The 112,447-nt window shown below is 71.0% G+C and carries 107 protein-coding genes, 1 tRNA gene, 2 pseudogenes and 1 riboswitch (1 of these 111 only partly in view); of the genes and pseudogenes, 48 read left to right on the forward strand and 62 right to left on the reverse strand.

Going from position 1 to position 112,447, the window contains the following annotated elements; genetic code table 11:
* From AB0K67_RS17440 to AB0K67_RS17450, 3 genes are all read right to left on the reverse strand, one after another.
* Positions 1–828: hypothetical protein (locus AB0K67_RS17440; protein ID WP_364060404.1), on the reverse strand; the 828-nt coding region annotated here is incomplete at its 3' end.
* 95 nt (positions 829–923) lie between these two features.
* Complete coding sequence (locus AB0K67_RS17445) at positions 924–1,550, reverse strand: LysE family translocator (RefSeq protein ID WP_364060407.1); 627 nt, start codon at positions 1,548–1,550, stop codon at positions 924–926.
* 21 nt (positions 1,551–1,571) lie between these two features.
* Positions 1,572–2,453, reverse strand: coding sequence for a LysR family transcriptional regulator (locus tag AB0K67_RS17450; protein ID WP_364060410.1), 882 nt, complete (start codon positions 2,451–2,453; stop codon positions 1,572–1,574).
* Positions 2,454–2,562: 109 nt separating this feature from the next.
* On the opposite strand from AB0K67_RS17450, the gene AB0K67_RS17455 reads away from it, so the two are divergent.
* Entirely contained in the window at positions 2,563–3,090 is a 528-nt protein-coding gene (locus AB0K67_RS17455; RefSeq protein ID WP_364060413.1) for a cysteine dioxygenase family protein, read from the forward strand.
* Between the two features lie 3 nt (positions 3,091–3,093).
* On the opposite strand, the gene AB0K67_RS17460 is transcribed toward AB0K67_RS17455, so the two are convergent.
* On the reverse strand, positions 3,094–4,449 hold the full coding sequence (locus tag AB0K67_RS17460; protein WP_364060416.1) for a dipeptidase: 1,356 nt from the start codon (positions 4,447–4,449) through the stop codon (positions 3,094–3,096).
* A gap of 276 nt (positions 4,450–4,725) precedes the next feature.
* Between AB0K67_RS17460 and AB0K67_RS17465 the strand changes: the two genes are divergently transcribed.
* Positions 4,726–6,108 (forward strand): aspartate aminotransferase family protein, encoded by a 1,383-nt coding sequence (locus AB0K67_RS17465; protein WP_364060419.1) that lies wholly within the window; start codon positions 4,726–4,728, stop codon positions 6,106–6,108.
* Between the two features lie 52 nt (positions 6,109–6,160).
* Positions 6,161–7,270: an alanine dehydrogenase gene (gene ald / locus AB0K67_RS17470; RefSeq protein ID WP_364060422.1), complete on the forward strand. Its 1,110-nt coding sequence runs from the start codon at positions 6,161–6,163 to the stop codon at positions 7,268–7,270.
* Between the two features lie 4 nt (positions 7,271–7,274).
* Here the strand turns inward: ald and AB0K67_RS17475 are convergent, their stop codons facing one another.
* From AB0K67_RS17475 to AB0K67_RS17490, 4 genes are all read right to left on the reverse strand, one after another.
* On the reverse strand, positions 7,275–8,627 hold the full coding sequence (locus AB0K67_RS17475) for a tetratricopeptide repeat protein (RefSeq protein ID WP_364060425.1): 1,353 nt from the start codon (positions 8,625–8,627) through the stop codon (positions 7,275–7,277).
* A 77-nt stretch (positions 8,628–8,704) separates the two neighbouring features.
* Positions 8,705–9,715, reverse strand: a complete 1,011-nt coding sequence (locus AB0K67_RS17480) for a sulfite exporter TauE/SafE family protein (protein WP_364061367.1) — start codon at positions 9,713–9,715, stop codon at positions 8,705–8,707.
* Positions 9,712–9,912 carry a hypothetical protein gene (locus AB0K67_RS17485; RefSeq protein ID WP_364060428.1) on the reverse strand — a complete coding sequence of 67 codons (201 nt, stop codon included), beginning with the start codon at positions 9,910–9,912 and terminating at the stop codon, positions 9,712–9,714. The genes AB0K67_RS17480 and AB0K67_RS17485 overlap by 4 nt, the downstream gene beginning before the upstream one ends.
* 90 nt (positions 9,913–10,002) lie before the next feature.
* Complete coding sequence (locus AB0K67_RS17490) at positions 10,003–10,293, reverse strand: SHOCT domain-containing protein (protein ID WP_364060431.1); 291 nt, start codon at positions 10,291–10,293, stop codon at positions 10,003–10,005.
* 182 nt (positions 10,294–10,475) lie between these two features.
* On the opposite strand from AB0K67_RS17490, the gene AB0K67_RS17495 reads away from it, so the two are divergent.
* Both AB0K67_RS17495 and AB0K67_RS17500 read left to right on the forward strand, forming a co-directional pair.
* Positions 10,476–10,826 carry an FAD-dependent monooxygenase gene (locus AB0K67_RS17495; RefSeq protein ID WP_364060434.1) on the forward strand — a complete coding sequence of 117 codons (351 nt, stop codon included), beginning with the start codon at positions 10,476–10,478 and terminating at the stop codon, positions 10,824–10,826.
* A complete protein-coding gene (locus AB0K67_RS17500; protein ID WP_364060437.1) occupies positions 10,814–10,924 on the forward strand; it encodes a hypothetical protein in 111 nt (36 codons plus the stop codon). Before AB0K67_RS17495 ends, AB0K67_RS17500 begins: the two co-directional genes overlap by 13 nt.
* A gap of 4 nt (positions 10,925–10,928) precedes the next feature.
* Here the strand turns inward: AB0K67_RS17500 and AB0K67_RS17505 are convergent, their stop codons facing one another.
* Together AB0K67_RS17505 and AB0K67_RS17510 are read right to left on the reverse strand one after the other, a co-directional pair.
* Positions 10,929–11,576: a response regulator transcription factor gene (locus AB0K67_RS17505; protein WP_364060440.1), complete on the reverse strand. Its 648-nt coding sequence runs from the start codon at positions 11,574–11,576 to the stop codon at positions 10,929–10,931.
* Positions 11,573–12,679, reverse strand: a complete 1,107-nt coding sequence (locus tag AB0K67_RS17510) for a histidine kinase (RefSeq protein ID WP_364060443.1) — start codon at positions 12,677–12,679, stop codon at positions 11,573–11,575. Before AB0K67_RS17510 ends, AB0K67_RS17505 begins: the two co-directional genes overlap by 4 nt.
* Before the next feature lie 94 nt (positions 12,680–12,773).
* On the opposite strand from AB0K67_RS17510, the gene ggt reads away from it, so the two are divergent.
* Positions 12,774–14,546, forward strand: coding sequence for a gamma-glutamyltransferase (gene ggt / locus AB0K67_RS17515; protein WP_364060446.1), 1,773 nt, complete (start codon positions 12,774–12,776; stop codon positions 14,544–14,546).
* A 1-nt stretch (position 14,547) separates the two neighbouring features.
* Here the strand turns inward: ggt and AB0K67_RS17520 are convergent.
* The 3 genes and pseudogenes from AB0K67_RS17520 to AB0K67_RS17530 form a co-directional block, all read right to left on the reverse strand.
* Positions 14,548–14,759, reverse strand: a pseudogene (locus AB0K67_RS17520) (4-hydroxyacetophenone monooxygenase); the annotation flags it as partial.
* A 131-nt stretch (positions 14,760–14,890) separates the two neighbouring features.
* A pseudogene (locus AB0K67_RS17525) lies at positions 14,891–15,196 on the reverse strand (NAD(P)-binding protein); the annotation flags it as partial.
* Positions 15,197–15,288: 92 nt separating this feature from the next.
* Positions 15,289–15,462, reverse strand: a complete 174-nt coding sequence (locus AB0K67_RS17530) for a hypothetical protein (RefSeq protein ID WP_364060449.1) — start codon at positions 15,460–15,462, stop codon at positions 15,289–15,291.
* Positions 15,463–15,567: 105 nt separating this feature from the next.
* Between AB0K67_RS17530 and AB0K67_RS17535 the strand changes: the two genes are divergently transcribed.
* Together AB0K67_RS17535 and AB0K67_RS17540 are read left to right on the forward strand one after the other, a co-directional pair.
* Positions 15,568–16,353, forward strand: coding sequence for an SURF1 family protein (locus tag AB0K67_RS17535; RefSeq protein ID WP_364060451.1), 786 nt, complete (start codon positions 15,568–15,570; stop codon positions 16,351–16,353).
* Positions 16,354–16,355: 2 nt separating this feature from the next.
* Entirely contained in the window at positions 16,356–16,670 is a 315-nt protein-coding gene (locus tag AB0K67_RS17540) for a DUF3817 domain-containing protein (RefSeq protein ID WP_364060453.1), read from the forward strand.
* A gap of 42 nt (positions 16,671–16,712) precedes the next feature.
* Here AB0K67_RS17540 and AB0K67_RS17545 read toward each other — a convergent pair whose 3' ends face one another.
* The 3 genes from AB0K67_RS17545 to AB0K67_RS17555 form a co-directional block, all read right to left on the reverse strand.
* Positions 16,713–16,904, reverse strand: a complete 192-nt coding sequence (locus tag AB0K67_RS17545) for a hypothetical protein (protein WP_364060456.1) — start codon at positions 16,902–16,904, stop codon at positions 16,713–16,715.
* Positions 16,905–17,031: 127 nt separating this feature from the next.
* The gene (locus tag AB0K67_RS17550) at positions 17,032–18,099 is read right to left on the reverse strand and encodes a protein kinase (RefSeq protein ID WP_364060459.1); all 1,068 of its coding nucleotides are present in this window, start codon (positions 18,097–18,099) and stop codon (positions 17,032–17,034) included.
* A gap of 39 nt (positions 18,100–18,138) precedes the next feature.
* The gene (locus AB0K67_RS17555) at positions 18,139–18,993 is read right to left on the reverse strand and encodes an arylamine N-acetyltransferase (RefSeq protein ID WP_364060462.1); all 855 of its coding nucleotides are present in this window, start codon (positions 18,991–18,993) and stop codon (positions 18,139–18,141) included.
* An 18-nt stretch (positions 18,994–19,011) separates the two neighbouring features.
* Here AB0K67_RS17555 and AB0K67_RS17560 point away from each other — a divergent pair, with 18 nt between their 5' ends.
* The 6 genes from AB0K67_RS17560 (at position 19,012) to AB0K67_RS17585 (ending at position 27,547) form a co-directional block, all read left to right on the forward strand.
* Positions 19,012–19,749, forward strand: coding sequence for a response regulator transcription factor (locus AB0K67_RS17560; RefSeq protein WP_364060465.1), 738 nt, complete (start codon positions 19,012–19,014; stop codon positions 19,747–19,749).
* Positions 19,746–23,240 (forward strand): DUF4153 domain-containing protein, encoded by a 3,495-nt coding sequence (locus AB0K67_RS17565; RefSeq protein WP_364060468.1) that lies wholly within the window; start codon positions 19,746–19,748, stop codon positions 23,238–23,240. Before AB0K67_RS17560 ends, AB0K67_RS17565 begins: the two co-directional genes overlap by 4 nt.
* 12 nt (positions 23,241–23,252) lie before the next feature.
* The gene (locus AB0K67_RS17570; RefSeq protein WP_364060471.1) at positions 23,253–24,779 is read left to right on the forward strand and encodes a D-aminoacylase; all 1,527 of its coding nucleotides are present in this window, start codon (positions 23,253–23,255) and stop codon (positions 24,777–24,779) included.
* 95 nt (positions 24,780–24,874) lie between these two features.
* A complete protein-coding gene (locus AB0K67_RS17575; RefSeq protein WP_364060474.1) occupies positions 24,875–25,951 on the forward strand; it encodes an alanine racemase in 1,077 nt (358 codons plus the stop codon).
* 9 nt (positions 25,952–25,960) lie between these two features.
* Positions 25,961–26,341, forward strand: coding sequence for a Rid family detoxifying hydrolase (locus tag AB0K67_RS17580; RefSeq protein ID WP_364060477.1), 381 nt, complete (start codon positions 25,961–25,963; stop codon positions 26,339–26,341).
* 9 nt (positions 26,342–26,350) lie between these two features.
* On the forward strand, positions 26,351–27,547 hold the full coding sequence (locus AB0K67_RS17585) for a hypothetical protein (protein WP_364060480.1): 1,197 nt from the start codon (positions 26,351–26,353) through the stop codon (positions 27,545–27,547).
* A gap of 123 nt (positions 27,548–27,670) precedes the next feature.
* On the opposite strand, the gene AB0K67_RS17590 is transcribed toward AB0K67_RS17585, so the two are convergent.
* On the reverse strand, positions 27,671–28,231 hold the full coding sequence (locus tag AB0K67_RS17590) for a TetR/AcrR family transcriptional regulator (RefSeq protein WP_364060483.1): 561 nt from the start codon (positions 28,229–28,231) through the stop codon (positions 27,671–27,673).
* A 5-nt stretch (positions 28,232–28,236) separates the two neighbouring features.
* Complete coding sequence (locus AB0K67_RS17595) at positions 28,237–28,851, reverse strand: LysE family translocator (protein ID WP_364060486.1); 615 nt, start codon at positions 28,849–28,851, stop codon at positions 28,237–28,239.
* Between the two features lie 102 nt (positions 28,852–28,953).
* Between AB0K67_RS17595 and AB0K67_RS17600 the strand changes: the two genes are divergently transcribed.
* Entirely contained in the window at positions 28,954–31,743 is a 2,790-nt protein-coding gene (locus tag AB0K67_RS17600; protein ID WP_364060489.1) for an AAA family ATPase, read from the forward strand.
* A gap of 88 nt (positions 31,744–31,831) precedes the next feature.
* Here AB0K67_RS17600 and otnC read toward each other — a convergent pair whose 3' ends face one another.
* From otnC to AB0K67_RS17620, 4 genes are all read right to left on the reverse strand, one after another.
* Positions 31,832–32,470 (reverse strand): 3-oxo-tetronate 4-phosphate decarboxylase, encoded by a 639-nt coding sequence (gene otnC, locus AB0K67_RS17605; RefSeq protein WP_364060492.1) that lies wholly within the window; start codon positions 32,468–32,470, stop codon positions 31,832–31,834.
* The gene (otnK, locus tag AB0K67_RS17610; protein ID WP_364060495.1) at positions 32,467–33,699 is read right to left on the reverse strand and encodes a 3-oxo-tetronate kinase; all 1,233 of its coding nucleotides are present in this window, start codon (positions 33,697–33,699) and stop codon (positions 32,467–32,469) included. Before otnK ends, otnC begins: the two co-directional genes overlap by 4 nt.
* A 113-nt stretch (positions 33,700–33,812) precedes the next feature.
* A complete protein-coding gene (locus AB0K67_RS17615; protein WP_364060498.1) occupies positions 33,813–34,703 on the reverse strand; it encodes a hypothetical protein in 891 nt (296 codons plus the stop codon).
* A 53-nt stretch (positions 34,704–34,756) separates the two neighbouring features.
* Positions 34,757–35,719 (reverse strand): AraC family transcriptional regulator, encoded by a 963-nt coding sequence (locus AB0K67_RS17620; RefSeq protein WP_364060501.1) that lies wholly within the window; start codon positions 35,717–35,719, stop codon positions 34,757–34,759.
* A 121-nt stretch (positions 35,720–35,840) separates the two neighbouring features.
* Here AB0K67_RS17620 and AB0K67_RS17625 point away from each other — a divergent pair, with 121 nt between their 5' ends.
* Positions 35,841–36,398: an NAD(P)H-dependent oxidoreductase gene (locus tag AB0K67_RS17625; protein ID WP_364060504.1), complete on the forward strand. Its 558-nt coding sequence runs from the start codon at positions 35,841–35,843 to the stop codon at positions 36,396–36,398.
* 282 nt (positions 36,399–36,680) lie between these two features.
* Here the strand turns inward: AB0K67_RS17625 and AB0K67_RS17630 are convergent, their stop codons facing one another.
* A complete protein-coding gene (locus AB0K67_RS17630) occupies positions 36,681–37,538 on the reverse strand; it encodes an SAM-dependent methyltransferase (RefSeq protein ID WP_364060507.1) in 858 nt (285 codons plus the stop codon).
* A gap of 88 nt (positions 37,539–37,626) precedes the next feature.
* On the opposite strand from AB0K67_RS17630, the gene AB0K67_RS17635 reads away from it, so the two are divergent.
* From AB0K67_RS17635 to AB0K67_RS17645, 3 genes are all read left to right on the forward strand, one after another.
* Positions 37,627–38,493: an alpha/beta hydrolase gene (locus AB0K67_RS17635; RefSeq protein WP_364060510.1), complete on the forward strand. Its 867-nt coding sequence runs from the start codon at positions 37,627–37,629 to the stop codon at positions 38,491–38,493.
* Positions 38,494–38,621: 128 nt separating this feature from the next.
* Complete coding sequence (locus AB0K67_RS17640) at positions 38,622–39,065, forward strand: MarR family winged helix-turn-helix transcriptional regulator (RefSeq protein WP_364060513.1); 444 nt, start codon at positions 38,622–38,624, stop codon at positions 39,063–39,065.
* Positions 39,066–39,256: 191 nt separating this feature from the next.
* Complete coding sequence (locus AB0K67_RS17645; RefSeq protein ID WP_364060516.1) at positions 39,257–40,567, forward strand: MFS transporter; 1,311 nt, start codon at positions 39,257–39,259, stop codon at positions 40,565–40,567.
* Between the two features lie 45 nt (positions 40,568–40,612).
* Here the strand turns inward: AB0K67_RS17645 and dnaE are convergent, their stop codons facing one another.
* The 3 genes from dnaE to AB0K67_RS17660 form a co-directional block, all read right to left on the reverse strand.
* Positions 40,613–44,167 carry a DNA polymerase III subunit alpha gene (gene dnaE / locus AB0K67_RS17650; RefSeq protein ID WP_364060519.1) on the reverse strand — a complete coding sequence of 1,185 codons (3,555 nt, stop codon included), beginning with the start codon at positions 44,165–44,167 and terminating at the stop codon, positions 40,613–40,615.
* A gap of 231 nt (positions 44,168–44,398) precedes the next feature.
* Positions 44,399–45,328 carry an aminoglycoside phosphotransferase family protein gene (locus AB0K67_RS17655; protein WP_364060522.1) on the reverse strand — a complete coding sequence of 310 codons (930 nt, stop codon included), beginning with the start codon at positions 45,326–45,328 and terminating at the stop codon, positions 44,399–44,401.
* A 28-nt stretch (positions 45,329–45,356) separates the two neighbouring features.
* Positions 45,357–45,848, reverse strand: a complete 492-nt coding sequence (locus AB0K67_RS17660; protein WP_364060525.1) for a carboxymuconolactone decarboxylase family protein — start codon at positions 45,846–45,848, stop codon at positions 45,357–45,359.
* A gap of 129 nt (positions 45,849–45,977) precedes the next feature.
* Between AB0K67_RS17660 and sigJ the strand changes: the two genes are divergently transcribed.
* Complete coding sequence (gene sigJ, locus AB0K67_RS17665; protein ID WP_364060528.1) at positions 45,978–46,883, forward strand: RNA polymerase sigma factor SigJ; 906 nt, start codon at positions 45,978–45,980, stop codon at positions 46,881–46,883.
* A gap of 149 nt (positions 46,884–47,032) precedes the next feature.
* On the opposite strand, the gene AB0K67_RS17670 is transcribed toward sigJ, so the two are convergent.
* On the reverse strand, positions 47,033–47,455 hold the full coding sequence (locus AB0K67_RS17670) for a response regulator (protein ID WP_364060531.1): 423 nt from the start codon (positions 47,453–47,455) through the stop codon (positions 47,033–47,035).
* A gap of 83 nt (positions 47,456–47,538) precedes the next feature.
* Between AB0K67_RS17670 and AB0K67_RS17675 the strand changes: the two genes are divergently transcribed.
* Together AB0K67_RS17675 and AB0K67_RS17680 are read left to right on the forward strand one after the other, a co-directional pair.
* A tRNA-Arg gene (locus AB0K67_RS17675) sits at positions 47,539–47,610 on the forward strand.
* A 226-nt stretch (positions 47,611–47,836) separates the two neighbouring features.
* Complete coding sequence (locus tag AB0K67_RS17680) at positions 47,837–48,616, forward strand: aminoglycoside phosphotransferase family protein (protein WP_364060534.1); 780 nt, start codon at positions 47,837–47,839, stop codon at positions 48,614–48,616.
* A 30-nt stretch (positions 48,617–48,646) separates the two neighbouring features.
* Here the strand turns inward: AB0K67_RS17680 and AB0K67_RS17685 are convergent, their stop codons facing one another.
* On the reverse strand, positions 48,647–49,015 hold the full coding sequence (locus AB0K67_RS17685; protein ID WP_364060537.1) for a hypothetical protein: 369 nt from the start codon (positions 49,013–49,015) through the stop codon (positions 48,647–48,649).
* A gap of 97 nt (positions 49,016–49,112) precedes the next feature.
* Here AB0K67_RS17685 and AB0K67_RS17690 point away from each other — a divergent pair, with 97 nt between their 5' ends.
* Positions 49,113–49,841, forward strand: coding sequence for a phosphotransferase (locus tag AB0K67_RS17690; RefSeq protein WP_364060540.1), 729 nt, complete (start codon positions 49,113–49,115; stop codon positions 49,839–49,841).
* Positions 49,842–49,850: 9 nt separating this feature from the next.
* Here AB0K67_RS17690 and AB0K67_RS17695 read toward each other — a convergent pair whose 3' ends face one another.
* On the reverse strand, positions 49,851–50,483 hold the full coding sequence (locus tag AB0K67_RS17695; RefSeq protein ID WP_364060543.1) for a TetR/AcrR family transcriptional regulator: 633 nt from the start codon (positions 50,481–50,483) through the stop codon (positions 49,851–49,853).
* A gap of 159 nt (positions 50,484–50,642) precedes the next feature.
* Here AB0K67_RS17695 and AB0K67_RS17700 point away from each other — a divergent pair, with 159 nt between their 5' ends.
* Positions 50,643–51,863, forward strand: a complete 1,221-nt coding sequence (locus tag AB0K67_RS17700) for an FAD-dependent monooxygenase (protein WP_364060546.1) — start codon at positions 50,643–50,645, stop codon at positions 51,861–51,863.
* Positions 51,864–51,944: 81 nt separating this feature from the next.
* Positions 51,945–52,610 carry an AIM24 family protein gene (locus AB0K67_RS17705; RefSeq protein WP_364060549.1) on the forward strand — a complete coding sequence of 222 codons (666 nt, stop codon included), beginning with the start codon at positions 51,945–51,947 and terminating at the stop codon, positions 52,608–52,610.
* Here the strand turns inward: AB0K67_RS17705 and AB0K67_RS17710 are convergent.
* The 3 genes from AB0K67_RS17710 to AB0K67_RS17720 all read right to left on the reverse strand — a co-directional run bounded on the left by AB0K67_RS17710 (position 52,607) and on the right by AB0K67_RS17720 (position 54,995).
* Positions 52,607–53,638 (reverse strand): cellulose binding domain-containing protein, encoded by a 1,032-nt coding sequence (locus AB0K67_RS17710; protein WP_364060552.1) that lies wholly within the window; start codon positions 53,636–53,638, stop codon positions 52,607–52,609. The genes AB0K67_RS17705 and AB0K67_RS17710 overlap by 4 nt on opposite strands.
* A gap of 168 nt (positions 53,639–53,806) precedes the next feature.
* Positions 53,807–54,673, reverse strand: coding sequence for a universal stress protein (locus tag AB0K67_RS17715; RefSeq protein ID WP_364060555.1), 867 nt, complete (start codon positions 54,671–54,673; stop codon positions 53,807–53,809).
* Positions 54,674–54,683: 10 nt separating this feature from the next.
* On the reverse strand, positions 54,684–54,995 hold the full coding sequence (locus tag AB0K67_RS17720) for a hypothetical protein (protein ID WP_364061370.1): 312 nt from the start codon (positions 54,993–54,995) through the stop codon (positions 54,684–54,686).
* A 130-nt stretch (positions 54,996–55,125) separates the two neighbouring features.
* Positions 55,126–55,238: riboswitch (TPP riboswitch) on the forward strand.
* Here AB0K67_RS17720 and thiC point away from each other — a divergent pair.
* Positions 55,231–56,775, forward strand: coding sequence for a phosphomethylpyrimidine synthase ThiC (gene thiC / locus AB0K67_RS17725; protein ID WP_364060558.1), 1,545 nt, complete (start codon positions 55,231–55,233; stop codon positions 56,773–56,775). (Overlaps the previous riboswitch by 8 nt.)
* Positions 56,776–56,928: 153 nt before the next feature.
* Complete coding sequence (locus AB0K67_RS17730; RefSeq protein ID WP_364060561.1) at positions 56,929–57,273, forward strand: hypothetical protein; 345 nt, start codon at positions 56,929–56,931, stop codon at positions 57,271–57,273.
* Here the strand turns inward: AB0K67_RS17730 and AB0K67_RS17735 are convergent.
* Genes AB0K67_RS17735 through AB0K67_RS17755 form a run of 5 tightly spaced genes read right to left on the reverse strand, consistent with a single transcriptional unit; the run spans position 57,270 to position 61,736 of the window.
* A complete protein-coding gene (locus tag AB0K67_RS17735; RefSeq protein ID WP_364060564.1) occupies positions 57,270–58,121 on the reverse strand; it encodes an SDR family oxidoreductase in 852 nt (283 codons plus the stop codon). The two genes, AB0K67_RS17730 and AB0K67_RS17735, sit on opposite strands and share 4 nt — an antisense overlap.
* Before the next feature lie 40 nt (positions 58,122–58,161).
* Positions 58,162–59,121 carry a glycine betaine ABC transporter substrate-binding protein gene (locus tag AB0K67_RS17740; protein ID WP_364060567.1) on the reverse strand — a complete coding sequence of 320 codons (960 nt, stop codon included), beginning with the start codon at positions 59,119–59,121 and terminating at the stop codon, positions 58,162–58,164.
* A complete protein-coding gene (locus AB0K67_RS17745; RefSeq protein ID WP_364060570.1) occupies positions 59,118–59,894 on the reverse strand; it encodes an ABC transporter permease in 777 nt (258 codons plus the stop codon). Before AB0K67_RS17745 ends, AB0K67_RS17740 begins: the two co-directional genes overlap by 4 nt.
* Complete coding sequence (locus tag AB0K67_RS17750) at positions 59,891–61,078, reverse strand: betaine/proline/choline family ABC transporter ATP-binding protein (RefSeq protein ID WP_364060573.1); 1,188 nt, start codon at positions 61,076–61,078, stop codon at positions 59,891–59,893. The genes AB0K67_RS17745 and AB0K67_RS17750 overlap by 4 nt, the downstream gene beginning before the upstream one ends.
* Entirely contained in the window at positions 61,071–61,736 is a 666-nt protein-coding gene (locus AB0K67_RS17755; protein ID WP_364060576.1) for an ABC transporter permease, read from the reverse strand. The genes AB0K67_RS17750 and AB0K67_RS17755 overlap by 8 nt, the downstream gene beginning before the upstream one ends.
* A 384-nt stretch (positions 61,737–62,120) precedes the next feature.
* Here AB0K67_RS17755 and AB0K67_RS17760 point away from each other — a divergent pair, with 384 nt between their 5' ends.
* Both AB0K67_RS17760 and AB0K67_RS17765 read left to right on the forward strand, forming a co-directional pair.
* Complete coding sequence (locus AB0K67_RS17760; protein WP_364060579.1) at positions 62,121–63,056, forward strand: alpha/beta hydrolase; 936 nt, start codon at positions 62,121–62,123, stop codon at positions 63,054–63,056.
* Between the two features lie 804 nt (positions 63,057–63,860).
* A complete protein-coding gene (locus AB0K67_RS17765; protein WP_364060582.1) occupies positions 63,861–64,490 on the forward strand; it encodes a DUF6879 family protein in 630 nt (209 codons plus the stop codon).
* A 52-nt stretch (positions 64,491–64,542) separates the two neighbouring features.
* Here the strand turns inward: AB0K67_RS17765 and AB0K67_RS17770 are convergent, their stop codons facing one another.
* Positions 64,543–65,766, reverse strand: coding sequence for an acyl-CoA dehydrogenase family protein (locus AB0K67_RS17770; RefSeq protein ID WP_364060585.1), 1,224 nt, complete (start codon positions 65,764–65,766; stop codon positions 64,543–64,545).
* Between the two features lie 103 nt (positions 65,767–65,869).
* On the opposite strand from AB0K67_RS17770, the gene AB0K67_RS17775 reads away from it, so the two are divergent.
* Positions 65,870–66,742 carry a TetR family transcriptional regulator gene (locus tag AB0K67_RS17775; protein WP_364060588.1) on the forward strand — a complete coding sequence of 291 codons (873 nt, stop codon included), beginning with the start codon at positions 65,870–65,872 and terminating at the stop codon, positions 66,740–66,742.
* Between the two features lie 58 nt (positions 66,743–66,800).
* On the opposite strand, the gene AB0K67_RS17780 is transcribed toward AB0K67_RS17775, so the two are convergent.
* Genes AB0K67_RS17780 through AB0K67_RS17795 form a run of 4 tightly spaced genes read right to left on the reverse strand, consistent with a single transcriptional unit; the run spans position 66,801 to position 71,540 of the window.
* Positions 66,801–68,729 carry a DUF6807 family protein gene (locus tag AB0K67_RS17780; protein WP_364060591.1) on the reverse strand — a complete coding sequence of 643 codons (1,929 nt, stop codon included), beginning with the start codon at positions 68,727–68,729 and terminating at the stop codon, positions 66,801–66,803.
* Positions 68,729–69,781 carry a mandelate racemase/muconate lactonizing enzyme family protein gene (locus tag AB0K67_RS17785; RefSeq protein WP_364060594.1) on the reverse strand — a complete coding sequence of 351 codons (1,053 nt, stop codon included), beginning with the start codon at positions 69,779–69,781 and terminating at the stop codon, positions 68,729–68,731. The genes AB0K67_RS17780 and AB0K67_RS17785 overlap by 1 nt, the downstream gene beginning before the upstream one ends.
* Positions 69,778–70,650 (reverse strand): 5-dehydro-4-deoxyglucarate dehydratase, encoded by an 873-nt coding sequence (locus AB0K67_RS17790; RefSeq protein ID WP_364060597.1) that lies wholly within the window; start codon positions 70,648–70,650, stop codon positions 69,778–69,780. The genes AB0K67_RS17785 and AB0K67_RS17790 overlap by 4 nt, the downstream gene beginning before the upstream one ends.
* Positions 70,647–71,540 (reverse strand): NAD(P)-dependent oxidoreductase, encoded by an 894-nt coding sequence (locus AB0K67_RS17795; RefSeq protein ID WP_364060600.1) that lies wholly within the window; start codon positions 71,538–71,540, stop codon positions 70,647–70,649. Before AB0K67_RS17795 ends, AB0K67_RS17790 begins: the two co-directional genes overlap by 4 nt.
* A gap of 192 nt (positions 71,541–71,732) precedes the next feature.
* On the opposite strand from AB0K67_RS17795, the gene AB0K67_RS17800 reads away from it, so the two are divergent.
* The 6 genes from AB0K67_RS17800 (at position 71,733) to AB0K67_RS17825 (ending at position 78,372) form a co-directional block, all read left to right on the forward strand.
* A complete protein-coding gene (locus AB0K67_RS17800) occupies positions 71,733–72,686 on the forward strand; it encodes a LacI family DNA-binding transcriptional regulator (RefSeq protein WP_364060603.1) in 954 nt (317 codons plus the stop codon).
* Between the two features lie 195 nt (positions 72,687–72,881).
* Entirely contained in the window at positions 72,882–73,844 is a 963-nt protein-coding gene (locus AB0K67_RS17805; protein ID WP_364060606.1) for a sugar ABC transporter permease, read from the forward strand.
* Positions 73,828–74,694: a carbohydrate ABC transporter permease gene (locus AB0K67_RS17810; RefSeq protein ID WP_364060609.1), complete on the forward strand. Its 867-nt coding sequence runs from the start codon at positions 73,828–73,830 to the stop codon at positions 74,692–74,694. Before AB0K67_RS17805 ends, AB0K67_RS17810 begins: the two co-directional genes overlap by 17 nt.
* Positions 74,695–74,742: 48 nt before the next feature.
* Positions 74,743–76,029, forward strand: coding sequence for an extracellular solute-binding protein (locus tag AB0K67_RS17815; RefSeq protein WP_364060612.1), 1,287 nt, complete (start codon positions 74,743–74,745; stop codon positions 76,027–76,029).
* 8 nt (positions 76,030–76,037) lie between these two features.
* A complete protein-coding gene (locus AB0K67_RS17820) occupies positions 76,038–77,318 on the forward strand; it encodes a Gfo/Idh/MocA family oxidoreductase (protein WP_364060615.1) in 1,281 nt (426 codons plus the stop codon).
* Positions 77,308–78,372: a hypothetical protein gene (locus AB0K67_RS17825; RefSeq protein ID WP_364060619.1), complete on the forward strand. Its 1,065-nt coding sequence runs from the start codon at positions 77,308–77,310 to the stop codon at positions 78,370–78,372. The genes AB0K67_RS17820 and AB0K67_RS17825 overlap by 11 nt, the downstream gene beginning before the upstream one ends.
* On the opposite strand, the gene AB0K67_RS17830 is transcribed toward AB0K67_RS17825, so the two are convergent.
* The 7 genes from AB0K67_RS17830 to AB0K67_RS17860 form a co-directional block, all read right to left on the reverse strand.
* Positions 78,344–80,128: an ABC transporter substrate-binding protein gene (locus AB0K67_RS17830; protein ID WP_364060622.1), complete on the reverse strand. Its 1,785-nt coding sequence runs from the start codon at positions 80,126–80,128 to the stop codon at positions 78,344–78,346. The genes AB0K67_RS17825 and AB0K67_RS17830 overlap by 29 nt on opposite strands.
* Positions 80,129–80,146: 18 nt before the next feature.
* Positions 80,147–80,422, reverse strand: coding sequence for a DUF2160 family membrane protein (locus AB0K67_RS17835; protein WP_364060625.1), 276 nt, complete (start codon positions 80,420–80,422; stop codon positions 80,147–80,149).
* Positions 80,423–81,244, reverse strand: a complete 822-nt coding sequence (locus AB0K67_RS17840; RefSeq protein ID WP_364060628.1) for a carbohydrate ABC transporter permease — start codon at positions 81,242–81,244, stop codon at positions 80,423–80,425.
* Between the two features lie 5 nt (positions 81,245–81,249).
* On the reverse strand, positions 81,250–82,203 hold the full coding sequence (locus tag AB0K67_RS17845) for a sugar ABC transporter permease (RefSeq protein ID WP_364060631.1): 954 nt from the start codon (positions 82,201–82,203) through the stop codon (positions 81,250–81,252).
* Complete coding sequence (locus tag AB0K67_RS17850; protein WP_364060634.1) at positions 82,200–83,303, reverse strand: ABC transporter ATP-binding protein; 1,104 nt, start codon at positions 83,301–83,303, stop codon at positions 82,200–82,202. The genes AB0K67_RS17845 and AB0K67_RS17850 overlap by 4 nt, the downstream gene beginning before the upstream one ends.
* On the reverse strand, positions 83,296–84,387 hold the full coding sequence (locus tag AB0K67_RS17855) for an ABC transporter ATP-binding protein (RefSeq protein ID WP_364060637.1): 1,092 nt from the start codon (positions 84,385–84,387) through the stop codon (positions 83,296–83,298). The genes AB0K67_RS17850 and AB0K67_RS17855 overlap by 8 nt, the downstream gene beginning before the upstream one ends.
* 90 nt (positions 84,388–84,477) lie before the next feature.
* Positions 84,478–85,032, reverse strand: coding sequence for a TetR family transcriptional regulator (locus tag AB0K67_RS17860; protein WP_364060640.1), 555 nt, complete (start codon positions 85,030–85,032; stop codon positions 84,478–84,480).
* Between the two features lie 102 nt (positions 85,033–85,134).
* Here AB0K67_RS17860 and AB0K67_RS17865 point away from each other — a divergent pair, with 102 nt between their 5' ends.
* On the forward strand, positions 85,135–86,274 hold the full coding sequence (locus AB0K67_RS17865; RefSeq protein WP_364060643.1) for an FAD-dependent oxidoreductase: 1,140 nt from the start codon (positions 85,135–85,137) through the stop codon (positions 86,272–86,274).
* A 105-nt stretch (positions 86,275–86,379) separates the two neighbouring features.
* On the opposite strand, the gene AB0K67_RS17870 is transcribed toward AB0K67_RS17865, so the two are convergent.
* Entirely contained in the window at positions 86,380–86,808 is a 429-nt protein-coding gene (locus AB0K67_RS17870) for a MarR family winged helix-turn-helix transcriptional regulator (protein ID WP_364060646.1), read from the reverse strand.
* Between the two features lie 65 nt (positions 86,809–86,873).
* Between AB0K67_RS17870 and AB0K67_RS17875 the strand changes: the two genes are divergently transcribed.
* Positions 86,874–87,263: a VOC family protein gene (locus AB0K67_RS17875; RefSeq protein ID WP_364060649.1), complete on the forward strand. Its 390-nt coding sequence runs from the start codon at positions 86,874–86,876 to the stop codon at positions 87,261–87,263.
* 48 nt (positions 87,264–87,311) lie between these two features.
* Here AB0K67_RS17875 and AB0K67_RS17880 read toward each other — a convergent pair whose 3' ends face one another.
* Positions 87,312–88,103, reverse strand: coding sequence for an SDR family oxidoreductase (locus tag AB0K67_RS17880; RefSeq protein ID WP_364060652.1), 792 nt, complete (start codon positions 88,101–88,103; stop codon positions 87,312–87,314).
* A gap of 98 nt (positions 88,104–88,201) precedes the next feature.
* Between AB0K67_RS17880 and AB0K67_RS17885 the strand changes: the two genes are divergently transcribed.
* From AB0K67_RS17885 to AB0K67_RS17895, 3 genes are all read left to right on the forward strand, one after another.
* Positions 88,202–89,767: a DUF4434 domain-containing protein gene (locus tag AB0K67_RS17885; protein ID WP_364060655.1), complete on the forward strand. Its 1,566-nt coding sequence runs from the start codon at positions 88,202–88,204 to the stop codon at positions 89,765–89,767.
* Positions 89,768–90,114: 347 nt separating this feature from the next.
* The gene (locus AB0K67_RS17890; protein WP_364060658.1) at positions 90,115–90,411 is read left to right on the forward strand and encodes a hypothetical protein; all 297 of its coding nucleotides are present in this window, start codon (positions 90,115–90,117) and stop codon (positions 90,409–90,411) included.
* On the forward strand, positions 90,411–91,874 hold the full coding sequence (locus AB0K67_RS17895) for a DUF6745 domain-containing protein (protein ID WP_364060661.1): 1,464 nt from the start codon (positions 90,411–90,413) through the stop codon (positions 91,872–91,874). Before AB0K67_RS17890 ends, AB0K67_RS17895 begins: the two co-directional genes overlap by 1 nt.
* A gap of 663 nt (positions 91,875–92,537) precedes the next feature.
* Here AB0K67_RS17895 and AB0K67_RS17900 read toward each other — a convergent pair.
* The 10 genes from AB0K67_RS17900 to AB0K67_RS17945 form a co-directional block, all read right to left on the reverse strand.
* A complete protein-coding gene (locus AB0K67_RS17900; RefSeq protein WP_364060664.1) occupies positions 92,538–93,461 on the reverse strand; it encodes an STM4011 family radical SAM protein in 924 nt (307 codons plus the stop codon).
* The gene (locus AB0K67_RS17905; RefSeq protein WP_364060667.1) at positions 93,455–94,732 is read right to left on the reverse strand and encodes an STM4012 family radical SAM protein; all 1,278 of its coding nucleotides are present in this window, start codon (positions 94,730–94,732) and stop codon (positions 93,455–93,457) included. The genes AB0K67_RS17900 and AB0K67_RS17905 overlap by 7 nt, the downstream gene beginning before the upstream one ends.
* Positions 94,719–95,513, reverse strand: a complete 795-nt coding sequence (locus AB0K67_RS17910) for an STM4013/SEN3800 family hydrolase (protein ID WP_364061373.1) — start codon at positions 95,511–95,513, stop codon at positions 94,719–94,721. Before AB0K67_RS17910 ends, AB0K67_RS17905 begins: the two co-directional genes overlap by 14 nt.
* 19 nt (positions 95,514–95,532) lie before the next feature.
* Positions 95,533–96,579, reverse strand: a complete 1,047-nt coding sequence (locus AB0K67_RS17915) for an STM4014 family protein (protein WP_364060670.1) — start codon at positions 96,577–96,579, stop codon at positions 95,533–95,535.
* Positions 96,576–97,535, reverse strand: a complete 960-nt coding sequence (locus AB0K67_RS17920; protein ID WP_364060673.1) for an STM4015 family protein — start codon at positions 97,533–97,535, stop codon at positions 96,576–96,578. The genes AB0K67_RS17915 and AB0K67_RS17920 overlap by 4 nt, the downstream gene beginning before the upstream one ends.
* 7 nt (positions 97,536–97,542) lie before the next feature.
* The gene (locus tag AB0K67_RS17925) at positions 97,543–98,508 is read right to left on the reverse strand and encodes an STM4015 family protein (RefSeq protein WP_364060676.1); all 966 of its coding nucleotides are present in this window, start codon (positions 98,506–98,508) and stop codon (positions 97,543–97,545) included.
* Between the two features lie 70 nt (positions 98,509–98,578).
* Entirely contained in the window at positions 98,579–99,946 is a 1,368-nt protein-coding gene (locus AB0K67_RS17930) for a cellulase family glycosylhydrolase (RefSeq protein WP_364060679.1), read from the reverse strand.
* Positions 99,947–99,954: 8 nt separating this feature from the next.
* Positions 99,955–100,800 (reverse strand): carbohydrate ABC transporter permease, encoded by an 846-nt coding sequence (locus tag AB0K67_RS17935; RefSeq protein ID WP_364060682.1) that lies wholly within the window; start codon positions 100,798–100,800, stop codon positions 99,955–99,957.
* Positions 100,797–101,669 (reverse strand): sugar ABC transporter permease, encoded by an 873-nt coding sequence (locus AB0K67_RS17940; protein ID WP_364060685.1) that lies wholly within the window; start codon positions 101,667–101,669, stop codon positions 100,797–100,799. Before AB0K67_RS17940 ends, AB0K67_RS17935 begins: the two co-directional genes overlap by 4 nt.
* A gap of 83 nt (positions 101,670–101,752) precedes the next feature.
* Positions 101,753–103,030, reverse strand: a complete 1,278-nt coding sequence (locus AB0K67_RS17945; RefSeq protein WP_364060688.1) for an extracellular solute-binding protein — start codon at positions 103,028–103,030, stop codon at positions 101,753–101,755.
* Between the two features lie 147 nt (positions 103,031–103,177).
* On the opposite strand from AB0K67_RS17945, the gene AB0K67_RS17950 reads away from it, so the two are divergent.
* The 7 genes from AB0K67_RS17950 (at position 103,178) to AB0K67_RS17980 (ending at position 111,875) form a co-directional block, all read left to right on the forward strand.
* Entirely contained in the window at positions 103,178–104,194 is a 1,017-nt protein-coding gene (locus tag AB0K67_RS17950; protein ID WP_364060691.1) for a LacI family DNA-binding transcriptional regulator, read from the forward strand.
* Positions 104,195–104,476: 282 nt separating this feature from the next.
* Positions 104,477–105,220, forward strand: coding sequence for a maleylpyruvate isomerase family mycothiol-dependent enzyme (locus AB0K67_RS17955; protein WP_364060694.1), 744 nt, complete (start codon positions 104,477–104,479; stop codon positions 105,218–105,220).
* Between the two features lie 174 nt (positions 105,221–105,394).
* Complete coding sequence (locus tag AB0K67_RS17960) at positions 105,395–105,751, forward strand: nucleotide pyrophosphohydrolase (protein WP_364060697.1); 357 nt, start codon at positions 105,395–105,397, stop codon at positions 105,749–105,751.
* Positions 105,752–106,059: 308 nt separating this feature from the next.
* Positions 106,060–108,468, forward strand: coding sequence for an ABC transporter substrate-binding protein (locus tag AB0K67_RS17965; protein WP_364060700.1), 2,409 nt, complete (start codon positions 106,060–106,062; stop codon positions 108,466–108,468).
* Between the two features lie 236 nt (positions 108,469–108,704).
* Positions 108,705–109,928 carry an amidohydrolase family protein gene (locus AB0K67_RS17970; RefSeq protein ID WP_364060703.1) on the forward strand — a complete coding sequence of 408 codons (1,224 nt, stop codon included), beginning with the start codon at positions 108,705–108,707 and terminating at the stop codon, positions 109,926–109,928.
* Between the two features lie 201 nt (positions 109,929–110,129).
* Positions 110,130–111,176 carry an alpha/beta hydrolase-fold protein gene (locus AB0K67_RS17975; RefSeq protein WP_364060706.1) on the forward strand — a complete coding sequence of 349 codons (1,047 nt, stop codon included), beginning with the start codon at positions 110,130–110,132 and terminating at the stop codon, positions 111,174–111,176.
* A 9-nt stretch (positions 111,177–111,185) separates the two neighbouring features.
* Positions 111,186–111,875 (forward strand): helix-turn-helix domain-containing protein, encoded by a 690-nt coding sequence (locus AB0K67_RS17980; protein ID WP_364060709.1) that lies wholly within the window; start codon positions 111,186–111,188, stop codon positions 111,873–111,875.
* 178 nt (positions 111,876–112,053) lie between these two features.
* Here the strand turns inward: AB0K67_RS17980 and AB0K67_RS17985 are convergent, their stop codons facing one another.
* On the reverse strand, positions 112,054–112,447 hold the 3' portion of the coding sequence (locus AB0K67_RS17985) for an alpha-ketoglutarate-dependent dioxygenase AlkB (RefSeq protein ID WP_364060711.1). 245 nt of this gene lie beyond the right edge of the window; only the last 394 of its 639 coding nucleotides appear in the window; its start codon lies beyond the right edge, outside the window — the gene reads right to left on this strand; its stop codon occupies positions 112,054–112,056.

Genomic DNA, 112,447 nt, shown 5'->3' on the forward strand with positions numbered 1-112,447 from the left:
CGGGTGAACCTCCTGCGTGTCCGGCGCGCCTGGCGGGGTGGCCGAGCCGGGGTAGGCCGGGGCGGCCAGGAGCGGTGCCCCTGTGGGCGTGGCCGGAGCGTGGGGCTGAGCGACCGATAACGGGCCGGTGGGGGTGCGGGCGGGGACGAGGAGGTGGCGCAGGGCGATGGCGGGGGCGGCGGAGACGGCTTCGACGCGCCACGGCGCGACGCCCGTCAGCTCACGGAACCGCTCGTCCGAGACCAGCGCGCTCACGGGCACGACGTCGAACCGGCGCGGCGCGTACGCGGCGACGACGCCGACGATCTGCCCGGCCGGTTCGGCGAGCAGCGCGGCACCAGGGAGCCCGTGCCACAGCGCGACGGGCCGTGTCTCGAAGTCGGGGCTCACCACGCGGGCCGTCAACGCCCGCGACACCAAGCCGGTGGGCGGATCCACCAGCCCGGTCACCGTCTCGGGCGGGCGCGCCGGGCCCCGTTCCCCGGCCTGCCCGAACCCCGACGCCACGCACCGCGCCGTCGTGCCCGCGACCCGGCCCCACCGGGTGTGCTCGATGCCCGCCACGGACGCCCAGGCCGGCTCGGAGACCCGCAGCAGCACCGCGTCCGCGCCGCCCCGGCCCCGCCACACCTGCACGGCCGGCAGCCACCGGTCCGACCACGCGGGCCGAACATGGCAGGGCCCGCCGGAGTCCACGACCTGCCCCGAGGTCAGGACGAGATCGGGACCGATCGCGTACGCGGAGCCGGTCACGCCGACGACGTCGTCATGACCGGAGAAGACCTCTGCGACCCTTTCGAGCCCGAGGCTGTGCGGTGGCGTGTGCATGGGTCCGCCTATCAGCTACGTCCCGCCGTGCCGTCCCCTGATCTGCGGCTGATCTAACTCACTATCGCACTACAGCCGGGAAATTTCCTGGCTTGTCATGCCTTCTCGGTCGTGAGCCAGGCGGCCAGCCCCAGGTACACGAGCCCGCTGCCCACGTCCAGCCGCCGCCGGGCGCGGGCCGACCCGCGCAGGCGGCCGGCCAGCGCGGAGGACAGCAGCGCGTACGCGCCGTCCGACGCCACCCCGAGCACCACCCACAGCAGCCCGAACAGCAGGATCTGCGCCCAGACGGGCCCTACCTCCGGGTGCACGAACTGCGGCAGGAACGCCAGGAAGAACACGGCTGTCTTGGGGTTGAGCACGTTCACCACGAACCCCTCCCAGAACAGCCGCCGCCTGGTCTGCACCGGCAGCTCGATCGGCTGCTCGTCACCGCCCCTGCGCAGCAGCTTGCTCAGGCCGAGATAGAGCAGGTACGCCACGCCGACGTACTTGACGATGGTGAACGCGGTCGCCGATGCGGCGAGCAGGGCGCTGACGCCGAGCGCCGCGGCGGCGATGTGGACGAGCGAGCCGGTGTGCACGCCCAGCACCGACACCAGCCCCGCGCCGCGGCCTTGGGCGACGCTCCTCGTGACGATGTAGAACACCGCGGGCCCAGGGACGATCAGCAGTCCGAGTGTGGCGGCGCAGAAGAGGGCGAGCGTCGTGACGTCCAGCATGTGGCCATCGTAGGAACGGCGTCAAAGACTTTTCCGCCGCCGCCCGACCACGTCCCCGATCGCCTTCAGCAGGGCCTCCGTGGCGGGTGGGTGGGGCGGCTCGCCGTACACGGCGGCGTACACGTGCCGGAAAGACCCCGGCACCTCCCGCACCCGCACGCCGGGGTGGCGGTGGGCGGAGAGCGCGAGGCCCGGCAGCAGCGTCACCCCGAGCCCGGCCGCGACGAGCGCCTGCACGGCCACGATGTCGTCGCTGGTGAACCCGACGCGCGGCTCGAACCCGGCCTTCGCGCACACGTCGAGCAGATGGCTGCGGCACCGGTCGCAGCCGCCGATCCACGGCGAGTCGGCGTGGTCGGCGACCTCGCCAGGCTCGTCGGGGGCCAGTAGGTAGCTGGGGTCGTCGAGGAGGTGGATGAGCTGGAGCCCGGTGTCCTCGGGGGCGGTGTCGTCGTAGCGGAAGATGACCGCGACGTCGGCGCGCCCGGCGCGCAGCAGTCGCAGCGCCTCCGGCGGCTCGACCTCGGTGAGCTGGAGCCGCAGCCCGGGATGCGCGTCGGCGAGCAGCGTGGCGGCCTCGGGAATGAACGTGCCGAGCGCCGAGGGGAAGGCCGCCAGCCGCACCCGCCCGGAGCGCAGCCCCACGTGGGCGGCCAGCTCCTCGGCGGTGGCGTCGAGGCGTTCGATGATCTCGGCGGCGCGTTCGGCGAGCAGCCGGCCCGCCTCGGTGAGCCGGATGCCGCGCCCGGCCCGCTGGATGAGCTTGGCGCCGGTCTCGGCCTCCAGCCTGGCCAGGTGGTGGCTGACCGACGGCTGGGAGTAGTGCAGCTCCTTGGCGGCCTCGGTCAGCGACCCCTTGCGGGCGACCGCGAGGAGGACGCGCAGGCGGGCCACATCCAGCATTCATCAAGCATATCTATCGATCAGCCACAAGACATCTGTTGGACCTATCAGTCGTGGTGAGGGACCGTGGAGATGAAGGCAGCCGACGGACCTCGGCAGGGAGTTCACCATGAACACGGCCACCACCGTTGCAAGGCCAGGGCTCGACGTCCTCGTGGCGGGCGTGTCGCGCATCGTGGCCCGCGGGCTCGGCGCCCGGCGTACCGCGTTCGCCGCCGCCGACCTGCTGCGCGACCATCTGCCCGGCATCGACGTGCTCACGCCGCGCGAGCGCGAGGGCTCGCCCGACGGGTACGTCTCCCACATCCTGCACGCCGAGGACGCCTTCTCGATCTGCGGCGTCGTCTGGCGTCCCGGCCAGGAGACCGCGGTGCACGATCACGTGTCGTGGTGCACGTTCGGCATCATCAGCGGCATCGAGTACGAGATCCTCTACCGCGACATGGGCGACCACCTGGTGGAGATCGGGCGGGCCGCCAACCATCCGGGCGAGGTCAGCGGGTTCGCCCCGCCCGGGGACATCCACCGGGTGCGCAACACCAGCTCGGAGCTGGGGGTGTCGCTGCACGTGTACGGGGCGGACGTGGCCAGGCTCGGCGGCAGCATCCGCCGCGTCTACGACCTCCCCGTACGCTGACCGCTAGACGCCGTGCGCGGAGGGCCCGCTCAGCTCGTGCAGGAAGAGCGCCTCGGTCGTGGCGATGCGGCGCAGCTCCTCCAGGTCCACCCGCTCGTTGGGCGCGTGGATGGACGCCTCCTCGTCCTCCGCGCCGAACAGCAGGATCTCGGCCGCGGGGAACTGCTTGAGCAGGGCGCTGACCAGCGGGATCGAGCCGCCGGCGCCGACGTCCCTGGGCGGGCGGCCGAACGCGCGCTCCATGGCGCGGTTGAGCGCGGCGCGGGCCGTGCCGCCGGAGTCGGCCTGGAAGCCGGCGCCGATCGTGAAGTCGCCGAACGACACCTGCACACCCCACGGCGCCACCTGGCGCAGGAAGTCGGCCACGGCGTCGACCGTGGTCTTCGGGTCGCCCGCCGGAGGCACGCGGACAGTCACCCTGGCGCGCGCCACGGGCTGGACGGCGTTGATGGCGCCGGAGACGCTGGGCACGTCGAGGCCGGTGACGGTGATCGCGTACGACGCCCAGAGCCGGTCGGCCAGCGAGCCGGAGCCGACGAGCGAGACGCCGTCGAGCACCCCCGCGGTCTTCCTGAACTCCTCCTCCGACGGCCCACGGCCGAGGAACGTCCCGCGGGGCAGGCCGGGCACGCGGATGTCGCCGTTCTCGTCGTGCAGCGCGGTCAGCATGCGCATGAGCGCGGCCAGCGCGTCGGGGGCCGCGCCGCCGAAGGAGCCGCTGTGCACGGGCTCGCGCAGCGTGCGCACCTCGATGGTGAAGGCGGCCATGCCGCGCAGCGACGTGGTGACGGAGGGGTCGCCGACGCGCGGGTTTCCGGTGTCGGCCACCACGATGGCGTCGGCGCGCAGCAGGTCGGGGTTGCGCTCGACGAACGCCTCCAGACGGTCGCCCGCGTACTCCTCCTGGCCCTCGATGATGACCTTGATGCCGACGGGGAAGTTCCCCTGGAACGCCCGCAGAGCCGTCACGTGGGAGATGACGCCCGACTTGTCGTCGGCGCAGCCGCGCCCGTAGAGGCGGCCGTCGATCAGCGTCGGCTCGAACGGCGGGGTGCGCCAGGCGGCCGGGTCGCCGGCGGGCTGCACGTCGTAGTGGGCGTACAGCAGCACGGTCGGCATGCCGGGCGGCGCGGGGGCCTCACCGAAGACGGCCGGGAAGCTGCCCTCGACGGGCACCTGCTGCACGCGCGGCAGGCCGGTGGAGCGCAGCAGCTCCTCCACCATCCCGGCGGCGGCGAACACGGGCTCTTCCGGGTGCCCGGGGAAGGCCACGGAGGGGATGGCGGCCAGTCTCTTGAGCTCCTCGATGGCCTGCGGCATCGCGGCGGAGACAGCGTTCTCGATCTGTTCAGGAGTCACGGGACGGTCCCCCGGGGGTCGTTCTCGTCAGTCGCGCCCGTCTACGGGCGCTCACGGCAGTTCGGGTCTCATTGGACCACAACCGCTCCTGTGCTGCGGAAACGGCACGGGGCGCGGCTGCGGGCCCGCGGGCTAATGTACCTGCGGATTTCGTCGCCGTTACATATGGGTTCTGCGGATCCCGATTTTCTTGCATATTGCTGCGACCGATTCGCTTGGCAACTCCGCAGGTGAACGTGCAGACTGTGGGGAGTTGAGACACGAGGGACGATAACCATGACGCAGCCGGAACTCGACGTCCTGAAAGCCGCTCAGGACCACCTGTGGTTGCACTTCACCCGACACAGCGCCTACGAGCAGTCCGAGATCCCGACCATCGTGCGTGGCGAGGGGTCCTACGTCTACGACATCCACGGCAAGCGTTACCTCGACGGCCTGGCGGGGCTGTTCGTGGTCCAGGTGGGTCACGGCCGGCAGGAGCTGGCCGAGGCCGCCGCCAAGCAGGCTCAGGAGCTCGCGTTCTTCCCGCTGTGGTCCTACGCGCACCCCAAGGCCGCCGAGCTGGCCCAGCGCCTGGCCGCCCTCACCCCCGGCGAGCTGAACCGGGTCTTCTTCACCACCGGCGGCGGCGAGGCGGTCGAGACCGCCTGGAAGCTCGCCAAACAGTACTTCAAACTCATCGGCAAGCCGCTCAAGCACAAGGTCATCAGCCGGCAGATCGCCTACCACGGCACCCCGCAGGGCGCGCTGTCCATCACCGGCATCCCGGCGTTCAAGCAGATGTTCGAGCCGCTGGTGCCGGGCTCGATCCGGGTGCCCAACACCAACCACTACCGCGCCGACGAGATCACCGGCGTCCCCGGCATGACCCCCGAACAGTACGGACAGTGGGCCGCCGACCGGGTGGCCCGCGCCATCGAGATGGAGGGCCCCGACACGGTGGCCGCCGTCTTCGCCGAGCCCGTGCAGAACGCCGGCGGCTGCTTCCCTCCCCCGCCCGGCTACTTCCAGCGGCTGCGCGAGATCTGCGACGAGTACGACGTGCTGCTCGTCTCCGACGAGGTCATCTGCGCCTTCGGCCGGCTCGGGACCATGTTCGGCGGCCAGAAGTTCGACTACGTGCCCGACATCATCACCTGCGCCAAGGGCTTGACCAGCGGCTACTCCCCGATCGGGGCCATGATCGCGCACGAGCGGCTGTTCGAGCCGTTCAAGAACGGCGACACCATGTTCCCCCACGGCTACACCTTCGGCGGGCACCCCGTCTCCGCCGCCGTCGCGCTGGTCAACCTCGACATCTTCGAACGCGAAGACCTGCTCGGCCACGTCAGCGCCAACGAGCCGCTCTTCCGCCAGACCCTCGACGACCTGCGCGACCTGCCGATCGTCGGAGACGTGCGCGGCTCCGGCTACTTCTGGGGCATCGAGCTGGTCAAGGACAAGGCCACGAAGCAGACGTTCGACGCCGCCGAATCCGAGCGGCTGCTGCGCGGCTTTCTGTCCAAGGCGTTGTTCGACGCCGGCCTCTACTGCCGGGCCGACGACCGCGGCGACCCCGTCATCCAGCTCGCGCCGCCCCTGATCGCCGGGCCGAAGGAGTTCGCCGAGATCGGCGAGATCCTGCGCGGCGTGCTCACCGAGGCGTGGGCACGGCTTTGACACCCTCCAACCCGGCACGACGGCGTGCCGGTTCCCGAAAGGACCCACCGCAATGAAGATCGGCGTCCCAGCCGAGGTCAAAAACCACGAATACCGTGTCGCCGCCACCCCGTCAGGCGTACACGAGCTGGTGCGCAACGGGCACGACGTCACCGTACAGCGAGGCGCCGGCCTGGGCTCGCAGATCACCGACGAGGAGTACCTGGCCGCGGGCGCCAAGATCGTCGACTCCGCGGACGCCGTGTGGGCCGAGGCGGACATGGTGCTCAAGGTGAAGGAGCCCATCGAGGAGGAGTACCACCGGCTGCGCGAGGGCCTGGTCCTGTTCACCTACCTGCACCTGGCCGCCTCCAAGCCGTGCACCGACGCGCTGCTCGCCGCGCGCACGACCGGCATCGCGTACGAGACCGTGCAGGTGGGCAACTCGCTGCCGCTGCTCGCGCCCATGTCCGAGGTCGCCGGGCGGCTCGCGCCGCAGGTGGGCGCGTACAACCTGATGCGCTTCAACGGCGGCAGGGGCATCCTGCCCGGCGGCGTGCCCGGCGTGGCCCCCGCGAAGGTCGTCATCATCGGCGGCGGTGTCTCCGGCCTGAACGCCGCGCAGGTCGCCGTCGGCATGGGCGCCGACGTCACCGTGCTCGACACCAACATCGACCGGCTGCGCCAGATCGACGCGATCTACCAGGGCAGGCTCAAGACGCTGGTGTCCACCTCGTACGCGATCGAGCAGGAGGTCCTGCAGGCCGACCTCGTCATCGGGGCGGTGCTCATCCCCGGCGCCAAGGCCCCGACGCTGGTCTCCAACGACCTGGTCTCCCGCATGAAGCCCGGCTCCGTGCTGGTGGACATCGCCATCGACCAGGGCGGCTGCTTCGAGGACTCCCGGCCCACCACGCACGCCGACCCGACGTACAAGGTGCACGAGTCGATCTTCTACTGCGTGGCCAACATGCCCGGTTCCGTGGCCAACACCTCGACGTACGCGCTGACCAACGCGACGCTGCCGTACGCGGTCAAGCTGGCCAACCTGGGCTGGCGCGACGCGCTCAAGAGCGACCCCGCGCTGGCCGGCGGCCTCAACACCTACGGCGGGCTGCTCACGAACGAGCCCGTGGCGCAGGCGCTCGGCCTGCCGTACACGCCGGTCTCCGAAGTCCTCTAGAGCGTCACCGGACGCCGAGGCGGCGGCGCAGGTCGCGGGCCGTGGTCAGGACGTGCTGCAGCTCGCCCTGACCCGGCCACGGCGCGCTGCCCGGACGCAGCAGCGTGCCGCGCACCGACGCCAGGTGCTCGACCGCGCTGAGATGCACGCCGCTGCGCGCCACCAGCCAGGCCACCACGTCGGAGTGGTCGTGCAGCGGCCGGGTGACGACGTCCCACGTGCTCAGCACCTCGACCATGTCGGCCACCGACGGCGGCACACCGCCCCCGCGCGCGATCGCCGCGGCGGCCAGCTCCGCCCTGGCCGTCAGCTCCGGCTCGGCCGGGCGCGCCCACGCGGGCGGCGGCGGGTCGGACAGCCAGATCTGCGCCTCGCCGTGCTCGCCCGCCGCCGACAGCAGGCCGCCCAGCTCGACGGCGGCCTCGTGATGTCCCGCCTGCGCGGCCTGGCGGAAGAAGTGGCGGCCGCCCGCGAAGTCGCCGAACTCGGCGATCAGCAGCAGCCCGTAGTTGTAGGCGGCCTCCGGGTCGCCGCTCGCCGCCGCCCGGCCGAACCAGTGGCTGGCCGCCGCCGTGTCGCCGAGCTCCACGCAGACGAACCCGGCCATCCGCTGGTCGCAGGCCCGCCCGGCGGCCGCCGCCTGCTCGAACCAGCCACGCGCCGTACGCAGGTCGCCCCGCGACAGCGCCACCCCGCCCAGCCGCGACGCCGCGCCCGGATGCTCGCTCTTGGCGGCCAGCCGGTAGTACGCCTCGGCGCCCTCGGGGTCGCGGGTCGCGTCGAGGAAGAGGCCCAGGCAGTACGCCGACTCGGCGTGGCCGCCCCTGGCCGCGCACTCCCACCAGTGCAGGGTCTCGGCGTCGTCGCCCGCGCAGTAGGCCAGGAACCCCAGGTCATGGGCCGAGGCCACGTCGCCGTCCGCCGCCGCCCTGCGATGCCACTCGCGGGCCGTGCCCAGCTCGCCCGACTCCTCGCACATCAGCGCCAGCCGCCTGGCCGCCGCCCGCGACCCGGCCGCCGCCGCGATCTCGAACCACTTCCTGGCCGCCTCGGGGTCGCCCCGCTGTTCCAGCAGCAGCGTCGCCAGGTTGGTCGCCGCCTCGGCGTCGCCGGTGCTCGCCGCCGCCTCGTACCAGGTGACGGCCTCCTCCAGGCTGCCGTGCTTCTCGTGCCAGATACCCAGGTTGTACGCGCTGTCGACGTTGCCGCCCGCGGCGGCGCGCTCCCACCAGTGCTTGGCCGCCGCCCGCTCGCCGTGCTGGGCGTAGAGCTTGCCCAGCCGGTGCGCGGCGCGCGCGTCACCCGCCTGCGCGGCGGCCAGCAGCTCGGGTTCGTCTCCTGCACGCGGCGCCGGCACCGCAACCTCTCCTCGCCAGGCCATGGCGACAGAGTGGCACGTGATCACCCGATCGCGAACCGTAATCGCCACATGCTTCACGAGAAGTTGATGAAGCCCGCGTACATGCCCATCCCGCAGACGTAGCGCAGCGTGCCGGCAGGGCGGGGCGGCAGGCGTACGGTGGCGGGCAGCGCCACGTCACGCCCGTCGATCACGACCGTGTCCGTGCAGCCGCGATCCAGCACCTCGAAGACCACCTCGACCTCGGTGTTCGCACGGAGGTCGACCATGGCGGGCCGGTAGCCGTCGCGGGTGGCCCACACGGTCACCGACGTCGGCGCGGGGCCGTGCGGCCTGGCCTCGGCGGGCGCCGGGGCGGCCAGCCAGCCGCCGAGGCTGATGCCCGACCCGGCCGTCCACAGCCCGGCGGCGAGCGCCACCACCCCGGCCGCCCTCGCCAGGCGGGTCCTGGAGATGCGCCGCAGCACGTACCCGAGCAGCGCGAACGCCGGCGCGGTGCCCGCCACGAACCCCGCCATCACCGCGGCCCCCGCCAGCGGCGAGCCGCTGGAGATCGCGACCATCTCCATGCCGAGCGTGACCCCGCAGGGCACGAGAATGGTGGCCGCGCCCAGCAACGGGGCTCGCCACCGGGAGATGGCCTGCCTTTGACCTTCGCCGGGCTGCCGGCTCTCGGCGTGGGCCGCGCATGCCGCCGGATCCGCGCAGGCCGTGTGCTCCGCCCTCGCCTCGGAGCGGCCCGCGGAATCCGTTCCCGCCGCGTGGTCCTCACAGGTCGCGCGCCCTCGCCTGATCAGCCGTACGGCGAAGACCACGACGGTGACGCCCGCCGCGACGAGCAGCACCGCTCTCGCCTGAGGCGGCAGGCTGACGGCCGAACCGAGCAGCCCGAGCAGTGCCCCCGCCGCGGTGTGTGAGGCCAGCCGTCCGGCGAGGAACCAGCCCACCAGCGCGGGATCACGCCCGCGGCGGCCGTCGGCGAGCCCGATGAGCAGCCCGCCCTGCGCCGCCGTACAGGTGGCGGTACCCGCGAGCAGACCGGCGGCGGCCCCGCCGGCCAGCAGGGTGAGGGCCTGCGCGCTCAGGGTACGAGCGCCAGGCTGTCCAGAGACCCGCTCTTGGCGGCCTCGACGATCGAACTGAACTGGTCGAGGCTCATCTCCACGCGCTGCCCGAAGTCGTCGACGATGATCACCTGGCGTTCCTCGGGCGCCGTGTGATCGACGAACAGCTCGGGGCAACCGCAGCTGCACTGGCCGCAGAACTTGGCGATGGACTGCATTCTTGTCCCCACTTTCGATGTAGCCGTATACGAAACGTAACGCGACTCCATGAATGCGGCCAGTGACAGTTGTTGCACCCAAAGTGATGTTTATGAGGCGCCGCCGCGGAGAACGGACATCTTTTCGAAGTACTCGTCGTCCGTCATCTCACCGCGAGCGTACCTCTCGGCGAGGATCCGCTCCGCGGCCGCCGTCGGCGGCTCGGCCGGCGCGAACGGTGGCCTGCCTCCCGCGCGTCGCGGCCCCCACCAGCCCTTGCGGAACCCGACGACGGCCAGCGCGATGAGCGCCACCCAGAGCAGGCCCCAGGCGATGGGGAAGATCGGCCAGAAACCCGCGGCGGGGCCCCAGTGCGGTGCCCACATGGCGATGGTGTGCATGTTCTCCTCCTTCGAACGTCGTGACTCAAGCGTCCTGCGAAGGAGGCTCCGGCGAATCGGACGCCGGGCTCTGTCCGGGCTGCGCCCGGGGGAGTGCGCGGGCGCGGCCCGCGTACGACGAGAGGGGTAGGCCGCGGGCCGATATCGGCTATTCGGCCGGCGAGATGGGCTTGCGAGCCTCGATGAGGAACCGCGTCGAATGCGCCACGAACGGCGCCGAGCGGCACCGCAGCGGCCGGGTGTTCCTGGCGGGCGACGCGGCTCACCTGTTCCCTGCCGGCGGGTCGGCGCTCAACGTCGGCATGACCGACGCCGCCAACCTCGCCTGGAAGCTCGCGGGCAGGCTGCGCGGGCGGGTGAGCGAGGAGGTGCTGGACACCTACGAGAGCGAGCGGCAGCACGCCACCTGGCCGCCCTGCTGCACGACGCGGGCGTCCGCTATCCGGCCGTCCCAGGCGCGGACGCGCATCCGCTGGCGGGGCGGTTCGTGCCCGACCTGGCGCTGCACGGCGGGCGGCGGGTGGCCGAGCTGATGCACGAGGCCCGGCCCGTGCTGCTCGACCTGGGCGGCGGCGGAGCACTGGTTCGGCCGCACCTCCGCTGTCCAGCCCGCCTGAATCGTCACGCCTGAATCGTCACAGCCAGCCCGGCTTGACCAGGCCCGACTCGTATGCGATCACCACGAGCTGGGCCCTGTCGCGGGCGTGCAGCTTCATCATGGCCCGGCTCACGTGGGTCTTGGCCGTCGCGGGCGACATGAACAGCTTGGCCGCGATCTCGTCGTTCGTCATCCCGGTGCCGACGAGGGCGAGCACCTCGCGTTCGCGCTCGGTGAGCTGGTCGAGACCGGCGGCGGCGACGGGTTCCTTGGCGCGCGATGCGTACTCGGCGATGAGCCTGCGCGTCACGCTCGGCGACAGCAGCGCGTCTCCGGCCGCCACCACCCTGACGGCCTGGATCAGCTCGGCGGGCTCGGTGTCCTTGACCAGGAAGCCGCTGGCGCCGCCGCGCAGCGCCTCGAAGACGTACTCGTCCAGCTCGAACGTGGTGAGGATGATGATGCGCGGGCCCTCGGGCATCTGCCGGGTGGCGGTGAGCCCGTCCATGCCGGGCATGCGGATGTCCATGAGCACGACGTCCGGCCGGTGCTGTGCCGCCAGCCGGACGGCCTCCGCGCCGTCGGACGCCTCGGCCACCACGGTCATGTCCGGCTGCGCGTCGAGCAGCGCCTTGAAACCCGCGCGGACCAGCGCCTGGTCGTCCGCGAGCAGCACCTTGATCATGAACTCTCCTTGGGTAGGGGCAGCCTGGCCTCGACCTGGAATCCGTCGCCGTGCGGGCCTGCGACGAGGGTGCCGCCGAGCGCGGAGGCGCGTTCGCGCATGCCGGGGATGCCGTTGCCGCTGCCCTCGTCGGCCAGCGGGGCGGGCCCGGTCGCGCCGGTGTCGGTGACCCGGATGAGCAGTTCGTCCTCGCCGAAGTCGAGGAGGACGCGCACGTCGCCGCCGGGCGCATATCTGCCGGCGTTGGTGAGCGACTCCTGCACGATCCGGTACGCCGCCCGCTCCACCTGCGGCGGCAGCGGCCGGGAGCCGTTGCGTTCGAGCGTCACCCGCTGCCCGGAGCGCTCGATCAGCTCGTCCAGCCGGTCGAGGTGGGCGGTGGGGGAGCGGGGCGCGCCTTCGCGCAGCACGTTCAGCACCGAGCGCATCTCGCCCAGCACCTCCTTGGAGGCGGTCTTGATGGTGGCGAGCGCGGTGCGGGCCTGCTCGGGGTTGTCGTCGATGAGGTGGAGCGCGGTGCTGGCCTGGACGTGGATGAGCGAGATGTTGTGCGCGAGCACGTCGTGCAGCTCCTGCGCCATCGTCAGGCGTTCCTCGCTGGCCTGCCGCCTGGCCTCCTCCTCGGCGGTGCGCTCGCGTTCGCGCCGGCGCTCGCTTGCGATCCTGACCAGCTCGGCCACGACCATCAGCAGCGTGTTCGAGGTGAGCACCCACACGCTGTGGAAGAAGTCGACGTTGCCGATCGACCAGGCGTAGCCGAGGTACGACAGCACCGCCACCCCGGCCATCGCCCAGCCGAGCGCCCGCCGCCCCCGTACGACCAGGAGGAACAGCAGCACGGCCGGGCTGATGAAGGCGGGCCCGTAGGCGTAGCCGAAGTGGAGGAACAGGTTGCTCGCGGCCAGCGCGCCGACGGTGGTGAGCAGCGGGAAGCGGCGGTGCAGCAGCACCATCACCGGCCCGACCGCGAGCAGCGCGAAGGCGCGGACGTCGAGCGGCTCCCGCCAGCCGGCCTGCCCCCAGGAGGCGCCCCGGGCGATCACCGTCTGGGCCACGGCCACGATCAGCGCGAGATAGGGGTCGAAGCCGGACTTGCTACGCACGGAACCACGCTAAGTCAAGCTTCTGACCAGCGCATCACCCTGATGTGTGACCGGCCTCTACCACAACGGGCGTAGCTGGGTCATCGTGGGAAACATGCGCCGTGCGATCATTTCCGCAGCAGCAGTCCTCGTGTCGCTCGCGTCCGCGCCCGCGGCGGCGGCACAATCCACCCCCCAAGAACCCCGGCCACAGGCCGCCCAGCAGCGGCACGACCAGCGCAAGATGCCCGTGGCCGAGGGATACGGCGGCGCCGTGGCGACCGTCGACCACGACGCCACCAAGGCCGCGATCTCCGTGCTCAAAAAGGGCGGCAACGCGATGGACGCGGCCGTGGTGGCGGGCGCCGTGCTGGGCGTCACCGAGCCGTACTCGGCCGGCCTGGCCGGCAGCGGCTTCATGGTCTACTACGACGCCAGGAAGCGTAAGGTCTTCACCATCGATGGCCGGGAGACCGCGCCGCGCAAGATGACCAGCACGTCGCTGGAGGGCATCCCGTTCGACGAGGCCGTCACCAGCGGCCTGTCGGCGGGCGTGCCGGGCACGGTGGCGAACTGGGATCTGGCGCTGCGCAAGTTCGGCACGCTCTCGCTCAAGCAGGCGCTCCAGCCGGCCATCGAGGTGGCCACCAAGGGCTTCGTGGTCGATCAGACCTTCCACGACCAGACGGCGGCCAACGCCGACCGCTTCAAGGACTTCACCTCCACCGCCCGCCTCTACCTGCCGAACGGCGCCCCGCCGCCGGTCGGCTCGGTGTTCAGAAACCCCGAGCTGGCCAACACCTACCGGGAGCTGGGCAAGCGCGGCCCCGGCTGGCTCTACGGCGGCGGACTCGGCAAGGAGATCGTGGCCACGGTCAAGCGGCCCCCGGTCACGCCGGGCAGCACGCGCAACGTCAGGCCGGGCCTGATGGAGCTGTCCGACCTGCGCGCCTACCGCGCCCTGCTGCGCGAGCCGACCAAGGTCTCGTACAAGGGCCTGGAGGTGTACGGCATGGCGCCGCCGTCGTCGGGCGGCTCCACGGTCGGCGAGGCGCTCAACATCCTGGAGGCGCTGCCGCAGGTCGGCCTGCACGAATACCTGGAGGCGTCCCGGCTGGCCTTCGCCGACCGCGGCGCGTACGTCGGCGACATCCCGCGCGTCCCGCTCAAGGAGCTGCTGTCGGACGGCTTCGCCAAGGAGCGCGCCTGCCTGATCGGGCAGACCGCGATGCCGCACCCGGCCGCGCCCGGCGACCCCGACGGCCGCTACGGCGGCTGCGACCGGCCGACCGGCACCGCGACCCCGGTCGCCAAGGAGGGCCCGGAGACGACCCACCTGGTGGTGGCCGACCGCTGGGGCAACGTGGTCGCCTACAACCTGACCATCGAGTCCACCGGCGGCAACGGCATCGTGGTGCCCGGCCGCGGCGTGCTGCTCAACAACGAGCTGACCGACTTCACCTTCGGCCCCGCGCCGGGCGACCCGAACCTGCCGGGCCCCGGCAAGCGGCCGCGCTCGTCGATGGCGCCGACGCTGGTGTTCGACGACGGCAGGCCGGTGCTCGCGGTCGGCTCGCCGGGCGGCTCCACGATCATCACGACCGTGCTGCAGATCCTGCTCAACCGCTACGACTGGGGCATGACGCTGCCCGAGGCGCTGGCCGCGCCGCGCGCCACGCAGCGCAACACCGAGAAGACCCAGGCGGAGCCCGCGTTCCTGGCCGAACATCAGGCCGAGCTGGAGTCGATGGGGCACGCGTTCGAGCCGAACCCGGAGATCGGGGCCGCCACGGCGCTGGAGTTCCTGGGGCGGGACCGCATCCAGGCGGTGGCCGAGCCGGCCAGGCGCGGCGGCGGCAGCGCGATGGTGGTCTCCGCGCGCCGCTGACTCAGCGGATGAGCTGGAAGGCGCCGGGTTTCACCCTCCTCGTACGCGCCCAGTACGCGAAGGTGAAGCCCGGCCAGATCGTCCGGTTCACGCCGTGAAGACGACCGAGTCGTGCCCGAGCCCGGTGTTGAGGCCGAGCAGGAAGAACAGGTTGGGGAACCCGGCGGTGACGATGCCGAGGTAGGTCTGCACGCCGTCCTTCCACGCCTCCTGGCGCGGGTGGCGCAGCGCCGGCTCCTGTGCGCCTTCATCAGGCGCGGATGCACGGCGAAGCCGGGCGCCCTGGCCGGCAGGCGCAGGAGGCGGCGTACGGCGGGCGGGAACGCGACCGGGGTGACGCCGTTCTTCGCGGCGCATTCGCGCAGATGGCGGTGGATCTCCTCCTGCGGCGAGAACAACCGCGTCCAGGAGGGGTTGAGCGCGAACGAGTACGAGTACACGTGCGACGGCACGCCGCACGCGCGGCCGGGGTAGGTGTTGTCCCGCCAGGTGCCGCCCAGCTCGCCGGCCTTCTCCAGGATGACGACGTCGTGGTAGCCGGCTTGCTTGAGCTTGATGGCCATGCAGATCCCGGCGAAGCCGGATCCGGCGATGACGATGCCCGGTCCGCTCACTGGCCCTTCTCGGAGGTCCGTTATTGGACTGCGCATCCAACATAGGTCCGGATGCCCTCGGCGGGTCCAGCGTACGGGAACGACGAATCCCCGCCACGGCCTCCGCGGCGGGTGATGCAGTCGGCTGCCTACTGCAGCAGCAGGAACGCGACGACGCCGATGACGACGATGGCGGCGACGACTGCGATGATGGGGACGAGCGGCGACTTCTTCGGCTCGGCGGCGGCCTCCTGCTCGCGCGCGTTCGCGAACGCGCGGAAGGCCTGGGTGTTGCCCGCAGGATCGATGTGCTGGTCAGACATGGGCAGCAGCCTAGCGTGATCCCCTGCGTCGTTTGCGGCTTTTGGTGGGATCGATTGGGCCATCCTGATTACGAGACCTCCCTGCCCGGCAGATAGCTTGGAAGCATGCTGCGGACCCTGCTGTCGCCCCGTCTCCTGGGGCTGCACCTGCTCACCATCGGGGTCCTCGTCGCGTTCATCCTGCTCGGGCGCTGGCAGCTCGGCGTGTTCCAGGACTCCGGCAAGCCGCGCGCCACCGCCGACCCCGCGGCCGTGCCGGTCGCCACGCTCGCCCAGGTGGGCGGGCAGATGAACGGCGAGTACGTCGGCCGCAGGGTCACCGCGGAAGGCGTCTACGAGGCGGCCAGACAGCTCCTGGTCGCCGACCGGCGGGCCGACGTCGACGCGCCCGGCGGCAACGTCTCGCGCGACCACGGCTACTGGGTGCTCACGCCGCTCAGGCTCGACGACGGCACGCTGATGCCCGTCGTACGCGGCTGGACGGCCAAGGCCGACGACCCGGCGATCAAGTCCGTACCCGAGGGCAAGGTCACGGTGACGGGGCGGCTGCGTCCCCAGCAGGGCACCGACAGCGTGCAGCGGCGCGCCGAAGGGCTGCCGCCCGGTCAGGTGCAGACCGTCTCCACCGGAGAGCTGATCAACCTGTGGCAGGGGCAGAAGATCCGCACCGGCTTCGTCGTCGCGCAGCCGCCTTCGGGCTCGCTCACCCAGGTCAAGGTGAGTCCGCCCGTGGTCGGAGGAGAGCTGACCTGGCGTAACCTGGCGTATGCCGCCAACTGGTGGATCTTCGCGGTATTCGCCGTCTTCATGTGGTTCCACTTCGTCCGCGACGCGGTGCGAAGCGATCGGGACCGCCGCACGTCGTCCCCTGAAATGGTTCTGGAAGGTTAACGGTGGAATCGGCTCTCAAGCCCTTCCGGGCGCTCGCCTACGTCGTGGGCGTCATGCTGCTCGTGCTCTGCGTCGGCATGGTCCTGCGGTACGGCTTCGGCCAGGAGGCGATGTCGAAGATCGTCGCCCCGATCCACGGCGGCCTCTACATGATCTATCTCGTCGCGGCCATGAACCTGGGCATGAAGGCGCGCTGGTCGTGGCCGTACCTGCTGGGCGTCATGCTCGGCGGCACGGTGCCGTTCCTGTCGTTCTACGTCGAGCGCAGGGTGACCAGGCGCGTGGAGAACGAGCTGGCCGCGGCGGAGGCGAGCTGAGCCCTTAAGCGAGCCTCCGCCGTACGGCGATGCTCGCCGGCTCTAGCGGCCGATGCCCCGCCTGCGGGCCCTCTTGAGGCGCTCGCGCTGCGACGGGTCGAGCATCAAGTAGCCCACCACCGGGGCGGCGACCACGCCGAGGAGGACCAGCAGGGTGACCCATCCCGGCAGGAGCCACCACGAGAGCAGGACCGCGGCGCCCGCGCCGATAAGATACTTCTGGATTGGCGACATCCTCGAAACCCTCCGAACGCGGAGCGCGCGCTCCGCCTCTTTCCACATTCTGCGTCGCCTGTCCAACGTGTGAACCAGGCGGCTTGGTTCCGTCTCGCGATGTATCTCAATCGTTGCGCAACGGGCATCACGGGCGGGCACCGGCGATCTTCTGCAGGTCGTGGCGGAGCTCGTCCACAGTGGGACGTTCCAACGGGTTGCCCTTGAGCAGCCGGTACAGCACCGGAGCCAGGGGCCCCGCGTGTTTCAGCGGCGCACCGGGCGAGGGCGGCGTGCCCTCGACGGCGGCGAAGAGCGTGGCGCCGAGCGACCACAGATCCGCCGCCTGCGTCGCCGCGCCCTCGGGCGCCGAGTACGCCGGGAGCGTTCCCGCCCGCGGCAACGGCATCAGCCGTGCCCTGCCGGAGTCGTCGATGAGCACGTTGCCCGGCTGCACCCCGCCGTGGAACTCGTCCAACGACGCCAGCCGCTCCAGCACGTCGAGCCCGATCGCCGCCACCTGGGCGGGCGGCAGCGGCCCCGCCGCCTCGATCACGACGTCCAGCGGTCGATCGACCGCCAGCCGTTCCAGGGTCTCGCGCACCACCTCCATCGGCGGCGGCCCCGACGGGTGCAGCATGGCCCGCAGCAGCGACCTGAACGGGTCGGCGCCCTCGGCGGGCACCTGGCCGGGCGGGCGGCCCTCCACCGCGAAGTGCAGCGTGGCCGCCAGCGACCACAGGTCGGCCGACGGCAGCATGCTCAGGCTGGGATAGCCGAACCCGCTCAGCACCGCCCGGCCCGTCGCGGTGAGCAGCACGTTGCCGGGATCCACGCGGCCGTGCACGATGCCGGCCGCGTGGGCGGCGCTCAGCGCCGACAGCAGGCACACGCCCACCCTGGCCGCCTGGGCTATGGGCAGCGGACGGTGCGAGCGCACGACCTGTTCGAGCGACGTACCCGAGACGAACTCCATGACCAGCCACGGCACGCCGTCCTCGATCAGCACGTCGAGCACCCGCACCACGAAAGGGTGGTGCAGCCCGCTCGCCCTGCGCGCCTCGAACAGGGCGGCCTCCCGCAACTCCGGCGGCACCCGCAACTGCCTGACGGCGACGTCGCGGTGCTCCGCCTCGTCGAAGGCAAGGCGCAGGGAGCCCGAGCCAAGCGGATTGAGCAGGCGGTAGCGACCGTTGAGTTTCCTGGTCTCACCCATGTCTACGTGCACCATAGCGCCATCGACAGGGCTCGGCCATCACGAGGCCCTGGCCGCCAGCCAGGCTTCCTGCGCCGCGTGCACCTTGCTCCACAGCGCGTCCTTCTCCTGCGCGCTCACGTCGTCGAGCGGCAGCCCGAAGACGTCGTTGAGCGCCGCGAAGTAGTCGCGCGCCGAGTCGAGCGTCACCGACAGTGACGTGTTGCCGTAGCGGGTCAGGCTCAGCCCGCGCAGGCAGTCCACCCCGTACGCGTCGCGCCGCTGCACCACCGCGACCCGGACGAACCCCGACTCCGGAGACGTCGTCAAATGCTCGTGCATATCCGCGAAAGCCGACATCTCCGCAGGGTCAAGGGCGAAGTCCATGCCCAGGAACGAACCGCTCGGGTCGTGGTCCAGCCGCCAGCCGCCGGGCGCCACCTCCGAGCGGCGCAGCCCGTACGTGAAAGGCCCCTGCCGATAGGTGCCCTCGACCAGCGGCAGCGGCTCGTGCAACGCGTCGCCCAGCCCCACGTCCACCATCCACTCGCCGCCGGGATTGTCGTCCGACGGCAGGCCGCGCGCGGTCAGCACCAGGTGGTTCCCGGTGATCCCCGGCTCGCTGTGACGCATCTGCACCCCGCCGACGTGCCGGGTCACGTCGTAGCCCAGCGATCGCAGCAGCGCGGAGAACGCGCCGTTGAGGTGGTAGCAGTAGCCGCCGCGCCCCTTGAGTATCCGCGCGGCCGACTCCTCGGGATCGACGGTCGTGCGCCGTCCGAGCCAGATCTCCAGCGCCTCGTACGGCACCCGCTCGACGTGCGCGGTGTGCAGCGCCCGCAGATTCTCGGCGCTCGGAGGAGCGCCGAGCAAGGAGGGCAGGCCAAGACGAGTGAGATACGCAGTGGTGTCCATTCGGCAATTCTGCACGGAATGTGCACGACTTCGGCAGTGTCGTCTGCACAGCCCGCTTCTAGGCTTTCGTACGTGGCAGAGCAGCGACGCATCCTCGTGGTCGAGGACGACGTGACGATCGCGCTGGCCGTGCGCAACCGGCTGGCCGCCGAGGGATTCGACGTCAGGGTGGCCGCCGACGGGCAGGACGCCCTCGTCCAGTTCGCCAAGGCCGAACCCGATCTGGTGATCCTCGACCGGCTGCTGCCCGGCCTCGACGGTCTGGAGGTGTGCCGCCGCATGCAGGCCGCCAGGCCCGTCCCCGTGCTCATGCTCACCGCGCTCGGCGAGGAGACCGACGTGCTCGTCGGCCTCGGCGTCGGCGCCGACGACTACCTTGCCAAGCCGTTCAGCATGCGCGAGCTCGTCGCCAGGATCCACGCCCTGCTGCGCCGCGTCGAGCGCGCCGCCCAGCTCGCCGCCGAGGACACCGTGATCAGGGCCGGCGAGGTCGAGATCGACACCGCCGCCCGCCGCGTCTTCGTGCGCGGCGTCGAGGCCCAGCTCACCAGGACCGAGTTCGACCTGCTGCGCCGCCTCGCCGAACGCCCCGGTCACGTCTTCGAGCGCGACCGGCTGCTGTCGGACGTGTGGGGCTTCTCCGAGGCGGCCGCCACCAGGACCGTCGACAGCCACGTGCGCGCGCTGCGCCGCAAGCTCGGCTCCGACGTCGTACGCACCGTGCACGGCGTCGGCTACGCCCTGGTCACCCGATGAACCCCCTCGACTTCCTCGGCCGCATCAAGGTCAAGCTCGGCATCGTGATCGTGCTGGCCGTCGGCACCGCGTTCGTCGTCAACGAGGTCGGCATCAACTCCGGGCTCTCCCGCGAAGTGCGCATCGCCGTCGCCGTCGTCCTCGCCCTGATCATGGTGCAGGTCCTCGCCATGGGCATGACCAAGCCGCTGCGCCAGATGGCCCGCGCCGCCCAGACCATCGCCAAGGGCAACTACAACCTGCGCGTCGCCGCCACATCGCGGGACGAGGTCGGCGAGCTGGCCAGGGCGTTCAACGCGATGGCCGCCGACCTCGGCGAGGTCGATCGGCAGCGGCGTGAGCTCGTCGCCAACGTCAGCCACGAGCTGCGCACCCCCATCACCGGGCTGCGCGCCGTGCTCGAGAACGTCGTCGACGGCGTCTCCGCCGCCGACCCCGGCACCATGCGCACCGCGCTCGCCCAGACCGAACGGCTCGGCCGGCTCGTCGCCCAGCTCCTCGACCTGTCGCGGCTCGACTCCGGCGTCCGCCTCATCGAGGCCGAGGCCGTCGCGCTCGCCCCGCTCGCCGAGCAGGCCGTCCGCGAGGCCGCGCTGGCCCGCGAGGACGTCTCCATCCGGCCGTCCATGCCGGACGACCTCGTCCTGCGGGCCGACCCCGACCTGCTCGCCCAGGTTCTCGCCAACCTCCTCGACAACGCCGTACGGCACAGCCCGCCCGGCGGGACCGTCACCGTGAACGCGGCCGCCTCCGAGCCCGGCGTCCGGCTCACCGTCGCCGACCAGGGCCCCGGCATCCCCGCCTCCGCCCGGGCCCGCGTCTTCGAACGCTTCTCCCGCCTCGACGCCGGCCGCGCCGCCGACGCCGGAGGCGCCGGGCTGGGGCTGGCCATCGTGAAGGAGATCGTCGAACTGCACGGCGGCTCCGTCCGGATCGACGACGGCCCCGGCTGCCGCATGGTCGTCGACCTCCCCAACCGCATCACGCTCCCCGGCACCCCGCTGCCCGCGTCTTCCGCCGTGCGCGCCCCGGACCCGACCACGCCGCCCATCGGCACCGCATCCGGACCGGATGGCGCGAGGGCTGCGTCCGGGCCGTCGGGTGGTGCGGAGGGCACGCCCAGGCTTTCGTACGGTGAGTGCGCGCCCTCTGGGGCGGTGGGCGCGGACGGCGCGGCCGCACAGCCCGGGAGCGCCGCGTCCGGTGCTCCGGCCGTGATCGGGTCGCCGGTCGCCACGGCCGGCGGCTCCGGCGCTGAGGGCGTGGGCAGCCCGCCGTACGCCGCCGCTCCGGACAGCGCAGCCGGACTGCCAGACGCGCCCGCCACTGACCTGGCCGCCCACACCCGCAACGCGGACGCGCGCACCGGGGGTGTGGACGCGCCCGCCAGGGGCCTGGGCACGTGGAGCAGCGGTTCGGAGGATGCGGCCAGCGGCACGAGCGCGGGCGCCTGCAACCTGGACGCGCACGCCTGCGACCTGGACGTGCGCGCCGGCGGACCGGCCGCTGAGACCGGCGGCGAGGACTCTGGCGCCGCCGGCGAGGACGTTCGCGCGGGCAGCGCGGAGGCCGGCGGCGGTGGCGCGGCGGGTGCTCTGGCGGCGGTGGCGTATGCGGGTGGGCCCAGCGGGTTGGTGCGGCTGATCGTGGGCGGGCTGATCGGAGTCGTGGCCGGGTTCCCGGTGGGGCTCTTCGCCGCTGTGCCGGCCGCCGCGGTCGTGAGCGATGCGGGGGCGTTCCTCACGCTGGCCGGCTGCGTCGGGGCGTGCGGGGCCGCCGGTGCCGCCCTGGGGGTCAGGTCGGCTCGGCGTGCGGCCGCGGCCGAGTACCACCGGCGCCAGATCGCCTACCAGCAGGGCTCCGCGCATCACCTGGTCCCGGCGAGCCGGCTGGGTGAGGTGGCCGCAGGCGGCGCAGGGGTCGTAGGCGGTGCGGGGGCCGGAAGCGGCGCGGGAGCCGTAGGGAGCGCAGGCCAGACGGCGCCGGCCGGGGGCGCCGGCATGGGCGGTGGGGGATATCGGGGGGCGGCTTATGTGCCGCCGCCGCTCTTCCCCAGGCCGGAGGTGCCTGAGGCGCCGAAGTGGGTGTTGCCTGCGGCGGCCGGGGCCGGGGCGTTCGCGGCGGTGGCGCTGCCGGAGGCGCAGGCAGGGCTGGGCCTGGTGCTGGTCGCGGTGGTGCTGGGAGGGGCGGCGCTGCCGGCGGTGCTGCGGCGGGTGACGCCGTGGACGGTGGCGTTCGGCGCGACAGCGTACTGGCTGGTCGCGATGGCGGCGGTGCGCGACGCGGACTGGCTGGTCGCGATCCTGCTGCCGGCGGGGGCGGGGCTGGGCGCGCTGGCCGTGTCGGGCGCGGGCAAGGGCTGGATGGGCGTGATCAGGGGCGGCCTGTCGGTGCTGCTGGCGCTGGGCCCGGTGCCGTGGTTCCTGGCCGGGCCGATGAAGCGGCTGACGGCGCGGCGGCGGGTGCTGCCGACGCTGGCCGCGCTGGGCATCACGGCGGTGCTGCTGCTGGTGTTCGGGGTGCTGTTCGCGTCGGCGGACGCGGTGTTCGCCACGTACGTGGAGCGCCTGACGGCGGCACCCGCCTGGGTGGAGCAGGTGCCGGTGCGGATCTTCCTGTTCGGGGTGTTCGGGGTGCTGCCGGCGGCGGTGGTGCTGGTGGCGCTGCGGCCGGTGGTGGATCCCGCGGGGCCGGCGACCAGGTTCGAGGTCAGCAGGAGCGTCTGGCTGGTGCCGCTGACGGCGGTGAACCTGCTCTTCGCGGCGTTCGTGGCGGTGCAGATCACGGCGCTGTTCGGCGGTGACGCGCTGGTGCTGGAGACGGCGGGGCTGACCTACGCCGAGTACGCCAGGCAGGGGTTCTTCCAGCTCGTGGTGGTCAGCGTGTTCGTGCTGGGCATCGTGGCGGTGGCGGCGGGCCTGCTGAAGGTGGGGCGCCGGGAGCGCTGGGTGCTGGCGGCGCTGCTGGGCGTGCTGTGCGGGCTGACCATGGTGGTGCTGGCCTCGGCGCTGCACCGCATGAACCTCTACACCGACGCCTACGGCCTGTCGCGGCTGCGGCTGTCGGTGCAGGCGACGGTGTGGTGGCTGGGTGCGCTGTTCGCGCTGGTGCTGGTGGCCGGCGCGGTACGGCTGGCGGGCCGCGGCATCGGCTGGCTCCCCCGTACGATCGTGCTGGTCACGGGCCTGAGCCTGGGCGCGTTCGCGCTCGCCAACCCCGATCTGCAGGTCGCGCGGACGCAGGTGGAGATCCGCGGCGTCACCAACCTCGACTCGGACTACCTGGGCGACCTGGGCGCGGAGGCGGTGCCGGCGCTCGACCGGCTGCCGGAGCCGCAGCGCAGTTGCGTGCTGCGCGACGTCGTACGCGCCAACGGCCTGGCCGAGCCCGACCCGTGGAACGGCTGGAACCTGGCCCGGGCCCAGGCCCGCGCCCTGCTCGCCGAGCGCCCGTTGCTGCCCCAGACCTCATGTCCGGCGCGGCGGCTCTGATTGAATCCTGGAGTGACCTTCGACGTAGTGATCAGCGGCGGCCGGGTGCTCGACGGCACGGGCGCCCCGCCGTTCCGCGCGGACGTGGCGATCACGGGTGATCGCATCGCGGCGATCGGCAGGATCGACCCGGCAGGGGCGGGCACGGTGATCGACGCGACCGGGCGGTTCGTCGCGCCGGGGTTCGTCGACTGCCACGCCCACGGCGACGCCGCCGTGTTCGACAAGGCGGTGCAGCGGGCGGCGCTGCGGCAGGGTGTGACGACGTTCGTGCTGGGCCAGGACGGGCTGTCGTTCGCGCCCGGCTCGGCGGCGACGGTGGCCTACGCCGCGCGCTACTTCGCCGCCGTCAACGGCGCGCTGACCGACGGTCCGCTGAGCGTGCGCGAGCTGCTCGACGGCTACGACCGGGCGGTGGCGCTGAACACCGCGTACCTGCTGCCGCACGGCACGATCCGCTACGACGTCATGGGCCCGTCGCCCGACCGCGCCGCGCCCGGCGACCTCGACGAGATGGTGCGCCGCGTCGAGCGCGGCCTGTCGGAGGGCGCGGTGGGTCTGTCGAGCGGCCTCGAATACCTGCCAGGACGCTACGCCGACGCGGCGGAGCTGGCCGCGCTGTGCGCCCCGCTGGGCGGGCTGCCGTACGTCACCCACATGCGCGCCTACGGCGAGCGCGCCGAGATCGGGATGACGGAGGTGATGGAGATCGCCGAGCGGTCGGGGGCCGCCGTGCACGTCTCCCACCTGCACGGCCCTGCCGACGTGCTGCTGCCGCTGGTCGAGCGGGCGCTCGCCGAGGGCGTGGACCTGACCTTCGACACCTACCCCTACCTGCGCGGCAACACGATACTCGCGATGGTCGTGCTGCCGCCCCAGGTGCCGGGCGCCGAGCCGGACGCGGCGATCGAGATGATCGGCTCGGGCGTGCTCGACGACTGGTGGCCGACGCTGGACGCCGTCTGGCCGCGCCTGACCGTCTCGCACGCGCCCGGCCTGGAGTGGGCCGAGGGCCTGACCATGGTCGCGGCGGCCGAGCGTGCCGAGGTGACGCCTGCTGAGTTCTGCCGCCGGCTGCTGGTGGAGACGCGGCTGGAGGCGGGCGTGGTCTCGGCCCGTCCCGACGAGGGCCCGAAGGGGGAGGAGTCCGTACGCAGGATGCTGCGCCACCCCTCGCAGACCGGCGGCTCCGACGGCATCTACGTGGGCGGCCACCCCCATCCGCGCGGCTACGGCGCGTTCGCGAGGTTCCTCGGCCGGCACGTCAGGGAGCTGGGCGACTGGACGTGGGAGCAGGCGGTGACGCACCTGTCGGCCCACCCGGCGCGCCGCTTCGGCCTGCTCGACCGCGGGCTGCTGCGGCAGGGCTGCGCCGCCGACGTGGTGATCTTCGACCCGGACACGGTGACCGACCTCGCGACCTACCCGGCGCCGCGCACGCTCGCCGAGGGCGTGGACGACGTGCTGGTGTCGGGCGTGCCCGTGCTGGCGCGCGGCGAGCTGACCGGCGCCACCCCGGGCCGGGCGCTGCGCCCGTGAGCGCGCGGCCGGAGCGTACGGCGACCGGACGGCAGGTGAGCGCGCGGCCGGAGCGCCCGGTTGGGATAGGGTCGGACGCGGACGAAGGGGGTGTGGTGCCGGCGATCCTCGGTCAGTCGGTCTTCGACGGCGGCCTGGAGTTTCCCGCGATGCTGGTGCACCGCGACGCGCTGGAGCACAACGTCGCCACGATGGCCGCGTTCGTCCGCGATCACGGCATGGAGCTGGCGCCGCACGCCAAGACGCACATGTCGGCGGAGATCGCCGCGATGCAGCTCGCCGCGGGGGCGTGGGGGCTCACGGTGGCGACGCTGAAGCAGGCCAGGACCGTCAGGGGTTTCGGCGTCGGCCGCGTCATGGTGGCCAACCAGGTGGTCGATCCGGCGGGGCTGGCCTGGGCGGCGGCCGAGCTGGACCGCGACCCCGCGTTCGAGCTGCTGAGCTTCGCCGACTCCGAGGCCGCCATCGACATCCTCGCCCGCCATGCGGGCGCGCGGCCGTTCCCGGTGCTGGTGGAGCTGGGCCACGAGGGCGGGCGGGCCGGCTGCCGCTCGCTGGAGCGGCTGCTGGAGGTGGCCGCGTACGCGCAGCGCACGCCCGGCGTCGAGCTGGCCGGGGTGGCGGGCTACGAGGGCGGCCTGAAGAGCGCCGAAGAAGTCCGGAAATATCTGGCCGCGCTGCAGGAGGCCGTCGAGTACGTCCGGCTCAAACGTCCCATCCTGACCGTCGGCGGCAGCCAGTGGTTCGACGTGATCGGCCGCGAGCTGGTCGCCACCCAGGCCCGCATCCTGCTGCGCAGCGGCGCGTACGTCACCCACGACGACGGCTTCTACCGCGAGCGCACGCCGTTCAACCGCATCGACGGCGAGCTGCGCCCGGCGCTGGAGGTGTGGGCGCACGTGCTGTCCACGCCCGAGCCGGACCTCGCGATCGTCGGCATGGGCAAGCGCGACGCCCCCTACGACGAGGGCCTGCCGATCCCGCGCAGGGGCGGCGTGACGATCCTGAAGATGCAGGACCAGCACACCGTGGTACGCGCCGCCGGGCTCAAGCCCGGCGACCTGCTGGCCTTCGGCATCTCCCATCCCTGCACGGCCTTCGACAAGTGGCGCGTGCTGCCGCTGGTGGACCGGGATTACCGTGTCGTTGGCACGATACGCACCAACTTCTAGGGAGATCTCGTGAAAAAGGAGCTCAGGACCACGGAGGGCGCAGCCCCGGTCGGCGCCTACTCCCAAGGGCTCGTGGTCGGGGACTTCGTCTTCACCTCCGGCATGGGCCCGCTCGACCCCCACACCGGCGAAATCGTCGGCGACGACGTCGCCACCCAGACCCACCAGGTGATGCGCAACCTCGGCGCCATCCTCGCCGCCCACGGCCTCGGCTACGACGACGTCATCAAGGCCACCGTGCACCTCCAGCACGTCAAGCGCGACTTCGCCGCCTACAACGAGGTCTACAAGTCCTACTTCACCCCGCCCTACCCGGTGCGCACCACCGTGGGCTCCGAGCTGATGGACATCCTCGTCGAGATCGACTTCGTCGCGCACAAGAGCGCCTGAGGTGCGGCTGTGGACAGTTCGGTGTACGTCTTCGTCGAGGACCTGCGCGGCGAGGGCGTCGAGCGGGTGCTCGACAGGATCAGCGGCTACGGCGTGTCCGGCGTCACCCTCGGCGCCGTCCACCACGCCTCCCGCGACGTCACCCCCCACGGGCTGTCCCGGCTGACCCTGCGCCACGACGGCGCCCACTTCACGCCGCCGCCCGAGCTGTTCGACGGGCTGCGGCTGCGGCCCGTCCCCGGCTACACCGACGCGCTCGACGGGCTCGCCGAGGCGTGCGCGAAACGGTCGCTGAAGCTGCACGCCTGGACGGTCTTCCTGCGCAACGCCACGCTAGGCACCGAACACCCCGACGTGACCGTGCGCGACTGCTTCGGCGACCGCGGCTCGCTCACCGACCTGTGCCCGGCCCACCCCGACGTGCGCGCGTACGCGGTCGCGCTGGCCAGGGCGGTGGCCAGGCTCGGCGCCGACAGCGTGGTGGCCGAGTCGCTGCACTTCAGGCCGCTGAAGCCGCAGCGCTCCTTCGTGCCGCTCGGGCCCATGGACGCCTACCTGTTCGGGCTCTGCTTCTGCGACTACTGCATGCGCCGGGCCACCGACCTCGGCGTCGACGCCGAGGTGGCGCGCGAGGAGTGCGCGCGCATCGTGGGCGGCGTCTTCGACGGCGACCCGCCCGCGCAGGGCGAGGTGACGAGGGCGGCGCTGACCGCGTACGCGGGGCCCGACGTGGTGGCCTACGCCCGCGCCCGCTCCGAGACCGTCACCACGCTGGTGTCCGAGGTGGCATCGGCGGTGGCCGATGAGGGCTCGAAGCTGGTGTTCATCGACTCCACGGGTGCGGTCAAGGGGTACGCCGACGGCCTGCCCACCCCCGGCCTGGCCGCCCACGACGCCTGGCAGTTCGGCGTCGACCTGGTGGCGCTCGGCGACCTCGTGCCCGCGTTCGGCGTGCTCGCGTACGCGCGCGACGCGGCGCGGGTGGCCGACGACGTCGCCGCCTACCTGCGTTCGGTGGGCAAGGACCGCGAGGTGCGCGCGGTGCTGCGGCCGGGCCATCCCGACAGCGACTCCACCGACCGGCTGGTGGCCAAGGCGCGGGGCGCGAAGGCGGCCGGCGCGATGGCGATCGACTTCTACGCGTACGGGCTGGTGCCGTACCCGGTGCTCGACCGCATCCCGGCCGCGCTGTCCGAGACCCCCTGACGCTCGGCTCGCCGGGGCGGCCTGGGCGCCGAACATGGCCGCCGAACATGGCCGCCGAACATGGCCGCCGAACATGGCCGCCGAACATGGCCGCCGCCTCCCGGCGCCGAGGTGGTCAGCGAGCTACGGGCGCTCCGCGACCTGTGACGCGCCGTCGAGGACCAGGGCGACGGCCTCGGCGGCGAAGTCGTCGCCGACCTTCATGCCGCGCAGCACCGCCCGCATCCACACCGCCCCGGCGAGCAGGTCCATGATCAGCAGCGGGTCGGCGGACGCGGCGGGCTCGCCCCTGCGGGCGGCGCGCTCGAAGATCTCCCGCTCCTTGGCGAACCGGTCGGCGAAGAACCGCCGCCCGTCCAGCTCGGGGTGCCGGACGGCGGCGGCGAGCGCGGCCACCGCGATGTCGCTGCCCGGCGGCTCGGTCAGCAGCCGCCGTACGCCCTCCACGAGGGCGATCAGGTCACCGCGCAGGCTCCCCGTGTCGGGCACGGCGAAGCCGAGCACGTCGGACTCCACCAGCGCCGCACCCAGCAGCGCCGCCTTCGACGGCCACCAGCGGTAGATCGTTGTCTTGTTGACGCCGGAGCGCTCGGCGACCCCCTCGACGGTCAGCCCGTCATAGCCCCGCTCGGCCACCAGCCGCAGGGTCGCGTCGAAGATCTCCCGCTGCTTCCTGGGCGCCATGGAGGCTATTCTCGCGCGGCGAACGCCGTGAGCACGCCCAAGGCGAGGTAGACGCCGCCGCTGGCGTACCGCATGGGCTTGGCCGCTCGGGTGAGGCGGCGGCCGATCGCACCGGCGGTGACGGCGTACGCGACATCAGAGATCAGGCCGACCAGCAGCAGCGTGAGGCCGAGCACCACCACCTGCAGCGCGGGCGAGCCCGCGCGGGGGTCGACGAACTGCGGAAGGAACGCCAGGAAGAACAGCGCCACCTTGGGATTCAGCACGTTGACCAGCAGTCCTTCGAGGAACACCTTGCGCAGCGGCTGCGGCTCGGGCGCGCCGGCCTGCTGCTCCTTGCCGGTGAACGCGCGCACGCCCAGGTAGACGAGGTAGGCGACGCCCGCCCACTTGATGATCGAGAACAGCGTGGCGGACTGCGCGATCGCGTACGACAGGCCCGCGGCGGCGGCCGCGATGTGCAGGAGCGTGCCAGTCTCCACGCCGAACGCGCTGGCCAGACCGGCCGCCCGGCCCTGGGAGAGCCCGCGTGCGGTGATGTAGAGGTGGTTGGGCCCGGGGATCAGGACCACAGTGATGCTGACCGTCAGGAAGACGGCGAACGTCGTCGGATCAATCACGGGGAGCAATCTAGGCCCGGTTTGGTCCGGCCAGGAGGGCCAATCGCCGGGCGGTCCCGTGGACCAATCGGCTGTCGGTGGAAAATGGCATAGTTTGCAGGCGTGACAGGTCTTTTCGTCGGGCGAGCCGCTGAGCTGGCCGGACTGCTGCGAGCGCTCAGCTCGGCCGCCGACGGCGTGGCGGGTGTGGCGCTCGTCGGCGGCGACGCCGGCATCGGCAAGACCCGGCTGGCCGCCGAGCTGGTCGCCGAGGCCCGCTCGCGCGGCTTCCACGTCCTGGTCGGCCAGTGCGCCGAGCTGGGCGACGCGCTGCCCTACCTGCCGCTGGCCGACGCGCTGCGCAGCGCCGAGCCGGCCGTGCGCGAGGCCGCCGCCGCCCACCCCATGCTGGGCCAGCTACTGCCCGGCACGGAGAGCGCGCCCGCCACCGGGCTCACCCAGCAGCGGCTGTTCGGCTCACTGCTCGGGCTGCTCGCCGACGTGCAGCCGGTGCTGTTCGTCATCGAAGACCTGCACTGGGCCGACCGGTCCACCCGCGACCTGCTGGTCTTCCTCAGCCGCATGCTGCAGAGCGAGCGGGTGTGCGTGGTCGGCACCTACCGCACCGACGACCTGCACCGCCGCCACCCGCTCAGGCCCGTTCTGGCCGAGCTCAAGCGCCTGCCCACGGTGACGAGCGTGGAGCTCGGGCCGCTGGGCGACGGCGAGATGGCCGACTACGTCGCCACGCTGGGCGACATCGACGCCCAGAGCCTCGGGCTCATCGTCTCCCGCGCCGACGGCAACCCGTTCTATGCCGAAGAGCTTTATGCCGCCATGGCCGAGGGCGACGACCTGCCCGACGAGCTGGCCGGTCTGCTGCTGTCCAGGGTCGAGGTGCTGTCGGAGGCCGGTCAGCGGGTGCTGCGCGCCGCCGCCGTGGCCGGGCGCAGGGTGGAGGACGAGCTGCTGCGCGAGGTGTCGGGGCTGCCGCTCGCCGAGTTCGAGGAGGCGGTCAGGGAAATCGTCTCGCGCGGCCTGCTCAAAGTGCGCGGCCACGGCTACGCCTTCCGCCACGCGCTGCTCCAGGAGGCCGTCTACAACGACCTGCTGCCGGGCGAGCGCACCCGCCTCCACGCCGCCTTCGCCCGCCTGCTCACCTCGCCCGCCGAGCTGGCGCACCACCATCTGGCCGGCCATGACCTGCCGGGCGCGCTCGCGGCCTCCGTCGAGGCGGGCAGGGAGGCCGAGCGGGTCGGCGCGCCCGCCGAGGCCCACCGCCACTACGACCGCGCGCTGTCGCTGTGGGAGCGGGTCGACGACGCCGAGCGGCTGGCCGGGGAGAGCCGCGTGAAGCTGGCGTTCCGCAGCGCGGTCATGGCGGCCGACAGCGGCGACAAGCACCGCGCGGTGACGCAGCTCCGCGTGCTGCCGCAGACGTCCGAGGTGTGCGAGCGGCTCGCCTATTACCTCTACGAGATGAACGACGAGGACGCGGCGGTTGAGGTGGCCGAGCGCGCCGTCGAGAGCGCGGGCGAGCCCGCGACGCTCGCCCGCGCCATGGCCACCTACGCCCGCACCCTGCTGTGGAGCCCGCGCCATCACGAGGCCGAGGAGCTGGCCACCCGGGCGCTGGAGCTCGCCCGCGCGGCCGGGGCCAGAGACGCCGAGGTCGGCGCTCTGCTCACGCTGGCCGTCTACGCCGAGGTGGCCGGCGACATGCACCGGGCTCACGACCTGGTCGACCGGGCCATGGCGGGGCCCACCGGCGATCTCGCCATGGACCTGCGGGCCCGCTTCCACCACGCCCGCATCCACTACGAGCAGGGGGTGCTCGAACACGCCGCCGAGGTGGCCGACGACGGCATCCGCCTGGCGTCCGAGACCGGGCTCATGTGGAGCACGTACGGCACTGACCTGCGCTTCCTGCGCTTCCTCATCCACTACGTCGCCGGCGAGTGGGACGCGGCCGAGACCATGGCGGCCGGGTTCGGGGCCAGGGTCGGCACGGTCCCCGAGGCCATCCTGTCGTCGTTCGCGCTGTTCATCGAGGTGGCGCGCGGCCTGCCCGCGGTCGAGTCGCGGCTGAGCTGGCTGCGGCCGTTCTGGTCCGACGCGCTCGCCTCCTACATGTCGCGCGGGCTGGCCGCCGAGCACGCGCTGTGGCACGGCGACCCCGCCACCGCGCTCGACCACGTACGCGCGGTGCTCGCGGCGCAGCAGCCCGGCGACGCCGGCAACGTCCGCATCGCCGCCATCGGGCTGTGGGCGCTGGCCGAGCTGGGCACCACCGAGGGCGCCGACGAGCTGCGCGCCCAGGCCAGGCTCTCCGCCGAGCACGGCCCCACCGGCGGTGGCGGGCACCTCGGCCCCGAGGGGCGGGCGTGGACGCTGCGCGTCGAGGCCGAGTGGCACCGCGTGCACGGGCGGCTCGACGTCGAGCTGTGCCGCAAGGTCGTCGAGGCGTTCGACTACGGCTTCGTGTACGAGGCCGCGCGCGCCCGCTGGCGGCTCGCCGAGGCGCTGCTCGCGGCGGGCGACCGCGAGGCGGCCCAGGCGGAGTGGGAGGCGGCCAGGGAGGTCGCGGGCAAGCTGCGGGCCGTGCCGCTGGAGAACGCGCTGCTCGACTTCGGGCGTCGCGCCCGCTTCGGCATCGCCGCCGGCGGCGGCTCCCGTGCGGGCGAGCCCCGGGCGGGGGCGGCCGTTGAGCCGGCCGAGGGGCGGCTGACCGCGCGGGAGATCGAGGTGCTGCGGCTGGTGGCCGAGGGGCTGACCAACAGGGAGATCGCCGAGCGGCTGTTCATCGCACAGAAGACGGTGAGCGTCCACGTGTCCAACATCCTCGGCAAGCTCGGCGTCTCAACCCGCACCCAGGCCGCCGCCACCGCCCGCCGTCTGGGCCTGCTGCCCTGACACGGCGCACGCCCGGTCAGCCGGCCGGCTCCGCGGTCAGGAGCATCTCCTGTTCCGCGGAGCCGGGACCATGGAGCCAGAGCGACGATCACGTGCGCGGATCGGCGAGAGCTTCACGCTGCTCCGGGGTGAGCGGGCGGGTGGGCAGGCCGCGCAGGAGGAGGAAGAGCTTGGCCGTCTCCTCCAGCTCCTCCACGGCGTCCATGGCCGCGCCGAGCGTCTTGCCCGCGACGATCGGGCCGTGGTTGCTCAGCAGCAGCGCCCGGTGCGTGCGCGCCTTCTCCTCGGCTGCCGGGCCCAGCGCCGGATCGCCCGGCGCGTAGTAGGGCAGCAGCGGCAGCCGCCCGACCCGCATCGCGAAGTACGCGGTCAGCGGCGGCAGCGCGTCGTCGGGGTCCAGCCCGTCCATGCACGACACGGCGGCGGCGTACGTGGAGTGCGTGTGCACCACCGCGCCCGCGTCCGGCCTGGCCCGCAGGAGCGCGGCGTGCAGGAACGCCTCCTTCGACGGTTTGGGCCCGGCCACGTGCGCGCCGGTCAGGTCGATCAGCGACAGGTCGGCGGCCTCGACCGTGCCCAGGCTGGAGCCGGTCGGGGTGACGAGCACGCGGTCGCCGACCCGTACGGACAGATTGCCGGTACTGCCGTGGGTGAGGCCGCGCGCGAACAGGGAGCGGGCGGCGGCGATGATCTCCCGGCGCTGCCCGTCGAATTCCGGTGATGTCATCGGGACGCCTCCACCAGCAGGTCGGGTTCGCCGAAGTTGCCGGACTTGAGCAGCAGCGACAGGCCGTCCGGGGTGTGGATCCACGGCACGCCGCGCGCCGCCTCCGCGCCGATCATGCCGCCCGGCACGCCGAGCGCGCTCACGATCGCGCCCGAAGTCTCGCCGCCCGCCGAGATCACCCGCGTGACGCCCCGCTCCACCAGGCCGCGCGCGATGTCGCCGAGCGCGTGCTCCAGGATCGTGGCCGAGCGTTCGGTGCCGAGGATCTGCTGGACGCGGCGCAGCGCCGCCGGTTCGAGCGAGGAGTAGATGAGGGGCGCCCCCGAGCCGGGCGGCAGGTGGTCGTACCAGGCCAGGGCGCCGCGGGCCAGCGAGACCGGGTCGCGGTCGGTCAGCGCGTCCAGCCGGTACGCCGGCCTGCCCGCCTCGATCATGGCCGCGACCTGCTCCAACGTACGGGCCGAGCAGCTCCCTGCGAGCACCGCGGCCACCCCGGAGGGCGCGGGCGCGGGCGGCTCGCCGCCACCGGTGCGCGCGTGCGCCGCCGCCAGCCCGCCGGCCAGCCCCGCCGCGCCCGCCACCAGCCGCGCTCCCGCCAGCGCCCGCCCCGACACCTCCAGGTCGGAGTCGTCCAGCGCGTCCACGAACGCGTACCGCACGCCGTGCTCGCGCAGCTCGGCCAGCCGCTGTTCGACCACGTGCCCGCGGACCTGGTCGAGCGTCACGACACCCGCCCGGTAGGCGCTCTGCGCCTCGAGCAGCCGTGGCAGGTACGAGTCGGTCATCGGCGTGAGCGGATGGTGCCGCATGTGCGACTCGCCGAGCAGCACGTCGCCGACGAACAGGTAGCCGTTGTACTGCGTGCGGCCGTGCTCGGGAGAGCTCGGCGTCATCGCGACCAGCGGCACCTCCATGGCGTCGGCCAGCGCGTCGAGCACCGGGCCGATGTTGCCGTCGCGGGTGGAGTCGAACGTCGAGCAGTACTTGAAGTAGACCTGCTGCGCCGCGCCGTGCGCCCGCAGCCAGCGCAGCGCGCGCAGCGTCCGCGCCACCGCGTCGGCTTTGGGGATCGTACGGGTCTTGAGCGCGATCACGACGACGTCGTGCTCGGGCGGCTCGGTGCCCTGTGGCGGCAGCCCGAAGTACAGGACGGTACGCAGGCCGCGGCGGCGCATGGCCACGGCCACGTCGGTGGCGCCGGTGAAGTCGTCGGCGATGGCACCGATCATGGACGCCTCTCGGTGCGGGGGAGGTGGTCGAACATAAAGCCGACGTTATCGGCGCAAAAGTGGATCAGTGACGATGGGGCGGAACTCCTTCGGATATGTCAGCTCGTGATGGTCTAGTCGCGGAACAGGAAGGCGGCCTCGTGATCGGCCTGCAGGTACCCGTGGAAGCTCCGGGCCTTCTTCTCGGCCGTCCTATCGGCGGTCACGATGGTCACGACCACGTACTTCTTCGAGGCGCCCGAGAGGATCTTGCCGTAGACGTACTCGGAGTGCGCCTTGTCATGGCGCCACCTGATCGCGTTCGACGAGAGCTTGGCCAGGCGGTCGGCCGTGGTCTTGGCGGCCTGGTCGGTGGGGAACTGCATGAGGAGCGTGACCGCCTTGAGGTGGCCTTTGTAGGCCGAGTACGCGAGCTGCACCGCGCGCTCGCACCTGTTCGCGCGCAGCACGCGCTCCTTGCCGTCCACCGGGGTGCAGGAGTCGTAGGTCCAGCCGGCCACCTTGTCCGCCCGGAACTTGGCCGTCCCCATCATGAAGTTCCAGTCGCCGAACTCGTCGGCCGTGATGGGGGAGCCGGGCTCCGGCACGGTCGTCGACGGGGACGGCGTCTGCGACGGCTGCGGCGTCCGCGCGCTGGGCGTGGAGACGGGCAGGGCGATCTCGTCGATCTTGTCGTCCATGGACGTGAAGAGGTAGACGAGGATGCCGATGATGCCCGCCACGGTGAGCCCCATCAGGGTGAACACCACCGCCGCGATCTTGTTGCCGGTGCCGGAGCCGCTCGGATACGCGGGCGGGGGCCCGTAGGCAGGGCCGCCCTGGCCGTACGGTGAGCCTTCGTAGGCCGGCTGGGTGGCGGGCCCGTACGGGGAGTGGAGCTGCTGGGTCGGCTGCTGAGGGCCGGAGGGTGACTGCTGCGGGCCGTACCCTTGCGGCGCACCCTGGCCTGGTGCGCCGCCCCATGGGCCGGGCTGCTGGGGCTGCGGCTGTGGAGGGTATGCCATCCCCCCATTCTGGTGCAGGCCATTACCATCCGCCCCAAAGACCCCACCAATCGTCATCGTGCGGCGATGCTTCGGCCGGTGCCGGCGGCGGGGGCCAGGGCGTGGCGGCGGCGGAACCGGCCGGGCGCGAGGCCGTACGCGCGCTTGAACGCGTTGCCGAAGGCGAACTCCGAGCCGTAACCCACGCGCGCGGCGATCTCCGACACCGGCGCGTCCGACTCGACCAGCAGCCGCGCCGCCGTGGCGAGCCGCCACCACGTCAGGTACGCCAGCGGCGGCTGTCCCACCAGCTCGCTGAAGCGGCGGGCGAACCCGGCCCGCGACAGGCCCGCCTGGGAGGCGAGCGACTCGACGGTCCAGCGGCGCTCGGGGGCGCGGTGCATGGCGTCGAGCGCCCGCCCGACGGCCGGGTCGGCGAGCGCGGCGGCCCAGCCCCCGTGCGTGCAGACCTCGCCGGAGGTGAACCAGGCGCGCAGCACGTAGAGCTGCACCGCGTCGAGCAGGGACGTCACGATGGTGTCCGCGCCGAGGCGCGGGTTGTCGATCTCCCCGGCCAGCAGCTCGACGGCCGCCCGCAGCTCGGGGTGGCAGCCGAGCGTCGCGGTCAGATGGATCACCGGGGGCAGCGAGCGCAGGATCGGGTGCGCCAGGCGGGGGTCGAGCCGGTAGCCGCAGACGAGGGTGACGGTCTCGGCCCCGCTGCCGCCGACTCCGGCCGAGGTGAACAGCTCGGGGTCGTCGTGGCGGCAGCCGGTGGGCGGCGGCAGCGGCCGTTCGGGGTCGTCGGTGAGCCCGTACGAGTCGCCGTGCGGGAGGAACACCACGTCGCCGACGCTGAGCGGGATGGGCTCCCCTTCGCTGGGGACGAACCAGCAGGAACCGCGCAGCACGATCTGGAAGCTCGCCGAGCCGGGCGCGGAGGGGAACGTCTGTCCCCAGGGGGCGCGCCAGGAGACGCGCGCGGAGACCGGCCGTCCGGTCCGCATCAGGGCGACCACGTCGCTCAGGACATCCATGCGAGCAGTCTAAGTCTGTGGACGATGACGTATAAATCATGGACGACAGCGCATTCACCATCTCACCATCGCCCGCCTACGGTGGTCGGCGTACCGACACCTTGCTGAGAGGAACGTTGCCATGCCGAAGGTGGGCATCATCGTGGGCAGCACCCGTCCAGGCCGCAACGGCGAGGCGGTGGCGCGCTGGGTGCACGAGCTTGCGACCAAGCGTGGCGACGCCGAGTACCGGCTGCTCGACTTGCGGGACTTCGACCTGCGCCACCTGGACGAGCAGACTCCGGCGGCCGCCGGCGTCTACCAGCACGAGCACACCAAGCGCTGGTCGGCGGCCATCGCGCCGCTCGACGCGTACGTGTTCGTGACGCCCGAGTACAACCACTCGATCCCGGGCGCGCTCAAGGACGCGATCGACTTCCTGTACAACGAGTGGGCCGACAAGGCGGCCGGCTTCGTCAGCTACGGGGTCGATGGAGGCGTGCGCTCCGTCGGGCACCTGCGCGACATCCTGTCCACGGTGCAGGTGGCGACCGTGCAGGCGTACGTCGCGCTCTCCGTCGCCACCGACTTCGAGAACTTCACCGACTTCCGGCCCGCCCCGCAGCACGAGGAGCGGCTGAACCTCATGCTCGACCAGCTGCTGGCATGGGGGTCCGCGCTGCAGTCGCTGAGAGGATGACCGCAAAGACGTATCTATGTATCTATCCGGACAGTTGCCCCCTCTACGGAAACGATCCTGATGACAGGACCGGGCCCGGAAGAGCCGGGGCAGACCGTGCCCGTGCCGGTGACCAGGATCACCGTGGCCCCCGCCGGGCCGGGCGCGGTCGAGCTGCGGGACGGTGTCCGGCCCGGCGGGCAGGGGGGAGGTGCGCCCTGCCGCAGGGAGGAGGGGGCAGGGCGCACCGGCTCAGGGCCGGCGTGCGCGGGGACGCGGGGCGCCGTGGTACGGCTGGGCCGGTCAGCGGCGGCGACCCACGCCGGCCAGCACGTTGTAGCGGGTCACGTCCTGGCGGATGAGGTCTTCAGGTTCGGAATGCCAGTCCGCCAGCGGCACCAGGCCGGGCTCGATCAGCTCCATGTCGCCGAAGTACCCGGCGATCTCCGTGCGGGTGCGCCAGCGGCCGGTGCCGAGGTTGCGGTTGAAGTCCCGCTCGGCCTCGATGGCGATCTCGGACGCCTCGGGGTGCTCGTCGCCCGGGTTGTGGAAGTGCACGATGGCCAGGTGGCTGCCCGGCGCGAGCACCGAGCGGAACCGCTTCATGATCCCCTCGGGGTCCTCGTCGTCGTTGACGTGGTGCAGCACCGACACCAGCAGCATCCCGACCGGCTTGCTGAAGTCGATGAACTCCAGCACCTCGGGGTTCTCCAGGATCTCGGCGGGCCTGCGGATGTCGCCGTCGACGACGGTGGTGACGTCGTTCGTGGCCAGCAGCGCCCGGCCGTGGGCCAGCACGACCGGGTCGTTGTCGACGTACACCACGCGCGCCTCGGGGGCGATGGCCTGCGCGATCTCGTGGACGTTGCCCTGCGTCGGCAGCCCGGAGCCGAGGTCGAGGAACTGGCGGATGCCGGCCTCGGCCGTCATGTACTCGACGGCGCGGCGCAGGAACGTACGGTTGGCCCGGCCCGCCTCGCGCGCGTCCGGCGCGATCTTCAGCGCCTCCTCGGCCACCTTGCGGTCCACCGCGTAGTTGTCCTTGCCGCCGAGGAAGTAGTCATAGACGCGGGCGATGCTGGGGACGGTCGGGTCGATCCCGGGTGGCACCGGCGGGTCGCCGGCGTCGCTCGGCTCCGTGATCTTTCCGTTCTCACCCATGGCACCTCACGTCGGCCGACTCATGGTGGTTGACTCGGAGATCAACGGCATCGTAACGCGGGGCGTCGAACGGCAGAAGTGGATGATTGTGGAAGATCACCTTGACGTCGGCCAGAACCCGGACGTACGGCTCTTCGTGACCAGGACCGGTCCCGGGCCGGGGCGTTCGCCGCTGCTGGTGATCCATGGCGGGCCTGATTGGGATCACAGCTATCTGCGGGAGCCGCTGGTGCGGCTCGCCGACCACCACGACGTGATATTTCCGGATCTACGGGGCTGCGGGCGCTCCACCCAGGGCCTGGCCGTTCACCACTACACGCCCGCCGCGGCCACCGGCGACCTCGTCGCGCTGCTCGACGCCCTCGGCCTGGCGCAGGCCGACGTGCTCGGGTTCTCGTACGGCGGCCTGCTCGCGCAGCGGCTCGCCGTGCTCGCTCCCGGCCGCGTACGCCGCCTGGTGATCGCGTCGAGCAGCGTGCCGCCGGTGCCGAAGGACGCCTACGACGGCTGGGCGGAGCGTGAGCGCCGGACGGCCGCCGAGCGCCGCGTGTGGTCGGAGTCCACGCTGACCGGGCCCGAGCTGACCAGGGCGGCGGCGTACGCCGGGGCCGAGGCCGACGTGTGGCGGGCGGAGATGCTGGACGGCTATCGCGAGCGCCTGGCCGCCGTACGCTTCTCGGGCGAGTGGCTGCGCGCCTGGCAGGCGGGGTCTTTGCCGTCCGCGCGGATCGACGACGCCGCCCGGCGGCTGGCCGAGCTGGGCGTGCCCATCCTGCTGCTGCACGGCCGGCAGGACATGACGTTCCCCGTCGCGCTGGCCGAGGAGGCGAGCGTGCTCATCCCGTCGGCCCGCGCGGTGATCCTGGAGGAGGCCGGCCACATGGCCCACGTGGACCAGCCGGAACGCTGGCTGGCCGCCGTCACGTCCTTCCTGCGCGAGGACCTTCCCGCCTGAGCCCTCTGGGCGAGGACCTTCTGGTCCGAGCTCCGTGGACGAGCCCTTTCTCGTCGGGCCTCCGATGGGCAGCCTGAACTGAACACCCTCAGTTGCACAGCTCAGGCTGCCCATTTTAGGGTGAAAAGGTGACTTTCGGGGATGAATCGGACCTTGCGTCGCGGGCCGCGGCCGAGGTGTGGGTGGTGCTGGGCCGCCTGCGCCGCAGGCTGGAGGCCCTGCCGTCGGAGGGCGGTCTGTCCCCGGCGCAGTCGTCGGTCCTCACCCGGCTCGCCAAGCACGGCCCCGCCTCCGCCAGCGAACTGGCCGCCGCAGAACGCGTCAGGCCGCAGTCGATGGCCAAGATCGTCGCCTCCCTCGAACAGGCCGGCCTGGTCGAACGCAACCCCGACCCCGCAGACGGCCGGCGCCAGGTCATCACACTGACCGACCTCGGCACCGCCCGCCGCCAGGGCGACAGAGAGGCCCGCCAAGCCTGGCTGGCCGCAGCCTTGCGCGAGCGGGGCGGCGAGGAGCAGATCCGCGCCGTCATCACAGCGATGGCCCTGCTGGACGAGGTCGCACACTCGTGAAGGAGGGAGCCGGAGAGACGCGGCGCGGCGCGGACGGCCCCGGAGAGCCGGAGCATGGCCGGTGGGGCGGTACGGACGGGACCGGAGAGCCAGAGCATGGCCGGTCGGATGGCGCCGGTGAGGCCGAGCAGCGGGCGCATGGCCGGTCGCGGAATGGGCGGCGGGGCTTCGACCGGCGGCTGATCGCGCCCATGATCCTCGGCTCGATCCTGAACCCGATCAACTCGTCGATGCTCGCCGTCGCACTGATCCCGATCGGCGCGGCGTTCGGCGCGCCGCCTTCGGAGACGGCGTGGCTGGTCACCGGCCTCTACCTCGCCACCGCCGTCGGCCAGCCGGTGATCGGGCGGCTGGTCGACATGTACGGCCCGCGCCTGCTCTACCTGCTGGGCACCGCGCTGGTCGGCATCGCGGGCCTGATGGCGATGTTCGCGCCGAACCTGGGCGTCCTCATCGCCTCCCGGGTGCTGCTCGGCCTCGGCACGTGCGCCGCGTACCCGGCCTCGATGTTCCTGCTGCGCAGCGAGGCCGAGCGTACGGGGCTGCGCAACCCCGGCGGTGTGCTCGCCCTGCTGTCCATCAGCAACCAGGTCATCTCGGTCGTCGGCCCGACGCTCGGCGGCCTGCTGATCGGCCTCGGCGGCTGGCACCTGATCTTCGCGGTCAACGTGCCGCTCGCCCTCGCCTGCCTGGTGCTGGGCACGCTGCTGCTGCCCAAGCGCTCCGAGCTGCGCACCCACCCGGGTCAGGGGCTGGACCTACCTGGGATGGCGGGGTTCGCCGGGATGCTCACCGCGTTCATGCTGTTCCTGATGGAGCCCGGCGGCGCGCACCTCTACCTGGTCGCGATCGCGGCCGTGCTGGGCGCCGGGTTCGCCTGGTGGGAGCTGCGCCGCGCGGAGCCGTTCATCGACCTGCGGGTGCTGCGCGGCAACGCCGCGCTGCTCGCCACGTACGGACGCCAGGTGCTGGCCTTCACCACCAGCTACGCCTTCCTCTACGCCTTCAGCCAGTGGCTGGAAGAGAGCCGCGGGCTGAGCCCGTCGCATGCGGGGCTGCTCCTGCTGCCCCTGTCGGCGACCGCGATCATCGCCACCGCGATCGCCGGCAGAAGCGCGAAGGTGCGCGCCAAGCTCGTGGTCGGCGCCGCCACGCAGATCGCCGGCTGCCTCGCCCTGCTCGGCCTGCACGCCTCCAGCCCGGTCTGGCTGCTGCTGATCATCGGCGGCGTCCTCGGCATCTCGCAGGGGCTCATCGGTCTGGGCAACCAGAACGCCCTCTACGCCCAGGCCGACCCCGCCCGCATGGGCTCCTCCGCCGGGCTGCTGCGCACCTTCATGTACATCGGCGCGTTGCTGGCCGCCGCCGCCAACGCCGTCTTCTACCGCCACGGCGCCACCACGTCGGGCCTGCATGGCCTCAGCGTCCTGCTGGCGGTGGTCGCCGCCCTGCTGCTGTCCCTGACGCTCGCCGACCGCTCCCTGACCCGCGTCGGCACCTGACCGCCCGCGCCGTCCCCGTGGAGGACGGCGCGGGCGGTCGCGCGGTCAGAGCGAGATGGACTCGGGGCCCAGGAGGGCCTTGATGTCGGCGGCGAAGCTGGGGGCCGCGTTGACCGGCCAATCCGGCAGCGCCAGCACCATCGTCTTGCCCGCCGGCCGCCGCAGGTTGATCTGCAGCGGCACCTGCCCTTGGTGGGTCTTGAGCACCTGGCGCAGCTCGTCGAGCAGGCCGGGCGTGATGCGCTCCTCCCGCATCTGCAGCGTGATCGGCGCGCCGTTCTCGCTGTTGACGCCGGAGACGTCGATGAGCGTCATGTCCTGGGCGAAGACGCTGATGGCGCCGTCGCGGTTGTTGATCTGCCCGCGTACGGACACCACGATGTCGGGCCGCAGCTCGGGTCCGTACAGCTCGTAGTTGCGCGGGAAGAACAGGCACTCGATGGCGGCGTCCATGTCCTCGACGGTGATGATCGCCCAGGTGTTGCCCGCCTTGTTGACCCGCCGGTCGACCTTGGTGACGAGGCCGGCGACCTGCACGTCGCCGCGGTCCTCGCGGCCGCTGTCGAGCAGGTCGGCGATGGTGGTGTCGCGGTTGCGGGCGAGCAGGCGTTCGGTGCCGGCCAGGGGGTGGTCGGACACGTACAGGCCGAGCATCTCGCGTTCGAAGTCGAGCTTGGTCTTCTTGTCCCACTCGCCGTCGGGGACGGCGATGGTGAAGATCTCGTCGTCGCCGTCGTCGGCGAGGCCGCCGAAGAGCGAGTCCTGGCCGTGGGCCTCGTTCTTCTTGATGTCGATGACGGACTCCACGGCCTGCTCGTGGATCATCATCAGGCCCTTGCGCGGGTGGCCGAGCGAGTCGAACCCGCCCGCCTTGATGAGCGATTCGATGACCCTCTTGTTGCAGGCGGTCAGCGGCACCTTGGCGAGGAAGTCGTTGAAGTCGGTGAAGCGGCCCTTGTCGGTGCGGGCCTTGATGATGCCGTCCACGACGTTCTCGCCGACGTTGCGCACGGCGCCCATGCCGAAGCGGACCTGGGTGTCACCGACGGCGACGAAGTCGAGCTGGGAGTCGTTGACGTCGGGCGGCAGCACCTGGATGCCCATCTTGCGGCACTCGGCGAGGTAGACGGCCGCCTTGTCCTTGTCGTCGCCGACGGAGGTGAGCAGGGCCGCCATGTACTCGGCGGGGTAGTTGGCCTTGAGGTAGGCGGTCCAGTACGCGACGAGGCCGTAGCCGGCGGTGTGGGACTTGTTGAACGCGTAGCCGGAGAACGGCAGCATGACGTCCCACAGCGCCTGGATGGCCTCGTCGGAGTAGCCGTTGCCGCGCATGCCCGCCTGGAAGTTCTCGAACTCCTTGGCCAGGATCTCCGGCTTCTTCTTGCCCATGGCGCGGCGCAGCAGGTCGGCGCCGCCGAGGGAGTAGCCGGCCAGCTCCCGCGCCACCGCCATGATCTGCTCCTGGTAGACGAGCAGGTGGAAGGTGGGGCCGAGGATCGGGTCGAGCGCCTCCTTCAGCTCGGGGTGGATCGGCTCGATGTCCTGGCGGCCGTTCTTGCGGTGGGCGTAGTTGGTGTGGGCGTTGGCCGCCATCGGGCCGGGCCGGTAGAGGGCGAGCACGGCCGCGATGTCCTCGAACCGGGTCGGCTCCATCAGCTTCAGCAGCGAGCGCATGGGCCCGCCGTCCAGCTGGAACACGCCCAGCGTGTCGCCCCTCGCCATGAGCTGGTACGTCTTGGCGTCGTCGAGCGGGATGGTGAGCGTGTCGAGCTCGATGCCGCGGTTCTGCTTGATGATCTGGATGGCGTGGTCGATGATGCCCAGGTTCCGCAGGCCCAGGAAGTCCATCTTGACCAGGCCCATGTCCTCGCAGGACGGGTAGTCGAACCCGGTGATGACCACGCCGTCCTTGTCCCGCATGTGCATCGGGATCAGGTCGAGCAGCGGCGTCGACGACAGGATGACCGCCGCCGCGTGCACGCCGGTGCCGCGGATCAGGCCCTCGATGCCGCGCCCGGTGTCGATGACCTTGCGCACGTCGGGGTCGGACTCGTACAGGGCGCGGATCTCGGTGCCCTCGACGTAGCGGGGGTGGTCTTCGTTGAACAGGTCGGCGAGCGGCACGCCCTTGCCCATGACGTCGGGCGGCATCGCCTTGGTGATCTTGTCGCCCATGGCGAACGGGTAGCCGAGGATGCGGCTCGCGTCCTTCACGGCGGCCTTCGCCTTGATGGTGCCGAACGTGTTGACCTGGGCGGTGTACTCGCTGCCGTACTTCTGGGTGACGTAGGCCACCATGCGGTCGCGCTGGCGGTCGTCGAAGTCGAGGTCGATGTCGGGCGGGTTGATGCGCTCGGGGTTGAGGAAGCGCTCGAACAGCAGGCCGTGCTCCAGCGGGTCCAGCTCGGTGATGCGGGTGGCGTACGCGACGATCGAGCCGGTGGCGCTGCCTCGGCCGGGGCCGACCGGGATGCCGTTGTCGCGCGCGTACCTGCAGATGTCGGCCACCACGAGGAAGTACGAGGAGAAGCCCATCGGGCCGATGACCTTCATCTCCGTCTCGTAGCGCTCCATCACCTCGGCCGGGATGGGGGAGCCGTAGCGCATCTCCAGGCCGCGCTCGACCTCCTTGCGCAGCCACGACTCCTGCGTCTCGCCCTCGGGCACGTCGGGGTAGTCGGGCATCCGGTCGACGTGCGCGAACACCTCGCCGTAGTCGCCGATCATCTCCGCGACCAGCAGCGTGTTCTCGCACGCCTCCGGCAGCTCGGGGAAGAGGCGGTACATCTCCTCGGCCGACTTGAGGTAGTAGCCGGAGCCGTTGAAGCGGAAGCGGTTGGGGTCGTCCTTGTTCTTGCCGACGCCCACGCACAGGAGGCTGTCGTGCGCGTCGGCCTGGTCCTCGGTGACGTAGTGGGAGTCGTTGGTGACCAGCAGCGGGATGTCGAGCTGCTTGGCCAGCTTCAGCAGGTCCTGGCGGACCTCGCGCTCGATGTCGATGCCGTGGTCCATCAGCTCCAGGAAGTAGTTCTCCTTGCCGAAGATCTCCTGGTATTCGGCGGCCACCTTGACGGCCTCGTCGTACTGGCCGAGGCGGATCCTGGTCTGCACCGCGCCGGACGGGCAGCCGGTGGTGGCGATGATGCCGGAGGCGTACTGGGAGATGAGGTCCTTGTCCATGCGGGGCTTGGAGTAGTAGCCCTCGAAGCTGGCCAGCGACGACAGCCGGAACAGATTACGCAGGCCGCCCGCGTCCTTCGCCCACATGGTCATGTGGGTGAACCGGCCGCCGCCCGAGACGTCCTTGCCGCCCTCGGCGTCGGCCACGCCGGTCTCCGCGCGCTGGCCCCAGAAGACCGGCTTCTTGACGAAGCGGTTCTCCGGCGCGACGTACGCCTCGATGCCGATGATCGGCTTGACCGGGGAGCCCGAGGCGACCTTCTGGAACTCGTACGCGCCGAACATGTTGCCGTGGTCGCTCATCGCGATGGCCGGCATCTCCAGCCGCTCGGCCTCTTTGAACAGCGGTTTCAGCTTCGCCGCGCCGTCGAGCATGCTGTATTCGGTGTGCACGTGGAGGTGCACGAAGGACTTGCTCACCCGGTCCCCTAAACCTCGCCCCGCCAGATCTACCCCACGACCCTATGCCGTCTCAGGCGCCACTCGAAGCCCCCGGATGGGGCCTCACGGGGTGCTCTCCGGCGGTCTGCGGAGGTCAGCCGCGGTGTGCCGGCGCGGAAAATCTCGCGGCCAGGATGGCAGCGGCCGGGGAGCATCCCGAGGTGCGCTTCGCCGGGGCCATCACCGGCCGTACGAAGCCGGCCGTCTCGGTCACTCCGTCAGCAGCCCCGCCAGGTCGTCGGCCAGGTCGAGCAGCGGGGCGAGCTCGACCTCGCCCGCCCTCGACGCCGCGAAGCCGCACCGGCGCCCGTGGAGCGCCCCCTGCACCGCGTGCAGCTGCGCCCACCGCCCCACCCGCGCGCGGTCCAGCCCGGCCGACTCGGCGAACACATCCAGCGCGCGCTGTAGCGCCTTGGCCAGGTCGCCGGCCGCCATGAGCTGCAGCACCAGCGCCTTGACCAGCGAACCCACGTCATAGGCGGGGTCACCGGCGACGCCCTTGGGATCGACGGCCAGCCACGGCTCCCGCTCGCCGCGCAGGATGTTGCCCGCGTGCAGGTCGCCGTGGACGAGGACGTCGGGCTGGTCGGCCGCCATCTCGCGTACGGTCGCCACGGCGGCGTCGATCACCCGCGGCGGCATGGTGTGCGGCAGCTCCGCCGCGTCCTTGAGCAGCTCCGCCTCCCAGGTCCCGGCCCGCTCCCGCAGGTGGGGCAGGCCGGGCGGCGCGGGGACGGCCAGGCGGCGGCTCAGCTCGCCCGCCACCGTCACGATCTCGTCCACGTCGTCGAGCTCGGCGAGGGCCTGGGGCCGGGCCCGTTCGAGCAGCATGGCGTAGCGGTCGTCGGCCCGCTCGTACAGCAGCACCGCGCCGCGCCCGCCCCACGCCGCGAACGCGTCCGGCTCGTGCACGTTGCCGGGGTGCGGGAACGACACCTTCATCACCGCGGGCCGGCCGCCGGAGCGGCGTACGGGGACGATGACGCCCACCTCCCCGTGCAGCACGTCGCCGTCCGGCGCGCACCGCCACCGCTCCAGCAGCTCGGCCACGATCGCGGGCAGCTCGGCGATCCACGCCGCGCCCGGCTCTCCCTCACGCGCGATGGTGCCCCGCGCGAACGCCTCCGGGATTCGGATCATCCCGGCACAGTACCGCCCTGAGGGCGGGTCAGCCGGTGTAGTTCTGCCCGATAGGTCGCCCCGGCACCGGCTTGGCGATGAGCGCCACGGGGATGAAGAAGCACATCTGGCCGATCGCCACGATGAGCGTCCACAGCGCCTTCTCGTCGTAGTGCGCGGCCGCCCTGGCGAACAACTCGTCGGGGACGCGTTCCCCCGACGGGTTCGGGGTCAGCACCGCCTCCACCAGCTCGAGCGCCACCTTCTCCGCGTCGGTGAAATAGGGGGCGTCCCGCCACGACGCCACCGCCGTGATCCGCTCCTCCGTCTCACCGGCCGCGCGCAACTCCTCTGTCTGCCGCACCGTGTGGTACGTGTTGCCGACGAGCTGCCCGGCACGCAACTGCACCAGGTGCACGGTCGTCTTGGGGATCGTGCCGTTCATGAGGGCCCTCGCCATCGCCCCGGCGATCTCCCCCACCTCGGGGATGAACGTGGCGGGATCGGGCAGCCGCGACCGCCCCTGCTCGACTGCAGACATCAGGCTTCCTTCCTCGGATATGTGAACGTACGGGACTCCGACGACGCAGCCGAGGGAGATGTGAGCCTCACATCCCCGGCCCCTGTGTCGTCATCCTGGTGAAGGACCGCCGTACCGAGGGACCATGCGATGACCAGCCCGTCCGACCCGAGCCTCGCCGCCGTCGTCAGCGAGCGGCGCCACCTCATCAGCCTCGCCTACCGCCTGCTCGGCTCCCTGTCCGACGCCGAGGACGTCGTCCAGGAGACCTACGCCCGCTGGTACGCCATGTCGCGCGAGGAACAGGAGGCCATCGAGGTGCCGGCCGCGTGGCTGACCAAGGTCGCCGGACGCATCTGCCTCGACCTACTCGGCTCGGCCAGGGTCCGCCGCGAGCGCTACGTGGGGGAGTGGATCCCCGAGCCGGTGCCCGAACGTACCGACTGGATCACCGTCGGCGACGGCACCGCCGACCCCGCCGACCGCGTCACCCTCGACGAGTCGCTCAGCATGGCCTTCCTCGTCGTCTTCGAGTCGATGACCCCCGCCGAGCGGGTGGCGTTCATCCTGCACGACGTCTTCCGCTACCCCTTCACCGAGGTCGCGGAGATCGTCGGCCGCACGCCCGCCGCCTGCCGCCAGCTCGCCACCTCCGCCCGGCGCCGCATCAACGCCGCCCAGCGCCCCGCCACCTCCAACGCGCAGCGCGCCGGCGTGGTCAGGAACTTCAAGCAGGCGTGGGAAACCCAGGACATCGCCGCCCTGATCGGCCTCCTCGACCCCGCCGCCACCCTCACCGCCGACAGCGGCGGCCGCGTCCCGGCCAGGCTGGAGCCGATCAGGGGCGCCAACGCGATCGCCCGCCACGCGCTGGAGATCATGGAGATGACGCCGGGGCTGGCGTTCAGCGAGCGGATGGTCAACGGCCGGCCGGGGCTGGTGGCCGAGCAGGACGGCAAGATGCTGGCGGTGCTGGCCTTCGAGGTGGCGGGGGACCGCATCACGGACATCTGGGCCGTACGCAACCCCGACAAGCTGAGGGCGTGGACCGCGTAGCCCTGCGTCGTGGTGTCATCCCGGCGGTGCGACGGCCCGGCAGGGCGGAGCACACCGCCGGGCCGAAGATCGCTGGCGTGCCGGTCCGGCGGGATTTCGGTGATGTGCCGGACCGGCTGGTTTCGATGGTGTGCCGGACCGGCTGGAGATCACTTCTTGACCGCCCCGGCCGCCAGATCCCGTACCACCTGGATCAGTTCGGCCGGATCGAACGGCTTCGTCAGATACGCGTCCACCCCGATGCCCTTGCCGCGCAGCTTGTCATCGTCCTGCGCCCGGGCCGTGATGAGCACCACCTTGATATGCCGGGTGGCCTCGTCCGTCCGCAGCCTCTGCGCCGTCGTCCACCCGTCCAGGTGCGGCATCATCACATCGAGCGTGATGACGTCGGGCATCACGTCCAGCACCCGATCCAGGCAATCCTGCCCGTCGGTGGCGGTGACGACCTCGAACCCCTCCAGGTTGAGGTTCACCGCGATGAGCTGACGGATGACCTCGTCATCGTCTACGACCAGTACTTTTCCAAGAGCCTCGCCCACGGCCGCAAAGCTAACCGGTAGCTGGCCGGTCACGCGTGGTTTTCGCGTGATGCGTTCATGGAGTGTTATCTGGTGCGTAGTGGTCCTCGGATGCTGGTAGCCTTATCACCTGTTGAGCCCCCTTAGCTCAGGGGATAGAGCACCGGCCTCCGGAGCCGGGTGCGCAGGTTCGAATCCTGCAGGGGGCACTCACGATCTGTGGTTCAAGACCTGCGGAAAGGCAGGTCTTTCTGCTGTCTGAGGTGTGTCACCCGATGGGGCGCAGGTGCTGGTCCGGCACCGGGGCGGCCCGTTCCAGCCGACCTGCCTCCGCTGTCGCCGCCGGTCGTGGCGGTAGTCTCGGCTTCTTCCCTCCCGCCCGTTGGATATGCCTGGAGGAGCGCGTACTCCGGAAAGAGGAGGCGAGACGGGCGTATGACGGTTGGCCGGTGCACACACAGCCTCGACATCCGAGACCACGTCGTCGTCAAACGCTACGTCTCGTGGAGCCGGGGCGAACCCGGCCGGGAGTGGGCGGCTCTGAAGCTGCTCGCCGAGCACGCGCCTGGCCTTGCGCCCGTACCGCTGGAAGCCGCGCTCGACGCTCATCCTCCCGCGATCACGATGAGCAGGCTGCCCGGTACGGTCCTGCGGGGCCGGAGCGCCACCGACGAGCAGATCAAGGCGGTGGCCGCCGCGCTCACCCGGTTGCACCGGATCCCGGTCAGCGCGGTGGAAGCCGCCGCCCCCGCGCCTTGGGGTCCCGCCGTCGCGGTGAACAAGACCAGGGCATTGGCCGGCAGGCGACCCGGCCTCGGCGACGACCCCGTGGTGCTGGAGGCGTTCCGAGCAGGGGCCGCATGGCTGGCCTCCGCGGACCCCGACAAGCTGACCGCGAACCCGTTCCCGCCCGTGCTCGGGCTGGCGGACGGCAATCGGGCGAACTCCATGTGGGACGAGCGCGAACGCTGCGTGCGGCTGATCGACTGGGAAGACTCCGGACGCAGTGACCGTGCCTTCGAGCTCGGGGAGCTTTGCGAGCACATCTCCCGCGTCGACGGTGGCGACGATGGTCAGCGGTCCGTACGCGAGCGCGAACGCCAGCCCCAGGATGATCATCGTGGGGAACGTCGCGAGGTAGACGGTGTCCATCGCGATGGGCAGGAACAGCACGTGACGGGCATCGGATCCGGCGGGGAGGATTGTCTCGGCTGACGAGGAAAAGCCGAATCACGGACTGTCCGCTCAGCCGACGGTGAAGCCGTTCGTCGCCGCGCGGCAGAAGTCGCGGAAGGTCCGTAGCCAGTCGGCCGTCGCGGAGTAGTTGCGGCTGAGGTCGTCGCGGTGCAGTTCGTACGTGTCGGGCTCCGTGGTGGTCGAGCCGTCCAGCATGACCCGGCCGTCGCCGGGAAGGCCCGCGAGGTACGTGTCCAGGAATTCGGCGATGCGCCTGGCCTGCTCGCCGGACAATTCCACGTCGATGTTGCAGCCCAGCAAACCGGCCGTCTCGGCGTCGATGATGCCGGCCCGCTCAAGCAGTTCCACGGTCGGCCGCCAGTTCCACGCGTTGACGCCGAGCGAGGCGCCGTCCGGCGTTTCGAGTGTCCACGACATCGGCTCCACCCTAGCCGGGGCGGCGAAAGCCTCACCCTAGCCGGGCGGCGAAAAAACGAGGCGACGTTCGCGCCCTTCGTCGCGTTCAATGGGCGACGTGGATGAGGTTCAGGTCGTCGTCGCCCATAAGGAGCGTACGACCCTCCGGGTCGGGGACGTGTTCCTGAAGGTCGACGCCGATCAGGCCAGGATCGATGCCGAGGTCGAGGCGATGGCCATGGCGCCGATCCCCACTCCCGAGATCCTGTGGCGCAAGCCGCCCGTGCTGGCGCTGGCCGCCCTGCCGGGTAAGGCGCTCGGCCGCCTGGAGGCGCCGTCGGCGGCGTCGCGGGCGGCGTGGGCCGCGGCGGGCGCGGCCGTACGGAAACTGCACGACGCGCCGCTGCCCGAGCGGGTCGGCATGAGCCTCGACGAGATCCTGCCGAAGCTGGAGGCCGCCTGCGAGTGGCTGGTCGCGAACGAAGTGCTGGGCGCGGACGTGGTGACGCGCAACCGGCGGATCGCCGAGGCGGCGCTGCGGCCGTGGACGCCGGTGTTCGTGCACGGAGACCTGCAGATCACCCACGTGTTCGTGGACGGCGACGAGGTGACGGGAGTGATCGACTGGTCGGAGGGCGGCCAGGGCGATGCGATGTTCGACCTCGCCACCCTGACCCTGTGTCACGAGGAACGGCTGCCCGACGTCATCGCGGGCTATGGCGGTGAGGTCGATCTCGACGTGATCCGCGGGTGGTGGGCGGTGCGCTGCCTGCAGGCCACGCCGTGGCTGATCGAGCACGGCTTCGACCCCTGGCCTGAGCTCTCGGTGCTGCGCGCTCAACGGTGACGGTGGCCCTCAGGCGGGCCGGTACGCGCGCAGGAAAGCGCGTATGCCCTCCACGATCAGCGGACGGACGCGGGTGTCCTCGGCGGCGTTCGCCGAGCCGAGCCTGCTGATCGCGACGCCGAACGTCAGCGCGATGAAGTGGTCGGCGGCGAGCCGGGGGTCGGGGACGTCGAGGAGCCCGGCGCGGCCGAGCTCGGCCAGGCGTTCGGCCAGGGCCTCTTCGGGCACGTGGGACATGGGCTGCTCGACGGGGGCGGGCAGGTTGGCGGATTCGGCCGCGACCAGGCGCTGCAACGTCGCGTACTCGGCCGAGTCGAGCATGTCGGTCGCTATCCGCATGGCGAACGTGACCAGGGCGTCCTCCAGGTCGGAGTGCCGGGTGACGTCGATGAGGGTGTCGTCGAGCGTCTCCTTGATGGCGGTGATCAGCGACTGGCCGATCGCCTCGACGACCGCGCGCAGCAAGGTCCGCTTGTCGCCGAAGTAGTCGTAGACCGTGCGCGTGGACACGCCTGCCTTGGCGGCGATCGCGCCGATGCTGGAACGGTCGAAGCCGTCGGTGAGGAACAGCTCCCTGGCCGCCGAGAGGATGGCGGCCCGCTTGTGCGGCGAGCCCTCACGCAGGGTCTTCGTGGTCTGCATGGAACCGATCGTAGCGGAATTACACTGACCATTGTAGTGTTAACTACACTGCACGTTGTAGTGCAGTGAGCGCCGCGGACCCGCGGATCGGGCTTCGTCCACGGGGCCGTCACCGCCCAACCCCTGCTCGCCACGACCAACAGAAAGGGAAGATCAGTCATGACAGCGAAGCGCGAGATCCTGGTCTCCGGCGGCGGCATCTCCGGCCCGGCGGTGGCGTACTGGCTCAACCGGTACGGCTTCTCCGTCACCGTCGTGGAGCGGGCCGGCGGGCTGCGCGGCGGCGGCTATCCGATCGACGTGCGCGGCACCGCGCTCGAAGCGGTCCGACGCATGGGGATCGAGCCCCGGCTGCGCGAGGTGAACGTGGACATGCGCCGCTTCACGTTCCTCGGCGCCGAGGGGGACGAGGTCGCCGTGCTCAACCCGCGCCTCATCGACGGCGGCGTGGAGGGCCGGGACCTGGAGGTGCGCCGGGGCGACCTGGCCGACGCCCTGTTCGCGGCCACCGGCGGCGAGGTGCGGTTCGTGTTCAACGACTCCATCAAGACCATGACCGAGACGAAGGACGGGGTGGAGGTCACCTTCGCAAGCGGTGCGCGGCACACGTACTGGGTGGTGATCGGCGCGGACGGGCTGCACTCGCGCACCCGGGAGGCGCTGTTCGGCCCGGAGGAGCAGTTCCACCACTACCTCGGCTACGTTTTCGCCGGCTTCACCATGCCGAACGTCCTCGGGCTCTCCCACGAGGCGGTGCTGTGGAGCACGCCCGGCAGGGCCGCGGTCCTCTACGCGCCCGGCGACGAGAGCGAGGAGGTGCACGGGTTCCTCAACTTCGCGCGCAAGGACCCGCCGTTCCACGCCTTCCGCAACCCCGAGGCGCAGCGGGACCTGGTGGCCGAGACCTTCGCCGACGCGGGATGGAAGGTGCAGGACCTGGTGGCCGCCATGCGCGAGGCGGACGACCTGTTCTTCGACACGGTCAGCCAGATCCGCATGCCGCGCTGGTGGAAGGGGCGGGTGGCGCTGGTCGGCGACGCGGCGTACGCGCCGTCGTTCCTGACCGGGCAGGGCACCAGCCTCGCGCTCGTCGGGGCGTACATGCTGGCCGGGTCGCTGGCCGCGTACCCGGACCCCGAGGCCGCCTTCGCCGCGTACGAGCGGGAGACCCGCGAATTCGTCACCCTGAACCAGGCGTTCGTGGACGACGGCGGCAGCCACATCTTCCCGGCGACCGCCGAGGACATGGAGCGGCGCGACGCCATGCTGCGCGAGCTGGTGGAGGCGCCCGCCGCGCAGGAACGTCCCGCGCACTCGGCGCTCATCCTGCCCGACTTCACGCCCGGCGCGCACCTGCTCGACGGCGCCGCGGGAAGCTGAGCCGCACCGAAGGGAACGGCGGGAGGCCCGCGGCCGTTGATCCCTTACGTACGCCGCCCGACGAAGGAAGGTTCACACCAGGTGCGCGGTTCGGTTTTCGGCAACCTCGACCCCCGGCAGCTCCCTCCCGGGTTCGCGCTGGAGAACGCCAAGATGCTGCGCGTCCAGCTACCCGACGACGTGCTGGCCAAGCAGGGCTCGATGGTCGCCTTCCAAGGCGAGATGGACTTCGACTACGAAGGCGGCGGGCTCGGCAAGCTGCTCAAGAAGGCCGTCACGGGCGAGGGCGCCTCGCTGATGCGCGTACGCGGCCAGGGCCTGCTCTACCTCGCCGACAACGCCGACGACATCCACCTGTTCTACCTGGAGAACGAGGGCATCACGGTCAACGGCCGCAACCTGCTCGCCTTCCAGCCGCAGCTGTCGTGGGACATCAAGCGGGTGCAGGGCGCGGGGGTGGCGGCCGGCGGGCTGTTCAACACCACGGTCACCGGCACGGGGTGGGTGGCGGTGACCACCCACGGCACGCCGGTGCTGCTCGACGCGTCGCGCATGCCGACGTACGCCGACGGGCAGTCGGCGGTGTGCTGGAGCACCTCGCTGCAGGTCGGCATCAACCGGACGGTGAAGATGGGCGCGCTGATCGGCCGGGGGAGCGGTGAGGCCATGCAGCTCGCGTTCAGGGGGCAGGGGTTCGTGCTGGTGCAGGCCAGCGAGGGGCCGCCGGTGGTGAAGGCGTCCGCCTAGCTCGAACAGGCGGGCGTGGGGGCGGTGTTGGCGCCCTCGTACGAGCCGAGGAAGCCGAACGTCGTGGACGCCCCCGGCGCGAGCGAGCCGTTCCACGCCGCGTTCCGCACGGTCACCGACGAGCCGTCCGCGCTCAGCGTGCCGCCCCAGAGCTGGGTGAGGTGCTGGCCATCGGCGTACGTCCAGGTCACCGTCCAGCCGGTCATCGGCTCGGCGCCGGTGTTGGTGACGGTGACCTCGCCCTGGAAGCCGCCCTGCCACTGACCTGTCGTCTTGTACGTGGCCGTGCAGTCACCGTCGGGCACGGTGGGCGTGTCGGTGGGGGTCGGGGTGCCGGACAGCGCCTCGACCAGGGCCGGATACCACTTGTCGGCCATCTTCTGGTCGCCGGCGGCGTTCGGGTGCACCCCGTCGTAGGTGTCGGTGGCGGTGTCGAAGCCCGTCCACTGGTCGACCACGGTGATCGGCGACTGGTCGGTGGTCGTCGCGGCGGCCCAGGCGGGGATGGCGTCGTTGAGCGCCACGGCGCGCTGGGCGCAGTCGGGGCAGGTGGCCGGGTTCATCGGAATGATCTTGGCGACGAGGATCCGCATGTTGGGGTTGCTCGCCCGCATCTGGTTCACCAGCGTGGTGAACGCGCTGATGATCGTCGCGGGCGGGATGTTGCTCCACACGTCGTTGGTGCCGAAGTGCATGAGCACGATGTCGGGGCGCGTGGCCGAGAGCCAGCCGGGCAGCAGGTTCTGGTTCGCCACGTTGGTGGCGAGGTAGCCGCCGTGTCCCTCGTTGTCGCCGTCGTGCTCGACCCCGCAGCCCTGCGGCGGCAGCGTGCCGACGAAGTCGATGTTGGTGTGGCCGGTGCTCAGCAGCCGGTTCCACAGCAGGGCGCGCCAGCAGCCGGGGGAGCCGGTGATCGAGTCGCCGAGCGGCATGATCCGTACGGCCGCGGCGTCGGCCGGCGTCGTCGCGAACAGCACGGCCGCGATCACGGCCACCATCCCGGCCAGCACGGCACCGATCTTGCGCATGGTCCGCTCTCCCGTCGTCAACCTGCGCGCAGATCGTAAATTTCGCCTATGGGTGCGGAAAAGGGAATGATCGGCTCACCCGGGGCGACCTGGGGAGACGCATGTAACTTTCACGTTTGCGTGCGCGGGCCGGGCCCGCTCGGGGCGGGGGCCGCGCGGGGTAAGGCGTCAGACCGGTGCTCCGGGCTGCGACGCCGTGTCGGGGGCGCGGACCACCGCGAGCGGGCAGGGCGCATGGTGCAGCATGGCCTGGCTGATCGACCCGAGCAGCATGCCCGCGAGCTGCCCCCGCCCGCGCGAGCCCACCACCAGCAGCTCGGCGCCGGCCGCCGCCTCCTTCAGCACCTCGACAGGATGCCCGTGCACCACCTCGGCGGTCACCTCCACGCCGGGATGTTCGGCGCGCAACGGGACGAGCGCGCTCTGCAACGCCAGCAGGTGACCCTGTTCGCTGTCGTCGTCGGCGGGTTCGAAGCCGCCCGGCTGGGGCCAGGCCCACGCCTGCACGACCCGCAGCGGCGCCCCGCGCAGCTCGGCCTCGGCGAAGGCGAACTCCAGCGCCTTGCCCGCGCGGGCGGACAGGTCGGTGCCCACCACCACCTCGCCGGGCGTGGCGGCGCGGTCGCGGATGAGGACGACGTTCGTCTCGGCGTGCGCGACGACCCCGTACGCGACGGAGCCCACGAGCAGCCCGCGCACGCCGCCGAGGCCGCGGCTGCCGACGACCAGCAGCTCGGCTTCGGCGGACGCCTTGACCAGCGCCGCGCGGGGATCGCCGGGGAGCAGGACGGTCTCCACGCGGACCTGGGGCCGCTCGCGCAGCGCGCGGTCCTTGGCGGAGGTCAGCACGGACTGCGCGTTCTCGCGCATCCACCGCGCGACCTCGGCGTACCGGACGGAGGTGCCCTCCTCGCACACCCACGCGGGCACGACGTGGGCGACGGTCAGCGGCACCTGGCGCAGCGCGGCCTCGGCGGCGGCCCAGCCGGCCGCCTCAAGGCCGGGGCGGGAGCCGTCCACACCAACGATGATCACGCTCGGCTCCTCAGGGCTGGACGTAGCATTCCACCTCGGCGCGCCGGAACGACAGCCCCTTGGCTTCGGAGTCGCGGACGCAGGCCCGCTCGGCGGCGCTGAGCTTGAGCGTGCCGCAGACGGTCACGCCGGCGTAGGTGCGGCAGTCGAGGGTGGGGTCGGTACGGCCGACGCGGTAAAGCTCTCTGACGTTCGCGCGGCACTTGGCCTTGCCGGTATCGGAGTAGCGGCACTGGGCCATCAGGATGTCGTACTGCTCCTGGCTGACCTCGTGCTGTTGCATGCCGTCCCCGGCGGCGGCGGTGGCGCCGGATGCGGCCATCACGACGAGTAGTCCTGCGACAGCGGCGATTCTCATCATGTTTCCCCTGATGGGGTCCGTACCGCTGAGAAGTGCCCCCAAACCTTTTCGGGTGGGTTTGGGACCTTGGCGGGGGTGGGTACGATCAGCGCCGTCCGAACGCGGGAGCCCGGTGGAGACCGGGCTGAGAGGACGGCTGCGAGCCGCCGACCGCCAGAACCTGCTCCGGGTAATGCCGGCGAAGGGAGTTTGCGCGATGAGCGACGCGCGCTTTTCCAAGATCTACTGCGGTGAACTCCGGGTCCCGATGCGCCAGGTGCGCCTGTCGAACGACAAGACGGTCACCCTGTACGACACCTCGGGCCCGTACACCGACCCCTCCTACGAGCCCGATTTGCGCCGGGGCCTGCCGCGCCGCCGGGCGGAGTGGATCGAGGAGCGGCGGGCGGCCGGCCATCCGGTCACCCAGGTCGCCTGCGCCCGCCGGGGCCTGGTGACCAAGGAGATGGAGTTCGTGGCGGTACGCGAGGGCGTCTCGCCGGAGTTCGTCCGCGAGGAGGTGGCCGCGGGCCGGGCCATCATCCCCGCGAACGTCAACCACCCCGAGTCCGAACCCATGATCATCGGGCGTAACTTCCTCGTGAAGATCAACGCCAACATCGGCAACTCGGCGGTCACCTCCTCCATCGAGGAGGAGGTGGAGAAGATGACGTGGGCCACCCTCTGGGGCGCCGACACGATCATGGACCTGTCCACCGGCGCGGACATCCACGAGACCCGCGAGTGGATCCTGCGCAACTCCCCGGTCCCGGTCGGCACCGTGCCGATCTACCAGGCGCTGGAGAAGGTCAAGGGCCGCCCTGAGGAGCTGTCGTGGGAGGTCTTCCGCGACACCCTGATCGAGCAGTGCGAGCAGGGCGTGGACTACGTGACCGTGCACGCGGGCGTGCGGCTCGCGCACGTGCCGCTCACCGTGGGCCGCAAGACCGGCATCGTCTCGCGCGGGGGCTCGATCATGGCCGCCTGGTGCCTGGCGCACCACCGCGAGAGCTTCCTGTACGAGAACTTCGCCGAGATGTGCGAGATCCTGGCCCGCTACGACGTGTCGTTCTCGCTCGGCGACGGCCTGCGGCCCGGCTCGATCGCCGACGCCAACGACGAGGCCCAGTTCGCCGAGCTGCGCACGCTGGGCGAGCTGACCAAGATCGCGCGCGAGCACGACGTCCAGGTGATGATCGAGGGCCCGGGCCACGTGCCCATGCACAAGATCAAGGAGAACGTCGACCTCCAGCGCGAGCTGTGCGACGACGCGCCGTTCTACACGCTCGGCCCGCTCGTCACCGACATCGCGCCCGGCTACGACCACATCACCTCGGGCATCGGCGCCGCCATGATCGGCTGGTACGGCACGGCCATGCTCTGTTACGTCACCCCCAAGGAGCACCTCGGCCTGCCGGACAAGGACGACGTGAAGACCGGCGTCATCACGTACAAGATCGCCGCCCATGCCGCCGACCTGGCCAAGGGCCATCCGAAGGCGCAGGAGTGGGACGACGCGCTGTCGGACGCGCGCTTCGAGTTCCGCTGGGAGGACCAGTTCGACCTGTCGCTCGACCCCGACACGGCCCGCTCGTTCCACGACGAGACGCTGCCCGCCGCCCCCGCCAAGACCGCGCACTTCTGCTCGATGTGCGGGCCGAAGTTCTGCTCGATGCGGATCAGCCACGACATCAGGCAGGCCGGTTACGCGGCGAAGGCGGCCGAGTTCCGCCGCCTCGGAGGCACGATCTACGTGGAGTGACACATTGTCCAATTGTCCAGAGGCTGTCCAAAACCGCAGGTCTGGACAAAGTTCGCGGGATATCCGGCCCATTCGATGGCACGGTGAGGAGCGAGCCCGGCAGCGGGGTGCCGCCGGGCGTTCCTCACACCACCGGAAAAAGGGGGATTTCCTGTGTCCATCACTGCTCGTATGGCCGGCCTGCGCAAGCGCGCGGCGGTCGTCGCCGCCGCGTCCGCCGTCGCCGTGGGGCTCGGCGCCGGGCTCGGCGCCACGCCGGCCTCGGCGGGCGTCCACCGGGGGGTGGCCGGGTGCTTCGCCTGGTCATGGGGAGACGGGAACACGTCGGTGACCGTTTACTGGCACAACCGGTGCAAGACCAAGCACAAGATCACCATCAAGTACAGCCTGGGCTGGACGACCAAGACCTACTCGGCGAACGTCGCCGGGGACGGCAAGGGTCACAAGAAGTTCCAGACCGCCTCGATCGTGTCCATCAAGGACTCGGGCCGCGTCTAACCGGGGAGCGTCTCGCCGCCGATCGGGGCCAGCACCTCGCCCGTGTAGTACGAGGACAGCCGGTCGGAGGCGAAGAACACGTACGAGGGGGCGATCTCGTCCGGATGGGCGGGTCGCCCCATCGGCACCTGCTCGCCGAACTTCTCCACTTTCTCCTCCGGCATCGTGGCCGGGATGAGCGGCGTCCACACCGGTCCGGGAGCCACCGCGTTGACCCGGATGCCGCGCTCGACCAGGTTCTGGGCCATGGAGTAGGTGAACGCGTTGATCGCGCCCTTCGTGGCGGCGTAGTCGATGAGCGACTTGTTGCCGCGCAGGCCGTTGATCGACGAGGTGTTGATGATGGCCGCGCCCTCGCGCATGTGCGGGAGCGCGGCCTTCATCACGCGGTAGTAGCTGTGGATGTTGACGGCGAACGTGTGCTCCCACTGCTCGTCGTCCAGCTCCTCCAGGCCGCTCACCGGCTGCTGGTAGGCCACGTTGTTCACCAGCACGTCCAGGCCGCCCAGCTCGGAGACGGTCTGCTCGACGACCGAGACGCAGTGCGCGCGGTCGGCGAGGTCTCCGGGCAGCAGCACGCAGCGCCGCCCGGTCTCCTCGACCAGCTTGCGGGTGTGCGCGGCGTCCTCGTGCTCGCTCAGGTATGCGATCGCGACGTCCGCGCCCTCCTTGGCGAACGCCACGGCGACCGCCCTGCCGATGCCCGAGTCGCCGCCGGTGATGAGCGCCTTCTTGCCGGCGAGCAGGTCACGGCCGACGTAGTCGCGCATCTCGTCGCGCGGCTCCGGCGCCATCTCGCCGGTGCTGCCCGGGTAGGGCTGGTTCTGGGGTGGTGGTGTCTGTGACATGACCTGCGGGCTGCCCGCGGTCAGGTATGGCTAACGCCTCTCATCGGACGAATCCCTGTGACCTGAGCCAGTCGCGGGCCACCAGCACGGGCATGTCGCCGTCCACGTCCACCTGCGCGTTCAGGTCGCGCATGACGTCGTCGGTCAGCTTCGCGCTGATGGGCGCGAAGATCTTCGCGATCTCCGGGTGCGCGTCGAAGAGCTGCCGCCGCATCGTCACCGCCGCGTTGTACTGCGGGAAGAAGTGCCGGTCGTCCTCCAGGAGCACCAGGCCGAGCGCCTTCACCCGGCCGTCCGTGGTGGTGACCATGCCGAACGTGCACTGCCCGGTGGCCACCGATCGGTAAAGCACGCCGACCGACAACCTGCGCACGTTGGCCCTCGGCACGTCCTTGCCGTACTGCAGGCCGTAGCCCCGCAGCATGCCGAGGAAGCCGTCGTCGCGGCCGAAGGTCTCGTGGTCCACGCAGAACGTGCGCTGCGGCAGCGGCACCTTGGTGATGTCGGAGATCTTCGACAGGCCCCACTTCTCGGCCGACGCCTTGGTGACGCCGAGCGCGTAGCTGTTGTTCAGCGGGGCGGGCGGCAGCCACACGATGCCGTTCTCGCGCAGGTCCAGGTCGCGTACGGCCTCGTACTGCGCCTGCGCGCCCTCCACCGGCTTCTGCTGCCCCAGGTAGGTGATCCAGCCGGTGCCCGTGTACTCCCACATCAGGTCGGCGTCGCCGCGGATCAGCGAGGCGCGGGCGTTCACGCTGCCCTGCACGTTCGTCTGGTCCACCACGTCCGCCCCGGCCGCGGTGAGGGCGACCACGGCGATCTTGCCGAGCACGAGCTGCTCGGTGAACTCCTTGGAGGTCACCCGCACCCGCTTGCCCTCCAGATCGGGGATCGGGCGGATGCTGCCCGGCTCGATCGGCGGCACGAACGACGACGCCGGCCGCAGCCCGCACCCGGCGGCACAGAGCAGGACCGCGAGGGCGGCGGCGAGAGCCCTCATGTGAGGCCCTTCGGGGACAGCAGGCGCTGCGCCAGCCCGGCCCCCCAGTCGATGAGCAGCGCCAGCACCGCGATCAGCACGCATCCGGTGACCAGGATCAGGTTGCGCTGCGTGCTCACCCCGGTGGTGATCAGGTCGCCGAGTCCGCCCGAGCCGATGAACGCCGCGATGCCCGCCGTGCCCACGTTCAGCACCAGCGTGGTACGGATGCCCGACAGGATGACCGGCACCGCCATCGGCAGCTCCACCTTGAACAGCACCCCCGACGCCGACATGCCGATGCCGCGCCCGGCGTCCACCAGGCGCGGATCCACCTGCTCCAGGCCCACCATCGTGTTGCGCAGCGTGGGCAGCAGGCTGTAGGCGAACAGCGCGGCGACCGCCGTCCAGAACCCGATCTGGAACAGCACCGCGAGCAGCACCACCAGGCCCACCGCCGGGGTGGCCTGGCCCAAGTTCACCAGCGACAGCACCACCGGCGTGGCCTTGCGCAGCGCGCCCCGCGTCAGCAGCACGCCCAGCGGCAGCGCCACCGCGAGCACCAGCACGGTCGAGAAGAACACCAGCTGGATGTGCTCCCACGTGCGGCGCATCAGGAACGGCAGGCTCAGCGAACCCCGCTCGATGCCGTCGAGCGGCACGATCTGCGTGTAGCCGACCATCGCGGCGGCCACCGCCAGGTAGCACAGCGGGGGCAGGAACGCGCGCCACGACCGCCCGATGCGCGGCTCCGGAGTGGTCGCCTGCCTCTCGGCGGCGCTGTCGACCGTCATCCGGCACCGCTCCTCTTCAGCCGCCGCTCCCGCTCGCGGGCCTTGATCGACTGGATCGCGTTCTGCACCGTGCTCAGCGACAGCGCGCCCGCGTACGTACGCCGCCTGCCCTCCACCGGCAGGATGTCGGTGTCGGCGTTGAGCAGCGCCTCCAGCGCGTCCTGCAAGGTGCTGCGGTGACTGATCGTGCCGGTCACGGGGTCGCCCGCAGAGCCGGCAGGACCCGTACGGCCCTCGAGGTCGGCCGTGCTCACCCAGCGCAGCGGGCGGCGCATCCCGTCGGTGATCAGCGCGTAGCCCCGGCCGTCGCGCTCGACCTCGCGCAGCACGTCGGCGCAGTCGCGGTCCTCCGGGAAGAACGGCACCTGGTCCAGCTCGATGTCGCCCACCTTGGTCAGGCGCAGCAGCCGCATCGATGAGCCGCTGCCGAGGAACTGCTCGACGTACTCGCTGGCCGGGTTCGTGAGGATCTCGGCGGGACGGGCGTACTGCACGATGTGCCCGGGGCGCTGCATGATCGCGATGCGGTCGCCGATCTTGAGCGCCTCGTCCACGTCGTGCGTGACGAAGACGATCGTCTTGGCCAGGTCGTCCTGAAGACGGAGCAGCTCGTCCTGCAGCCGCTCGCGGGTGATGGGGTCGAGCGCGCCGAACGGCTCGTCCATGAGCAGCACCGGAGGGTCGGCGGCCAGCGCCCTGGCCACGCCCACCCGCTGCTGCTGGCCGCCCGACAGGCGGCGCGGATAGGTGTCGCGGAACTGCTCGGGCTCCAGACCCACCAGCGTGAGCAGCTCGTCCACCCGCTCGGCGATGCGCTCGCGGTCCCAGCCGAGCATCTTGGGCACCTGGGCGATGTTCGCCGCCACCGTCATGTGGGGGAACAGGCCGGCCTGCTGGATGACGTACCCGATGTGGCGGCGCAGCCGGTCGGGGTCGATGTCGCGGGAGTTCTGGCCGTTGATGATGATGTCGCCCGACGTCGGCTCGATCAGGCGGTTGATCATCCGCATCGTGGTGGTCTTGCCGCAGCCCGACGGGCCGAGCAGGACCACGATCTCGCCCGCCGCGATGTCCAGGTCCAGCTCCTGTACGGCCGGCTCGCCGCCGCCGGGGAACGCCTTGGTCACCTTGCGCAGCTCGATCGGCACGCCGTGAGTCGTCGCGGCCGGCCGCTGGTCAGGCACGTGCACCTCCCGAGGCGGGCCGCCGGCTCGGCGTGGTGAGCCGGCCGATCAGCACGAAGACACCGTCGAAGACGAGCGCCAGGATCGCCACGCCGATCGTGCCGGTCAGCGTGGCGTTGAGCGCGTTCGCGCCGCCGAGCCTGGCCAGCCCGGAGAAGATCTGCTCGCCGAGCCCCGGGCCCGAGACGTACGCGGCGACCGCGCCGATGCCCATCGAGAGCTGCGTGGCCACGCGGATGCCCGTCAGGATCACCGGCCAGGCGAGCGGCAGCTCCACCTTGAGCAGCGACCTGCGGCGGCTCATTCCGATGCCGCGCGCGGCGTCCACCAGCAGGGGATCGACGTCGCGCAGGCCGACGATCGTGTTGCGGACGATGGGCAGCAGGGCGTACAGCACGATCGCCGTCACCGCAGGGGCCACGCCCAGGCCGAGCGGCGGGATCAGCAGGCCCAGCATGGCCAGCGACGGCACCGTGAACAGCACCCCGGCCGCCGCCGTGGCCAGTGCCGAGGGCCTGGGGCGGCGGTAGGTGGCCACGCCGATGAGCACGCCGAGCACGGCCGCCACCAGCACGCATTGGGCGACCATGCTGGCGTGCTGCCACGTCTCGAAGACGATGAGATCCCACCTGTCCTCGATGTACTCCCACAGTGTCATCGCCTGACCTCTAACCGTGACACCCAGCATCAAACGCCCCATCTGTCACTTCTTGCACAAAGATGGAGCGGGGAGGGTTGCCTGCTGCGGTGCTCTTGACCTGCGGCAGAAGGCATCGGCCAGTCCGGCGGCGCCCGCCTCCTGCGCGGCCGGCCCGCCAACCGCCGGCGCCCGATCCTTGACCGCTACCTGATCCCCGCCATGGCCTGCTGATGCGGCGGTTGTCCCCCTTGAGAGCTACCGGAGGTTGTCCACCGAGCGGTGACGACCGGCAGGGGGCCGAAACCATACCGTTCTCTGTGTCGGCGGCGATCAACGAAATCGCCCGCCGGCACCGCCGGCCGGACCAGCCCGGCGGCCTGACATCTCGCTTGGGAGGACGACATGAAGCGCACGTTCAAGGCAGCCGCCGTGATCACTCTGTGCACCGCCGTCGGGATGGGCATCGCCGCCGGACCGGCCGCCGCCGCTCCGCAGACGTGGGACCCGCTGGCCGGCACCGGCCTGTCGAACTTCGACCCGTTCGGTGGCAAGCGCAAGGCCGACCCGTTCGTCGGCACCAAGAAGATCAAGGTGTCGGGCAAGTCGGTGAACGTGTCGTGCTCCGGTCGTCCCGCCACGGGCCGCAAGCCGGTGATCGTGCTGCTGGCCGGCATGGGTGACGGGCTGGACAAGCTGGCCTCCCTGCAGAAGACGCTGAGCAAGAAGAACCGCGTCTGCTCCTACGACCGGCTCGGCGAGGGCAAGAGCGACAAGCCGACCCGCAAGCAGACCTTCGCCGACACCGGGCGCATCCTCACCGGCGTGCTCGACCGCGTCGCCGGCCGCCAGCCCGTCGTCCTCGCCGGGCACTCGCTGGGCGGGCTCATCGCCGCCAGGTACGCACCCGAGCACCGCGACCGCGTCAAGGGCCTGGTGCTGCTCGACGCCACCCCCTCCACCATGCAGCGCGACGTCAAGACGGCCATCCCCAAGTCGGCCACCGGCCCCGCCGCCGAGCTGCGGGCCCAGAACCTCGCGGTCTTCCAGGGGCAGAACCCTGAGATGCTGGTCGTTCCGGACGGCAGGGTGCGTTCGGCCGGGCGCATCCCGGTCGAGGTGATCCGGCACGGCAAGCCGTACCTCGCGGCGATCCCGACGTACGGGCCGAAGCTGGAGAAGGCGTGGGCCGCCGGCCAGCGCAAGTGGCTCGCCCTCTCCCGCAACAGCCGCCTGACCGTGGCGAAGAAGAGCGAGCACTACATCTACGTCGACCAGCCCGAGCTCGCCGTCAAGGCCATCCAGACCGTCGCCGCCAAGGCCCCCCGCTACGCCCGCTGACCCCGCCCTCGTTGCCGGGGATCCGGTCGGCGCGGCCGGCGGGGCAACCTGGCGCAGGGCGCTGAGGCTTTCGGCGCGGACGCTGAGAGGGCGGGCGCAGGCGCCGAGGCGTCGGTGCGTGGGTGGCGGGAGGGCCGGCGTAGGGGCCGGGCGTCGACACGGGTGCTGGGTGTCGGCGTAGGGCTGGGTGTCGGCGCTGGTGCTGAGCGGCCGACAGGGGTGGAGGTGGGGTGAGGGAAGCCGGCGCGGCCTTCAGCGGAACGGCGAGGGTGCTGAGGGCCGCGCCGGCGCTGGGAGAACCGGCGTTCGGCCGGTTGGGTGAACTCGGGCCGGGGCTGCCGAGCGGCACGGCCGCCGTACGGGAAGTGGTCCTGCCCGTGCGGCGGCCGGTTCGCGCCAAAGGGGAGGCATCGGCGCCCCGGCCCGTGGGGCGGCCGGTCCCCGTTGAGCGGGGGCATCGGCGCCCGGCACTGTGCGGCGGGTCGGCGTTGCCGGCTGTTCGTGCCGTTCCTGCCTTTCGTGCCTTTCTGTTTTCGCGGCTGAGTCGCAGGCGGGTTGCGTGCTCAACACTCCGGCCACAACGCCGGAATTATTCGATTCGTGGGGGTTTGTGCGGGCGCAGGGAGGGTTTTTCGGGTTTTTGCCGGGGTTGGGTGGGGGATGCTCGACAAGCGGCGCTTCGTGGTGATAGTCAGGGACTTGACCTGCGAAATCAAGCTTGTGCCGTCGAGTGCGGCGACCGGTCCTGGCGTGATGTCCGGTCGTTCGGCGTGCGGGCTGCTTGCGTGAACAAGGGATACTCTCATGCTTGAGCGCATTCATGAGATACCGGGCGTCAGGCTGAGTGCGGACGAATATCTGGACGATTTCTGGCCTAATTTCCGGAAAATAGATGACGTGTTCTGGAAGCTGGAGCGCATCCAGAGTTTCCAGGAGACGGGCGAGCCGAGCTGGGTCGCGATGATGGAAGGCGACTGGGACCGGTCGCTGAAGCTCATCGACGACAAGCCGATCGGGTGGTTCGACAGCCGGGGCGGGCTGATGCGGGAGTACGACCGCCCGGCCGAGAGCTTCCTGCGCAGGCGCATCAGGATCGTGGAGCAGCCCGTCACGCCGTACCTGCAGTGGGAGATGCACGTGCTGGCGCTGCGGGTGGCGACCGTCGAGCAGGTGCGGGTGCTCGACGCGGGCGAGGTGGCCGAGCTGGAGGGCGGGCGGCGGCTGCCGGAGCTGGTGGTGCTCGGCACGGTGGTGATGTACGAGGTGACGTACGACGAGACCGGTACGCACAGCGGGGCACGGCGGATCGACGACCGGGAGGTGATCGAGGCCTGCCACGGTGAGCTGGACAAGTTGTTCGCCGCGGGTGAGGACTTCCGCTCCTACTACGACCGGGAGATCGTGCCGCTTCCCGCGCCCCGGGTGAGCGTCTGACTTCCCCCCGCCGGATGAGCGTCTGACGCAGCCCCCGAGCGCCCGGCGAGGCCTACAGTGGCAGGCCGCCGGTGGCCGCGGAGGTGGAGCCGGTGGCCTGGTATGCGGCGATGGTGCGTTCGGCGATGCGCATCTGGTGGATCTCGTCGGCTCCGTCGGCGAAGCGGGCCCACCGGGCGTGCTGGAACATCTGGGCCAGCGGCGTGTCGGTGGAGTAGCCGAGCGCGCCGTGCACCTGGATGGCGCGGTCGACGATGCGGTTGAGGCTGCCGGCCACGAAGTGCTTGGCCATGGAGACCTCCGTACGGAAGTCCTCACCCTTGTCGATCTTGGACGCGGCGTGCAGGACCATGAGCTTGCACTGGTAGAGCTCCATCGCCGAGTCGGCGATCATCCACTGGATGCCCTGCTTCTCGGCCAGCAGCGAGCCGTGGCTGTAGCGGTTGAGCGCGCGGTCCACCATCATGTCCAGGGCGGTCTCGGCCTGCGAGATCCAGCGCATGCAGTGTGCGAGGCGAGCCGGGCCGAGGCGGTACTGGCCCAGCCGGTGCCCGTTGCCCCGGCCGCCGAGTACGGCGCTGGAGGGCACCCGCAGGTCCTTGATGACGATCTCGCTGTGCCCGGTGGAGCCGTGCATGGTCTCGATCTCGCGGACGTCCTGCCAGCCGGGGTTGGGCAGGTCGATGATGAACGCGGTGTTGGCGCCCCGCGACCCCTCGGGCACGTCCTTCTCCGTACGGGCGATGAGGATCGCGAAGTTCGCCCGGCGCGCGTTGGAGATGAACCACTTGTGGCCATTGATGACCCACTCGTCCCCGTCCTGGACGGCCTCCGTACGGATCAGGGTGGGGTCGGAACCGGCCACCTCCGGCTCCGTCATGGCGAAGCAGGACATCACCCGCCCTTCCAGAAGCGGACGGAGGTACTTCTCCTTCTGCTCGTCGTTTCCCCAGTGCAGCAGCGTGTGCATGTTGCCCTCGTCGGGGGCCTGGCAGTTGAGCACCCACGGGCCGATGCGGGTCTTGGCCGCCTCCGACTGCACCATGGCCAGCTCGACGTGCCCGAGCCCCATGCCGCCCCACTCCTTCGGCATGTGCGGCAGCCACAGCCCCTGCTCCTTGGCGAGGGAGCGGAGGTGGAAGATCGTGCGCAGGTACGCCTCGCGGTCTCCTTCGGGCACCTCGTCCATGGCGGGGATGACCGTGCCCTGGATGAACGCGCGGACCCGCTTGCGGATCTCCTCGTGCTCGGGGGCGAGGGTGAAGTCGATGGCCATGCGGTCGTACCTCCCAATGCGCGGGACGGCTGATCCCCAAGGGCGATTTCACCGATAGTACTATCGGTGAAATTCCGCACAAGACCCGCGGGAGAATCGACCGATGACGAGCACGCCGCTCACCAGGAGCGAGGCCAAAGACCTGACCAGGCGCAGGCTCCTGCGCGCCGCCCTGACCATCCTCGACGAGGAGGGCGAGGCCGGGCTCACCACGGTCAAGGTCGCCAAGGCCGCCGGCATCGCGCAGTCCAGCTTCTACGTGCACTTCAAGGACATGCAGGAGCTGCTGCGGGTGCTCGCCCAGGAGGGCGGCGAGCGGCTGCGCGCCTCCATGCGCGAGGCGCGCCGCAAGGCCCGCGAGGCTCCGGGCGACATCGACCTCCATCGCGAGACGTTCCGCATCCCGCTGGAGGCCATCTGCCGCCATCCCGAGCTGTTGCGCATCCAGCTCAGGGCGCGCCACGACCCCTCGTCCTCGCTGCGCGACTTCGCCAGGGAGACGGCGGACGCCTACCGCGACCATCACGCCGCCGACCTGGCCGCGCTCGGCTATACCGCCGACGACGAGCGCGACAGGCGGCGGCTGGAGATGACCGCCGAGGGCATCAACGCCGCCACCAACGCGCTGGCCATGGGCCACCTCGAAGGGCGCTACCCCGATCTCGACGAGGCGGCCGACATCCTGACCGCCCTGTCCCGCGGCGCCCTGCGCCTCCTCAGATCGACGGCCGGCAAGTCCGCGTCGCCGGGAGGCCCGCCGCAGGAGCCGGAGGGCTCCCCGGCTTCGCGCGCGGAAGCGGGCTCGCGCGCTGATGCGGGCTCGCGCGCTGATGCGGGCTCGTGTGCCGAGGCGGGCTCGTGTGCCGAGGCGGGCGGGCCCGTTTCAGACGGCTCGGATCCCGAGATGAGCGAGCCCGCCCCGCACGGCTCGCGCCCGGCACGAAGCGCCCCCGCCTCAGCCGGGGAGTCCGGCTGAGGCGGGGGCGGCGGGTGGGGGCTCCGGTGAGGCGTGGACCGGAGCCCTGAGGCGGTCGTCAGAACGTGACGGCGGACGCCAGCGCCCCAGCCTCGTCCGCCGTCAGCCGGCCGTCCGCCACGACCGTGACCACCCGCCGCGACAGCGTGTGCTCGAAGGTCAGCGGCGTGTCCCACGCCAGCGCCTGCCCCACCCCCGGATATTCCGCCACCCGCACGAACCACGGGTCGCCGTCGGCCTGCACGAAGACGAGCGTCCAGTCGCGCCCCTCGGGCGTGGTGCCCGACATCGCGATCCACGGCTCCCTGCTGCCGTGTACGGCCTGCTCGTCCCCGGGCAGCGTGACCCGGTCGACGGAGGTGCCGGGCGCCCGCCAGAAGAAGCCGCCGTACCCGGCGCCGGCCCGGCCCTTGGTGGCCGAGCTCTCGATCTTCAACGGCTCCCCGGTGAGGTTGGTCAGCGTGAACGCGAAGTCCAGCGCCCACGCCTCGCCCAGCGGCCGCGCGGCCACCGTGCGCTCTTCGCGGACCAGCGGCCCGCCGGGGCCGACCCACTCCAGCAGCTCGGTGAAGCCGTCGTCGTCCAGCCGGGTGAAGGCCAGGTGCCGCTGCGTGCCGTGGTTGTCCAGCCAGGTCGGCCCCTGGTCCTTGACGTACGTGCGCCCGCCCCAGAAGTTGGCGCCGCCGAGGTCGGAGATCGCCACCCCGGCGCCCAGGTGGTGCACGTGGTCCTCGGGGCGCACCTGGGTGACCTCCACGCCGCCCAGCGTGCGCACGCCGTGCAGGTACGGGCGCGGCGAGTCGGTGGCGGGCAGGTCGGGACGGAAGTCGTAGGCGGCCACCTCGGTGCCCGACACCAGCAGCGACACCCGCGTCCACGGCGCGTCCAGCTCGGAGTAGAGCGCCAGCTCGGCCGCGCTGCGCCGGGTCAGCTCGACCACGCCGGGCAGGACCCGCCCGGAGACCTCGCCGCCTGTGTCCCTGAGCACGATCTGGTGCCGCTCGGGGATCGGGACCGGCTCGGGCGACAGCCGGATGGCGTCCACCACCTGGGTGAACCGCTCGGTCGCGGCCAGCGGCGCCAGCAGCTCCGCGCCGGTGCGCACGTGGTCGATGAGGTTCTCCAGCAGCCCGGTACGCTCGTGCACGGTCGTGACGACCGACCCGTCGGTCAGCTCCACCACGAGCCGGTCGTTGGTGTAGGTCAGCGTGGCCTGGCCGCGCTCGCCGTGCACCACCAGGTACGGCTCGTGCCGGGGCACCGACTCGGGCGCGCACAGCGTCACCGCGATGGTGATGACCAGCCCGTCCTCCAGCCGGATCCGTACGCAGGAGGTGTCGTCGGACTCGATGGGGTGTGCGTGGTACAGCTCGGTCTCGATCCCGGCGATGGGGGCGTCCACGAGGGCCAGCGCGGTGGCGATCGCGTGCGCGAACGGGTTGGTCAGCGCGCCGTCCATCACGTCCACGCCGTTCAGCCGGCGGCGACCGGCCCAGGGGGCGCGGGTGAAGTACGCCGAAGGACGCTCCCAGGCCCCGGCCCCGCCGATGCCGCGGATCCGGCCGAGCGAGCCGCCCGCGATGATCCGCCGCAGATGGGGGATGGCGGCCGAGCCGAGCGACTGGAAGCCGACCTGGCAGGCGAGGCCGGTCTCGGCGACGACCTCGGCGATTCTGCGCTGCTCGTCGAGGCTGGGCGCGGGCGGCTTCTCCAGCAGCACGTGCGTGCCCGCGCGCAGCGCGGTGATCGCGAGGTCGGCGTGGGTGTTGATCGGCGTGCAGATGATGGTGAACTCCGCGCCGGTCTTGGCGATCAGCTCGCCCAGGTCGGACGACTGCGGCGGGTCGCAGAAGTCCACCTCGACCGGCCGCAGGTCGCAGATGCCGACCAGCTCGACGATGCCGCGCTCGGACAGCTCGCGCAGGATGCCGAGGTGGTGGCGGCCGTGTCCCTGCGCCCCTGTGAGGATCACCTTGGCCGGCGCCATCACGACCACCTCAGCCCGAGCCCGGCGTGGTCGCCCGCGCGCAGCACGCCGTCCGACACCCGCACCGGGTACGGCTCGGCGAGCAGCCCCAGCCGGGCGAAGGAGGCGTCCTCGACGTCCTCCACCATGAGCGGCTGCGGCAGCGCCAGCGCGAGCTGCCCCGACACCTCGCTCAGCAGGTGCGGGTAGACCGGCACATCGTAGGTGCGGGCCAGCTCGGCGATGCGCAGGAACGGCGTGATGCCGCCGACCCGCACCACGTTCGGCTGCACCACGTCGCACGCACCGGCGGCCAGCAGGTCGCGGAAGCCGTAGGTGGTGTAGACGTTCTCGCCGACGGCGATCGGCACGTCGATGGAGCGGCGCAGCTCGACGTGGGCGGCCACGTCGTCGGCGGGCAGCGGCTCCTCGATCCAGTACAGGCCGAACTCGCGCAGCGCGGCCAGCGCGCGCCGGGCCCTGTGCAGGTCCCAGCGCTGGTTGGCGTCGATCATCAGCAGCCGGTCGGGGCCGATCACCTCGCGGACCGCCGCCACCCTCTCGACGTCCTCGGCCAGGTCGGGGCGGCCCACCTTGATCTTGACGCCGCGGTAGCCGGCCGCCACCCAGCGCCTGGCCTGCTCGACCAGCTCCTCCAGCGGGTAGTGCAGGTTGACGCCGCTGCCGTAGACCGGCACCTCGTCGCGCCGCCGCCCCAGCACGTCGGGCAGCGCCTGCTCGCCGCAGCGCAGGTCCCACAGCGCGAGGTCCACGCCGGCCAGCGCGACCGTGGTGACGCCGCCGGGGCCGGCCTCGCGCAGGTGCCGCCAGAGCCGGTCCCAGACCACCTCGGGGTGCGCGGGCGCGCCGATCAGCGCCTTGCGGATGTCGTGGTCGAGCAGCGCCTTGACGGCGTGCGCGCCGATCTGCGGCGTCCACGAGAACCCGGTGCCGGTGCGCCCGTCCTTCAGCGTCACGTGGGTGACGATCACGTGGTTGTACGGCACGTCCGCGCCCCACGGGCGGGGCAGCGGGACCGTGCGCAGCTCGGTACGCAGCTCCGCGATCGTCATGACGCCACCCGGTCAAGACCGACCTTGATCAGCTCCTGCAGCTCGGCCAGGTGCTCCTCGGACACCTCGACCAGCGGCGGCCGCACGCCGCCGACGTCCAGGCCGCGCAGCCGCACCCCGGCCTTGATCAGCGACACCGCGTACCCCGGCACCTTGCCGCGCAGCCGGACGAGCGGGGCGTAGAACTCGGTGAGCAGCCGCTCGTCGCCGTTCAGGTAAGCGAGCGCGATCTCCGGTGCGAACGCGAACACCGCGCTGGAGTACAGGTGCACGCCGATGCCCCGGTAGGCGGGCATGGTCAGCTCGGCGGTCGGCAGCCCGTTGAAGAACTGGAAGTCGGGGTGGTTCTCGCGCACGGCGAGCACGGTCCGCTGCATGCGGTCGATGTCGCCGACGCCGTCCTTGAGCCCGATCACGCCCGGGATCTCGGCCAGGCGGACCACGGCGTCGGGTTCGAGCACGACCGAGCCGCGCTGGTAGATGACCACCGGCAGCACCTCGGCCACGGCCCGCACGTACGCCTCGAAGCCGTGCCCTGGGCCCTGCGCGAGGTAGGGCGGCATGAGCAGCAGCCCGTCGGCGCCCGCGTCCTTGGCGGCGCGCGCCTGCTTCAGCGCCGCGCCGATCGGCCCGCCCGCCCCCGCGAACACCGGCGCTCGCCCGGCCACGACCTCGGTGGCCACCCGCACCACGCGGGCGTGCTCGTCCTCCGACAGCGCGGAGAACTCGCCGGTGCCGCAGGCCGCGAACACGCCGCCGGGGCCGTGCTCCATGCCCCTGCGCACGTGCTCGGCCAGCACGTCCTCGGCCAGCGCGCCGCCGGCGTCGAAGGGGGTCACGGGGAAGAACAGCACACCGCTGAGTTTCATTCGGTCTCATCCTTGAGTTCGGTACGCCAGCTGCGCTTGGGCCGCCAGCCGAGCAGCCGCTCTGCCTTGGCGGTCGAGAAGGCGGGGGTGGTGCCGGTGAGCCCGTCGGCGAACCCCTCGGTGCCGGGCACGACCTGGGGGAGCAGGTCGGCCAGCGGCTTCCTGGCCAGCGCGTCGGCGGCGCCGGCGAAGAACACCTCGCCGTTGGGCAGCTCGGGCAGCGCCTCGGCGAGCACGGCGATCATCTCGGCGGCGTCGCGGGAGTCGATGTAGTTGAACAGCGACACCCCGCCCAGCTCGGGCCGGTCGAGCCGCTCGCGTACGGTGTGGCCGGACTGCGTGGGCGCGCCCGCCCACTCCTCGGGCGGGATGACGAAGCACGGGCGCACGGCGGCCATCTTGGTCGTGCCGGCCTCCGCGAACGCCTTCATCGTGTGCTCGGCGGTCACCTTGGACAGGTTGTAGGCGTTCCAGGGCTTGACCGGGTGCTCCTCGTCGATGGGCAGGTAACGGGGAGCCCAGCCGCCGGGGGCGCCGTACCCGATGACGGTGGGGCTGCTGGCCAGCACCAGGTTCGCCACGCCGAGCGCCACCGACGCCTCGCACACGTTGAAGGCGAGCTGCGTGTTGACCTTGAAGATCACCGACTCGGGCCGGCTGAACGGCGTCGCGATGGCGGCCAGGTGGATCACCGTCTCGGGACGGAATCTGGCCATCACCTCGAACGTCTCTCCCGCGTCGGTGAGGTCGGCCGGTAAGGTGACCGCTGCCTCCGCGGGCGTACCGGGGGCCCGGTCGACCCCGATGACCTCGTGCCCGGCCGCCGCGAGCGTGGTGACCACGCTGCGGCCGAGGCGTCCTGCGCTTCCGGTGACGAGGACTCTGCTCACCGTGTGGGGCTCCTTCAAGACTGCAAACAGTTGCACTAAACCTTTGTGTCAGGAAGGGTGAAGCGTCAAGAGGTGATTTCGTCACCGCACGCCTAGCTGCGGCTTCCTGAAGGGCTCGACTGACTGGCCGTGTGGCAAGCGCTTTCATCGCCCTAGTGGCTCCTGCAAGCGGTTGCGTTAGGGTGAGCGACTGTGACAGTGACGATTCGCGATGTGGCCCGGGCGTCCGGGGTGCACGTGTCGACGGTCTCCCGGACCTTCTCCGCGCCGCACATGGTGAACGCGGCCACCCGCAACCGGGTGCTGAGCGTGGCGGAGGAGCTGGGCTACCGGCCCAACCGGGCGGCACGGGCGCTGACGACCGGGCGTACGCACAATCTCGGGCTGATCGTGGCGGACATCGCCAACCCCTTCTTCCCTCCGCTGATCAAGGCCGCCCACGCGGCCGCCAGGCAGCGCGACTACCACCTGTTCGTGGCCGACACCGACGAGGAGCCGGCCGTGGAGGAGGAGCTGATCCAGGCATTCTCCAAGCAGGTGGACGGCGTGGTGCTGTGCAGTCCCCGCTCCTCCAACAAGGCGCTGGAACGGCTGGCCGAGCGGGTGCCGTGCGTGGTCATCAACCGCCGGCTGCGCGGCGCGGCCACCGTGCTCATGGACGTCGGACACGGCGCGAAGCTGGCCGTGGAGCACCTGGCGGGGCTCGGGCATCGCCGGGTCGCGCTGGTGTCGGGCCCCGCGGGGTCGTGGACGAGCGCGGAGATCCGTACGGCGGCCGAACAGGTGCCGGACATCGAGCTGGTCGTCATCGGCCCCAACGCGCCCACCGAGCGGGGCGGCTTCGCGGCGGCGCCGCGCGTGCGCGACTCGGGCGCGACCGGCGTGCTCGCCTACAACGACCTGGTGGCCATCGGCCTCATCGAGGGCCTCGGCGACCTCGGGCTGTCCGTGCCAGAGGACATCAGCGTGGTGGGGATTGACGATATCGTTCCCGGGCGGCTGAACCGCCCGAAGCTCACCACCGTCGCCATGCCGACGGCCGCGGCGGGACGGCTCGCGGTCGATCTGCTCATCCAAGAGGTGAGCGCCACGACCTCGCTGGAGACCCGGCTCGTGATCAGGGACTCCACTGCGGCTCCGCGATGACGCGGCTGCTGCAAACGGTTGTACTAATCCGAAACGAAATTCATCAGACTTCTGTGGCGATCAAGCTCGCTAGCTGGGAAAACGCCGTAAAGATATATCGGTAACAGCCAGGTAACGCCTGCAAAGGGTTGACGTAACTTTCCCGCCAGCTATAGGAAAGCGCTATCCGTTCACCTACTCGCCGGAAGGTCCGTGATGACTGAAGTTTCGGCGGCGGTGAAACCCCGGCGGGCGGCGCCTGACGCCCCGCGCGGCGGCCACCGCTCCACGAAACGGTCCCGTCGGGAGGCACGGGCCGCCTATCTCTTCCTGGCCCCCTGGTTCGCCGGCCTGCTCGTCATCACGGTCGGCCCGATCCTCGCCTCCCTGTATCTGTCGTTCACCGACTACAACCTCCTGGAGGAGGCCAAGTGGGTCGGGTTCGACAACTACGTCAAGATGTTCACGCAGGACCCGAGGTTCCTGAACTCGCTGAAGGTGACCACGATCTACGTGGTCGTCTCGGTCCCGCTGCAACTGGCCTTCGCCCTCGCGCTCGCCCTGGTGCTCGACCGCGGCCTGCGCGGCCTGGCGATCTACCGCTCGATCTTCTACCTGCCCTCGCTGCTCGGCGGCAGCGTCGCGATCGCGATCCTGTGGCGCAAGGTCTTCGGCGCCGACGGCCTGGTGAACGCGGTGCTGGCGCTCTTCGGCATCGAGGGGCCCGGCTGGATCGGCGACCCCGACACCGCGCTGTCGACGCTGATCCTCCTGCACGTGTGGACGTTCGGCGCCCCGATGATCATCTTCCTGGCCGGTCTGCGCCAGATCCCGAGCAGCTACTACGAGGCCGCCGCGGTGGACGGCGCCGGCCCGCTGCGGCAGTTCAGGTCGATCACGGTGCCGCTGCTGACGCCCATCATCTTCTTCAACCTGGTGCTGGAGCTCATCAAGTCGTTCCAGTCGTTCACGCAGGCGTTCATCGTCAGCGGCGGCAGGGGCGGCCCGGCCGACTCCACCCTGTTCTACACGCTCTACCTCTACCTGAACGGCTTCAAGAACTACGACATGGGCTACGCCGCCGCGATGGCCTGGGTCCTGCTGCTGATCATCGCCGGGCTGACCGGGGTGAACTTCCTCGCTTCCAAGTATTGGGTCTTCTATGGCGACACCAAGTAGGCCGACTCCGGTGCTGTTCCGCCCCTTCCGCGGCGGGCCGGTGGTCAAGCACATCCTGCTGATCGGCTTCGGCCTGATCATGCTCTATCCGCTGCTGTGGATGATCTCCAGCTCGCTCAAGCCGGAGGAGCTGATCTTCCGTGAACCCGGCCTGTGGCCGAGCACCTTCACGCTGGAGAACTACACCGAGGGCTGGTACGCGCTGAAGCACCCCTTCGGCTACTACCTGTGGAACTCCGCGGTGATCACCGTGCTGTCGGTGCTTGCGAACCTGGTGGCGTGTTCGCTGGCCGCCTACGCGTTCGCCCGGCTGAACTTCCCGCTGAAGAAGCTGTGGTTCGCGCTCATGCTGGGCACGATCATGCTGCCCGCGCACGTCACGATCGTGCCGCAGTACATCATGTTCTCGAAGCTCGACCTGATCAACACGATCTGGCCGCTCATCATGCCGAAGGTGCTGGCCACGGACGCCTTCTTCATCTTCCTCATGGTGCAGTTCATCCGCACCCTGCCGAGGGAGCTGGACGAGGCGGCCGAGATCGACGGTGCCGGCTACTGGCGCATCTACATCAGGGTCGTGATGCCCCTGTGCATGCCCGCGCTGGCCACGACCGCGATCTTCACCTTTATCTGGACATGGAACGATTTTCTCAGTCAACTCTTGTATCTCAACAACCCCGACAACTTCACCGTACCGGTAGCGTTGCGCACGTTCCTGGACGCCAGTAGCGACTCGTCGTGGGGCCCGATGTTCGCCATGTCGATCATCGCTTTGGGACCCATCTTCGGGTTCTTTCTGGCGGGCCAGAAATACCTGATCCGTGGTGTCGCCACCACGGGACTGAAGTAGTTCCTCCTCCACCCCCCTCAACAGCGAACACCCATAGGAGGTAGAGCCGTGAGCTCTGGCAAGAAGATGTGGTCGGCGGCGCTGCTCGCCACCGCTGTGCTGGCGGTCACCGCGGCCTGCGGCGGCGGAAGCGGCGGTGGCGAGTCCGCCGATGGCAAGGTCAAGCTGCGCTTCTCCTACTGGGGCAGTGACGCGCGGCAGAAGATGACCGAAGAGGCGATCAAGAGGTTCGAGGCCAAGAACCCGAACATCGACGTCGAAGGCGAGTTCTCCGACTGGGCCTCCTACTACGAGACGCTGTCCACCAAGGTCGCCGGCAGCGACGCCCCCGACGTCATCAGCCTGGAGATCCGCGGCCTGCGCGAGTACGCCGACCGCGGCACCCTCGCCGACCTCTCCAGCAAGGTCAACACGGCCGACATCGACGCCAAGGTGCTGGCCACGGGTGCCATCGACGGAAAGCAGTTCGCCATCCCCACGGGCGTCAACGCCTTCTCCCTGCTGGTCAACCCGGCCCTGGTCAAGCAGGCCAAAGCCGAGATGCCCGACGACACCAAGTGGACCTGGCAGGACTTCATCGACCTGTCCGCCAAGATCACCGAAGGCAGCGGCGGCAAGATCATCGGTACGCAGCTGAGCTGGAACCCCGCGTACCTGCAGATCTACGCCGCGCAGAAGGGTGAGGAGTTCTACCAGGGCAACAAGCTCGGCCTGTCTCCCCAGACCATCAAGGACTGGTGGAAGATCATGCAGGACCTGATCTCGACCAAGGGCGCCCCCGAGCCCGCCAAGAGCTCCGAGATCGGCGCCACCAGCATCGACCAGTCGCTGCTCGGCACCAACACCGGCGCGATGGGCATGTGGTGGAGCAACCAGCTCGGCGCGGCGACCAAGGCGTCCGGCCAGGAGCTGGAGCTGCTGCGGATGCCGAAGCTGGAGGGCGCCCCGACCGGCGGCATGTTCCTGCAGCCCGCCATGTTCTACGCGGCCTCGTCGAAGTCCGAGCACCCCGAAGAGGCGGCCAAGTTCATCGACTTCATGATCAACGACCCGGAGGCGGGCGAGATCATCCTCAGCGACCGTGGCCTGCCGGCCAGCTCGAAGGTGCTGGCCGCGGTCAAGGACAAGCTGCCCGAGGCGGACAAGAAGACGCTCGCCTTCCTCGACGAGGCCAAGGGCGAGCTGACCGACCCGCCGGCCGCTCCGCCGAAGGGCGCGAGCGCCATGGAGGACATCCTGACGCGCTACTCGGAGGAGGTCATGTTCGGTCGCATGACCCCCGATGACGCTGCGCAGAAGTTCATCACGGAGGCCAACGCCTCCATCGCAGGCTAAGGAGAGTCATGAAGTACGCGTTCGTCGGGCTCGGGCACCGCGCGCAGATGTACGTCGACGCGCTGCTCGGAGATTGGCGCGACGCCGGCACCATCGTCGCCCTGTGCGACACCAACCGGACCCGCATGGACTACTACGTCGAGCGGATCGGCCAGAAGGTGCCGTGCTTCGCCCCCGATGAGTTCGACAAGGTGCTCGAGCTCGCCGACGCGGTCATCGTCACCACCGTCGACGCCACGCACGCGACGTACGTGTGCGCGGCGCTCGACGCGGGCCGCGACGTCATCGTGGAGAAGCCGCTCACGATCGACGCCGACGGCTGCGCGGCCATCGCCGCGGCGGCGGAGCGCAGCAGCGGCAAGCTGATCGTCACCTTCAACTACCGGTACTCGCCGCGCAACTCCGCGGTGCGCCGCCTGCTGAAGGAGGGCGCGATCGGCGAGGTGACGTCGGTGCACTTCGAGTGGACGCTCGACACCATCCACGGCGCCGACTACTTCCGCCGCTGGCACCGCGACAGGGCCAATTCCGGCGGCCTGCTCGTGCACAAGTCCACCCACCACTTCGACCTGGTCAACTGGTGGCTGGACGCGGCGCCCGAGATGGTCTTCGCGCAGACCGGCCTGCGCTTCTACGGTGCCGAGAACGCCAGGAAGCGCGGGCTCGGCGAGCGGCCCGAGCGCGCGCACGGCGCGCCGGGTCTCGGCAGCGACCCGTGGCTGCTCGACATCTCCGCCGACGAGCGGCTCAAGCGGCTCTACCTGGACGCCGAGCACGAGGACGGCTACCTGCGCGACCAGGACGTCTTCGGCGAGGGCATCACGATCGACGACAACATGTCGGTCATGGTCCGCTACACCAACCAGGCCGTGATGACGTACTCGCTGCACGCCCACGCTCCGTGGGAGGGCTACCGGGTCGCCTTCAACGGCACGGCCGGCCGGCTGGAGCTGGACGTGGTGGAGCGGGAGTGGACGCCCGTCCACGCCGCCATCGACCCGAGCGCCGCCTCCAAGGAACACGCCACCGGGTCCTCCGAGCGGCTGCTGCTGCGCCGCCACTGGAGCCCGCCGGAGGAGATCCCGATCGAGCAGGGCGCGGGCGGGCACGGCGGCGGCGACCGCCTGCTGCTGAACGACGTCTTCCGCGGCCCCGGCGACGACCCGCTGGCCCGCCAGGCGGGTTACCGCGACGGCATCCGCAGCGTGCTCACCGGTCACGCCGCCAACGTCTCCGCCAGGACCGGCGCCCCGGTCCTGCTCGGCGACGACGGGACCCGTGTTCTCTGAGCTCGCCCCCATCGCCGCCGCGCAGCTCGGGCTCTATCCCACCCTGCCGGGGCCCGAGCTGCGCGCGCGGGCCCGCGACGCCATCGGCGTGCTCGACCTGAGCGCGGACGACGTCCGGGTGGAGCGCTCCTGGACCGACGGCGACCTGTACGGCGAGGAGCTGTCCTGGTCGGTGGGCTTCGGGCCGCGCACGCGGGCGTACCTGCTGCGCCCGCGCGCGGCGGGCGGCCCGCTGCCCGGTGTCGTGGCGCTGCACTGCCACGCCGGCATGAAGTGGGCGGGCAAGGAGAAGATCGCCGACGGCCCCGGGGAGCCCAGCCCCGAGGTGCGCCGGCTGCGCGACGAGCTCTACGGCGGCCGGGCCTTCGCCAACGAGCTCGCCAGGCGCGGCTTCGTGGTGCTCGCGCACGACGTGTTCGTGTGGGGCAGCCGCCGCTTCCCGCTGGAGCTCCCCGAGCGGGAGGGGCTTAGCGAGGCCGACAGGTACGACCTGGCCGCCCGCGACCACGAGCACGTCGTGGCCAAGCACTGCGCCGCGCTCGGCACCTCGTTCGCGGGCGTCGTCGCGGGTGAGGACCTCGCGGCGGCGGCCTACCTGCGCTCGCGCCCCGACGTGGCCGAGGTCGGCTGCGTGGGGCTGTCGGGCGGCGGGCTGCGGGCCGCGCTGCTCGGCGCGTTCGACCCGGAGATGCGCGCGGTCGTGGTGGCCGCCATGGCCTCCTCCTACCGCGACATGCTCGGCGGGCACGTCGAGCTGCACACCTGGATGCTGTGGCCGCCCGGCCTGCCGCGCCTGGGCGACTACCCCGACCTGGTGGCCGCCCGCGCACCCGCGCCGCTCATGGTCCAGTACGCCACCCGCGACCGCCTCTTCCCCGATGAGGGCATCCGGCGGGCGCACGCCATCATCGGCGAGCGCTACCGCGAGGCGCCCGGCGCGTACGAGGCCGTCTTCGCCGACGTGTCGCACTGCTTCGACGTGCCCATGCAGGAGCGGGCCTTCGCCTGGCTGGCCGCGAACCTCGCTAGTTCCCCTGCTTCCACGTCGCGATGAGCTTGTCGTAGTCCACCGTCTGCGGCTTGCCCCGTTCGTCGGCCAGCTTCGGCACGGGCGCGCCCGGCTGGTCGAGCCAGTACTGGGCGGGCCGCTCGGGGTTCAGCTTGGGCGCGCACTGGCCGCCGTAGCCCTGCCGCTCGCGCGAGAGCCGCTCAAGCCGGGACAGGATCTCGTCCTGCTGCCTGGCCAGGTTGTCCATCGACTGCTGCGGCGTGGTCTCGCCGGTCACCGCGGTGGCGACGTTCTGCCACCACAGCTGGGCCAGCTTGGGGTAGTCGGGCACGTTCGTGCCGGTCGGCGTCCACTGCACGCGGGCCGGCGAGCCGTAGAACTCGATGAGGCCGCCGTACTTCTTCGCGTTCTCGGCGAAGTAGTCGCTCTTGATGTCGGACTCGCGGATGAACGTCAGGCCGACGATCGACTTCTTCAGCGACACCGTCTTCGACGTGACGAACTGCGCGTACAGCCAGGCGGCGGCGCGGCGGTCCTGCGGGGTGCTCTTCAGCAGCGTCCAGGAGCCGGCGTCCTGGTAGCCCAGCTTGTGCCCTTCCTTCCAGTACGCGCCGTGCGGGCTGGGCGCGATCCGCCACTTGGGCGTGCCGTCCTCGTTGACCACCGGCAGGCCCGGCTTGGTCATGTCGGCGGTGAACGAGGTGTACCAGAAGATCTGCTGGGCGATGTGGCCCTGGGCCGGCACCGGGCCCGCCTCGCTGAAGTTCATGCCGGCGGCCTCGGGCGGGGCGTACTTCTTCAGCCAGTCCACGTACTTGGTGAGCGCGTAGACGGCGGCGGGGCCGTTGGTGTCGCCGCCCCGGGTGACCGAGGAGCCGACCGGGCGGCAGTTCTCCACCCGGATGCCCCACTCGTCCACCGGCAGGCCGTTGGGGATGCCGGGGTCGCCGTTGCCCGCCATCGACAGCCAGGCGTCGGTGAAGCGCCAGCCCAGCGACGGGTCCTTGCGGCCGTAGTCCATGTGGCCGTAGACCTTCTTGCCGTCGATGGTGCCGTTGCCGTTGACCTTGTTGGTGAAGAAGTCGGCGATGTCCTCGTACGCCGCCCAGTTGACCGGCACGCCGAGGTCGTAGCCGTAGGCGTCCTTGAACTGCTTCTTGATCTCCGGGTCGGTGAACCAGTCGTAGCGGAACCAGTAGAGGTTGGCGAACTGCTGGTCGGGAAGCTGGTAGATCTTCTTGTCCGGGCCGGTCGTGAAGCTGATGCCGATGAAGTCGTCGAGGTCGAGCGTGGGGGAGGTGACGGCTCTGCCCTCGCCGGCCATGTAGTCCGACAGCGGCACCACGTAGTCGCCGCGCGAGTGGGTGCCGATCAGGTCGGAGTCGTTGACGTAGGCGTCGTAGATGTTCTGCTCGCCCTGGATCTGGGTCTGCAGCTTCTCGACGACGTCGCCCTCCTGGATCAGGTCGTGCTTGATCCGGATGCCGGTGATCTCGGTGAACGCCTTGGCCAGCGTGCGCGACTCGTACTCGTGGGTGGTGATGGTCTCGGAGACCACGTTGATCTGCATCCCCCGGTACGGCGCCGCCGCCTTGATGAACCAGTCCATCTCGGCGAGCTGCTGCTCCTTGGTCAGCGTGCTCGGGGTGAACTCCTGCGACACCCAGCGCTCGGCCGCCGCCCTGCCCTCCGCCTCCGTGTAGTCGGTCGCCGGCCGCTCGGCGCTCTGCGTGCAGCCGGCCGCCATCACCACCATCGCGGTGAGGGCCGCGACCGCGGATCTGCCTGCCCGATGCCTCATCGTTCGGCTCCTCTTCTGTCATCCCCATATGCCGATCACGACCGCCACGAGCAGCGCGCAGCCGAGCGCGAGCCACATGGACAGGTCGGTGATCGCGATCCAGCCGGCCAGCACGACGGCGGCGCTGATCAGGCCGATGTAGAGCCGGTCACCGCGATCGGTCTCGATGCGCAGGAAGCCCCGCCGTGCCACGGGAGGGGAGATGCGCGCCCAGATCGCCATGATCACCAGCAGCAGGGCGAGCCCGGCGAAGACCAGGGCGGTCGGGACGGTCCAGACCATCCACTCGAACATCTAGACCCTCCCCAGCGCGAAGCCCTTGGCGATGTAGTTGCGCACGAACCAGATGACGACCGCGCCGGGGACGATGGTGAGCACGCCGGCCGTCGCCAGCAGTGCCCAGTCCACGCCGGCCGCGCTCACCGTGCGCGTCATCGTCGCCGCGATGGGCTTGGCGTCGACCGAGGTGATCGTCCTGGCGATCAGCAGCTCGACCCAGCTGAACATGAAGCAGAAGAACAGCGTGACGCCGATGGCCGACCGGATCATCGGCAGGAAGATCTTGATGAAGAAGCGCGGCAGCGAATAGCCGTCCACGGCCGCGGTCTCGTCGATTTCCCGCGGAATCGCGGACATGAATCCCTCCAGGATCCACACCGCGAGCGGGACGTTGAACAGCATGTGCGCGATGGCCACGCCGAGATGCGTGTCGAACAGGCCGACGCTCTGATAGATCTGGAAGAACGGCAGCAGGAACACCGCCGGCGGCGCCATGCGATTGGTCAGCAGCCAGAAGAACAGATGTCTGTCGCCGGCGAACCGGAAACGCGAGAAAGCGTACGCCGCGGGCAGCGCGATCACCAGCGACAGCACCGCGTTCATCGAGGTGTAGATGATGGAATTGAGATAACTCGAATACCACGCGGGGTCGCTGAAGAAAGCCGCGTAATTGTCGAACGTCACCCGCTGCGGAATGAGCGAGAAACTGCCGAGGATGTCCTCGTTGGGCCTGATCGACATGCCGAACATCCACAGCAGCGGCAGCATCAGCGTGGCCACGTACAGCCAGAAGACCGTGCGCGCCCAGGGGAGCCGCCGGCCGGTGGTGCGAGCCATCACCCTCACCTCCCCGACCTGGTGAGCACGGTGAAGAAGACGTAGCAGAACACCTGCACGATGAGGAAATAGAGCAGCGAGAACGCGCCCGCCGGCCCCAGGTCGAACTGGCCGACCGCGATCTTCGACAGCAGGATGCTGAGGAACGAGGTGGCGTTGCCGGGGCCGCCGCCGGTCACCACGAACGGCTCGGTGTAGATCATGAAGCTGTCCATGAACCTGAGCAGGATCGCGATCGTCAGCACCCCGCGCAGGCGGGGGAGCTGCACGTGACGGAACGTGGCCCACGGCGAGGCGGCGTCGATCTGCGCGGCCTGGAAGTACGGCTCGGGGATCGAGCGCAGTCCCGCGTACGCGAGCAGCGCCACCAGCGGCGTCCAGTGCCACACGTCCATGACCAGCACCGTGATCCAGGCGTCGGTGGCGTCGAGCGTGTAGTTGAAGTCGGCGCCCAGCACGTTGTTGACCGCCCAGCCGCCCAGGCCGATGTCGCCGCGGGCGAAGATCTGCCAGATCGTGCCCACCACGTTCCAGGGGATGAGCAGCGGCAGCGCGACCAGCACCAGCGCCACCGAGACCCACACGCCCCTGCGCGGCATCACCACGGCCAGCGCCACGCCGAGCGGGATCTCCAGCAGCAGCACCTGCGCGGAGAACAGCAGCGTGCGCAGCAGCGCCCCGCGCACCTCCGGGTCGCGCGAGATCGACCGGAACCACTCCAGGCCGACGAACACCCGCTCGTGCGGGCCGAAGACGTCCTGGACGGAGTAGTTGACCACGGTCATCAGCGGGATCACCGCCGTGAACGCCACCGACACCACCACCGGCAGCACCAGCCACCAGGCCCGGTTGTCGCGGCGCTTGGGGGTGACGCGGGGCTCGTCGGCTGCGTCCGTGGCGTCCGTGGCGTCCGTCGCGTCCGTGGTGTCCGTGGTGTCAGTCGCGGGTTGCTCGATCACGCGCGGCCCCTTCCGTTCATGGGCGCGAGCGAGCCGCAACGCACCTCGTCCCTGAACAGGAACGTGCGCTCGGCCGGGAAGTGCAGGTACGCGCCGTCGCCCGGCCGGTAGGGCGCGCCGGCCTCGGTCTTGGCGATCACCTTGTGCCCGCCGGCCTCGGTGTGGACCAGGTCGTAGGCGCCCATGCGGTCCACCCCGGTCACCCGGGCGGGCAGGCCGGGGAAGACGCGGAACCCGCCGGCCTTGGCGATCTCGACGAACTCCGGCCGCACCCCGATCCGCACCGGCCCGGGAGGCAGGCCGCCGCCCGCCCTGCCCACGTCGGTGCCGCCGACGCGGACGACGCCGCTGACGACCTCGCCGGGCACCACGTTCATGCCGGGGGAGCCGATGAAGTGGCCGACGAACTCGTGCGCGGGCGACAGGAACAGCTCGGCGGGCTCGCCGGCCTGCACGATCTCGCCGTCCTTGACCACCACGACCTCATCGGCGAACGTCAGCGCCTCGGTCTGGTCGTGGGTGACGTAGATGAGCGTGTGTCCGGTGTCGCGGTGGATCTCCTTCAGCTTGCTGCGCAGCGTCCACTTCAGCGCCGGGTCCACCACGGTCAGCGGCTCGTCCAGCAGGACGGCGGCCACCTGGGAGCGTACGAGGCCCCTGCCCAGGCTGACGATCTGCTGGCGGCCCGGATCGAGCCGGCGCGACCTGCGGCCGAGCACCTGGTCGAGACCGAGCAGGTGGGAGACCTGCCGGACCCTGCGGTCCACCTCCTGCTTCGGCACCTTGCGGTTGCGCAGCGGGAAGGCCAGGTTGTCGTAGACCGACATCTCCTCGTACAGGACGGGGAACTGGAAGACCTGCGCGATGTCGCGGCCCGCCGTGGGCACGCCGGTGACGTCTCGGTCGTCGAAGTAGACGCGGCCCACGGTGGGCGTGATCAGGCCGGAGATGATGTTCAGCAGCGTCGTCTTGCCGCAGCCGCTCGGGCCGAGCAGCGCGTACGCCCGCGAGCTGCGCCACGTCCAGGTCATCGGCTTGACCGCCCACGTCCTGCCGCCGTCGTAGCTGTGGCCCACGCCCTCAAGGCGGATGTCAGCCATGCAGGCCCACCTCCGCCGCCCCGGTGCCGAGCAGCCGCCCGCCGTCCGCGTCGAAGACGAGCACGTGGGCCGGATCGACGTAGGCGAGCGCGGGCTCGCCCGGCGTGTACTGCCGGGTGCCCGGCAGGTGGGCGACCAGGTGACGGCCGTCCTGGAGGCGCAGGTGCAGGAACGTCGCGCTGCCCGTCACCTCGGCGAGCCTGATCTCGGCGGGCAGTTCGAGCGCGCCGGGACGGCCGTGGCCGATCGTCACCTGGTGGGGGCGTACGCCGAGCACGACCTCCTGCGCTGTGGCGTGGGCTCCCGGCGCGGGGATCGACCTGCCGAGCACCTCGATCCTGCCCTCCCTGACGAGGCCGGGCAGCAGGTTGAGCGGCGGGTCGCTGAGCGTGGTCGCCACGGCCAGCGTGGGCGGGCGGGCGTACATGCCGGCGACGTCGCCGACGTGCCGCACCCGGCCCTCGCCGAGCACAACGGTCGGCGCGGCGAACATCAGCGCCTCGGCCGGGTCGGAGGTGGCGTAGAGCACGACGCCGGGTGAGCCGGCGAACATGCTCTTCAGGTCGGCTCGTAATTGCTCGCGCAGCTTGAAGTCGAGGTTGGCGAGCGGCTCGTCGAGCAGCAGCAGATCGACGGGCCTGGCCAGCGCGCGGGCGATGGCGGTGCGCTGCTGCTGGCCGCCCGACAGCTCGGCGGGGCGGCGGCCGAGCAGGCCGGCGATGCCCATGAGCTCGGCCACCTCGCGTACGCGGCGGTCCACGCCGTCGCGGCGGAAACGGGGGTCGAGACGGAGCGGGGATGCGATGTTCTCGTAGACGGTCAGCGACGGATAATTGATGAATTGCTGATAGACGAAGGCGACCGAACGTTTTCGCACCGACATTCCAGTGACGTCTTGTCCGTTCACCAGCACACGGCCTGAATCGGGGGTCTGCAATCCGGCGGCGACCCGCATCAACGTCGTTTTCCCCGCCGTCATCGGGCCGATCAGGGTCGTCATTCCAGGGGATAATTCGAGATTGACGTCGTCGAGCCGGATCTCCCCGCGCGACCGCACGGAGACGCCGTCGAGAATCACCGTCACGGTGCCCGGTCCTCTCTGCTTCCCTCCCTTCATACATGATCTGGTTCGGCCTGCAAAGGTCGCTGTAGTGGCATTTGTTGCGGGTGTTACTCAGGTTTTCTCTTCATTGTCAAGGTCGAAGAAGCGGTGAACGGCGGGGGCTATCGCGGCGACGATTTCCTCCCTGGTCATCGTGGTCAACGGGGGAAATTTCAGGATGTATCGGCATAGGGCCATGCCGAGGAGCTGGGCCGAGATCAGCCCCACCCGCCGGGGATCAGGGGTCAGCGCCGCCACCGCCGGCATGACCTGGGCGGCGAAGACCTCGCGCAGCCGCTCCTCCGCCTGGGCGTTCGTCACTCCCGCACGCAGCAGGACCGGCAGGCTCTCGCCCGGCTCCCAGTGCGACAGGAAGTGGCGCACGAGCGCGGCCGCGACCTCATCGCGCGGCGCGCCGCGCAGGTCGGGCAGGCCGAGGTCCACCTCGCAGGCGGCCGCGAACAGCCGTTCCTTGCTGCCGAAGTAGCGCATGACCATGGCCGGGTCGATGCCGGCGTCGGCCGCGACGGCCCTGATCGTGGCCCGTTCGTAGCCGTCTTCTGCGAAGCGGGCCAGCGCGGCCTCCAGGATGCCCGCCTTGGTCGCGGCTCCGGATCTTCTCGTCATGCCAACAACTGTAGGCCAACATGTGTTGACGTCCATGGGGTGCCGGGCATAATGTCAACGTGTGTTGGTCAACGGATGTTGGCCAACAGTTGAGGAGGACACATGAACGCCACGGACGTCATCGTCGTCGGAGCCGGCCCCGTCGGGCTGACCACCGCCCTGGTCCTGACCCGGCGCGGTCACCGCGTCGTCATCGTGGACGGCCAGGCCGAAGGCGCGAACACCTCGCGCGCCGCCGTCGTGCACTCGCGCACCCTGGAACTGCTCGAGCCGTACGGGGCCACCGGCGACCTGGTCGCCCGCGGGGTGCACACGCCGCGCTTCACCATCCGCGACCGCGACAGGGTGCTGGTGCCGGTGCCCTTCGACGGGCTGCCCACGCGGTACCCGTACACGCTGATGATCTCCCAGGCCGACACCGAGGCTTACCTGCTGGCCCGGCTGGAGGAGCTGGGCGGCCGGGTGCTGCGGCCGGCCCGCGTCACCGCCGTCGCCCAGGACGCCACCGGCGTCACCGCCACCCTCGACGACGGGACCGTGCTGCGCGCCGCCTACCTGGTGGGCGCCGACGGGATGCACAGCCTCGTCCGCGAGCAGGCCGGGATCGGCTTCACCGGCGGCACGTACGAGGAGTCGTTCGTCCTCGCCGACGTGCGGCTGCACGGCGGAGTGCCGAAGGGCGAGGTCATCCTCTACTTCTCGCCCGACGGCCTGGTGGTCGTCGCGCCGCTGCCCGACGGCATGTACCGGATCGTCGCCACCGTGGACGAGGCGCCGCGCGAGCCGGACGTCGCGTTCGTGCAGCGGCTGCTCGACACGCGCGGGCCCGAGGCCGAGCCCGCCGTGGTCGAAGAGGTGATCTGGGGCTCGCGCTTCCGCGTGCACCACCGCATCGCCGACAGCTACAGGCACGGCCGGGTGCTGCTCGCCGGTGACGCCGCCCACGTGCACTCGCCCGCCGGAGGCCAGGGCATGAACCTGGGCATCGAGGACGCCGTCCGCCTGGGCGAGACGCTCTCCGACGTGCTCAAGGGCGGCCCCGACGCGCTGCTCGACGCGTACGCCGCCGGTCGGCGGCCGGTCGCCGAGAAGGTCGTGCGGCTCGCGTCCCGGCTCACCGCGCTGGCCACGGCCCGCGCGGCGGCCCGCCCGCTGCGCAACGCGGTGCTCGCGCTCGCCGGCCGCGTCCCCGCCGTCCGCCGCCGCCTGGCCTGGCAGCTCAGCGGCCTGGACCGACGCTGACTCGGTGGACCTGCGGCCGCCCGTCGTGTTCGGGCCCCATGACGCCTTGGCCGTCCGCCGTTTCAGCCCGTGCGGCGCTTCGGCGCGCCGGGCGTGCACTCCGCGTCAGCGGGTGAAGACCTTGGTGACCAGCTCGTGCAGGAGCTCCCGCTCCTCGGCCGTGAGCGGAGCCAGGGTCTCGCGTTCCACCTCCGCCACCAGCGCTCGGGCCCGGGTCAGCGCCTCCTGCCCGTCGGGGGTGAGCGAGATGCGGTAGCGGCGCCGATCGGCGGGGTCGCGGTCACGTACCGCAAGCCCTGCCGCGATCAGCCCGTCCATCAGCCGCACCATGTCGCTCGGGTCGAGCCCCAGCCGATCGCCGACCTCGCGCTGCGCCGCAGCACCGAAATCGGCCAGCGCCGCCAGCACCGCGAACTCCCACAGGCTCAGCCCCACCTCCTCCGACAGCCGCCCGGCCAGCGCCCGCCGGCTGCCCGTGCCGACCTTGTGCAGCACGAAGGTCGGGAACGCGAGGAGGGTGGGCGGAAGATCCATACGACCAAGTGTATGGTGCTTACCAATAATTGGTTATCACCAACTATTTGGCTTGGAGGCTTTCCATGGACGCTCTCTACCCCCGGCTCCTCGTGCGCGACTTCCCGAAGAGCCTCGCCTTCTACCAGGGCGTGCTGCGCGACCTGCTCGGCGTCGAGCCGGTCAAGGTGCTGCCCGGCTACGCCAACTGGGACATCGCCGGAGAGGCCGGCCTGGTCCTGTTCGACCACGCCCAGCTCGGCATCCCTCCGGCGTCGCCGTCCCAGGAGGGCGGCGCGGACCGGGCGATGCTGGTCATGAAGGTGGACGACGTGGAGAAGGCGGCCGCGATCCTGGAACGGCACGGCGCCACCATGGCCGCCCCGCCCCAGGACCGTCCCGCGTGGGGGCCCACGCTGCGCACCGCGCACCTGCGCGACCCGGAGGGCACCCTCATCGAGCTCCAGTCGTACTGACCCGAGCCCGTCACGGGGACGCAGCCGCTTACGGGCGGGCGGAGTCTCTTACGGGAGGATCGAGTCCACGTAGCCGCCGTCCACCCGCACCGCCGCGCCCGTCGTGGCCGAGGCGAGCGGCGAACTGAGATAGACCACCAGGTTCGCGATCTCCTCAGGCTCGATCAGGCGCTGCAGCAGCGACTGCGGCCGGTGCAGCCGCATGAACTCGCGCTGCGCCTCCTCCCACGGCAGGTCGCGGTCCACGAGCTGGTAGACGAAGTCCGCCACACCGCCGGTGTGCGTCGGGCCCGCGATGACCGAGTTGACCGTGACGCCGCTGCCCGCCGCCTCCTTGGCGAAGCCGCGGGAGACGGCCAGCAGCGCCGTCTTCGACATGCCGTAATGGATCATCTCGGCCGGGATGACGATGGCGGAGTCGCTGGCGATGTACTGGATGCGGCCCCAGCCCCGCTCCTTCATCGCGGGCAGATAGGCCCGGGTGAGCCGGACCGCGGCCAGCACGTTGACCTCGAAGTACCGCCGCCACTCGGCGTCGTCGATCTCCAGCGGCGGCTTGGCGCCGAAGATGCCGAGGTTGTTGATGAGGATGTCGACGTCCGGCAGTGTCCGTACGACCTGCTCGCTGCCCTCCTCCGTGGCGACGTCGCCGGGCGCGGCGACCAGGTCGTACTGCTGTCCCCCGTTGATGCGTTCGATGGCCGCCGTGACCGAGCCCTCGCTGCGGCCGTTGATCCCCACCCGGGCCCCGGCCCGCGCGAGCCCGGTGGCGATGGCGGCGCCGATGCCCTGGGTCGAGCCGGTCACGAGGGCGGTCTTGCCTGTGAGATCGATGCGCACGATGTTCTCACCCCCTGCCCGCCATTGTCGATGATCGCCCGGGACTGCCCGCATCCGGGGGCCGCTGCGTAGTCTGGAGTGGGCGTGAGGGGGTGTGGGTGCACCGGATCCTGTGGCTGGTGGTGGCGGCCGCCTTCGTGGCGAGCCTGGTGGTGCCCGAGACCGAATCACCGGCGACGGACGACGGATGCCCGCCGCGCGACCTGCGGGTCCCCGCCCCCTACGCGGTGACCGGCTACTGGGTGATCCCGCGCGCCGACCCGTGCGTCACCCGCCGCATGGTCGAGGCCGTCCACTCCATCGGCGGCGACACCCTGATCACGTTCGGGCCCCGGTTCGCGGCCGGCCGTCCCGGCCCCGACTTCGCCGCCTGCCAGGTGGACGGGCGGCCGTGCGCCGAGCCGCCCGGCGCGCGGGTGCGGCGCGTCTACACGTACGTCACCAGCGAGGAGTTCGGCGACGGCATGCTGCGCTGCCCCGGGATCGACCGGCGCGTCGAGGTCGAGGGGCGCGTCTTCTACCGCCTGTCGCTGGCCGAGTCGTGTGCCGCCCGCGAGCACGACCTGGTGCTGGTCTCGACTGACGGTGACGGGATCGGTCATCTGATCCGGGAGACGACCGCGTACGGGATGACCGTCTTCCCCGGACTGCCCGCCGCGCCCCAGCGCCCCGGCAAGCCGTGGGAGCCCGACCTCGCCCACACCGCCGCGCTCAACGCCTTCACCGCGCGGGTGCTCGCCGACTACCGGGCGCGGTTCGGCTCGCTGGCGGCGTTCGGTGGGGTGTACCAGTCGTTCGAGCTGGCCGCGCGGGCCCGGTCCGCGCGCGATCCGATCATCTCCCTGTACGCCGCCCAGCACGCCGTGGTCGCCGACGCCCTGCCGGGCAAGAAGATCGTCGTCAGCCCGTACATCGACGCGCGACGGGGGCGCGGGTTCCCGCCGTCGCAGGTGCCTGCGGGCATCGCGGACATCGCGGGCACCCGGGCCGGGCTGCCCATGGCCATCGCCGTCCAGGACGGGCGCGGCACCGGCAAGGTGCCCGTCCACGGCCCGCACGAGGCCGGCGCCGCCGTTGCCGCCCGGCTCGAGCCGGTCGTCGGCGCGGTGACCAACTCGGAGGCGTACTACGGGTCCACCGCCGACTACGTCGAGGCCGCCGCCCGGCGGGTGCCCGACGGGGTCGAGCTGTGGGTGAACATCGAAGGCTTCGAACCCACGCCCGTCCCGGGGGAGTGCGGCCGGGTGGACCCGCTGCCGCTGCGCGGGCGCACCACCAAGGCCCGGCTCGACCAGCAGATCATGGCGGCGGGCCCGCATCCTTCGAAGATCATTTCGTACGGTTGGGACCCGTTCTTCACCTGCCAAGCTCGCCATGACACGCCCTCCCTGGCCGACGACATCGCGGCAGGGTGGCGGCAGCCGATCATCGTGGCGGCGTACAGGAAGGAGCTGAACGGGCGGGCCGGCGTACAGGTCGAGGGCTACAACCTGCGCGGCGGCACTCTGGATTTCGGTGGGACGCGGGTGAAGCAGGAGTGGTACGGCCGCACTTCCCGCCTGGAGTCCGCCTGGGCGCCGTTCGTCCCCACGTCCCCTTGGGTCCCGATCACCGCCACGAACGAGGCGGGGGAGTCGAGCACGAGCCCGTACGTGATGCGCTGACCTCTCAACGGGGTGCACTGGTTCTCGGAGGCCGTCGGCCGGGGTTGCGGCGTGTATCGGCTCCCGGAGGCTGCGAGCCGCCGCTGCGGCCTGCGCTGTTCCCGCGCCGTGCGCTGCTCCTGCGCCGCGCGTTGGCAGGAGGGGTTGCCCCGCCCCACGCCGTGGGTTCCACGCTGAGCGCTGCCCCTGCGTCGTGCGCTACCCCCGGCCACCGATCCTTCCGCCGTCCTGAGCCCTCGCGCAAGCCCTGGTCCGATGCCCTTGCCCGAACCCGAGCTTTCGGGCCCCGGATTTGTCGGTGGCGGTCGCTAGCTTTCGATCATCCCCCGATCGATGGAGGTTGGTCGATGTACCGACAGGGCGACATTCTGCTCGTGCCCGTTCCCGAGGAGTCCGCGCCCACCACGTTGCGTCCCGAGCCGCGTGACGCGCGCGGGCGGATGGTGCTGGCGTACGGCGAGGCCACCGGACACGCGCACGCCATCGCAGGGCCCGGCACGCTGTCTCAGGGTTTCCTCCACCTGCCGGAGGGCGGGCGGCTCGTCCACGAGGAGCACGCGGCGATCGTGCTGCCCAAGGGCTGGTACCGCGTCGTCAGGCAGCGCGAATACGTGCCGGGCTCCTACCAGGTGGTGGCCGACTGATGGCCACGCCGACATGGGAGCAGGTCGCGCTGGCCACCGGGCCCGGCGAGGGGGCCGAGGCGGCGGTGCGCCAGGCGTACAAGGAGGCGGGCCTGCCCGAGCCCGAGCTGGTCCTGATGTTGCCGTCTCCGGCGGCGGGAGCGGTTGTGGCGGCCTGGCTGACGGGTGACGAGCAGGCGCGCGCGGCACTGGCCGAGGCGGGGCTCGCGCCGGAAAGTCCTGCGGGGGCCTTTCCGGCGCCGGAGCTGCCCGGCCTGCTCGGGGACGCCGGTCCCGGGCGTTCGGTGCGCGATGACCTTCGCACCAAGCCGTGGGAGCGCGCCAGGGCGGCGGCGTACGCCGAGCTCGGGCCCGTCGGCTGGGCCGAGCACTGGGCCGAGACGGGCGGCAGGCTCTGGCCGCAGGTCGAACGCCTGATCAGCGACCTCCGGCGAGCGATCGGCCGGCTGGGTGACGACCCGTCCGGCTCGGTGGGGGAGCGGGGCGCCCCGCAGGAGACGCCGAGCGACCGGTCCAGGGGCGGCCGCGACGTCGGCGCGGTGCTCCGCGAGGCCACCCTCGACGCCGTACTCGGCCAGCACGACGCCCCGTGGCTGTTCACCTTCGACGCCCTCGACGCCATTCGTTACGGCCTCGCCGCACCTGACGGAAGCGCCGGTAAGGGGAGCCGCGACGGCCTCGCCGGCCTCGCCGGGCTCGCTCGTCCCGGCGATCCGAGTGAGGGTGACGGGTTCGGCGGGCCGGGCGCCCGCGACAGCCGGGATGGTGGTGAGGGGCTCGCTGGCCGCGACGGGCTCAGCAGGCTCGGTGGCCGGGATGAGCGTGGCGGACCTAGCGAGCCGGGGCCGGGCGCCGGAGAGGGCCGGGATGGCTCTGACGGGCTCGACGAGCGTGGCGGTCCTGCGGGCCTTGACGACATCCCGGATCTTGACGGGCTCATGCGGGTGGCCGAGCAGGCGGGGTGGTGGTGGCCGTACGAGCGGGTGGCCATCGTCACCGAGCGTCCCGTTGAGCTGCACCTCGACGACCTCGGCCGGCTGCACCGCGCCGACGGGCCCGCCATGGCCTACGCCGACGGGTTCGCCCTGCACGCCTGGCACGGCATGCCCGTACCGGCCGGCTTCGGCGCCGTGATGAGCGATCTCACGGTCGAGCGCATCCGCGCCGAGCGCAACGCCGAGCTGCGCCGCGTCATGCTGGAACACTTCGGCTTCGAGCGCTATCTCGCCGAGTCCGACGCCAAGCGGATCCACTCCGACGAGACCGGCACGCTGTGGCGAGTCGATCTGCCGGGCGACGAGCCGCTGACCATGGTGGAGGTGGTCAACTCCACGCCCGAGCCCGACGGCACCCGCCGCACCTACTTCCTGCGCGTGCCCCCGTGGATTCAGCGTGCCAAGCAGGGCGTGGCCTGGACCTTCGGCCTGGCCGAAAACGAGTACGACCCCCAACGCGAAACCTGAGCCGTTGCCGCGGCTGCCGCGAGACCGGCCCACACGCCGTCCCTGCTACGCGGCCCTGGCCCGGCCCACGCCGCCGGCCCGGCCAGGCTGACGCCGCTGTCTCGGTTCGCCCTCCGCCGCCCCGGCCGGGCTTGCGCTGTCCTGGCCAGGCCCGGCTCGCGCTGCCTCCTCTCGGCCCACGCCGCTGCTTCGGTCCGGCCGCGCTGGTCCCGGTGGTGGCAGTCCTGCTCGTGCTGGTCCGCGCGTGGGTCCGTCCGTGCGGGTCCAGCCCGCGACGGATCACTCGCAGATGCGCAGCGCGTGGCGGTCCTACCTGCCCCGGGTTCGCATGTGGCGGTCCTGCCCGCCCCGGGCCCGCATGTGGTGGCCCGCCCGAGCCGGCCTTGCCTCCATCGGTCGTGCCTGTGGAGGTGCTGCGCGTGGTGGCTTTGCCTGCGCCGGCCACGGGCTCAGGTCCTGGGGTGCGGGTGCACATCGGGAACGGGGTGCTGGAACCGCTACGAGTGCCTTGGCGCGCGTGGTGATGAGCGTCTGCCGGACGGGAGTCCTGGCCTGGCGGGCGTCCGGGTCTTGGGGAGGCGGGGTGTGGGGCCGGATCGTTGAGCGGGACGTCGCCGGCGGCGAGCGTCCATGCCCGAGTCGCGGGCGAGGGGCGGTTCGCGGTCAGCGGAGGGGTCCTGGGGCAGGTTCACCGCTGCTGGAGCAGGGGTGTTGCGGTGCAGGGGTGGCGGTGGGGTGACTCCGTGCGGCCGGTGGTGTGCCCCAGGCGTGGGGGATGCGTTCCAAGATGCCGCCGGCGAAGACGTCGTACAGGCCCAAAGACTCAAGGTGGACGTAGCCGATGTGGCAGTCGCACGCGGTGGCGGGGCAGGGGCGGGGGCGGAGGGCGGCGCGGTACGAGCCGTCGTACAGGTTCCCCAAGACCTCCGGGATGAAGTGGCAGCGGCGCACGGTCCCGTCGCCGTAAACCGAGATCACGGTGTCGCCGGTGCGGCAGGGCAGGCCGGCGCTGGCGTGCGGGAAGCGGCTGTAGGGGAAGAGGGGGTCGATGGCCGTCCACTCGGCGGCCTCGTCGTCGGTGTAGAGGCGGCCTTCCTCGGCGTTGACCCACAGGTACGTCTCGGGCGGCAGGTCGGCGCGCAGCCGCCGGGCGTGCGGCAGGTGGGCCGGGTCGCCGACGATGCCCACGCTGTGGCGGACCGGCAGGGAGCGTACCTTGGCCAGGAACCGCTCATAGGGAACCTGGGTCGGGTGGTACGTCACCCACAGCGCGGCCCGCTCGGACGCCTCGGCCAGCCACTCGGTACGGCAGCTCAGATTCGTCTGAATGGCCACCTTGGCGACATGAGGCAGCCAGGACAGCTCGACGAGGGCCCGCCGGTACCACGACCTGACGAGCCCCTCGCCCCACGGCGTGAACAGGATCGACAGCTCCTCGTCCTGCGCGGCGGCCCAGGCGGTGAAGCGTTCGAGCGCGGCCCGGTCGGCGCGCAGCTGCTCGGGCGTGTCGCGGCGCTTGGCGAACGGGCAGTAGGCGCAGTCGTAGTCGCAGCTCGCGAGCGGGCCGCGATAGAGGATGGTCAGCATGGCCGGTAGGACTCCATGAGGGCCCGCACGCGGGGCGAGAACAGGGCGGGTCCGATGGCGTCGGAGCGGGCGAGCCCTTCTGGGGTGAGCGTGATGGTCTCGTCGGTGATCGTCAGGTAAGGGGCGAACGCGTCGAGCGGGAAGTCGTCGAGCACGTCGGTGCCGAAGCGGGAGGCGTACAGGGAACGCGACATGCCCTCGGCGCGCAGCAGCGACTGGATGAGGTGGCGCCGCTTGCGCTCGTCGTCGTCGAGGACGAAGCCGACGTTGGCGACGTCGAAGTCGTCCCTGGCGATGTAGTCGTCGATGATCGCGCGGACGTGCCGGGCCTCGACGGCGTACTCGAAGGAGTAGTGCAGGCCGCTGGTGTACGAGCGGGCGCCGCAGCCGAGGCCGACCATGCCGTCGGTCTGGCAGCAGTAGCCGGTGCCTGACTCGATGCCGGGCAGGCGGAACATACGCATCGAGACCTGCTCGTATCCGGCGGCCAGCAGGTGGTCGCGGCCCGCCCGGTACAGCTCGAGCCGCTGGTCGTCCCAGGCCCGCCCCTGCTTGCCGAGCCCGGTCAGCGGCCGGACGTAGAGCGGGTAGAGGTAGATCTCCTCGGGCCGCCAGCCGAGCGCCGTGTCGAGCGAATAGCGCCACGAGCGCGGCGTTTGCCCGTCGATGCCGTAGATGAGGTCGATGTTCAGCACCGGCACTCCGGAGGCCCTGATGGCGTCGAGCGCGGCGTCCACCTCGGCGCGTTTCTGCGGCCGTACGGCCGAGCGCGCCTCCTCCGGCACGAAGCTCTGCACGCCGATCGAGATGCGCGAGGCGCCGCGTTCGGTCAGCACCGACAGGCGGTCGGGGGTGGCGGTGGCGGGCGAGGTCTCGACGGACAGCGGGATGCGCGTGAGATCGACGCCCATCGTCTGCTCGGTGATGTCGAACAGGCGGGTCAGCTCGCGGGCGCTGAGGTAGGTGGGGGTGCCGCCGCCGAAGGCCGCCGTGGTGAACGCCGTCTCCTCCAGGGCGTCGCGGACCTGCCCGGCCTGGCGTTCGAGCGCGTCGAGGTAGGCGGTGACCAGCTCCTCGGGGGCGCCGGTGCGGGTGAACAGGTTGCAGAAGCCGCAGCGCATCTCGCAGAACGGGATGTGCACGTAGAGGGCGCCAGGCCGCTCACCGGCCCAGACCTCCTCAAGGTGCGGGCGCGGATCGAGAGGGCGGTAGGCGGTCTTGTGGGGATAGGCGTAGACGTAGCCCTGATAAGGGCCCTCATACGGCCGCATGGTTCTCCAGGACGAAGTGGGTGTAGGGGACGGTCCAGACCACCTCGTGGCCGATCCGGTGGCCGGTGTGGCCGTCCTCGCCGTACGCGGTGCCGTGGTCGGAGCACACGATGGCCAGGCACGGACGGCGACGGCGGCGCATGAGGTCATAGAGGCGGCCGATGTGCCGGTCGACGTAGCGCAGGGCGGCGGCGTGGCTGTCGATGGAGTCCTCGCGGGCGCCCGGCAGGTAGAAGTGGTTGGGCTGGTGCAGCGCCGAGACGTTGAGGAAGAGCATGACCAGGCCGGGCACGCGGTCGAGCACCTCGGCGGCGCGGTCGATCTGGCGCTCCAGCGAGGCGGGGTTGGTGACGCCGAACTCCGGCTCCCAGTGGCTCTCGCGGAACAGGCCGGGCAGCGCCGACCCTAGCGGGGTCAGCTTGTTGAAGAAGCCCACGCCGCCGATGCAGACGGTGTGGTAGCCGGCCCGTGCCAAGCCGGTGGGCAGGTCGGGCGCGTCGAACACCCACGTGCCGGGCGCGGTCGTCTCGCTGCCGGGGAACGTGGCCGCGAACAGCCGGGGATGAGGCCCGGGAGTGACCGGGGTGGGCAGGAACCCGGCGAACATGGCGGCGTGGGCGGCGTAGGTGAAGCTGCCGGGGCTGTGCCGGCGCTCCCAGCGCACGCCGGGCGGCAGCAGATTGGGCAGCAGCCCGGCCTCGGCCTGCGCGGCGGCGACGTCGTAGCGCAGGGTGTCAAGGGTGATCATGAGCAGGTCGTGGGTGCCCACGATGGTGTTCATGTCGAGGCTCGTGTCGAGGTCAGAACCGGCCACTCAGCACCGCCTCGACCTGTTCGGCATAGGTGTCACGCCCATGTCCTAAAAAGTCCCCCAGTCTCGGGAGGAGGTCGCCGAAGGCGTTGACCTCCGCCACCGCCACCGACCGCCAGTCGGCCCCCACCATCACGTCGACGCCCGTGGTCAGGCTGCCAGGGAAGCACCGGGCCACCGCGGTGCACACCTCCAGCACCCGCTCCCACAGCCCGGCCCGGCGGCGTACGACGTCGAGGTCGCCGCGCGCGCCCCCGAGATGCAGGTTGGTCATGGGGACGCGGCTGGTCCGCACGACGGCGTGGGTGGGAGTGCCCGCCACCGTCACCACCCGCAGGTCGAACGCCCGCCCGCCGGTCATCGCCTTGGGAAACCACCGCTCGACGTGCAGCCCGTCAGGAGCCAGCACGTCGACCAGCCGGCGCACCTCCGCCTCCTCGGTGATGGTCCTGACCCGCAGCGAGTTGCACAGCACGCCGCCGATCCAGACGGCCGAGGTGACCGCGCGGACCTGGCCCGCGTGGGTCTGGAAGGCGATCACGCCGGACGCCGACGAGCCGTGGGCGGGCTTGACGAACACCCTGGCCCAGCCCCGCCGCGCCATCTCCGCGCGCAGCTCGTCGTACGAGCGGGTCTCGAACGCCTCGGGCACCGGCACCCCGGCCGCCGCCAGCACCGCGTGGCAGCGCCGCTTGTCGAACATCACCTTGATCTCTTCGACGTCGCCGAGCAGCCGCACGCCCGGGATCGCCGCCACCCGGTCGAGCCCGGCGCTGAACGTCTTGTGCCAGGTCGCGCCGCCCCCGACCCGCGCCGGGTCACCGGGGCCGCGCAGCAGCTCGTCGGCCCGCGCGTCCTCGCCGGGAGAGTCGATGCGCAGCAGCGCGCCATCGGGCGCGCCGATCTCCCGCCCGGCGAGCACGTCGTGCCAGGGCACGACGCAGGGCTCGGCGAGCCCGCGCGCCACTACGGCGTCGCGGAACAGCGTGACCCGCCGGTCTCCCGGCGTGCCGACCACGGCGAAGCGCACCGTCACTCCCACTCCGCGATGTAGGGGGTGCCGTCGCCGGGCAGGTCGGGCGCCCGGGTCAGCTCGACGGTCACGCCGGGCAGCGCCTTGCGCACCCGTTCGGCCATGGGCTCGCTGAGGAAGTGATGGTGCAGGTCGAGCACCCGCAGGTGGGTCAGCGGCTGCCCGGCGAGCAGCGCCTCCATGCCGCGGTCGGTGAGCGTGCCCCGGCCGAGGCTGAGCTCCTCCAGCCCGGCCACCACGGGCGCGGTGGCCATGGCGGCGGCGATGTCGTCCTGGTATTCGCTGTTGCGCAGGCCGAGCCGCTTGAGCGCGGGCAGGCGCGAGCCGGACAGCACCCCGTCGAGGTCGGCGAGGGTGTTGTCGCCGTGGTAGGCCGCGGTGCCGAGCCACAGCTCCAGGTGCTCAAGCGCGGGGAACGAGCTCGCGCCCACGGCCCTGACCACGACGCCGGGCAGGCCGCCGGTCTCGAACCGCAGCACCTTGAGATGGTCGTGGACGACGGGCTGCATCACCAGCCCCTCCGAGCCGCGCACCTCCAGCCGCTCCAGCAGCGGATACGCCTCCAGGACCGGCGTGATGTCGCCGTGCCCGATCCACGACAGCTCCCACATCTCGGTGGGCATGAACCCGAGGAAGACCGCGCGCAGCGCGGGCAGCCGGTCGGCGTAGCGGGCCAGCCCCTCAGGCGCCTGGGCCACGCTGTAGCCGGAGACCGCCAGGGCCCGCACGCGCTCGGGCCCGACGTGGCCGAGCAGCTCGTCGAGCCCGTTGGGCAGGACGCTCCCGCTCCCGTGGAGGTCGTCGAAGTCGGTGACCTCCCAGGCGACCCGCTCGGGAGGCTCGCAGAGCGCCGCGTCGAACGGCTTGACCGGCAGGCCGGCGAAGTGTTCGCCGCCGTAGATGTCGGGGTCGGCGAGGAAGGTGGCCCCCGGGTCGGTGACGGCCGGCTCGTGGGTCATGCCGGCCTCACTCGCTCACCGCGACGTACTGCCAGTAGTCCTCGGGGTCGGCGGGCTCGCCGAGCAGGACCTCGACGCCCGGCAGCGCCGCCGTCACGCGGGCGGCCATGGCCTCGCCGAGGTAGTGGTGGCGCAGGTCGAGCCGGCGCAGGTGGGTGAGCGGCTGGCCGCTGAGCAGGGCCGCCGCGCCGTCGTCGCCGAGCGAGCCCATCGACAGGCTCAGCGTCTCCAGCCGGGCCACGACCGGGGCGGCCGCCACCGCACCGGCCAGCTCATCGGCGTACGGGCAGTTCTGCAGGCCGAGGTAGCGCAGCGCGGGCAGCCGCGCGCCGGAGAGTATGCCGGCGACGTCGTCGACCGTGGAGTCGCCGCCGTAATCGTCGATGCCGAACCAGAGCTCCAGGTGTTCCAGAGCGGGCAGGTCGGAGTCGCCGACCCCGCGGACGACCGTGGCGGGCAGGCCGCCGGTCTCGAACCTGAGCACGCGCAGCGACTCGTGGCGCACCGGGGGGAAGCGCAGCTCCGACCCGCCGCGCACCTCCAGCCGCTCCAGCCGGGGGAAGGCCGTCAGCAGCGGCGTGACGTCGGACTGCTGGATCCAGGAGATCTCCGACTGCTCGGGCGAGATCGCACCGAGGAAGATCGAGCGCAGCTCGGGCAGCCGGCCCGCGTTGTCGGCGAGCAGCTTGACGATCTGCTCGGAGCTCTGGTCGGCGTTCTCCTCCCACTCGCCGATCACGATCGCCTTGACCTTCGCCGTGTCGGCGTGGTCGAAGAACCAGCCGAGGACCTCCATGATGTCGTCGGGGACCTCTTCGCTCCACTCGCTCGCCTGGAGCTTCCAGGCGACCGCCCCCGGATCCGGGGGCGGCGACTTCACCAGGCTCTCCTCGGACAGCACGGAGTACACGGGGAGCCCGGCGTAGAAGTCGTCATAAGTGTCGTCGTGGCTGGGCTGGTCGTCGAAGAGCACGGATGATCCTCGGATGTCGGGGGTTACAGCGGCTCCTGTTCTACTAGATCCGCCCGACAAATCCGGGGTCTCAGCCCTGGAGGTTCGCCGACAGCAATTCCAGCAGGGGCTCGCGGCGTACGCAGTGCTCCAGCAGGAACGAGTCGGCCAGCTCGATCAGCTCGTCGTCGCCGAGCCCGCGGAAGCGCTCGGCGTACTCCGGCAGCATCGCCTGGGCCAGCAGGATGTGCCTGATCAGGTCGTCGGTCTGGTAGCGGGCGCCCCACGGGTAGGGATCCCAGTCGGGGAACTCGGTCTCGACCAGCGCGTGCAGCGGGGCGAGCGCGTCCGCGCACTCCTCCATCGTGGAGCCCCAGCGGTCCACGCCGAGCCGCCGCTTCTTGGCGATGACCTCGCCGAACCGGTCCAGGTACGCCCCCGTCGCGTGTACCAGGCCCTGCAGGCCGACGTCCTTGTACGTCCACAGCGACCAGCCCGCGTCCTGCTCGTCGTAGATCGAAAGCTGGTCGCGCAGGATCTGGTAGCGCTGCTCGTCCACGGCGGGGTCGCCGGTGTAGACGGGCCCGAACTCGCCCACCCACAGCGGCGTGCCGGTCTCCCGCTGGAAGCTTGAGCGCTTGGCGAACGTGCGCTCCAGCTCGTCGCGGTCGCACCACTCGCCGCGCGTGTAGCCGGGGTACGGGCCTCCATGCGCGAACCCGGCCAGCGCGTAGTCGTGCATGACGAAGACCGTGTTCTCGTACACCTCACGAAATATCGAGAAGTCGGTGGAGTAGCGGTTGCCGTCCAGGAACAGCACATGGTGCGGATCCGTCGCCCTGATCGCCTTCACCAGCCGGTCGTAGAACGGCCCGATCACCTTCCCCGACACGTCGGCCGGCTCGTTGGCCGGGTTGTATCCGGCGACCCACGGATGGTCGCGGTAGTGGTCGGCGATCACCTCCCACAGGTGCACCGCCCGGTCCTGGAAGTGCCGGTGCTGCCAGAACGCGGCGACGTGGGTGGGATTGTCGCTGTGCCAGTGCTGGTTCTGCGCGCCGGGAAGCGCGTGCAGGTCGATCACGCTGTAGATGCCGCGTTCGCCCAGCATGTCGATGACCCGGTCGAGGTGCCGGAAGCCGCGCGGGTCGATCTCCATCGGCCGGTCGTCGGACTCCCAGTGGCGGTAGTTGACCGGGATGCGCACGCAGTTCATGCCCAGCCCGGCCAGCAGGTCGGCGTCCTTCTCGGTGAAGAACGAGGTCAGCAGCCGTTCGAAGAACAGCTCCGCCCGCTCGTCGCCCAGCACGGCGCGCACGGCCTCGCGCATGGCGGACTCGTTGGCCGGATAGCCGGTGATGAAGTTCTCCATGTTCATCCAGCCGCCGAGGCCGACCCCGCGCAGCCGTACCGGCGTGCCGTCCTCGGTGACCAGACGGGTCCCTGACACGTGCAGCATGGACTCACTCACCCCTTCGTCGCGCCGGCGGTGAGCCCACCGACAAGGTGTCGTTCCGCGATGGCGTAGAAAGCGAGCGCGGGCACCATGGCCAGGATCAGGTAGGCCAGGATGCGCGCGGTGTCGGAGGCGTACTGTCCCTGGAACTGCTGGATGCCGAGCGGCAGCGTCCAGCTCGTCTCGTCGCTGAACACCACCAGCGGGAGCATGAAGTTGTTCCAGCTCCCCACGATGGCCAGCACGGAGACGGTGGCGATGGCGGGCTTGGCCATCGGCAGCAGGATGCGCCAGAAGAACCCGAACGGCGAGCACCCGTCGAGCGTGGCGGCCTCCTCGATCTCGCCGGGGATGCTGCGGAAGAAGCCGCGCAGGATGATGATCGTCAGCGGCAGCCCGAAGGCCGCCTGCGTGAGGATCACACCCATGGGGTTGTCCAGCAGCCCCAGCGTGCGCAGCAGCACGAAGATCGGCAGGATCGCCACCGCGAACGGGAACATCAGCCCGGCCGTGAAGAGCGTGAAGAACAGCTCCCTGCCGCGGAAGGCGAACCGGGCGAAGACGAACGCGGCCAGCGCTGACAGCGCCACCGTCAGCACGGTCGTGGCGACCGCGATGAACGTGCTGTTCCACATCTGCCGCCAGAAGGACAGCGAGCCGAGCACGTCGGTGTAGTTGGCGGTGATCCACGTCGCGGGCAGCCCGAACGGGTTCTCCGACAGCTCGCTGTTGTCCTTGAAGCCGCCGAGCAGCGCGTACACGACCGGGGCGACCATGAAGGCGCCCACGATCACCGCGATCACGTGCAGCGGCAGCGTGTTGCGCCGCCTCTTGAGCGGCTTTGTCCTGCTGCTCATCGCCTGTCTCCCATCGAGGTGGTCGCGCCCTCAAGGTCGCGGCGCATCACGAAACGCTGGTAGAGGAGGGCGAAGACGAGGCTGAGCGCGAACATCACGACGCTGATCGCGCTGGCGTAGCCGACCTGGGAGCGCTTGAAGCCCCACTCCATCATGGTGACCGCCATCGTCTCCGACGAGTGCGAGGGCCCGCCGCCCGTCAGGATCCAGACCAGGTCGAAGAGCTGGATCGTGTAGATGACCGACAGGAAGACGCTGATCCGGATCGTCGGGCCGAGCAGCGGCAGCGTCACGTACCTGAACGTTTTCCAGCCCGTCGCCCCGTCGATCTGGGCGGCCTCGATCAGCTCGTTCGGGATGTTCTGCCGCCCCGCCAGGTAGATCATCATGTGGAAGCCGAAGTACTTCCAGGTCATGACCAGGAACAGCGACGGCATCACGGTGTCGGGGTCGGCCAGCCACTCCGACTCCAGGCCGACCAGCGAGAGGATCTGGTTCGCCATGCCGGAGCCGGGCGAGAGGATCAGCGAGAACAGCACGCCCGTGATGACCTCGCTGAGCACGTACGGGGCGAAGAACACCACCCGGTAGAGCGTCCTGCCGCGGATGCGCTGGTTCAGCAGCATGGCGATGGCCAGCGAGAACGGCAGCTGGATGCAGATCGAGAACAGCACCAGGACCAGCAGGTGCCACAGGTCCTGGGCGAAGATCTCGCTGGTGAAGAGACGGGTGAAGTTGTCCAGGCCGATGAAGTCGGTCGGCAGGCCGCCGAAGCCGTTCCACTTGAAGGCGCTGGAGTAGACGGCCACCAGCATGGGGGCCACGACCAGCAGCAGGAACAGCACCAGCGCGGGGAGCAGGAACAGCACGATGCTGATCCACCGGCCACGTCGCTTCGTCGCAGGGGCGGGGGCCGGAAGCTTGACCGCCTCCGGCCCTCTCGTGAGCGTCGTCATCCTTCGCTCTTGGCCACTTCGGTGATTTCGGCGCCGACCTGTTCCGGTGTCTTCGTCCCGGCGAACAGCTCGGCGACGCTGTCGTTCACCTGCGCGCCGACCGCGGGCGGGTAGGCCTGGTCCAGGTAGAGCTGGTAGCCGCTGGCGCTCGCCAGCGACTCCGCGACCTCCTTGAGGTTCGGGTCCTTGACCGCGCTCTCCTCGCCCTTGAGCACCGGCAGCACGCCGCCGGCCTCCACGGCCTCGGAGTGCTTGTCCATCTGGGTCATGAACTTGACGAACTCGACGGCCTCCTTCGGCGCGTCCGCGCCCACGGCCAGCCCGCCGCCGCCGCCGAACGCGTCGTCGATCGAGCCCTTGCCGCCCTCGACCGCGGGGAACTTGAAGAAGCCGAGGTCGTCGCCGAGGCCCTTGCCCGCGTCGTTCTGCGTGGCGGGCGCCCACTGGCCCATCAGCTCCATGGCGGCCTTGCCGTTGCTGACCAGCGCGGCCTGGCCGTCGGGCGACGAGTACGCCGCGTTGAGGAAGCCCTTCTGGAACGGCTGCAGGTCGGCCAGCGCCTTCACCTGCCGGCCCGCCTCGATGAAGTCGGGCTTGGTGAAGTCGTGATCGGTCTCGGCCTGCTTGAGCGCCTCCAGGCCGCCGATGCGCAGCGCGAGGTAGGCCCAGTAGTAGTGGCCCGGCCACTTCTCCTTGCCCGCCAGGGCGATCGGGATGGTCCCGGACGCCTTGAGCTTCTTGACGTCCTCAAGGAACGCCGACCAGGTCGTGGGCGGCTCGTCGATGCCCGCCTGCTTGAAGAGTTTCTTGTTGTACCAGAAGCCCACCAGGCCGATGTCGGTCGGCAGACCGTACGTCTTGCCGTCCACCTGGTACGCGCTCAGCGAGGCGGGCGTGAAGTTCGGCAGCACGTCGGCGACGTCCTGCGAGATGTCCTTGACCAGGCCGGCGTCGATCTGCTGCTTGAGCACGCCGCCGCCCCAGGTGGCGAAGATGTCGGGCGCCTTGCCCGACTGCGTGATCGTGGTGAGCTTGGCCTTGTAGGCCTCGTTCTCCAGGACCGTCGCCTTGATCGTGACATGCGGGTTCGCGGCCATGAACTCCTTGGCGCGCTTGTCCCACAGCGTCTTGAGCGGATCCGCCGTCGACAGGTGCCACCACTCGAGCGTCACCTTCTGGGGAGCGCCGCCTTCTTCTTGAGGAGCGGACTCCCCACCACCACTGCAACCGGCCACGAGCACGGCGGTTGCGAGTATCACCAGACTGCGTTTCATGGGGTTCCTTCCTCAGCTGGCGTATTGAAACTTTCGTGAACCCCCCGATAGTTTCGTTGCCGTGATCGTAGGTAAACGCCACGTAAAGCGTCAACACCTGCCGTGGGAGCGATCCCAAACCGAAACTTTCGGATACACTCCCGATTTGTGTCAGCAGCGAAGAGGCGGGTCACGATCGCACTGATCGCCCAAGAGGCCGGCGTATCCATCCCCACGGTCTCAAAGGTCATCAACGGGCGTCCGGAGGTCGCTCCGGCGACCCGCCACCGCGTCGAACGCCTGCTCCAAGAGCACGGCTACCAGCGGCGCATCAGCCAGGACGACACCCCGGCCGGCCTGGTCGACCTCGTCTTCGCCGAGATCGAGTCGCCCTGGGCCATGGAGATCGTGCGCGGAGCCGAGAGCGCCGCACACGACGCCGGTGCCAGCGTCGTCATCTCCGTCCTGCACACCCATGCGGGCCCCGGCCGCGACTGGCTCGAACGCCTGGCCGCGCGGCGGACCGACGGCGTCGTCATCGTCGCCTCCCGCCTGTCCACCGGCATCCAAGCCCAGCTCAGCGCCCGCTCGCTGCCGTTCGCGGTAGTCGATCCCGAAGGCGAGCCCGCGCCCGGTGTCGTCTCCGTCGGCGCCACCAACTGGAACGGCGGCCTCGCCGCCACCCGCCACCTCATCGAGCTCGGCCACCGCCGCATCGGCATGATCAGCGGCCCGGCCGACATGCTGTGCAGCCAGGCCCGCATCGACGGCTACCGCGCCGCGCTGGAAACCGCCGGGCTGCCCGTCGTGCCCGAGCTCATCCGGCGCGGCACCTTCCTCGTCGAGTCCGGCCACGACGAGGGCCACGCCCTGCTGTCCCTGCCCGAGCCGCCCACCGCCATCTTCGCCGCCAGCGATTTGATGGCCTTCGGCGTCTTCGAGGCCGCCCGCCAGCGCGGCCTGCGCGTTCCCGAAGACCTCAGCGTCGTCGGCTTCGACGACCTGCCCCTGGCCAAGTCCGCCTGGCCGCCGCTCACCACCGTCCGCCAGCCGCTCCAGGAGATGGCCGCGCTGGCCACCAAGACGGTGCTGGCGATGGGGCACGGGGAGGTGCCGGAGACCAAGCGGGTGGAGCTCGCCACGGAGCTGATCGTTCGCGAGAGCACGGCCCGCTACGAAGGCTGATCCGCGGGGGCGGCGGCCGGCCGCGCCTGTTCACGGGCGCGAGCCGGCGGTGCTGAGCCGTGGCCTGCTGTGAGGCGTACGGCGGCGAGCCGCGGTTCACACGAACCCGCACTGACATGGCGAGGCGTGGTTGGCACGGGCTCGCCTGACGTGGCGAGGCGCGGTTCACGCGAACCTGCTCAGAGGGCGAGGCGCGGTTCAGGCGAGCGTGCCCGAAGTGGCGAACCGCAAAAAATTCGGCATGTGGTGGCGCGCCAATCGAATGCGTGTTTGAATCACGAGATGGAATTCACCCGCTACCTTCAGCTGCTCGACGCCGACTGCGACCGCCTGCGGGCGGCCGCCGTGCGCGACCTCGCCGCCCCCGTGCCGTCCTGTCCAGGCTGGACGGCGTCCGACCTGCTCTTCCACGTGGGGGAGGTGTTCCTGCACAAGGTCGAGGCGATGCGGCTGAACGGCTGGCCCGACCCTTGGCCTCCGGAGCCCGACCCCGACGAGCCCGCCGGCTACTTCGACCGCGGCCTGCGAGAGCTGCGGGCCGAGTTCGCCGCGCGCAAGCCCGAGGACGCGAGCTTCACCTGGTACGCGCCGGACCGGACGGTCGGCTTCTGGATCCGCAGGATGGTGCTGGAGACCGTCGTCCATCGGGTGGACGCCGAGCTGGCGGCGGGAGTGCCGATCACGCCGATCCCCGACGACCTGGCGCTCGACGGCATCGACGAGGTGCTGGTGGCGTTCCTGGCCTATGTCGCCGCCACCTGGCCCGACGAGCTGGGCGAAGCGCTCACGGCCGCCGATGGCAGGGCGGTGGCGATCGAGGCGGGCGGCCGGCGCTGGACGGTCCGCATGGCGCCGTCGGGCGTCCGAATCTCCGACGACGCCGAGGCGCAGGCTTCGGTGTCGGGGCCCGCGCAGGAGACGCTGCTGTGGCTGTGGGGCCGCGGGGACGACGCGGCGCTGAAAGTTTCAGGCGACGAGGAGGCCGTGAGGCGGCTGCGCGTGCTGCTGAAGGCCGCGACGCAGTAGGGCTGCGGGCCGGGCCGGGCGGCCCGGGCGACGGCGGCGGAAACGGTTCTTCGCGGCAGGCCCGTACGCGGTGATCTCGCTCACGGCCGCGTCCGGACGGGTGCGCAGGCCGCTTATCGTGCCGCCGTTCACGCCTCGGCGACGCGCAGGTACGGCTCGGTAGGGTCCTGAGACGTGACGAGCGAGTTGGAGTGCCTGGCCGCGCGGTTGCGCGAGTTCGCGCGGGTCAGAGACTGGGAGCAGTTCCACACGCCGAAGAACCTGGCGATGGCGCTGGCCGGCGAGGTCGGGGAGCTGGTGGCGGAGTTCCAGTGGCTGACCGCCGAGGAGTCGGCGCGCCCCGACCCTGAGACGCTGGCCCGCATCCGCAAGGAGCTGGGGGACGTCACGCTCTACCTGGTGCGGCTCGCCGACGTCTTGGGAGTCGATCTGATGGCGGCGGCGCACGCCAAGCTGGAGGACAACGATCGCCGGTACGACGCCGAGCGTTACCGGGGTTCGGCGAAAAAGGCCCCGCCGAGCGAAAAGTGATCTTTCGAGGCGATCAACAAACCCTACCAAACTGGACAAGCGTTCCAAGTATCTGAAAACGGCATAAAATTCATAAATATACGACTTAATCTCATAAGTGAACGCTTGTGGACAAGCCTCAGAGTTGATTGCCGGTTTTTGTCCATGTGGCAGCGCGATCCGAGTACCCTCTGCTGCACCGAGTCGTGCAGGCGGGCATCAATGGGGAGGATTGATCACGCATGCCGAGTACCTCTGCATACCAGTTGATAATCAACACTGCGCGACGTCCCTCCATATTCGCGAGAGAGGGGGGTAGGCCGATCTTGGTGTTCACCGGGCCGGCAGCTGATAAGGCGATTGATGATGTGAAGCTGCTCAACCGGTGGGCGCAGTGCACTGTCATAGAGGTCAACCTGGACGCCGACAAGAAGCCGGACGTGAAGGCAATCATCGACGGCCTGAGCTCTAGCCTGGCGCGATGGGTCCCCGGCACGCTGCTTCCGCCTCCTCGTTTCCCGCGAACCGACTTCATCCTCTGGGCCTTGCGGGACGAAAAATCGGCAGACGGCGGCCGGCAACGGTTCTTTGCCTGGCGAAGGAAAAAGAAGTCCAAGGGCCAGGAGCTGCAACGCTGGGCTGATTATATCGGCAGGACCGTGACGACCTGGCTGCCGGCCTCAGGGCTTGCGGCTTTCGGGCTGCAACAGTTCATGGACGGTGTCAATTTGGTCCTCTGGTCGGTCAGCCCGATTGTCGCCGTCAGCGTCGCGTTGCTGCATGCGGTGCTCTTGATTCGTGGCAAAATCTCTTGCCGCTGGTTCTATCATGCGCCATATTTGCAGCGTGCTGAAGGAGATAGACTCGCCGACTATGCAGGTTTTCTCAGGATGGCGGCCGAGCCGCAGCTTGAGCGGCTGCTCGTCGCCGCATTCCTAGAGGACCTTCGCCAAGCTTACCGGCGGCACCCCTTCGGGTGGTCGTGGCCTGGCTGGGGGCGGCACACCTATCCCGTGGTGGGCATCAAGAACGCCGAGCCCGGCACGCCGGAGCGCCGGTTCATGGAACTGGTCGAGGAGGTCAGGGTCGATACCGGGCAGCGCAGTCCGCTACTGCTGGTCGTCTCCACGTCGACGGCACCGAATCCACGTCGCCCTCTTGTCAGAGCCGATAACGGCAAGAATGATTCCAGTAAAGGTAAGACGAAAAAGTCGGGGGATCCCTACGGCAAGTGGCAAGAGGCCATGCGCCGACTTCAGCCGAGCCCGTATCTCATATACACCCCGAGAACGCTCGGCGACAGCGGCGGCGGCAACGCGCTGGTGAAGCTACGTCCGCTAAGGGCGATGGGCTTCTGGGCGTTCGTGTTCGCGCTGGTGGCCGCTCCGGTGACGGCGGTCACGGTGGAAACCTTCGGATGCGGTTCTGAACTGCGTCAAGTCGATGAACAGTGCGTCGGTCTCGGCTCGCTGGACCAGATAGAGCCGCATGAGATGGTGCAACCGGTGGCGCACAAGATCGAGCAGCAGAACGCCGCGATCCCCTTCGGCTCGAAGATCATCAAGATCGCGTATTTCGGTCCACTGACCACGAAGCCCAATGCCCAGTTCAAAGACGGTCAGATGGCGGCGGTCGCCGGCGAACTGGCCGGCGTCGGCGCCTATCAAGCGGACTTCAACAAAGGCAAATCCGACTGGAAGATCAAGGTGCTGTTCGCCAATACCGGTCAGGATTTCGTCGGTGCGAAGGAAGCGGCCACCGGGATCGCGAGATTCGCCAGAGACGATCAGTCGTTGGCGGCCGTCGTCGGATTCGCCTGGAGTCGCGATGAGGTGAAGAGTGCGGTGGCGGAGCTGACGAAGGCGGACATTCCGATGGTCAGCACGGTGACCACCGTCGACCAGATCGCGGGTGAGGGGAAGAAGCGATCGCCGTACTTCTATCGCCTCGCGGTTGTGGACAGCATGCAGGTGAAAGCCACCGTGCACTGGCTCGAGCGGATCGGGCTCGACCCGAAGGTGGGCAAGAAGCCCGAGGTGGCCGTCATCTGGCAACGAGAGGACAACGAGCTCTACAGCCAGGATCTGCGAAACCTGTTCCTCAGTGAGTATCGGGGGAAGAAGACGGCCTTCGAGTTCTCCGATGACGCCTCGCTCGATGACGCGATCCGGACCGCGTGCCGGTCCAATGCCAAGGTGCTTTACTACACCGGCAGAGCCGACTTCCTGGACACCGTCAAGCGCTCATGGGGCGCCTCGTGCGAGAGCCGGGGCGTCCGGTTGCTGGCGTCCGACGACGTCACCGGGCGCATCGCCAACGAGGTGCACCGCGACGGCGCGAAGCACAGCGTCACCATGTCGTTCGTGTCCCTCACCGACGCCAGGGGCTCCTCGGCCAATCAGAACCAGGTGCAGCTGCGGCAGTGGGCGGACAAGGTCACACGCAACTACTCGTTCGTACACGCCGCGTTCGGCTGGGATGCCGTCGAGGCCGTCATGACGGCGTTCAACACCTACCGCAACCAAAGTCCTGACGCCCTCGACATACGCAGCGGTGTGCACTACAACCTGCGTGGCCTGGATTTCGACGGGGCCTCGGGCAAGGTGACCTTCTCCTCTCACCTCACCGAGCACGACGCCCAGGGGCGCACCGTATGGCTCATGAGCGTTGAGGCGGGCCAGCCGATCCGGGCGGTGCGCGAATGCCGCGTCACCAGCACGAGCCCCTCCTGCGGCTAGCCACGGGACACCGCGGGCTCTCTGCGACGTTCAATGCCCGGGGCAGAAGGCTTCGGACTCGGCGTGCCCGGCTACGGTGCGGCCGGAGGCCGGAGCGGTCAGTGGAATGGCCGGTGGGTCGTTGGCGACGGTCCGGGAGAGCGCGGCAGGATTGGTCCTCCGGGATGACGATGCCTCCAGAGGGCGAGCACTGCGAACCTTCTCGCCGCCTTCAGGGCCGTGGCACGCTGGGACGTATGAGGATCATTCGCGCGTCCAGGGTGCTCACCGGACGTCCCGGAGAGACGATCACAGACGGCGAGGTCCTCATCGACGGGTCGCGCATCGTCTCCGTGGGGCCGCGCGGCAGCGCCGGAGAGGCGGCCGCGGCGGCGGAGGTGCTCGACCTGCCGGGCCACACGGTGCTGCCCGGCCTGGTCGACGCGCACGTTCACCTGGGCTTCGACGACAAGGTCGATCCGGTGACGCGGCGCAGCCCCGAAAGCGACGCCCACCTGCTGCTGCGGATGGCCGAGAACGCCCGCAAGCTCGTCTCCGCCGGCGTCACCACCGCCCGCGATCTGGGCGCGCGTGACTTCCTCGACCTGGAGCTGCGCGACGCCATCGAGGAGGGCCTGGCCGTCGGGCCGCACATCGTGGCCGCCACCAGGCCGATCACCATCACCGGCGGCCACTGCTGGTACATGGGCGGCGAGGCCGACGACGAGGCCGCCATCCGCAGGGTGGCCAGGGAGAACCTGCGCGCCGGGGCCGACTGCCTCAAGGTGATGGCCTCAGGTGGTCAGATGACGCCGGGCGCGCCGCCGAGCTGGGTCCCGCAGTACGGCACCGAGCAGCTTCGCGCCGTGGTCGAGGAGGCCGCGTCGCGCGGCAAGGGCGTCGCCGCCCACGCGCATGCGCACGCCGCCATCCGCGGCAGCGTCGAGGCGGGCGTCACCACGATCGAGCACTGCACGTTCTTCACCCCGTCGGGCCACCGCTACGACCCGGAGCTGGTCGAGCTGGTCGCGGCGAGCGGCACGTACGTCTGCCCGACCGTGCACGGCGCGTTCCACCGCGTGAGGAAGGTGCACGGGCAGGAGATGCTCGACGCCTGGCTGGCGGGTGTGGCGAGCATGCGGGAGGCCGGGGTGCGGCAGATCGCGGGCACGGACGCCGGGTTCGCGGTGGGCGACGTGGCCAACAGGACCGACGGGTACGTGGGCGGGCTCGAGGTGTTCGCGATGGCCGGTTACGGCAACGCCGAGATCATCGAGCTGGCCACCGTACTGGCCGCCGACGCCTGCGGGGTGGGCGAGGTGGCCGGCAGCCTCGACCCCGGCAAGCGGGCCGACATCATCGCGGTCGCGGGGAACCCCCTTGAGCGTCTCTCCGACCTGCGCAACCTCGCGCTCGTACTGGTCTCGGGCCGGTCGGTGGGCCAGGCGGGCGTGGAGACCGTGACCTCCTCGGTCGGCTGAACGGGACGGCCCGGCTGTGCGGGGTGGGCCGCATGGTGACCGGACCTGGCGGGCGCGGGCACCGCGGCTTCTGCCGCCGCTCGGCCTGAGCCGGGCGGGCCACCGGCGTTCGGCCCGGTTTTCGTCGGTGGCGTGCGGCATCATGCTGCCGTACGTTTCCGCCGCCCGGCCGAGTCCGCACGCTCCCCGAGGAGATCCCGCATGCTGCCCTGGTCCGCCGACCTCGCAGGACGCCTCGACCACCACGTCGTCGACAGCGCGCTGCTGCGCGGCAACCCCCTCGGCGACCCGCACGAGCGGCCGCTCGTCGTCTACGTGCCGCCCGGCTACGACGACGCGCCCGATCGCCGCTATCCCACCATCTACGTGCTGCTCGGCTACACCGGCCACGTCGCCATGTGGTTCAACAGGACGCCGTTCCGCCAGCCGTACCCCGAGCTGGCCGACGCCCTGTTCGCCGAGGGCGACGTGCCGCCCGCCATCGTCGTCTACGTCGACGCCTGGACCTCGCTCGGCGGCAGCCAATACCTCGACTCGCCGGCCACCGGCCGCTACCACTCGTACCTGCGCGACGAGATCGTCCCGTACGTCGACGCGCACTATCGCACGATCGCCGACCGCGACCACCGCGCGGTCACCGGCAAGTCCAGCGGCGGCTACGGCGCGATGGTGACCGCGATGCTGGCGCCCGACGTGTTCGGCGCGCTGGCCACCCACGCCGGTGACGCGCTGTTCGAGGTGAGCATGCGGCGCACGTTCCCGGCGCTGGCGCGGCGGCTGCGCGACATGTACGACGGCTCCTACGACGCCTTCCTCGCCGACTTCCGCAGCCGGCTCGCCGGCACCAAGGAGGGCGACCTGGAGCTGCTGGAGATGTACGCCTACGCGGCCGCCTACTCCGCCGACGACGACGGCACCGTACGGCTGCCGTTCGACGACACGGGCGCGGTCGTGCCCGAGGTGTGGCAGCGCTGGCTCGCCCACGACCCGGTGGTGATGGCCGGCGAGCCGCGACGCGCCGATGCGCTGCGTTCCATGCGGGCGATCTGGATCGACGCCGGCCGCCGCGACGAATACTTTCTCGACTTCGGCGCCGTGGCGTTCCGGCGCGCCGTGGAGGCGGCGGGCGTGCCGGACGACCGGGTGCACTTCGAGCTCTTCGACGCAGGTCATGGCGGCATCGAATACCGCTATCCGCTTGCCCTAGCCTGGCTCGCCCGCCGCCTCACCTCAGGCCCGGTCCAGTAGGCTGCCGCAATGGAACTGAAGGACCAGGTACGCGAGCTGCGCGAGCAGGGCATGTCGCCCAAGCAGATCGCCCGAGCGCTCAAGGTCTCGCCGTCCGTCGTGGCGCCGCTGGTGCGCGCCATCGCCGAGGAGACCGCCCAGGCCGCCGGCCCCGGTGAGGCCGAGGTGGTCGGCTGCTGGATCAACGTCGGCTGGAGCGAAGGGCTCGGCGTCGATCCGGCGCGCGGCTGGGTCGACGAGGCCCCCGACTCCGGCGGTGGCGGCAACCTCAGCGTGCTGATCGCGCGGCGGTACAACTGGGACCGGCTGACGGTCTGCGGCTACCTCGCCGACGTCTGGTGCCTGGGCGTCAAGGCCGTCATCGGCCCCGACGTGCTCGACGACCGCGACCTCGTGCGCTTTCGCGAGTACTTCTTCGGCGAGTACCCCGGCTGGCAGGAGGCCCCGATCGAGCTCGCCAGGCACCTGGTGTTCGGCTCGATCGACTACGCCCGCACGCTCGGGTTCGAGCCGCACGACCTGTTCTCGCTCGGCGCCGACGTCCTCGGCAAGTGGGAGGAGGAGGCGGCGATCACGTTCGGCCGTCACGGCAAGCCCTGCTACGTCGAGGGGCCCGACGACGACCCCGGGCGGGTGCTGCGCACGCTCCGGCGCAGCTTCTCGGACGACGAGTTCGGGTACGTCCCCGCAAGCCCATGACCCCGCCCCCGTAGGCCCGTCACCTGGGGTGATCCGTGCTTGCGGGCCTGTCACCCGGGGCGACCTCTGTGCCTGCGCGCGCATCGCCTGCGGTGAGCCGTGCCTGCGGGTTCGCCGCTTGCCGTGGGCTGCGCGCGTGGACGCTTCACCGCAGGGCGGCCACGTTCCCGCGGTCGCCTCACTGCAGGCCGGTGACGCGCATCGTGATGTTGAGCCGGCCGGAGGCCAGGCCCGTGGCGGGGTCTCCGGTGCCCGGATAGACCTTCGGCACCCCGTGGTAGGCGAACCGCGACGGCCCGCCGAACACGAACAGGTCACCCGATTCGAGCCGGATGTCGGTGTACGGCTTGCCGCGCGTCTCGGTGTTGCCGAACCGGAACAGGCAGGCGTCGCCGATGCTCAGCGACACCACGGGGGAGTCGGAACGTTCATCCTTGTCCTGGTGCATGCCCATCTTGGCCTGGCCGTCGTAGAAGTTGATGAGTGCGGTGTCGGGTTCGTACGGGACGTCCGTGCCGTAGGCGTCGGCGAGCGCGCGCCGGCCCAGCTCGGCCAGCCACGCGGGAAACTCC

The organism is Nonomuraea sp. NPDC052634, assembly GCF_040678535.1.
GTDB classification, from domain to species: domain Bacteria; phylum Actinomycetota; class Actinomycetes; order Streptosporangiales; family Streptosporangiaceae; genus Nonomuraea; species Nonomuraea fastidiosa.

Coding starts and splice junctions, on each gene's coding strand:
- AB0K67_RS17455 (WP_364060413.1), top strand. CDS start 2,563: ATGAACACGGCCACCACCGTTGCAAGGCCAGGGCTCGACGTCCTCGTG.
- AB0K67_RS17695 (WP_364060543.1), bottom strand. CDS start 50,483: ATGCAGACCACGAAGACCCTGCGTGAGGGCTCGCCGCACAAGCGGGCC.
- AB0K67_RS17875 (WP_364060649.1), top strand. CDS start 86,874: ATGGACGCTCTCTACCCCCGGCTCCTCGTGCGCGACTTCCCGAAGAGC.
- AB0K67_RS17735 (WP_364060564.1), bottom strand. CDS start 58,121: ATGTCACAGACACCACCACCCCAGAACCAGCCCTACCCGGGCAGCACC.
- AB0K67_RS17835 (WP_364060625.1), bottom strand. CDS start 80,422: ATGTTCGAGTGGATGGTCTGGACCGTCCCGACCGCCCTGGTCTTCGCC.
- AB0K67_RS17910 (WP_364061373.1), bottom strand. CDS start 95,513: ATGAACACCATCGTGGGCACCCACGACCTGCTCATGATCACCCTTGAC.
- AB0K67_RS17655 (WP_364060522.1), bottom strand. CDS start 45,328: ATGATCCGAATCCCGGAGGCGTTCGCGCGGGGCACCATCGCGCGTGAG.
- AB0K67_RS17870 (WP_364060646.1), bottom strand. CDS start 86,808: ATGGATCTTCCGCCCACCCTCCTCGCGTTCCCGACCTTCGTGCTGCAC.
- AB0K67_RS17700 (WP_364060546.1), top strand. CDS start 50,643: ATGACAGCGAAGCGCGAGATCCTGGTCTCCGGCGGCGGCATCTCCGGC.
- AB0K67_RS17620 (WP_364060501.1), bottom strand. CDS start 35,719: ATGGATGTCCTGAGCGACGTGGTCGCCCTGATGCGGACCGGACGGCCG.
- AB0K67_RS17535 (WP_364060451.1), top strand. CDS start 15,568: ATGCTGCGGACCCTGCTGTCGCCCCGTCTCCTGGGGCTGCACCTGCTC.
- AB0K67_RS17920 (WP_364060673.1), bottom strand. CDS start 97,535: ATGACCCACGAGCCGGCCGTCACCGACCCGGGGGCCACCTTCCTCGCC.
- AB0K67_RS17710 (WP_364060552.1), bottom strand. CDS start 53,638: ATGCGCAAGATCGGTGCCGTGCTGGCCGGGATGGTGGCCGTGATCGCG.
- AB0K67_RS17720 (WP_364061370.1), bottom strand. CDS start 54,995: ATGGCCGCATCCGGCGCCACCGCCGCCGCCGGGGACGGCATGCAACAG.
- AB0K67_RS17630 (WP_364060507.1), bottom strand. CDS start 37,538: ATGGGTGAGAACGGAAAGATCACGGAGCCGAGCGACGCCGGCGACCCG.
- AB0K67_RS17550 (WP_364060459.1), bottom strand. CDS start 18,099: ATGGGTGAGACCAGGAAACTCAACGGTCGCTACCGCCTGCTCAATCCG.
- AB0K67_RS17970 (WP_364060703.1), top strand. CDS start 108,705: ATGAGGATCATTCGCGCGTCCAGGGTGCTCACCGGACGTCCCGGAGAG.
- otnC (WP_364060492.1), bottom strand. CDS start 32,470: ATGACATCACCGGAATTCGACGGGCAGCGCCGGGAGATCATCGCCGCC.
- AB0K67_RS17785 (WP_364060594.1), bottom strand. CDS start 69,781: ATGACGATCGCGGAGCTGCGTACCGAGCTGCGCACGGTCCCGCTGCCC.
- thiC (WP_364060558.1), top strand. CDS start 55,231: ATGAGCGACGCGCGCTTTTCCAAGATCTACTGCGGTGAACTCCGGGTC.
- AB0K67_RS17895 (WP_364060661.1), top strand. CDS start 90,411: ATGGCCACGCCGACATGGGAGCAGGTCGCGCTGGCCACCGGGCCCGGC.
- AB0K67_RS17770 (WP_364060585.1), bottom strand. CDS start 65,766: ATGGCCATCGACTTCACCCTCGCCCCCGAGCACGAGGAGATCCGCAAG.
- AB0K67_RS17955 (WP_364060694.1), top strand. CDS start 104,477: ATGGAATTCACCCGCTACCTTCAGCTGCTCGACGCCGACTGCGACCGC.
- AB0K67_RS17545 (WP_364060456.1), bottom strand. CDS start 16,904: ATGTCGCCAATCCAGAAGTATCTTATCGGCGCGGGCGCCGCGGTCCTG.
- AB0K67_RS17975 (WP_364060706.1), top strand. CDS start 110,130: ATGCTGCCCTGGTCCGCCGACCTCGCAGGACGCCTCGACCACCACGTC.
- AB0K67_RS17505 (WP_364060440.1), bottom strand. CDS start 11,576: ATGATCAAGGTGCTGCTCGCGGACGACCAGGCGCTGGTCCGCGCGGGT.
- AB0K67_RS17890 (WP_364060658.1), top strand. CDS start 90,115: ATGTACCGACAGGGCGACATTCTGCTCGTGCCCGTTCCCGAGGAGTCC.
- AB0K67_RS17565 (WP_364060468.1), top strand. CDS start 19,746: ATGAACCCCCTCGACTTCCTCGGCCGCATCAAGGTCAAGCTCGGCATC.
- AB0K67_RS17745 (WP_364060570.1), bottom strand. CDS start 59,894: ATGACGGTCGACAGCGCCGCCGAGAGGCAGGCGACCACTCCGGAGCCG.
- AB0K67_RS17740 (WP_364060567.1), bottom strand. CDS start 59,121: ATGAGGGCTCTCGCCGCCGCCCTCGCGGTCCTGCTCTGTGCCGCCGGG.
- AB0K67_RS17755 (WP_364060576.1), bottom strand. CDS start 61,736: ATGACACTGTGGGAGTACATCGAGGACAGGTGGGATCTCATCGTCTTC.
- AB0K67_RS17490 (WP_364060431.1), bottom strand. CDS start 10,293: ATGCACACCATCGCCATGTGGGCACCGCACTGGGGCCCCGCCGCGGGT.
- AB0K67_RS17445 (WP_364060407.1), bottom strand. CDS start 1,550: ATGCTGGACGTCACGACGCTCGCCCTCTTCTGCGCCGCCACACTCGGA.
- AB0K67_RS17850 (WP_364060634.1), bottom strand. CDS start 83,303: ATGGCTGACATCCGCCTTGAGGGCGTGGGCCACAGCTACGACGGCGGC.
- AB0K67_RS17840 (WP_364060628.1), bottom strand. CDS start 81,244: ATGGCTCGCACCACCGGCCGGCGGCTCCCCTGGGCGCGCACGGTCTTC.
- AB0K67_RS17590 (WP_364060483.1), bottom strand. CDS start 28,231: ATGGCGCCCAGGAAGCAGCGGGAGATCTTCGACGCGACCCTGCGGCTG.
- AB0K67_RS17685 (WP_364060537.1), bottom strand. CDS start 49,015: ATGTCGTGGACACTCGAAACGCCGGACGGCGCCTCGCTCGGCGTCAAC.
- AB0K67_RS17495 (WP_364060434.1), top strand. CDS start 10,476: ATGAGGAACCGCGTCGAATGCGCCACGAACGGCGCCGAGCGGCACCGC.
- AB0K67_RS17945 (WP_364060688.1), bottom strand. CDS start 103,030: ATGAAACGCAGTCTGGTGATACTCGCAACCGCCGTGCTCGTGGCCGGT.
- AB0K67_RS17680 (WP_364060534.1), top strand. CDS start 47,837: ATGACGGTTGGCCGGTGCACACACAGCCTCGACATCCGAGACCACGTC.
- AB0K67_RS17560 (WP_364060465.1), top strand. CDS start 19,012: ATGTGCACGACTTCGGCAGTGTCGTCTGCACAGCCCGCTTCTAGGCTT.
- AB0K67_RS17790 (WP_364060597.1), bottom strand. CDS start 70,650: ATGAAACTCAGCGGTGTGCTGTTCTTCCCCGTGACCCCCTTCGACGCC.
- AB0K67_RS17900 (WP_364060664.1), bottom strand. CDS start 93,461: ATGCTGACCATCCTCTATCGCGGCCCGCTCGCGAGCTGCGACTACGAC.
- AB0K67_RS17530 (WP_364060449.1), bottom strand. CDS start 15,462: ATGTCTGACCAGCACATCGATCCTGCGGGCAACACCCAGGCCTTCCGC.
- ald (WP_364060422.1), top strand. CDS start 6,161: ATGAAGATCGGCGTCCCAGCCGAGGTCAAAAACCACGAATACCGTGTC.
- AB0K67_RS17615 (WP_364060498.1), bottom strand. CDS start 34,703: ATGGCATACCCTCCACAGCCGCAGCCCCAGCAGCCCGGCCCATGGGGC.
- AB0K67_RS17820 (WP_364060615.1), top strand. CDS start 76,038: ATGAAGTACGCGTTCGTCGGGCTCGGGCACCGCGCGCAGATGTACGTC.
- AB0K67_RS17810 (WP_364060609.1), top strand. CDS start 73,828: ATGGCGACACCAAGTAGGCCGACTCCGGTGCTGTTCCGCCCCTTCCGC.
- AB0K67_RS17450 (WP_364060410.1), bottom strand. CDS start 2,453: ATGCTGGATGTGGCCCGCCTGCGCGTCCTCCTCGCGGTCGCCCGCAAG.
- AB0K67_RS17865 (WP_364060643.1), top strand. CDS start 85,135: ATGAACGCCACGGACGTCATCGTCGTCGGAGCCGGCCCCGTCGGGCTG.
- AB0K67_RS17930 (WP_364060679.1), bottom strand. CDS start 99,946: ATGCTGCACGTGTCAGGGACCCGTCTGGTCACCGAGGACGGCACGCCG.
- ggt (WP_364060446.1), top strand. CDS start 12,774: ATGCGCCGTGCGATCATTTCCGCAGCAGCAGTCCTCGTGTCGCTCGCG.
- AB0K67_RS17555 (WP_364060462.1), bottom strand. CDS start 18,993: ATGGACACCACTGCGTATCTCACTCGTCTTGGCCTGCCCTCCTTGCTC.
- AB0K67_RS17980 (WP_364060709.1), top strand. CDS start 111,186: ATGGAACTGAAGGACCAGGTACGCGAGCTGCGCGAGCAGGGCATGTCG.
- AB0K67_RS17935 (WP_364060682.1), bottom strand. CDS start 100,800: ATGAGCAGCAGGACAAAGCCGCTCAAGAGGCGGCGCAACACGCTGCCG.
- AB0K67_RS17485 (WP_364060428.1), bottom strand. CDS start 9,912: ATGCAGTCCATCGCCAAGTTCTGCGGCCAGTGCAGCTGCGGTTGCCCC.
- AB0K67_RS17760 (WP_364060579.1), top strand. CDS start 62,121: ATGAAGCGCACGTTCAAGGCAGCCGCCGTGATCACTCTGTGCACCGCC.
- AB0K67_RS17660 (WP_364060525.1), bottom strand. CDS start 45,848: ATGTCTGCAGTCGAGCAGGGGCGGTCGCGGCTGCCCGATCCCGCCACG.
- AB0K67_RS17645 (WP_364060516.1), top strand. CDS start 39,257: ATGATCCTCGGCTCGATCCTGAACCCGATCAACTCGTCGATGCTCGCC.
- AB0K67_RS17775 (WP_364060588.1), top strand. CDS start 65,870: ATGACGAGCACGCCGCTCACCAGGAGCGAGGCCAAAGACCTGACCAGG.
- AB0K67_RS17905 (WP_364060667.1), bottom strand. CDS start 94,732: ATGCGGCCGTATGAGGGCCCTTATCAGGGCTACGTCTACGCCTATCCC.
- AB0K67_RS17860 (WP_364060640.1), bottom strand. CDS start 85,032: ATGACGAGAAGATCCGGAGCCGCGACCAAGGCGGGCATCCTGGAGGCC.
- AB0K67_RS17830 (WP_364060622.1), bottom strand. CDS start 80,128: ATGAGGCATCGGGCAGGCAGATCCGCGGTCGCGGCCCTCACCGCGATG.
- AB0K67_RS17805 (WP_364060606.1), top strand. CDS start 72,882: ATGACTGAAGTTTCGGCGGCGGTGAAACCCCGGCGGGCGGCGCCTGAC.
- AB0K67_RS17625 (WP_364060504.1), top strand. CDS start 35,841: ATGCCGAAGGTGGGCATCATCGTGGGCAGCACCCGTCCAGGCCGCAAC.
- sigJ (WP_364060528.1), top strand. CDS start 45,978: ATGACCAGCCCGTCCGACCCGAGCCTCGCCGCCGTCGTCAGCGAGCGG.
- AB0K67_RS17780 (WP_364060591.1), bottom strand. CDS start 68,729: ATGGCGCCGGCCAAGGTGATCCTCACAGGGGCGCAGGGACACGGCCGC.
- otnK (WP_364060495.1), bottom strand. CDS start 33,699: ATGATCGGTGCCATCGCCGACGACTTCACCGGCGCCACCGACGTGGCC.
- AB0K67_RS17765 (WP_364060582.1), top strand. CDS start 63,861: ATGCTTGAGCGCATTCATGAGATACCGGGCGTCAGGCTGAGTGCGGAC.
- AB0K67_RS17465 (WP_364060419.1), top strand. CDS start 4,726: ATGACGCAGCCGGAACTCGACGTCCTGAAAGCCGCTCAGGACCACCTG.